Origin of the sequence: Brevibacillus sp. 7WMA2 (genome assembly GCF_010748895.1) — a bacterium.
GTDB classification, from domain to species: domain Bacteria; phylum Bacillota; class Bacilli; order Brevibacillales; family Brevibacillaceae; genus Brevibacillus_B; species Brevibacillus_B halotolerans.
Window position 1 is genome coordinate 717,059 of record NZ_CP048799.1, and the last position, 115,343, is coordinate 832,401.

The 115,343-nt window shown below is 39.9% G+C and carries 87 protein-coding genes and 1 pseudogene (1 of these 88 cut by a window edge); 68 read left to right on the plus strand and 20 right to left on the minus strand.

Going from position 1 to position 115,343, the window contains the following annotated elements; genetic code table 11:
- The 11 genes from GOP56_RS03075 to GOP56_RS03125 all read left to right on the plus strand — a co-directional run.
- On the plus strand, positions 1 to 1,709 hold the final stretch of the coding sequence (locus GOP56_RS03075) for an SDR family NAD(P)-dependent oxidoreductase (protein ID WP_163244460.1). It extends 4,291 nt beyond the left edge of the window; only the last 1,709 of its 6,000 coding nucleotides appear in the window; its start codon lies beyond the left edge, outside the window; its stop codon occupies positions 1,707 to 1,709.
- 67 nt (positions 1,710 to 1,776) lie between these two features.
- The gene (locus GOP56_RS03080; RefSeq protein ID WP_163244461.1) at positions 1,777 to 12,114 is read left to right on the plus strand and encodes an SDR family NAD(P)-dependent oxidoreductase; all 10,338 of its coding nucleotides are present in this window, start codon (positions 1,777 to 1,779) and stop codon (positions 12,112 to 12,114) included.
- 5 nt (positions 12,115 to 12,119) lie between these two features.
- Entirely contained in the window at positions 12,120 to 15,932 is a 3,813-nt protein-coding gene (locus GOP56_RS03085; protein ID WP_163244462.1) for an alpha/beta fold hydrolase, read from the plus strand.
- A 3-nt stretch (positions 15,933 to 15,935) separates the two neighbouring features.
- Positions 15,936 to 17,315 (plus strand): condensation domain-containing protein, encoded by a 1,380-nt coding sequence (locus GOP56_RS03090; protein ID WP_121474065.1) that lies wholly within the window; start codon positions 15,936 to 15,938, stop codon positions 17,313 to 17,315.
- A 38-nt stretch (positions 17,316 to 17,353) separates the two neighbouring features.
- The gene (locus GOP56_RS03095; protein WP_163244463.1) at positions 17,354 to 19,006 is read left to right on the plus strand and encodes an aromatic amino acid ammonia-lyase; all 1,653 of its coding nucleotides are present in this window, start codon (positions 17,354 to 17,356) and stop codon (positions 19,004 to 19,006) included.
- A gap of 154 nt (positions 19,007 to 19,160) precedes the next feature.
- On the plus strand, positions 19,161 to 19,526 hold the full coding sequence (locus tag GOP56_RS03100; RefSeq protein WP_163244464.1) for a VOC family protein: 366 nt from the start codon (positions 19,161 to 19,163) through the stop codon (positions 19,524 to 19,526).
- Between the two features lie 129 nt (positions 19,527 to 19,655).
- Positions 19,656 to 20,126: a transcriptional regulator GutM gene (locus tag GOP56_RS03105; RefSeq protein WP_163244465.1), complete on the plus strand. Its 471-nt coding sequence runs from the start codon at positions 19,656 to 19,658 to the stop codon at positions 20,124 to 20,126.
- A gap of 163 nt (positions 20,127 to 20,289) precedes the next feature.
- Positions 20,290 to 20,823, plus strand: a complete 534-nt coding sequence (locus GOP56_RS03110; RefSeq protein ID WP_003337222.1) for a PTS glucitol/sorbitol transporter subunit IIC — start codon at positions 20,290 to 20,292, stop codon at positions 20,821 to 20,823.
- A gap of 23 nt (positions 20,824 to 20,846) precedes the next feature.
- Positions 20,847 to 21,905, plus strand: a complete 1,059-nt coding sequence (locus tag GOP56_RS03115) for a PTS glucitol/sorbitol transporter subunit IIB (RefSeq protein ID WP_163244466.1) — start codon at positions 20,847 to 20,849, stop codon at positions 21,903 to 21,905.
- A gap of 61 nt (positions 21,906 to 21,966) precedes the next feature.
- Complete coding sequence (locus tag GOP56_RS03120) at positions 21,967 to 22,332, plus strand: PTS glucitol/sorbitol transporter subunit IIA (RefSeq protein WP_163244467.1); 366 nt, start codon at positions 21,967 to 21,969, stop codon at positions 22,330 to 22,332.
- A gap of 36 nt (positions 22,333 to 22,368) precedes the next feature.
- Positions 22,369 to 23,658 (plus strand): NAD(P)H-dependent oxidoreductase, encoded by a 1,290-nt coding sequence (locus GOP56_RS03125; protein WP_163246791.1) that lies wholly within the window; start codon positions 22,369 to 22,371, stop codon positions 23,656 to 23,658.
- A gap of 160 nt (positions 23,659 to 23,818) precedes the next feature.
- Here GOP56_RS03125 and GOP56_RS03130 read toward each other — a convergent pair whose 3' ends face one another.
- The 4 genes from GOP56_RS03130 to GOP56_RS03145 all read right to left on the minus strand — a co-directional run bounded on the left by GOP56_RS03130 (position 23,819) and on the right by GOP56_RS03145 (position 27,643).
- A complete protein-coding gene (locus tag GOP56_RS03130; RefSeq protein WP_163244468.1) occupies positions 23,819 to 24,796 on the minus strand; it encodes a hypothetical protein in 978 nt (325 codons plus the stop codon).
- Positions 24,797 to 24,838: 42 nt separating this feature from the next.
- Positions 24,839 to 25,627 carry a hypothetical protein gene (locus tag GOP56_RS03135; RefSeq protein ID WP_163244469.1) on the minus strand — a complete coding sequence of 263 codons (789 nt, stop codon included), beginning with the start codon at positions 25,625 to 25,627 and terminating at the stop codon, positions 24,839 to 24,841.
- Between the two features lie 222 nt (positions 25,628 to 25,849).
- A complete protein-coding gene (locus tag GOP56_RS03140; protein WP_163244470.1) occupies positions 25,850 to 27,022 on the minus strand; it encodes a VanZ family protein in 1,173 nt (390 codons plus the stop codon).
- 249 nt (positions 27,023 to 27,271) lie between these two features.
- Positions 27,272 to 27,643: an EamA family transporter gene (locus GOP56_RS03145; protein ID WP_371807979.1), complete on the minus strand. Its 372-nt coding sequence runs from the start codon at positions 27,641 to 27,643 to the stop codon at positions 27,272 to 27,274.
- Between GOP56_RS03145 and GOP56_RS03150 the strand changes: the two genes are divergently transcribed.
- Positions 27,612 to 27,962 carry a hypothetical protein gene (locus GOP56_RS03150; RefSeq protein ID WP_163244471.1) on the plus strand — a complete coding sequence of 117 codons (351 nt, stop codon included), beginning with the start codon at positions 27,612 to 27,614 and terminating at the stop codon, positions 27,960 to 27,962. The two genes, GOP56_RS03145 and GOP56_RS03150, sit on opposite strands and share 32 nt — an antisense overlap.
- Before the next feature lie 157 nt (positions 27,963 to 28,119).
- Here the strand turns inward: GOP56_RS03150 and GOP56_RS03155 are convergent, their stop codons facing one another.
- Entirely contained in the window at positions 28,120 to 28,680 is a 561-nt protein-coding gene (locus tag GOP56_RS03155) for a GNAT family N-acetyltransferase (RefSeq protein WP_163244472.1), read from the minus strand.
- Between the two features lie 212 nt (positions 28,681 to 28,892).
- Here GOP56_RS03155 and GOP56_RS03160 point away from each other — a divergent pair, with 212 nt between their 5' ends.
- From GOP56_RS03160 to GOP56_RS03175, 4 genes are all read left to right on the plus strand, one after another.
- On the plus strand, positions 28,893 to 30,116 hold the full coding sequence (locus GOP56_RS03160; RefSeq protein WP_163244473.1) for an RtcB family protein: 1,224 nt from the start codon (positions 28,893 to 28,895) through the stop codon (positions 30,114 to 30,116).
- Between the two features lie 147 nt (positions 30,117 to 30,263).
- The gene (gene nfsA / locus GOP56_RS03165) at positions 30,264 to 31,013 is read left to right on the plus strand and encodes an oxygen-insensitive NADPH nitroreductase (RefSeq protein WP_003337234.1); all 750 of its coding nucleotides are present in this window, start codon (positions 30,264 to 30,266) and stop codon (positions 31,011 to 31,013) included.
- Positions 31,014 to 31,071: 58 nt separating this feature from the next.
- Entirely contained in the window at positions 31,072 to 31,602 is a 531-nt protein-coding gene (locus GOP56_RS03170) for an NAD(P)H-dependent oxidoreductase (protein WP_068794056.1), read from the plus strand.
- 416 nt (positions 31,603 to 32,018) lie between these two features.
- Positions 32,019 to 32,645 carry a fumarylacetoacetate hydrolase family protein gene (locus GOP56_RS03175; protein ID WP_163244474.1) on the plus strand — a complete coding sequence of 209 codons (627 nt, stop codon included), beginning with the start codon at positions 32,019 to 32,021 and terminating at the stop codon, positions 32,643 to 32,645.
- A 358-nt stretch (positions 32,646 to 33,003) separates the two neighbouring features.
- On the opposite strand, the pseudogene GOP56_RS03180 reads toward GOP56_RS03175, so the two are convergent.
- From GOP56_RS03180 to GOP56_RS03190, 3 genes and pseudogenes are all read right to left on the minus strand, one after another.
- Positions 33,004 to 33,320, minus strand: a pseudogene (locus GOP56_RS03180) (MFS transporter); the annotation flags it as partial.
- Positions 33,321 to 34,721: 1,401 nt separating this feature from the next.
- Positions 34,722 to 35,369 carry a tetratricopeptide repeat protein gene (locus GOP56_RS03185; RefSeq protein ID WP_163244475.1) on the minus strand — a complete coding sequence of 216 codons (648 nt, stop codon included), beginning with the start codon at positions 35,367 to 35,369 and terminating at the stop codon, positions 34,722 to 34,724.
- Positions 35,370 to 35,383: 14 nt separating this feature from the next.
- Complete coding sequence (locus GOP56_RS03190) at positions 35,384 to 39,256, minus strand: polymorphic toxin type 35 domain-containing protein (RefSeq protein ID WP_163244476.1); 3,873 nt, start codon at positions 39,254 to 39,256, stop codon at positions 35,384 to 35,386.
- 919 nt (positions 39,257 to 40,175) lie between these two features.
- Between GOP56_RS03190 and GOP56_RS03195 the strand changes: the two genes are divergently transcribed.
- From GOP56_RS03195 to GOP56_RS03210, 4 genes are all read left to right on the plus strand, one after another.
- Positions 40,176 to 41,372: a flagellin N-terminal helical domain-containing protein gene (locus GOP56_RS03195; RefSeq protein WP_163244477.1), complete on the plus strand. Its 1,197-nt coding sequence runs from the start codon at positions 40,176 to 40,178 to the stop codon at positions 41,370 to 41,372.
- Positions 41,373 to 41,597: 225 nt separating this feature from the next.
- Complete coding sequence (locus tag GOP56_RS03200) at positions 41,598 to 42,743, plus strand: flagellin N-terminal helical domain-containing protein (RefSeq protein WP_163244478.1); 1,146 nt, start codon at positions 41,598 to 41,600, stop codon at positions 42,741 to 42,743.
- Positions 42,744 to 43,082: 339 nt separating this feature from the next.
- On the plus strand, positions 43,083 to 44,240 hold the full coding sequence (locus GOP56_RS03205) for a flagellin N-terminal helical domain-containing protein (protein WP_163244479.1): 1,158 nt from the start codon (positions 43,083 to 43,085) through the stop codon (positions 44,238 to 44,240).
- 201 nt (positions 44,241 to 44,441) lie between these two features.
- The gene (locus GOP56_RS03210) at positions 44,442 to 45,149 is read left to right on the plus strand and encodes a hypothetical protein (RefSeq protein WP_254068577.1); all 708 of its coding nucleotides are present in this window, start codon (positions 44,442 to 44,444) and stop codon (positions 45,147 to 45,149) included.
- Between the two features lie 474 nt (positions 45,150 to 45,623).
- Here the strand turns inward: GOP56_RS03210 and GOP56_RS03215 are convergent, their stop codons facing one another.
- Complete coding sequence (locus GOP56_RS03215; protein ID WP_163244480.1) at positions 45,624 to 46,631, minus strand: DnaA N-terminal domain-containing protein; 1,008 nt, start codon at positions 46,629 to 46,631, stop codon at positions 45,624 to 45,626.
- Between the two features lie 277 nt (positions 46,632 to 46,908).
- On the opposite strand from GOP56_RS03215, the gene GOP56_RS03220 reads away from it, so the two are divergent.
- The 40 genes from GOP56_RS03220 to GOP56_RS03415 all read left to right on the plus strand — a co-directional run bounded on the left by GOP56_RS03220 (position 46,909) and on the right by GOP56_RS03415 (position 95,421).
- A complete protein-coding gene (locus tag GOP56_RS03220) occupies positions 46,909 to 47,154 on the plus strand; it encodes a hypothetical protein (RefSeq protein WP_254068579.1) in 246 nt (81 codons plus the stop codon).
- 198 nt (positions 47,155 to 47,352) lie between these two features.
- Positions 47,353 to 47,619, plus strand: a complete 267-nt coding sequence (locus tag GOP56_RS03225) for a hypothetical protein (protein ID WP_163244482.1) — start codon at positions 47,353 to 47,355, stop codon at positions 47,617 to 47,619.
- A 356-nt stretch (positions 47,620 to 47,975) separates the two neighbouring features.
- Positions 47,976 to 49,034: a hypothetical protein gene (locus tag GOP56_RS03230; protein WP_163244483.1), complete on the plus strand. Its 1,059-nt coding sequence runs from the start codon at positions 47,976 to 47,978 to the stop codon at positions 49,032 to 49,034.
- A gap of 159 nt (positions 49,035 to 49,193) precedes the next feature.
- Complete coding sequence (locus tag GOP56_RS03235; protein WP_174250651.1) at positions 49,194 to 49,685, plus strand: DNA polymerase III subunit gamma/tau; 492 nt, start codon at positions 49,194 to 49,196, stop codon at positions 49,683 to 49,685.
- A gap of 185 nt (positions 49,686 to 49,870) precedes the next feature.
- On the plus strand, positions 49,871 to 50,020 hold the full coding sequence (locus GOP56_RS23275) for a hypothetical protein (protein WP_174250652.1): 150 nt from the start codon (positions 49,871 to 49,873) through the stop codon (positions 50,018 to 50,020).
- Positions 50,021 to 50,085: 65 nt separating this feature from the next.
- Positions 50,086 to 54,567, plus strand: coding sequence for a hypothetical protein (locus GOP56_RS03240; protein ID WP_254068581.1), 4,482 nt, complete (start codon positions 50,086 to 50,088; stop codon positions 54,565 to 54,567).
- A 126-nt stretch (positions 54,568 to 54,693) separates the two neighbouring features.
- Complete coding sequence (locus GOP56_RS03245; RefSeq protein WP_163244486.1) at positions 54,694 to 55,311, plus strand: S-layer homology domain-containing protein; 618 nt, start codon at positions 54,694 to 54,696, stop codon at positions 55,309 to 55,311.
- On the plus strand, positions 55,311 to 56,363 hold the full coding sequence (locus GOP56_RS03250; RefSeq protein WP_121474085.1) for a hypothetical protein: 1,053 nt from the start codon (positions 55,311 to 55,313) through the stop codon (positions 56,361 to 56,363). The genes GOP56_RS03245 and GOP56_RS03250 overlap by 1 nt, the downstream gene beginning before the upstream one ends.
- A 10-nt stretch (positions 56,364 to 56,373) precedes the next feature.
- Positions 56,374 to 59,835 carry a peptidoglycan DD-metalloendopeptidase family protein gene (locus GOP56_RS03255; protein ID WP_163244487.1) on the plus strand — a complete coding sequence of 1,154 codons (3,462 nt, stop codon included), beginning with the start codon at positions 56,374 to 56,376 and terminating at the stop codon, positions 59,833 to 59,835.
- 115 nt (positions 59,836 to 59,950) lie between these two features.
- Complete coding sequence (locus tag GOP56_RS03260; protein WP_254068584.1) at positions 59,951 to 60,370, plus strand: hypothetical protein; 420 nt, start codon at positions 59,951 to 59,953, stop codon at positions 60,368 to 60,370.
- Between the two features lie 3 nt (positions 60,371 to 60,373).
- Positions 60,374 to 60,760: a hypothetical protein gene (locus GOP56_RS03265; protein ID WP_041752553.1), complete on the plus strand. Its 387-nt coding sequence runs from the start codon at positions 60,374 to 60,376 to the stop codon at positions 60,758 to 60,760.
- 16 nt (positions 60,761 to 60,776) lie between these two features.
- On the plus strand, positions 60,777 to 63,437 hold the full coding sequence (locus tag GOP56_RS03270; RefSeq protein WP_163244488.1) for a PKD domain-containing protein: 2,661 nt from the start codon (positions 60,777 to 60,779) through the stop codon (positions 63,435 to 63,437).
- A 39-nt stretch (positions 63,438 to 63,476) separates the two neighbouring features.
- Positions 63,477 to 64,898 carry a hypothetical protein gene (locus tag GOP56_RS03275; RefSeq protein ID WP_163244489.1) on the plus strand — a complete coding sequence of 474 codons (1,422 nt, stop codon included), beginning with the start codon at positions 63,477 to 63,479 and terminating at the stop codon, positions 64,896 to 64,898.
- 34 nt (positions 64,899 to 64,932) lie between these two features.
- Positions 64,933 to 66,768, plus strand: a complete 1,836-nt coding sequence (locus GOP56_RS03280) for a DUF2460 domain-containing protein (protein ID WP_163244490.1) — start codon at positions 64,933 to 64,935, stop codon at positions 66,766 to 66,768.
- Positions 66,769 to 66,790: 22 nt separating this feature from the next.
- A complete protein-coding gene (locus GOP56_RS03285; protein ID WP_163244491.1) occupies positions 66,791 to 71,179 on the plus strand; it encodes a hypothetical protein in 4,389 nt (1,462 codons plus the stop codon).
- Complete coding sequence (locus GOP56_RS03290; RefSeq protein WP_163244492.1) at positions 71,155 to 72,273, plus strand: cell adhesion protein; 1,119 nt, start codon at positions 71,155 to 71,157, stop codon at positions 72,271 to 72,273. Before GOP56_RS03285 ends, GOP56_RS03290 begins: the two co-directional genes overlap by 25 nt.
- Positions 72,274 to 72,286: 13 nt before the next feature.
- Entirely contained in the window at positions 72,287 to 73,120 is an 834-nt protein-coding gene (locus GOP56_RS03295; RefSeq protein WP_163244493.1) for a hypothetical protein, read from the plus strand.
- A 75-nt stretch (positions 73,121 to 73,195) separates the two neighbouring features.
- Complete coding sequence (locus GOP56_RS03300) at positions 73,196 to 74,428, plus strand: hypothetical protein (RefSeq protein WP_068793432.1); 1,233 nt, start codon at positions 73,196 to 73,198, stop codon at positions 74,426 to 74,428.
- A gap of 239 nt (positions 74,429 to 74,667) precedes the next feature.
- Positions 74,668 to 75,159: a hypothetical protein gene (locus GOP56_RS03305; protein WP_003337268.1), complete on the plus strand. Its 492-nt coding sequence runs from the start codon at positions 74,668 to 74,670 to the stop codon at positions 75,157 to 75,159.
- Positions 75,160 to 75,207: 48 nt separating this feature from the next.
- The gene (locus tag GOP56_RS03310; protein WP_121474094.1) at positions 75,208 to 75,825 is read left to right on the plus strand and encodes a hypothetical protein; all 618 of its coding nucleotides are present in this window, start codon (positions 75,208 to 75,210) and stop codon (positions 75,823 to 75,825) included.
- Positions 75,810 to 78,800 (plus strand): filamentous hemagglutinin, encoded by a 2,991-nt coding sequence (locus tag GOP56_RS03315; protein WP_163244494.1) that lies wholly within the window; start codon positions 75,810 to 75,812, stop codon positions 78,798 to 78,800. The genes GOP56_RS03310 and GOP56_RS03315 overlap by 16 nt, the downstream gene beginning before the upstream one ends.
- Positions 78,801 to 78,837: 37 nt before the next feature.
- Complete coding sequence (locus tag GOP56_RS03320) at positions 78,838 to 82,638, plus strand: DNRLRE domain-containing protein (protein WP_163244495.1); 3,801 nt, start codon at positions 78,838 to 78,840, stop codon at positions 82,636 to 82,638.
- A 218-nt stretch (positions 82,639 to 82,856) separates the two neighbouring features.
- Positions 82,857 to 83,174: a coiled-coil domain-containing protein gene (locus GOP56_RS03325; RefSeq protein WP_003337273.1), complete on the plus strand. Its 318-nt coding sequence runs from the start codon at positions 82,857 to 82,859 to the stop codon at positions 83,172 to 83,174.
- A 96-nt stretch (positions 83,175 to 83,270) separates the two neighbouring features.
- On the plus strand, positions 83,271 to 83,462 hold the full coding sequence (locus tag GOP56_RS03330) for a hypothetical protein (RefSeq protein ID WP_163244496.1): 192 nt from the start codon (positions 83,271 to 83,273) through the stop codon (positions 83,460 to 83,462).
- Positions 83,459 to 83,755, plus strand: coding sequence for a hypothetical protein (locus GOP56_RS03335; RefSeq protein ID WP_163244497.1), 297 nt, complete (start codon positions 83,459 to 83,461; stop codon positions 83,753 to 83,755). Before GOP56_RS03330 ends, GOP56_RS03335 begins: the two co-directional genes overlap by 4 nt.
- A 713-nt stretch (positions 83,756 to 84,468) precedes the next feature.
- Positions 84,469 to 85,002: a sigma-70 RNA polymerase sigma factor region 4 domain-containing protein gene (locus tag GOP56_RS03340; protein ID WP_096885370.1), complete on the plus strand. Its 534-nt coding sequence runs from the start codon at positions 84,469 to 84,471 to the stop codon at positions 85,000 to 85,002.
- Between the two features lie 366 nt (positions 85,003 to 85,368).
- On the plus strand, positions 85,369 to 86,499 hold the full coding sequence (locus tag GOP56_RS03345; protein ID WP_096885373.1) for a hypothetical protein: 1,131 nt from the start codon (positions 85,369 to 85,371) through the stop codon (positions 86,497 to 86,499).
- Between the two features lie 2 nt (positions 86,500 to 86,501).
- Positions 86,502 to 86,720 carry a hypothetical protein gene (locus GOP56_RS03350; RefSeq protein ID WP_022584822.1) on the plus strand — a complete coding sequence of 73 codons (219 nt, stop codon included), beginning with the start codon at positions 86,502 to 86,504 and terminating at the stop codon, positions 86,718 to 86,720.
- Positions 86,721 to 86,751: 31 nt separating this feature from the next.
- Positions 86,752 to 86,985, plus strand: a complete 234-nt coding sequence (locus GOP56_RS03355) for a hypothetical protein (RefSeq protein WP_163244498.1) — start codon at positions 86,752 to 86,754, stop codon at positions 86,983 to 86,985.
- Position 86,986: 1 nt separating this feature from the next.
- On the plus strand, positions 86,987 to 87,256 hold the full coding sequence (locus GOP56_RS03360; RefSeq protein WP_163244499.1) for a hypothetical protein: 270 nt from the start codon (positions 86,987 to 86,989) through the stop codon (positions 87,254 to 87,256).
- A gap of 34 nt (positions 87,257 to 87,290) precedes the next feature.
- Complete coding sequence (locus GOP56_RS03365; RefSeq protein WP_022584821.1) at positions 87,291 to 87,620, plus strand: hypothetical protein; 330 nt, start codon at positions 87,291 to 87,293, stop codon at positions 87,618 to 87,620.
- Between the two features lie 101 nt (positions 87,621 to 87,721).
- Complete coding sequence (locus GOP56_RS03370) at positions 87,722 to 88,051, plus strand: hypothetical protein (protein ID WP_163244500.1); 330 nt, start codon at positions 87,722 to 87,724, stop codon at positions 88,049 to 88,051.
- 38 nt (positions 88,052 to 88,089) lie between these two features.
- The gene (locus GOP56_RS03375) at positions 88,090 to 88,377 is read left to right on the plus strand and encodes a hypothetical protein (protein WP_163244501.1); all 288 of its coding nucleotides are present in this window, start codon (positions 88,090 to 88,092) and stop codon (positions 88,375 to 88,377) included.
- A 412-nt stretch (positions 88,378 to 88,789) separates the two neighbouring features.
- Positions 88,790 to 89,401, plus strand: coding sequence for a transglycosylase SLT domain-containing protein (locus GOP56_RS03385; RefSeq protein ID WP_163244502.1), 612 nt, complete (start codon positions 88,790 to 88,792; stop codon positions 89,399 to 89,401).
- Between the two features lie 194 nt (positions 89,402 to 89,595).
- Complete coding sequence (locus GOP56_RS03390) at positions 89,596 to 90,636, plus strand: sigma-70 family RNA polymerase sigma factor (protein ID WP_254068585.1); 1,041 nt, start codon at positions 89,596 to 89,598, stop codon at positions 90,634 to 90,636.
- A gap of 13 nt (positions 90,637 to 90,649) precedes the next feature.
- Positions 90,650 to 90,913, plus strand: a complete 264-nt coding sequence (locus GOP56_RS03395; RefSeq protein ID WP_163244151.1) for a thioredoxin family protein — start codon at positions 90,650 to 90,652, stop codon at positions 90,911 to 90,913.
- A gap of 136 nt (positions 90,914 to 91,049) precedes the next feature.
- Positions 91,050 to 92,036 (plus strand): helix-turn-helix transcriptional regulator, encoded by a 987-nt coding sequence (locus tag GOP56_RS03400; protein ID WP_163244504.1) that lies wholly within the window; start codon positions 91,050 to 91,052, stop codon positions 92,034 to 92,036.
- Positions 92,037 to 92,379: 343 nt separating this feature from the next.
- Positions 92,380 to 93,351, plus strand: a complete 972-nt coding sequence (locus GOP56_RS03405) for an ABC transporter substrate-binding protein (RefSeq protein WP_163244505.1) — start codon at positions 92,380 to 92,382, stop codon at positions 93,349 to 93,351.
- A gap of 47 nt (positions 93,352 to 93,398) precedes the next feature.
- Entirely contained in the window at positions 93,399 to 94,583 is a 1,185-nt protein-coding gene (locus tag GOP56_RS03410) for an MFS transporter (protein WP_163244506.1), read from the plus strand.
- Between the two features lie 283 nt (positions 94,584 to 94,866).
- Positions 94,867 to 95,421, plus strand: a complete 555-nt coding sequence (locus tag GOP56_RS03415) for a GNAT family N-acetyltransferase (protein WP_163244507.1) — start codon at positions 94,867 to 94,869, stop codon at positions 95,419 to 95,421.
- A gap of 312 nt (positions 95,422 to 95,733) precedes the next feature.
- Here GOP56_RS03415 and GOP56_RS03420 read toward each other — a convergent pair whose 3' ends face one another.
- The gene (locus tag GOP56_RS03420) at positions 95,734 to 96,528 is read right to left on the minus strand and encodes a hypothetical protein (protein WP_163244508.1); all 795 of its coding nucleotides are present in this window, start codon (positions 96,526 to 96,528) and stop codon (positions 95,734 to 95,736) included.
- 311 nt (positions 96,529 to 96,839) lie between these two features.
- Between GOP56_RS03420 and GOP56_RS03425 the strand changes: the two genes are divergently transcribed.
- On the plus strand, positions 96,840 to 97,166 hold the full coding sequence (locus GOP56_RS03425) for a hypothetical protein (RefSeq protein ID WP_163244509.1): 327 nt from the start codon (positions 96,840 to 96,842) through the stop codon (positions 97,164 to 97,166).
- Between the two features lie 335 nt (positions 97,167 to 97,501).
- On the opposite strand, the gene GOP56_RS03430 is transcribed toward GOP56_RS03425, so the two are convergent.
- A complete protein-coding gene (locus GOP56_RS03430) occupies positions 97,502 to 97,585 on the minus strand; it encodes a hypothetical protein (RefSeq protein WP_254068691.1) in 84 nt (27 codons plus the stop codon).
- Positions 97,586 to 97,701: 116 nt separating this feature from the next.
- Here GOP56_RS03430 and GOP56_RS03435 point away from each other — a divergent pair, with 116 nt between their 5' ends.
- Positions 97,702 to 97,866, plus strand: a complete 165-nt coding sequence (locus tag GOP56_RS03435) for a hypothetical protein (RefSeq protein ID WP_163244510.1) — start codon at positions 97,702 to 97,704, stop codon at positions 97,864 to 97,866.
- Positions 97,867 to 97,951: 85 nt separating this feature from the next.
- Here the strand turns inward: GOP56_RS03435 and GOP56_RS03440 are convergent, their stop codons facing one another.
- The 3 genes from GOP56_RS03440 to GOP56_RS03450 all read right to left on the minus strand — a co-directional run bounded on the left by GOP56_RS03440 (position 97,952) and on the right by GOP56_RS03450 (position 100,611).
- Positions 97,952 to 98,755 (minus strand): DUF2935 domain-containing protein, encoded by an 804-nt coding sequence (locus GOP56_RS03440; RefSeq protein WP_035319170.1) that lies wholly within the window; start codon positions 98,753 to 98,755, stop codon positions 97,952 to 97,954.
- A gap of 173 nt (positions 98,756 to 98,928) precedes the next feature.
- A complete protein-coding gene (locus GOP56_RS03445; protein ID WP_254068587.1) occupies positions 98,929 to 99,510 on the minus strand; it encodes a nucleotidyltransferase family protein in 582 nt (193 codons plus the stop codon).
- 60 nt (positions 99,511 to 99,570) lie between these two features.
- A complete protein-coding gene (locus GOP56_RS03450) occupies positions 99,571 to 100,611 on the minus strand; it encodes an XdhC family protein (protein WP_163244511.1) in 1,041 nt (346 codons plus the stop codon).
- 93 nt (positions 100,612 to 100,704) lie between these two features.
- Between GOP56_RS03450 and GOP56_RS03455 the strand changes: the two genes are divergently transcribed.
- The 4 genes from GOP56_RS03455 (at position 100,705) to GOP56_RS03470 (ending at position 106,209) form a co-directional block, all read left to right on the plus strand.
- On the plus strand, positions 100,705 to 103,029 hold the full coding sequence (locus GOP56_RS03455; RefSeq protein ID WP_163244512.1) for a xanthine dehydrogenase family protein molybdopterin-binding subunit: 2,325 nt from the start codon (positions 100,705 to 100,707) through the stop codon (positions 103,027 to 103,029).
- Between the two features lie 53 nt (positions 103,030 to 103,082).
- Entirely contained in the window at positions 103,083 to 103,859 is a 777-nt protein-coding gene (locus tag GOP56_RS03460; RefSeq protein WP_254068692.1) for an FAD binding domain-containing protein, read from the plus strand.
- A 2-nt stretch (positions 103,860 to 103,861) separates the two neighbouring features.
- On the plus strand, positions 103,862 to 104,320 hold the full coding sequence (locus tag GOP56_RS03465) for a (2Fe-2S)-binding protein (RefSeq protein ID WP_163244513.1): 459 nt from the start codon (positions 103,862 to 103,864) through the stop codon (positions 104,318 to 104,320).
- Positions 104,321 to 105,006: 686 nt separating this feature from the next.
- Positions 105,007 to 106,209 (plus strand): macrolide family glycosyltransferase, encoded by a 1,203-nt coding sequence (locus tag GOP56_RS03470; protein ID WP_163244514.1) that lies wholly within the window; start codon positions 105,007 to 105,009, stop codon positions 106,207 to 106,209.
- Positions 106,210 to 106,538: 329 nt separating this feature from the next.
- On the opposite strand, the gene GOP56_RS03475 is transcribed toward GOP56_RS03470, so the two are convergent.
- The 6 genes from GOP56_RS03475 to GOP56_RS03500 all read right to left on the minus strand — a co-directional run bounded on the left by GOP56_RS03475 (position 106,539) and on the right by GOP56_RS03500 (position 113,015).
- The gene (locus GOP56_RS03475) at positions 106,539 to 106,847 is read right to left on the minus strand and encodes a class I SAM-dependent methyltransferase (RefSeq protein WP_254068589.1); all 309 of its coding nucleotides are present in this window, start codon (positions 106,845 to 106,847) and stop codon (positions 106,539 to 106,541) included.
- A 597-nt stretch (positions 106,848 to 107,444) separates the two neighbouring features.
- Complete coding sequence (locus GOP56_RS03480; RefSeq protein WP_003337307.1) at positions 107,445 to 108,152, minus strand: GntR family transcriptional regulator; 708 nt, start codon at positions 108,150 to 108,152, stop codon at positions 107,445 to 107,447.
- Between the two features lie 30 nt (positions 108,153 to 108,182).
- Positions 108,183 to 109,592 carry a GH1 family beta-glucosidase gene (locus tag GOP56_RS03485; protein ID WP_163244515.1) on the minus strand — a complete coding sequence of 470 codons (1,410 nt, stop codon included), beginning with the start codon at positions 109,590 to 109,592 and terminating at the stop codon, positions 108,183 to 108,185.
- A gap of 636 nt (positions 109,593 to 110,228) precedes the next feature.
- A complete protein-coding gene (locus tag GOP56_RS03490; protein WP_163244516.1) occupies positions 110,229 to 110,654 on the minus strand; it encodes a VOC family protein in 426 nt (141 codons plus the stop codon).
- Positions 110,655 to 110,916: 262 nt separating this feature from the next.
- Entirely contained in the window at positions 110,917 to 111,615 is a 699-nt protein-coding gene (locus GOP56_RS03495; protein ID WP_163244517.1) for a VOC family protein, read from the minus strand.
- Positions 111,616 to 112,130: 515 nt separating this feature from the next.
- Complete coding sequence (locus GOP56_RS03500; protein ID WP_003345469.1) at positions 112,131 to 113,015, minus strand: LysR family transcriptional regulator; 885 nt, start codon at positions 113,013 to 113,015, stop codon at positions 112,131 to 112,133.
- 129 nt (positions 113,016 to 113,144) lie between these two features.
- Between GOP56_RS03500 and hutG the strand changes: the two genes are divergently transcribed.
- Positions 113,145 to 114,122: a formimidoylglutamase gene (gene hutG / locus GOP56_RS03505; protein ID WP_254068591.1), complete on the plus strand. Its 978-nt coding sequence runs from the start codon at positions 113,145 to 113,147 to the stop codon at positions 114,120 to 114,122.
- Positions 114,106 to 115,293 (plus strand): sodium/glutamate symporter, encoded by a 1,188-nt coding sequence (gene gltS / locus GOP56_RS03510; RefSeq protein WP_163244519.1) that lies wholly within the window; start codon positions 114,106 to 114,108, stop codon positions 115,291 to 115,293. Before hutG ends, gltS begins: the two co-directional genes overlap by 17 nt.
- The last annotated feature ends 50 nt before the right edge of the window (positions 115,294 to 115,343 follow it).

Genomic DNA, 115,343 nt, shown 5'->3' on the forward strand with positions numbered 1-115,343 from the left:
ATGAATGCTTACGAAATATAAATGGGGATATGACTGCCAATGAATATATGGAACAACTGTCTATTCTCGCGTCCTTGTATACCCAAGGATATGAATTAGATTTTGAGCATCTATTTGAAGAAGATCACTTTGCGAGAATCCCGCTTCCAACTTATCCGTTTGCTAAAGAGTTTTACTGGGTGCCTGAAAGAGACGTGGATGTCATTGGGGATGAGAATAAAGCAAGTCAAGGAACAGCAAATGAAATGCCTTCATTAGTGCCACCACATACATCCGAGATACAAGAAAAAGTGAGCCAGTCTGATAAGCTTTCCGCGATTGATGAAGAAGCTATTATGGTAGCGCCCGTTTGGGAACCACTTTGTTATGACAAGCAGCAAATGATTCCTGGGCTACATGAAAATCTAGTCATAGTCGGAGGCAATGAAAGCATCTGGAATGAAATCCGAAAGCAATACCCGCATGCGCGTGTGCTATCCATTCATCATGATGATTCAGTTGAGGAAATGGTCCAGAAATTTAGCCAGCTCGATCCTATCGATCATATGCTATGGATTGCACCAGAGGAGCAGTTGCCATCCCTCACAGACGACAGCATCATCGAGGGACAGGAAAAAGGGGTAATTTATCTCTTTGCAATCATCAAAAGCCTGTTAGCCCTAGGGTACGATCGTAAACAAATAGGCTGGACGGTTATTACCCAAAAAGCTCAGCCTCTTCATAAATACGATGAGGTAAATCCAACTCATGCCAGTATTCACGGCTTAATGGGGACGTTGGCCAAGGAATATAGTCATTGGAAAATCCGAGTCATTGACCTAGAATCCCTAGCGAGCTGGCCCATGCAGGAGCTGTTTACCCTGCCAAGTGATGCAGACGGAAACCCTTACGTTTATCGAGAACAGCAATGGCATCAGCAGGAGCTGGTTCCGGTACGTTATAACCAGCAGGAGGAAACCCTGTATAAAACCGGTGGCGTGTATGTGGTGATTGGTGGCGCCGGGGGAATTGGCGAGGCATGGAGTGAATACGTGATTCGAATGTATGAAGCTAAGGTGATTTGGATTGGCAGAAGAGAAAAGGATGCCAATATTCAAGCAAAGATAGACCGACTAGCATCAATCGGCCCTACACCTAGCTATATCGCGGCAGATGCGACAGACCAAGAAGAGCTGTACCGAGCCTACGAAGAAATCAAACAGCAATACGGCCCCATTCATGGAATCGTCCATTCTGCCATCGTGCTGCTGGATAAAAGTCTGGCGAATATGGAGGAGGAAAGATTCCGAGCTGGGCTTCGTGTCAAAGTAGACGTGAGTGTGAATATAGCAGAGGTATTTCAGGATGAGCCGCTTGATTTCGTGTTATTTTTCTCGTCAATGAATTCGTTTGTCAAAGCCGCTGGACAAAGCAATTATGTAGCAGGCTGTACATTTAAGGATGCTTTTGCCAGTCAATTAGCTCTGGAATGGCCATGTGCCGTAAAGGTGATGAACTGGGGGTATTGGGGAACGGTAGGTACGGTAGCATCCGAGGAGTATCAAAGACGGATGAAAAGCAGAGGGGTTGGTTCAATTGAGCCTCCAGAGGCAATGGAAGCATTAGAGGCCCTTTTGGTCGGACCGATGAACCAATTAGCGTTTGCAAAAATGACTACATCTTCTACGTGGATAAACGTTAACAAGGGACATTCTTTTGTTTTGGTGTAATAAAATGACTCTAATGTATAATAAAGAGTTTCTAACTTATCGAATCTTGATGTGTGGAGAGATGAACATGCAAGCATTCCAACGTAAAGAAATATATGAAGAGAAACAACAAATGGAAGTAATGCAGGGATTAATGCTGAAGCTGCTGATGGCTCAATTGTCAAATATGGGTTTACTCTCAAGGAATTCTCCCTCTCGTTTTCAAGCGCAAACCGAATTACCGGATTTTTATGACAAATGGCTGAAGGTAAGTTTAGATTTTTTGGCTGAGGAGCAGTATATCAAACAAACGGAAGAAACATTTCACGTATGTGGCGAAGCTCTAGTGGCTCAGGAATTACTATGGAACGAGTGGGAGAGTAAGAAGCGTGAGTGGATGAAGGACAGTAGCATAAAGGCGAAGGTACTATTAGCTGAAACAATGCTACGTGCATTGCCTGATATTTTGACTGGATCAAAAAAAGCTACCGATATCATGTTTCCTCATTCCTCTATGGAACTGGTTGAGGGAATTTATAAACATAATCAGATGGCAGATTATTTTAATAATGTGCTAGCTCATACCGTCATTTCTTATGTACAGGATCAGATAGACCGCAAATCCAATGTGAAGCTTCGGATATTAGAAATTGGAGCCGGTACAGGAGGGACAAGCGCTAGCGTTTTACAAACATTAACACCCTATCACGACTACATTCGGGAATACTGCTATACGGATATTTCCAAAGCGTTTCTCATGCATGGAGCAAAGGAATATGAGCTTAGCCATCCTTTTTTAACCTTTAAAATGCTAGATATCAATAAATCGGTCACCGAGCAGAAGGTAGATATAGGTGGTTATGATGTGGTCATCGCTGCCAATGTTTTGCATGCAACTCCCAACATCCATCAAACGCTAAGACATGCAAAAGCCTTGTTAAAGAGAAATGGAATCATTGTCATAAATGAAATCACAGAGAAGACATTGTTTCATCATCTTACATTTGGGCTACTAGAGGGATGGTGGCTATATGAAGATGCGAAACTGCGAATCCCAGGTTGCCCAGGGCTAAGTGCAGAAGGATGGAAAAAGGCATTAACAGTAGAAGGCTTTACCTCCGTCTCATTTCCGGCTATTGATGCACAGGAGCTGGGTCAACAAATTATTTCTGCCAAAAGTGATGGACTTATACGATACAAACAAGACTTTCAAAAACAAGCAAGCACGGATCAAAAAAGAAATGAGAGAAAGTCTGCGGCATCCAACCAACAAAGAGTTGCCTCTACAGAGCATCAGGAAATCGAAGCTAAAATGCTTGATTCTGTTAGGAACACAATTATTCAAAAGCTTTCAGAATCACTACTAATTGATGCTCACATGATTGATCAGCATGAATCGTTTTCTGATTATGGAGTAGATTCCATTACAGGGGTAAAGCTGGTACAAGCAATTAATCAAGCCTTGCATATTACATTGAATACGACTACGTTATTTGATTATAGCTCAGTCACTTTATTAGCTTCGCATATTATTGCGGAGTATAAAACGGTCATCATGCAGCCGTTATCTAAAAATATAGAACAGGATGCAACGCCAATTACGATGCTGGCAAAGGAAACAAAATATCAAGAAGATATGACTTCTCAGCCTGTTTCAATTGGCGAAACTGAATCTGACAGTGGTGTTACAAATACAAGGATTCAAACGGATATAGCTATCATTGGTATGAGTGGGCGATTCGCAAGTTCAGAAACAATCCAAGATTTATGGAAGCATCTTGCTAGTGGCAGCGATTTAGTCGGAGAAGTATCTCGCTGGGATTTATCTGAATATGATAAGCAGGGTATGAGCGACTGTCATCAAGGCAGCTTCTTAGAGCATATCGATCGGTTTGATCCACTTTTTTTCAATATCTCAGGCTCTGAGGCTGAATATATGGACCCACAGCAACGAATCTTTTTAGAAGAAACGTGGAAGGCCCTAGAGGATGCGGGATATGCTGGTGCAGGGGTTCAAGGGAAAAAATGCGGCATCTACGTAGGATGCGGTGCGAATGATTACCAACAGCTACTTGGCCATAATCCACCACCACAGGCCTTCTGGGGTACGGCTAATTCCATCATTCCGGCACGAATTGCTTACTATTTGGACTTACAGGGTCCGGCCATCGCTGTAGATACAGCATGCTCAAGCTCTCTAGTAGCCATTCATCTAGCCTGTCAGGGTTTATGGGCAAACGAAACGGATATGGCCATAGCGGGTGGCGTATTCATTCAATCAACACCGGGAATCTATCAATTTACAAATCGTGCTGGAATGTTATCTCCTACAGGCCGCTGCTATACATTTGACGAGCGTGCTGATGGCTTTGTGCTTGGTGAAGGAGCAGGGGTGGTTATACTTAAACGACTTTCAGATGCGATAGCTGATCGTGATCATATTTATGGGGTTATTCGTGGCTCAGCTATTAATCAAGATGGGACTACCAATGGAATTACAGCACCCAGTGCGAAATCCCAGGAACGTTTAGAGCGAGAAGTATATGATACGTTTCAAATTAATCCACAGCACATCCAAATGGTTGAAGCGCATGGCACAGGAACAAAGCTTGGTGACCCCATCGAATATAGGGCGTTGACACGAGCCTTTAGCAACTATACAAATGAGAAAAATTATTGTGCAATCGGATCAATAAAAAGTAATATAGGACATTTAACCTTTGCGGCAGGGGTAGCAGGACTTATTAAAATCTTGTTGTCCTTACAGCAAAAACAAATTCCACCAACACTGCATTTTGAGAATGGTAATTCGAATATTAATTTCCAAGAAAGTCCCTTTTATGTAAATACCAAGCTTAGCAATTGGTCTGTGAAACCAAGCATGAAGCGTTGCGCCGCCATCAGCTCCTTTGGATTTAGTGGTACAAATGCACACATGGTTATTGAAGAAGCGCCATATGTAGAGAAGAGTTCTGAAATCAAACCAGGCTATGTAATCACTCTATCTGCTCGTACAGCAGATCAACTACAACAACAGGTGAAACAACTCATCCAGTATTGTGAACATACGGATCAGATTGATTATGGCAATATGAGTTATACATTACTCATGGGAAGAAAACACTGTACTCATCGTCTAGCTTGTGTTGTGCATGAGCAGAATGAACTGGTGGATGCCTTAAAAAAATGGATAGAAACAGGGGAAGCAACTGGGGTATATGCTTCTGTTGTCGATAAAAAGGGGCAGCACGAACAAATAGCGATGAAGCAATATGGGAATGAATGCATTCAAAAAGTAAAGATTGAAACAGATGCCAATGCTTATCTAAAACATTTGTCTACCGTGGCGTCCCTGTATACGCAAGGCTATGAGTTAGAATTTGAGCCATTATTTTTACAAAATCATTATTCGAGAATCCCTCTTCCAACCTATCCGTTTGCAAAGGAGCGTTATTGGATACCAGAAGAAGAGGATAATCAGCCTAAAAATGTTGGGCCGATCAACAAGATAGTTCTTGAGCCAGTCTGGCAGGAACAACAAATCATTCAAAAAAAGCACGTACCTATTTACGATCAGCACCTTGTCATGCTTGGTGAACCATTTGCCCATTTACATGCTCAGTTAGTAGCACAATCAAATGGGATTACCTTTATCCCGTTACATTCAGATAAGACCAGGCTCGAACAAAGGTTTGAGTGTTATGCTGTGGAAGCTTTTCAAACCGTACAGCAAATGATTCAGTCCAAACCAAAAGGGAATGTTTTGATTCAAATCGTTGGCTCTTATCAAGGAGAACAGCAGGTTTTTTCAGGACTTGTAGGATTATTGCAAACAGCCAGATTGGAAAATCCCAAAATTCTTGGACAAATGATTGAAATCGAGCAAGGAGTCAGCCACACCGAACTGATTGAAAAAATAATCAATGAAAAGCAATATCCTGAAGACAGGCATATTCGATATGAAAAAGGCAAACGGTGGGTCGCTAGTTGGAAGGAACGCGAAGACGTAGCGAAAGCCGTTATGATTCCTTGGAAGGATCAGGGCGTCTATCTTATAACGGGTGGAGCTGGCGGAATAGGCCTTATTTTTGCAGAAGAAATTGTGCAAAAAAGCAAAAATGTAACGTTAATTCTCACTGGCAGGTCTGAATGGAAGGAAGAGAAAACAGCGAAGTTACAGGAACTGCAATCATTAGGTGCCAAAATTATTTATATACAAGCTGATATGACGAAGAAAGATCAAGTAGAGAACTTGGTTACACAAATTAAGGAACAGATTGGAAGTCTACATGGGATTATTCATAGTGCGGGAATCATTCAAGATAATTATATTTTGAAGAAAAATACGGATGAGATAATAAACGTCCTTTCTCCCAAAGTAGCAGGAACCATTTACTTGGATGAAGCTACCCAAGACATTCCATTGGATTTCTTCCTTTTATTTTCATCCATGTCAGGGGCCATAGGCAATCCCGGACAAGCAGATTATGCGATGGGGAATGCGTTTATGGACAACTACGCTGAGTATCGGAATCAACTGGCGTATGCAGATCAGCGTAAGGGTCTGACCTACTCCATTAACTGGCCGCTTTGGAAGGAAGGCGGTATGCATGTTGACCTGGAAACGGAAAAAATGTTACGGAATAGTACCGGTATGATTGGGATTGAATCTAAAACTGGCATTGAAAATATCTATCAAATGTTTACAGCTAAAAGGAATAGATTGGTGCTTTTACAGGGAGATGTGCCTAAGCTTAGGTCTTATTTTACGACAAAGCAAGCGATGAAAATGGAGACTACTATGAAGCAAGCTGTTTCTCAGATCGATAAGGCTGTTCTAGAGGAAAGAACCCAGATGAAATTGAAAAGTCTGCTGGGGGGACAGTTAAAGATAAGTGTTGACCAAATTAATGCTTTCGAGACTTTAGATCAATATGGAATTGATTCACTGGTCATTATGGAGCTGAATCAAAAGCTGGAAGGCATCTTTGGGGAATGCTCAAAAACGGTTTTCTATGAATATCAAACCGTGCAGGAATTAACGCAATATTTTACTCAACAGTATCTGGAGCAGTGTCTGGAATGGACAGGATTAGCTCAGACACGGAAGATTGAAACACAGATACCAGCACCAGACCAAGGTATGATAAAAGAATTACCGATTCAACAAATCACTAGTAATCAAACAAAACAATTACCTAGCTATGTGCCCATGGAGCAAAACACGCCAGATCAGCTTGAACCGATTGCGATCATTGGCATGAGTGGTCATTATCCACAGGCAAGCACTTTGCAACAATTCTGGCATAACCTTGCTCAGGGAAAGGATTGTATCGTAGAAATTCCGGAGGAGCGCTGGTCAACGGAAACGTTCTATGATCCGAATCGAAAAGACGCTTTTGCTAAGGGAAAAAGCTATTGCAAATGGGGTGGCTTTCTCCAAGATTTCGCTAGCTTTGATCCTTTGTTCTTTTCTATCTCACCTCGTGAAGCAATGAATATGGACCCGCAGGAACGTGTATTCATTCAGACTTGCTGGGAAGCTCTAGAGGATGCAGGATATACCAAGGAGCTACTAGCATCGCGACATAAGGGACGAGTGGGTGTATTTGCTGGCGTTACGAAGACAGGGTTCCAGTTATACGGTCCACCGCTATGGGAGCAGGGGGAGGAGTTATTTCCGTATACTTCATTTAGTTCTATTGCAAATCGAGTATCGTATTTACTTAACCTAAAAGGCCCAAGCATGCCAATTGATACGATGTGTTCCTCCTCTCTAACAGCTATACACGAAGCGTGTGAGCATATCCGTCATGGAGCATGTGACATGGCTATAGCCGGCGGGGTTAATCTATATTTACATCCATCTACTTACATTCAATTATGTGGCCAACAAATGCTTTCTGCAAAAGGAAAATGCAAAAGCTTTGGACAAGCTGCCGATGGTTTTGTTCCTGGTGAAGGGGTAGGTGCGGTTTTATTAAAGCCTCTTTCAAAAGCTCTTGAAGATGGTGATCAGGTTCATGCCTTAATCCGTGCAACGAGCATTAATCATGGAGGGAAAACCAATGGGTATACAGTACCAAATCCAGTAGCCCAGGGTGAGCTTGTACGAGAAGCAATGGAGAAAGCAGGTATAGATGCTCGAACGATCAGTTATATCGAAGCTCATGGCACTGGGACGGAGTTAGGAGACCCAATAGAGATTACAGGCCTTCAGCAGGCCTTTAGTAAAGATACGCAAGATACGAACTTCTGTGCAATTGGCTCTGTGAAGAGTAATATTGGTCATTTAGAGGCCGCAGCAGGTATAGCAGGGGTAACAAAAATTATTCTTCAAATGAAGCATCAGCAGCTAGTTCCAAGTTTGCATGCTCAGGAAATAAACCCAAATATCAATTTTGCCAAAACTCCCTTCACGGTTCAACAAACGCTCAGTGAATGGAAGAGACCTGTCATCGAAATAAATGGGGTCGCCCAAGAATGCCCCAGAATTGCGGGTATATCATCTTTCGGAGCGGGAGGAGCAAATGCACATGTAATCGTGGAGGAATTTATTCCACACGAAGAAGCTCAATCTAGCGATTCACACGACAACCATCCTGTCATCATTGTTCTTTCTGCCAAGAATGAAGAACGCTTGAAGGAGCAGGGTAACCAATTATTGGCTGCACTTCAGGAGCAAGCCTATACCGATCGTGATTTGCCACATATAGCGTATACGTTACAAACAGGAAGAGAGGCAATGGAAGAACGTCTAGGAATGATTGTGGAATCTATCGGTGAGCTTGAAGAGAAGCTTAGGGGCCTGTGTAATAATCAAGCGAATATAGAAAATGTGTACCAAGGGCAAGTGAAACAAAATAAAGAGACAGTATCTATCTTTCTTGCCGATGAAGAATTACAAGAGGCAGTTCAAAAGTGGATAGAGCGTAAAAAATATGCAAAATTACTGCGCTTATGGGTAAAGGGCTTGAATATAGACTGGAACGAATTATATCGAGAAAATAAGCCCCGGAGAATAAGCTTGCCCACCTATCCTTTTGCTAAAGAATCATATTGGATTTCTCCATCTCGCAAGGGTTCAGCATCTACCTTTGGAAAAGCCTTAACGGAATCAAGTCATCACAGCAAAATAACATCACGTGCGGCTTGCTTTGTCACAAAGCATTGGAAGCTAGCTAGTGTAACTAAATCGAAGGAATTACATGGAACCATTGCCATTTTAACAACGAATGAAACAGAGGCGCTAGCGAAGCGAATCTCCGAACGTATTACAAATACACGAATCATAAATATGCATGAAATGCCACGACAGCTAGACCAATCACAAGAAGAGTGGAAAAAATATGCGGGTATTATTGATCTAGCTGGATGTGGCGCTGCAAATCAGACCGATATGAGTTGGCTATTCACACTTCAACATATAATCGGGCTAGGAAAAAAAGAAGCTATCGTGCTTTTATGTGTCACAAAAGGGCTGGAATCCTTTAAAAATAGCTCAATAAATATAGCAGGAGCTTCACGCGTTGGATTGTATCGTACGTTACAAAGTGAATACAGCTATGTTTGTTCAAGACACATGGATGTAGAACGACATCTTGAGGATCATGTGCTTGCAGATCAAATCGTCGAGGAGCTATTTGCAGAAAGTCAGGATGTGGAGGTTTGTTACCGGGATGGACAGCGATACCGTGCTTATCTGGATGTAGAACACAGCAAAATGGAAAATAGTCAAAAGCAGAATTTCCCGTCTACCCATGTGTTATGGATTACAGGAGGAACAAGAGGACTCGGATTATTATGTGCAAGGCATTTTGTGGAAAACTATGGTGTGAAGCAAATTGTGCTAACTGGGCGGGAATCGCTACCACCGCGGGAAGCATGGGATTTATATAAGGAACAACAATCATCTACAGCTCATAAAATTAGAACCATTGAACAATTGGAACAGTTAGGAGCCCAAATCCAAGTATTGTCCATCGCTTTATCAGACAAGGATGAGGTACGCAGTAGTGTAGAGAAAGTGAAACGCACGATGGGGCCAATAGGCGGGGTTATTCATTGTGCGGGCTCTGTAGATCTGGAAAACCCGGCATTTATTCGAAAATCCTTAGAAACAATCAATCAAGTGCTAGAACCTAAGATTCAAGGATTAAACGTACTCTACAACAGTCTCAAAGAAGAGCCATTACAATTCTTTGTATTGTTTTCATCCGTTTCTGCCATTGTTCCTAGCTTAGGAGCGGGTCAAAGCGATTATGCGATGGCGAATGCCTATATGGACTATTTTAGTGAAGCTCATGCTCATTCCTGCCCAATTGTGAGCATTCAATGGCCAAGCTGGAAAGAGACCGGTATGGGAGAAGTGAAAAGTAGCGCTTATGAACAATCTGGAATGCTCAGTATGACAAATCAAGAAGGGCTTTCCCTCCTAGATCAGATTTTAGCTAATAAGCTGGGACCGGTTATTCTTCCCGCTATGATTCAAGAGGCAATTTGGAAGCCAGAAACGCTTATGCAAACACAGAAAAAAGCTACTGGTGAACAGCATGCCCAGGGAAAGCAAGAAATCCTGACTAACGAGGAATTTGCTCACGACGAGCTAATGCAGAAAACTCAAGCGTGGCTACTCGCCTTATTTTCAAAGGAATTCATGCTAGATGCTTCCCTGTTGGATGCTGATAGCCTATTTCAAGAATATGGCATGGATTCTATCTTATTAGCACAAATTATTACGAAAATGGACCGTGAATTAAAGGTTGTGGCCTTAGATCCTTCTATCCTGCTCGAATATCCAACAATAGGACGTCTGGCTGCCTATTTGATCGAAACCTACCCAGATGTAGTAGCGACATTATTCTCAATCAAAAGGAAAAAGACTCATGTAACACCTATGATTGAACATAAGCACGGCGCAGAATCAGAACGATCCGATGTAATCGATGAACATGAAAATAAGCTGAATCATACGGATAAAATTGCTGTCATCGGCATAGCTTGTCATTTTCCAGATGCGAAGAATGCAAGAGAATATTGGGCAAATCTAATGGCGGGAATGGAGAGTATTCGTGAAATACCAAAATCTCGTTGGGATAGTAAAAAGCTACACACCTTACACGATTACACCGAAGGAAAAACGAAAAGGAATTGGGGAGGCTTCCTAGATTCAATTGAGGATTTTGATCCTGATTATTTCCATATTTCAAAATCCTTAGCCACCCAAATTGATCCATTGCAACGACAATTGTTAGAGGTGAGTGCAGAAGCGCTTCTTGATGCTGGTTACAAGGAAAAAGAACTGTGGAATAAGGAAGTAGGAGTTTTTGTAGGTTCGAGAGCTAGCAATTTTTCTCAAAAGCTGGATCAAAGCACGAAGGATACCATTGTGGGAACCGGGCAAAACTTCATTGCAGCCCATTTAGCCCATGTATATAACTTTAAAGGACCTAACATGGTGATTGACACGGCTTGCTCAAGTTCATTAACAGCTATTCATCTTGCTGTAAGAAGCATTCAAAATAAAGAGAGTGAGCTTGCTTTAGCAGGGGGAGTAGACATTCTATTAGATGAATCACCTTATCTTGCTATGAGTGCAGCTAATGTATTATCCCCGGATGGGCGTTGCAAAACCTTTAGCGCCGAAGCCGATGGAATAGGTCTAGGAGAAGGCTGCGGAGTCCTCATTTTAAAGCCTCTACAGCAAGCCATCCGAGATAACAATAAAATTTATGGCGTGATTGAGGGCTCAGCGATTAATAATGATGGCAACACAATGGGCATTACAACTCCAAATCCAGAGGCGCAGAGAGAATTGATTGAAAAAGCGATTGTAGATGCAAAAATAAACCCTGAGACCATAAGCTATGTGGAAACACATGGTACTGGCACTTTAATTGGAGACCCGATTGAATTAAAAGCTTTGACCCAAGTATTTAAGCAGCACACGATGCAAAAGCAATTTTGTGGTGTGGGCAGTGTGAAAAGTAACATCGGGCATTTGATGAGTGCTGCAGGGGTAGCCAGTTTTATTAAGGTATTGCTATCGCTTGTTCATGAGGAGCTTCCTGCCACCTTGCATTGTGAACACCCGAATCCGCGTTTTCATTTTGAGGAATCACCATTTTTTATCGTGCAGGAGCCAATGAAATGGACAAGTAAATATGCTGTTTTGCGAGCAGGAATTAGTGCGTTTGGATTGGGCGGAAACAATGCTCATATCATTGTGAGTAATGAAGGTATTCCCCGAACACATCGAGTACCTCTGGAAAGTATCAATCCAAACCTATTATTCCAAAGAAGAAGATACTGGCCAGAAGGAAGGCAAGAGGCAGTTAATATAGGAGAACATGAACAAAATAACAAACGAACCGAGGAAAACCTTGCCTATTATAAGCCGATCCGAGTGGAGCGTAGGGGAGAATAAATGAGATGAAGCAAACACAAGTACAAGAGACTTTTTTACAGCGATTGTATCATAGTCACTATTTAGTACAAGATCACCGTGTTCATGGCATTTGTGCCGTTCCAGGCTTAGCTCTCATGGATATGGTTTATCGTGTAGCGGCTCTGTATCTCGATAAACAGCCTATAGAGTTGAGACAGGTTTTGTTCAAGCAGCCTATCGTAACATCAGAGGATTTTGACAAGAATATTTATGTTGCGTTTACACCTATTGATTCTTACTGGAAAGTGACGATCACCAGCCAAAAAATAAAAGATGACGTGATTATTGATCAGCAAATGGAAGTAAACATGGAATGCTTTATGTATGTCATGAATAATAGGAATAACTCTCAAGCATTCGATGTGCAAGCCTTCATGAAGCAATCCACCAAGCAGTGGGATATGGATCAAATGTACGATTTGGTGCGAAAGACGAAAATCTTCCATGATACTTTCATGAAAACGGAAGGTACGGTGTATCAATGGGGGAATCAGGAATTAATGGAGCTTAGACTTAGTAGCCTAGCAGAATCCTACCTCGATCAATTTTATGCCCATGCCGCTTTTTTAGATGGATCATGTTTAGCTGGAGCGTCTTTTATGGTAACGGGGATGCAATACAATATTTTTCAGGAGAATACGCCTTATATACCATTTATGCTTGAACGGTTTTGTATCTATAAGCCTTTGCCAAATAAGGTTTATACGTACACCGAGCAGACAAAAACGCAAGAAAAGATATCATCTGCCCCAGATATTGTATCTCGTGATATTACTATTTTTAATGAAGGAGGTGATATATTAGCCGAATATAATACATTCACTGTAAAACGAGTTAGGGAGCCACAGCTTATAAAAAAATTAACAGAAACACGCTCCCTGCATATTAGTGACATCGCAAAGACTCATTCCATTGCGCATGCAGTTGAACAGAGTGAGATGATACAGCCTGCGAAGACCATCCACCAAGGAAGAGAGAGTCCTCATCTAGCCTCTATTCAAAGATATTTACAGCAGGAAATAGCAGGCGTGCTGAAAATACATGCAGAGAGCGTGCAAACGAACACAGGCTTTTATGAGCTGGGACTAGATTCTACGCAATTACTAGGGCTTGTAAAGGTCCTGGAGAACAAAGTAAAGACAGCTCTGTACCCGACGCTGCTATTCGAATATTCGACAGTAGAACGTTTATCGCAATATTTGCTAGATCATTTTGAACCAGTTTTTGTGACAGAACATGGTACCGCTAAATCGTCAGAATCACGTGCGGATTTGATCCACTCATACCTACAACAAGAAATCGCCTCCGTACTACAAACAAATCCTAAAGACATCCCGTTGCATACAGGCTTTTATGAATTAGGATTAGACTCAACACATTTACTAAGTCTTGTCAAAGTCTTGGAGAAGAAGGTAGATGCACCCCTCTATCCAACTCTATTATTTGAATATTCAACAGTCGCCAAGCTGTCTGAATATTTGCAGGAAAATTGGGGGGAAGCTTTTATAGCGGAAGCTAAAGTGGATACAAAAGAAATAGCTGTGTCGCCTCTGTCGAGCAAATTACAAGCTGAGCAAGCTACCGTGCTTTATTTTAATCGACACTGGAAAAAGCTAGGGCTCAAGGAATCACGTTCTTCCGCTATCAGTCGCAAGCAAGTTGTTCTTTTATTTCATGATGATAGGGGCCTACAAGCTGAATTGAAGCGACATTTGCAGCGTGAGAATGTGTTTGCCTTGAAATCCGATGGGGTGGACATGATTGATCAATTTCAAGCTAAGTGCAAGGAATGTCTTCTGCACATTCAGGAACTGTTACAGCAAAAACCGGTAACGGACATTCTCATTCAGATTGTCGCTGGTTCAGGTGAAGTAGATCAATACGCTGAAGCTTTAGAAGGAATGCTCAGGACAGCCTACCTAGAACAACCAAAAATACACAGTCAAATCATTCATTTTGAGAATTTAAATAAGACGCCTGCACATGAAATCGCAGTCTTGCTGGAAAAAGAGGCACGTTGCCACGATGAAGGGGTAGCTAGCATTCAGTATCGTGGTAAGGACTTAAGCCGGTATGTTTATCAGCTAAGAGAAATGACTCCTAAATCTACCCCCCGATCTCATTATGTCATGGAGCATGGTGTATATGTTATTACAGGCGGCTTAGGTGGCTTAGGGTATTTAATCGCCAGTCATCTGGCACAGCAGGTGGGTATCAAGCTTGCTTTATTGGGACGTTCCCGGTTGGATCAAAAGAAACAGCAACAGATCTATCGCTTAATGGAAATGGGAGCGGACGTACGTTATATAGAAGTAGACTTATGCATACAGGCAGACACGGCTCAAGCTTTTCAGTCTATTAGAGAAGAACTTGGACCGATCACAGGTATTTTTCATTGTGCTGGCGTGATTCAAGACCGATTACTCCTTCATAAGGATTCCAATGATTTGCAAGCTGTGCTCTCACCAAAATGGAAGGGAACGTGGAATGTAGATCTGGCCACCGAGGATGATGAATTGGAATATTTCGTTCTCTTTTCATCAGTTTCAGCCATTATGGGAAATGTAGGCCAAGCTGATTATGCTTGTGCCAACGCATCTATGGATTTGTTTGCCCTACAGCGACAGGAACTGGTCAATAGCGGCAAGAGATGCGGCCAAACCTTTACGATTAACTGGCCACTATGGGCAGACGGTGGAATGCAGCTTCAGGAAGACCTGTTACAAATGATGAGTGCTTCAACAGGATTATCTGTATTGCCAAGTACCGAAGGATTAGTAGCACTGGACCATATCTTATCACAACACAGCACGCAAACGATCGTGTTATATGGTGAGGAGCGTGCTATTAGGAGCCAAATTCAAAAGCTAAACGCATTGCGTGCAGAACAAGAGGAAGAAACAGCTAGTGTCATAACGAGAATATGCTGTGATCATTTTACTTTTCCAGAAGATTTGAAAACCTACTGGAAAAACATGAAAGCTGGACAGCCGATCAGTAGACATCCATCAACTATCTCAGAGGTTCAGTCATTGAGAGAACAAGAAAATGATATCCTGCATTTACTAATTCGCACGCAAACCTCCCGACAGATTGAAGCGGTTATCTGTGGAAAAGGGAAAAAAACGGTTCTGTTATTCTGCGGTTTCGGTTTAACTGCTTCTCAATGGTACTACCAAATAAAGGAACTGCGAGAGGACTGTCAATTCATTATTATCCACCCACCAGGAGTCGGTTTAAGTGAAGATAACGGCGATCTTACGTTTCAGGGTATTTCAAATACGGTTTGTGAGGTATTAGATATCTTACAAATACCTTCTCCTCTTTATGTGGTGGGAACTTCCTGGGGAGGAATGCTTGCCCAGACCTTTGCAGCGAAATTCCCTGAAAAGGTTGTTTCCTTAGCATTGGCAACAAGTTTCTGCGACATGAATCAATTATGGGATGAACAATCCTTAAAGGATGCCTTTGCACTTGATTTCTATGTGAATTATCGACAAGGTGCGTATGAACTGATTCAAGACAGTAAATTTGTAAATCCAGTTGCCTTTCAATATAACGAGATCGAAAGACAAGGTAAATTAAATACCTACAAAATCCTGGGAGATATTACTGTGCCAACATTGATCGTATCAGCGAAACGAGACATCATGGGCTTTTATTCTCAAACAAATCAATTAGTAACAAAAATTCCGCAAGCTACGTTAGTCGAGATCAACGGTGGTCATGGATGTAATATCACTCATTACGAGGAGTTTAATCGCATTCTACTTCAGTATTTACAAGAACATGAATAGGGGATGGTTACATTGGTGAAAAAAACGGTGATTAAAACGTATCCGTTATCAAAAGTGCAGAGTGTATTTTATCAACATTATGCCCTGCTTCCTGATTCCTATGGGAACAATGAAAAAATCCTTTACCGTATACATTCCAAGATCAATATAGATGTCATGAAGGAAGCCTTCTTACAGGTGATCAAGCGACATGAAATGTACCGTACCAATTTTCTCATGGAGGAGGAGCCGGTGCATAAAGTATATGAGGAAGCGATTCTGGATTTTGAAGTGGTGGATGCTAGCGGTTGGTCACAAGAGCTCGTAACACAGTTTTTAAGTGAGGAAACCTACCGCCCCTTTCAATTGGAAGAAAATCCTCCCTTTCGAATTAGATTGTTCCGCTTTTCAGAGGATGATTTTATCTTGCTTTTAGTGTGGCATCATGTTGCTGTAGATGGCTGGTCTGCTTCTCTTACAATCGATGATTTTGGATTAATATACAAGAGTTTATTGGAAGGAAAGGAATGTGAGCTTACTCCGATCAGAAAACAGTTTTCAGACTTTGTTGCAGCCCAAAACGAAATGTTAGAAAGTCCAGAAGGTGAAAGACAGCGTTTATTTTGGAAAGAAAAGCTGTCAGGGGAGCTTCCTGTCCTGAAGCTTCCAGCAGATCGAGATTTTCCACAGGTTCGTACGTATAAAGGAGGGACGGTATCGTTTCGTCTTGAGAAAACAGTAAGCGATCAAGTTTTTGCTTATTGTCAACAGAATGAGACGACCCTTGATCGAGTTCTGCTCTCCTTATATTTCGCGTTTTTACATGGTTATTCACAGCAAGAAGAAATCGTAATTGGAACACCTAGGTATGGACGTGCATCGACAAGCTATTATAATACGTGTGGTGTTTTTGTCAATCTAATTCCATTGCGATTGAAAATGCCGAAAAATCCCACGTATGCTGAGCTGGTGCATTTTGTTGATGAACAAATTAAACAATGTCTGGATTATCAGGATTTTCCCATGACGCTTATGATGGAAGAGCAGGATATCAAAACCGGTCTAACTCCCTTGTTTCAGACCTGCTTCTCCATTCAAAAATGGCCTAGACAAAACACAACGTTTCATTTTGGGGATTCCACACATGAGATCAATTTACATGGATTACAAATGAGCCACTACTATACAGAAAAGAAAATCTCAAAGTTTGATCTTGCGCTGTATGTGGAAGAAGATCGTAAGAAAGGCATTTTACCTATCTTTGAATATAATGCTGATATTTTTGATAAAAAAACGATAGAGAAGCTAAGTCGTATTTTCATAACATTCATCACTTCGGTTATGGAAGATGATCAGGTGAAAATTTCCACCTTGTGCTCATACCTTCAAGCGATTGAGAAATAGAGAAGAAACCAGATACACATAGAGAGGATAGGTTGAAAATGAGTCAAGCAGCCCTTTTCGAACCAAAGTTGATGCTACATGGAAAGCATACACTTCAATTAAATGGAAATGATCTGACCATAACAGATGTAGCCCAGATGGCGAAAGGTACCTTCGAAGCATTTACTTTTCACATATCAGAAGAAGCGAACAAAAGAATCGAAGAGTGCAACGAGCTAAAACATGAAATTATGAATCAGCAGTATCCCATTTATGGGGTTACGACAGGCTTTGGGGACAGTGTACACAGACAAATTTCTGGTGAGAAAGCATGGGATTTGCAACGAAATTTAATTAGATTTCTATCGTGTGGGGTTGGTCCAGTAGCAGATGAGGCTGTGGCAAGAGCAACTATGCTCATACGCACGAATTGTTTGGTGAAGGGCAATTCAGCGGTACGATTGGAGGTCATTCATCAACTTATAGCGTATATGGAACGGGGAATTACACCAATTATTCCTGAACGCGGATCGGTTGGAGCGAGTGGTGATTTAGTTCCGTTAAGCTATCTTGCCTCTATATTAGTTGGGGAAGGAAAAGTTCTGTATAAAGGGGAGGAGCATGAGGTAGCAGAAGCACTTGGAGCCGAGGGACTCGAGCCTTTGACTTTGGAAGCCAAGGAAGGACTTGCTTTAGTAAATGGGACCTCTTTTATGTCTGCCTTTGCTTGTCTCGCTTACGCGGATGCAGAAGAAATCGCATTTATAGCCGATATTTGTACGGCGATGGCTTCAGAAGCATTGCTTGGAAACCGAGGACACTTTTATTCATTCATTCATGAACAAAAACCACACCTTGGACAAATGGCAAGTGCGAAAAATATTTATACCCTGCTAGAAGGATCTCAATTATCTAAAGAATATTCACAAATTGTAGGGAATAATGAAAAATTGGATTCAAAGGCCTATTTGGAATTAACACAAAGCATCCAGGATCGCTATTCGATCCGTTGCGCTCCCCATGTTACTGGCGTGCTGTATGACACATTAGATTGGGTGAAAAAATGGCTAGAGGTGGAAATTAATTCAACGAACGATAATCCTATCTTTGATGTGGAAACACGTGACGTTTACAATGGGGGAAATTTTTATGGCGGTCATGTTGTACAAGCTATGGATTCACTTAAAGTAGCAGTTGCAAATATTGCAGATTTACTAGATCGACAATTGCAACTGGTGGTCGACGAAAAATTCAATAAGGATTTGACCCCCAATTTAATTCCGCGTTTTAACAGTGACAATTACGAAATCGGCTTGCATCATGGATTTAAGGGTATGCAAATTGCAAGCTCAGCCCTAACGGCGGAGGCTTTAAAGATGAGTGGTCCAGTAAGTGTATTTTCACGTTCTACAGAAGCCCATAATCAGGATAAGGTGAGTATGGGCACAATTTCTTCACGAGATGCACGTACCATTGTTGAATTGACCCAACATGTAGCGGCAATTCATCTCATCGCCCTTTGTCAGGCATTAGATTTGCGTGATAGTAAAAAAATGTCTCCCCAAACAACAAAGATTTACAATATGATCCGCAAGCAAGTACCCTTTGTAGAACGTGATAGGGCATTGGATGGAGACATTGAGAAAGTTGTCCAGCTTATCCGCTCTGGAAATCTAAAGAAAGAAATTCACGATCAAAATGTGAATGACTAGCTAACGAAAGTTATTTCAGATAGAGGAATATGTAAGACTTCCCAGCGAGTTTGGGAAGTCTTTTATTAGTAGCAGGACTTGCAAAGGGAATCGAATTTCTCATATGATACAAGGGCATTATATTTTTTAACAAATAGAAATTAGGTGAATAATTATGATGAAGCACATTTCCACGGTAGGGGTATACGTAGAAGACCAACAAAAAGCACTAGCTTTCTGGACAGAGAAAGTAGGATTTACTGTATATGCTAACTTTCCTATGGGGCCTAAAGCAACATGGTTGGAAGTAGGTCCCGAAAATGCCCAGACACGCCTCGTTCTTTATCCAAAAGCAATGATGAAAAACTGGGCAGAGTTAAAGCCATCCATCGTATTTGCATGTGACGATATTAATAAATTGTATGAAGACCTGCAAGCAAAAGGAGTAGACGTTGATAAACCGAATGAAATGGAATTTGGCATCTTTTGCTTTTTCAGAGACGAGGATGGCAATCAATTCGGTTTAAAACAGCCAAAATAAGTAATGCCTGAATGAAAGCGAACCCAAGGAAAAAGTGGGTTCGTTTTTTCTTTATTAAAAATCCTTTGACAAGTAAACGCTTTCAAATTACAATTGTAAGCAACTAGAACAAATGTAATGAGGTGAGCGATGATGGGCTTGTGGGGAGCACTTCTATTCTTTTTCATTGGGATGTGGCTTTGCCAAATTTACTTTACGCTTCGTCAGGTGAAACATTATCGTCAAAGCATAGATGAAATGAAACAGCAACGTGCTGGTTTTCTAGGAGTTGGAGTGCAGAAAAACAGATTGTCGATCGGCTCTGTCGTCATACTTACTACGAATCCAGATGGATCTATTACTAGATGCAAGAGAATGACGGGGGTAACTGTTTTTGCTACCTTCAAGGAAGTACCTGAGCTAATCGGGAAGACGCTAGAAGATTGTTACTCTGCTACTCCAGTTACACCAGAAGAAAAAGCGCTGCAAATAGCGATTCAACAGATTGACCTACAACGAAAAAAACTACAGAGAGCAAAAACCGCATTCCCTTCCACAACAGCTATGGAAGGCGAGGCTAAGTCAATACCTACATTGATTACACCTTTAACACCTAGATAGATTTTTACCCAGCTTCAACTTTACAAATACAGTAGTGATTCATACTTGGGTCGTGGGCCGAGTACATGCAAAAAGGATGCATGACTCGGCCTGTTTTTTCATCTTCAAGGGTAAAAAGCTCGGTTACTCCGAGTAACTCATTTAACTGTGAGGGGGTATGGCTATGGATTTCCTTATCCATCTGGCTGAAGGGTTTATTGGAATGTTTAATGAAGGGGGGAAAACATTTATTGGTTTCGTAACAGGGATCATTCCTACGCTAGTTTGTCTGATTACAGCAGTAAACGCATTACTCAAATTTTGCGGTGAAGAACGAATTGCACGCTTTGCACAAAAGTGTACAGGAAATATTGTGTTACGCTACACGGTATTTCCCATTATGGCGATGTTTTTCTTAACGAATCCAATGGCATATACCTTTGGACGCTTCTTGAAGGAAGAACAGAAACCAGCTTTTTATGATTCCGCCGTCTCGATGTGTCATCCGATCACGGGTATGTTTCCGCATGCGAACCCTGCTGAGTTATTTGTTTATATGGGAATTGCCACAGGCATTCAGCAATTAGGCTACACACTGGGACCAATCGCCATTCGCTTTTTCATCGTTGGTGCAATCGTGATCCTAATTCGAGGCGTATTGACGGAGTATATCACTAAGATGATGCTAAAACGTAAAGCTCAACAAGCAAGTGTATAGAAGGTGAAAAGGGGGGAGCGGAAATGCAAAACTACCGTGCTGTTCATATTGTCAAAGGCTCTGGCGGCTGGGGTGGTCCACTGACCATTTTACCAACCCATGAAAAGAAATATATCGCTTGCGTAACGGGAGGGGGTATCCATCCTGTAGCGAACAAAATTGCTCAGTTGACTGGTGGTATTGCTGTTGATGCGTTTAACAATAAGGTGGAACCAGATGAAATGGCTTGCGTGGTCATTGATTGTGGTGGAACGGCTCGTTGCGGTGTATATCCTCGCTTAAACGTCATGACTGTCGACATCACTGCCACCTCACCATCTGGACCGCTCATTCAATTTATTAAAGAAGAGATTTTTGTATCTGGTGTACGTGAACAGGATATCATGGAAGCCGAAACCGCAGGGCAAGAAACAAAAGGAGCCTTGGTAGCAGAGAAAGGAATCACAGAAACGGATACAGCTCAGGCTTCATTGTCTCTAACAGGTAAAAGCGCAAAGGAATTAAAGGAGGAAGCCAAAACCAGAGTAGCTGAGATGAAAGCCGCCAAACAACCTACTATCATCGAAAAAATTGGGCGTGTGATGGGAAGCATCGTCAATGTTTTTTATCAGGCTGGCCGTGAAACAATTGAACAGGTTATTAAAAATATATTACCGTTTATGGCATTTGTAAGTACACTGATCGGCATTATCACCTATTCCGGTATTGGAGATGTGATTGCACGATTTGTTTCTCCTCTTGCTGGTAATCTAGTAGGGCTATTGTTATTGTCAATCATTGCGGCTCTGCCGTTTTTATCCCCAGTTTTAGGGCCAGGTGCGGTGATTGCTCAAGTGGTTGGTGTTCTCATTGGGGTAGAGATCGGTCGAGGAAATATTCCACCACAGCTTGCTTTACCAGCGTTATTTGCTATCAATCCACAGGTAGGATGTGATTTCGTCCCAGTAGGACTTACTTTGGGAGAAGCGGAGCCGGAAACAATCGAGGTTGGCGTGCCAGCGGTTTTAATTTCCCGCTTATTTACAGGTCCACTTGCTGTTGTGATTGCTTATTTATTCAGCTTCGGACTTTATTCAGAGTAAGTAATCCATTTGTGTGTGGAATAAAAAATACGCAGGGAGTATTCGTGAAGGAGAGAAACCAATGACAACATTGCTAGAAGTAAAAGCCACCAAAATTGGCGAATTAGTCGAAAGCTTTCTAACAGAGCGTACGCTGATTATTTTTGATGATAATGTTCCAGACGAATTGCACGATATCGCTGTTCTACACACCAAAGCGGATTTGTTTGCACCTGTACAAGCAGGCGATTTTCTGGTTGTTGGAGATAGAAAGTATAGGATTGCAGCAGTCGGAGCAACAGCTAATGAAACACTCCGAAGCATGGGTCACTGTACACTTAGGTTTGATGGAGAGCCTACCCCAGAGTTACCGGGTACCATCCATGTGGAAGAGAATGAGTTGCCGGTTCCTGATATTGATACGGTCATTGCTTTTGTACGTTACTAAAAATCCGTTCCTACAAAACCAAGGGGGAGAAGTATGATGCTAAACATCAATCGAAAACTAGCTGAGTTGGCAAAAGACGGAGGCTCTATCAAGGTAGGTTTGGTCGGGGCAGGGCAAATGGGGCGCGGGCTGATTTCTCAAATTGAGTCGATGAAAGGCATGCGAGTGGTTGCTACAGCCGATATTGCACCAGAAAATGCAGTGAATGCGTACAAAAAGGCTGGGGTGGGAGATACCGACATTTATGAAACGCAAGATAATGATAAAGCAGATCAAGTCATCAATCGAGGAAGTGTAGTTGTCACGAAGGATGCCTCTCTGATAGCTAGTCTCAAGGAAGTAGATGTGATCGTTGATGCGACAGGGGTTCCTACTATCGGCGCTAAAATGGCATGGGATGGTATTATGAATCAAAAACATGTAGTGATGTTAAATGCGGAAGCAGATGTGACTGTTGGCCCGCTCCTTTCAAAAATGGCTAGAGCCGCAGGGCTGGTCTATACAGGGACAGCAGGGGACGAGCCTGGATGCATTATGGAATTGCATGATTTTGCAGATGCATTAGGATTTGAGATTGTGGCGCTTGGAAAGGGAAAAAACAATCAAGTAAATTACTTTGCAAATCCGGACACGGCGCGTGAGGAAGCGCTCCAAAAAGGGGCTAGTCCGAAGATGATTGCTTCTTTCCAGGATGGAACAAAGACGATGGTCGAGATGACATGTGTAGCCAATGCTACAGGCTTTATTCCTGATATACCAGGTATGCATGGAGTAAAGTCAGGAGTGAGAGAATTGCCGGACATTTTCCGATTACAAGAGCATGGCGGTATTTTACATCAGCACAAGATCGTAGAGTATGTGGATGGAATTGCTCCAGGTGTGTTTGCAATCATTACTTCTGATAAAGAAGAAGTACACCACGAAATGCGATATCTCAAAATGGGGAATGGCCCACATTATGTATTATATCGACCGTATCACCTGTGTAGTTTAGAAACACCGCTTTCGGTAGCCAAAGCTTATTTAGATCAAGAGCCAACCATTATACCGTATTATGGCTCTGTAGCTGAAACCGTGGCGGTAGCTAAAAAAGATTTGCTGCCCGGTGACGCATTAGATTGTATCGGTGGATTCACGGCATTTGGCAGGATCGTGACAGCTACGGATAAACAGCGGATGAATGCATTGCCGATTGGTTTAATTGGTCCGCACATCCGTCTGAAAAGAATTGTAAAACAAGGTGACTATATTACGTATGACGACGTAGAGTTTATGGAGGAAAACATAATCTTACATCTGCGAAGAATGATGGATGCACAGATGTAAGGAAAGTCTCTAAAATGCCCGTGGCCAAGAGGAGCTGCGGGCATTTTTATTGAAAAGGTACTAGCTTTTGCCAGTTGTAAGTCGTTTGGTCCAATTCTCTCGACTATACTGCAAAAGAAAGGCAGTCGGCAATATGGTTCCTGTTGCGTGTTCCTTTGTGTTACTTTTCCATTAGAGTCAAATTGTTTATAAATGCTTTAGTAGGCTCTTCCATTAGTAAAGTAACCTCCTTGCTTTGGAGATCGTATCGATAAACGCCACGTTTTTTTTGATAGGTACCAAGCAGCAGCAAGCCCTGATCCCCGGGTTCAAAAAACGCATCAGAAATCTGTTCAAATGGTGTAAAAGGAGTTTTGGAAGAAGTGGCAAGCTCAAGGAACTGATAGCTTCTAGGCGTAAAGGTGGTAGTAGCACTGCTATAAAAGGCTTGTTTTTGATCAGAAGATAGTGCAAAGAAAGGTAACTCCTCTTTTGTCTCAAACCATTTCTTGATTTTATTTCCCCTATCATCAAACTCGAATACTGTGTAGAGAGGGGGCTCTGCTCCGTCCTGTAGCTGTAGCTGATTTGCTTTTTCAAGATTGGTGAAACTTTCCCCAAATGAGTATAGCCCAGCATATAACCGATTGGTTCCAGGAATGGGTTTTGCAAACTTAACGGTGGTATCCTCCTTATTGGGGTCCCACCAGAATTGGAATTGCTTATGATCCAAATCATAGGAAGCGAGTGGCATGATATGATTGTCTGTTGCCTTTTTGGAGGAAGCAGCCAAAACTACTTGTTTATCAATAACAAACAATTCATTGATAGCGAATAAATCAGTTGTAAGCGTCTGAGATTGCTTTGATGTCAAATCATACACCTGTAACTGATCGGCTAATCCAGATTGATCGCGTCCGGTATAGTAAATCACCTGTCGTTTGACATCCACAGCAGTTAAAGGATACTGCGATGTATAAGGTACTTGTCCTCGCATCAATAATTTTTTCGTAGATAGGTCATATTCATAGGTAGTGGATAAAAGCTGGTCACCTTCGCCTGCTGTTACAGTAATGGAGAGATAAGGTGATTTGGTAGGGCTACAAGAAACAAGTAAGGTAGAAAGAATCAAAAAGAAAAAGAGGAGTTGTTTTTTCATTGATTAGAATCTCCTGAATAATGTGGTGAATTGCGATATTACTTATTTTACATAATAATAGCGGCCAGGGAAACTAGTATAGTCTGAGACTTTTTCACCAAAATCCGCAAGAGTAGGCTGCCAAACATCGAGGACTGCATCTGGTAAGGCACCTATATCATTTTTATATACATAGACAATGCGATCATTATTAAAATTGCGAACACGAATCGAGGTATTGCTTTTTGGATTATCGTATACTCCTTTGGTAGCGGCGTCATATTTTTTTAGTCGATTATCATGATCCCCGATTGCATCAGTGAAGTTGGTGACACGTCCTGTACCTTCAACATCGGTAGCAGTCGCAATAATCTTGTTTTTGTGCGCACCCCACGGGCCATATGTACCTGGGGTTGCTGGTCCCTTTGCCCAAGCTGCTAACACATTTACTCCGTCTAGGGTTACCTTATACAGATCTCCCTCCGCATTGTAGTAGGCAAGCATTCCCTCTTGAGGTTCAATCTCGTTATATACGATTTCTGGGTGTACAGGCAATTGGGCTAGCTCCTCATCAGTTACAATTTCTGAGTGCTGCATTTTTTCTAGTATTTCAGCTGAATATTCTTCACTGGCAGAAAGGGCTTTTACCTGTGATGGTTTAGCTTCTTCCTTCACCATAAATGTTCCATTTGAGAATGCAAGAACGGTTTTACCAGGCATCTTTTCAGGCAGAGCTTCTACTGTAAGCTTGTCCTTAGATGCTGTTGATGTAGCGGTACCATCCCATGCAAAAACGCTAGACGTACTTAATAAGCTTACAAGACCGATGGCTGCAAGTGACATTTTTTTCATAGAATAACAATCCTCCTAAAAATTATAATATAAAACAAATTTCTTATATATTATTTTAAAATTCAGAAAAATTCAATAAAATTTACCGATAGTTGTTGCCGATATTTTCTTTTCAGGATAGCTATATTCTGTTTTGCAGGGGGGTACTCTAGTCATTTGCGATGCATATAAAAAAGCTTGGAGAATGAAACTCCAAGCTTTTTCGCTGAGATCAGCTCGTCTTTAATCCGTTGTTTTAGGTTCTTTTATTTTACGTGCAATTCTTGTTTGGCTAATGGTTTCATAGTAAAATTGTCGTTTTCTTCGTAGGATGATCAGTACGAAGTGAAGTACTAACACGGACTGATATAAGAAAACTACTCCAAAAATCATAATATAGAGCAGCGGATAGTATGATAGGGTGGTTGGCAATCCATTCAGGATAAAATAACCTATGGAGGTAATTCCGATATTCCCGATATAGAAGGAGATGTTCCGCTTGGCGATCTCTTTTATTGTTAGCTCCTGATGTACGGTGGATACAACCCTAAGACGCAATAGCCATAGTCCAACGGTTTGCCCTTTGCATAAATAGGTCATTCCTATAAAGTAAAGAATGAAGCAGGCAAAGGTAATGATCGGATACTGAAATGTCGTAACCCCCCAGTTCGTAGAAGGCGTATTTCTAACAAACAAATCCGTAAACACAGATGTTAGCTTTTCTACGATTAGAGAATCAATCATGAAGGCCAACAAACGATGTATGTAGCCAACAGGCTTTTCGTCTAAGTTAATCCCTTGATCTAATTGATCCTTAGGAGGGAACATGATCAGTAGAAATGGCGCTATGAAAAATCCAGCTACTGCACCGGACGTATTTAGCATCAAATCATCAATATCAAATAGACGATATGGACAAGTATAAAAGCCATAGAGGGCAGTTAGCTGTGTTATTTCAAAAAAGAGTGACGTTGCAAAGCCTACACCTAATGCAAACTTCCAACCTTTCTTAAAGAAATATCGTACATAGACTCCTAATGGCAACAATAATAGGAAGTTAAAGGCTGCTTGCAAAAAGGCACGTTCTCGTAAGGCCGACAGATAGGTAGCTGGTTTGGACCAGACAAGATTTGTCTCCTTGAGAAAGTCTTGTACAAAGGAAAATGGCTGTAAATTGTAATAAACGGTTCCCGGTGATTGGATGGAACAAGTATCAATGATGTCCGGCAAAGGTAGAATCACTAGAAAATAGGCACATAGTGCGTAAAACAAAAAGGAAGACAGGAAAAGGACACGATACCTATTAATGTAGCCATAGCGTCTATAGCTAAAGATCATATAAGGAACAGTCAAGACGAAGGCTACAAGGAGAAAGATGAATAATGCAGTTTGAATTGGTACGAGATAGGCTCCCATTTTGACACTCCTTAGATGATGGAATAGAGGAAGTTTGCAGATTGGCACTCCCAGCTCTCATTTTAACAAAAAAAACAATATTTGAATCGTATACTTTTGCAACTTCAGAGAAAAAAGTGTTAGACAGCCTTTCGTACATCCTCTTCGAAATGAACAATAAACGAAATGCTTTCTTACTTAAATAAGCCTTGAGGTCTTAGAAAGACTCAAGGCTAGTACCCATGGATTCCGTAATAACATCATTCATTTTTAAGATTTTGGGATGCTTTGTGTTTGGTGTTTCTTTTGGCCTAAAAAGGAAGTACCAATCACTCCGACTATAATCATGGCTGCTCCTACGTAATGGTAGTACCCTAATTCCTCTTGTAGAAAAATGACTCCAGCTAGCATTGAGATAAGTGTTGAAAGGTTGTTAAATACGCTCATCTTGGTAGCTTCTATTTTAGATAAAACATAATTGGATAAAAAGGCAGAGCCCACAGAAGACAGAATGCTCAGATATATTATAGCCAACACAAAGCGCATATCGCTCCAAGGTGCAAAAAAAGCCGAAATGGTACCATTACCGAGGTGCTGGGTCAGGGAAAGGATGTTAAAGCAAACGAAACCTAATGACATCATGATAAAGGTTAACTCTAGGGGTTTCCAGATTTTTGTTAAGGAACGTGCAAGTACGCTTCGCAAATGGCAACAAAGTCATAATGTGGTGGAAGCTCCGATAAATGGTGGTGTGCACTCGTATATGAAGACAAAAGAGCGAATATCGGAAACCAAGATAAAAACAAATCTGCTCAAACGCGGAATTATTATAGACACTGTAGAACGTTACTACATGAAGGACTCTGAAAAAGAGCTATTATGGCGAATCAATGTTTCCAATGTAGAGGAAGCTCGGATTGCGAAGGCACTAGGGGAGGTTGCGGAGGTCCTGCGCTTATAAAGCTAAAGGAATAGAACAACTATTTTGAGGATACAGATAGCTACAGGTTACTCTTTCGCCACAGCTATCAAATTCTCAGGAAGGATAAAAGTCACCAACAGCCGCATCAGAAAAGAAAGGGAGACCTTCTATCTTTTGGGATAAAGGTCTCTTATTTTTACCTTTTATGAGTAAACTCCTTTCGCAAAATGGCAAAAATAACAGCGTCAACAAAACAGCCCTTTTCGAAAAAATATTCCTTCAGGAAGCCTTCCTCTCGAAGCCCTATTTTGGTTAAAAGTTTTCTGGACCCCTCATTCTCCGGATTAATAAAGGCCTCAATCCGATTCAAATTCCATTGAGAAAATCCAAATTCAATAATGGCTTGAACCGCTTCAGTCATGATCCCCTGCTGCCAAAATGCAGGAGATAGCTCGTAACCAATCTCTGCTTTGGAATGCTCCGTACGAACATTATGATATCCGCAGGTTCCAATCACTACATCGTCCGCTTTTTGTGTAATGCCCCAGCGAATCCCTTGCTTTGCCATATAACGTTCGTTAAATAAAGAAATGAGGTTTTCTGCTTGTTCTAGTTCTGAGAACGTTTCTAAGTCATAATATTTCATTACTTCATCCTTGGAGAAATAATGAAATAGGGCAGGTGCATCAGAGGGCTGCAACTGACGAAGAATGAGTCTCTTTGTTTCAAGCTTTGGAAAGATTTGTTCTGGATTCATTTTACCTGTTCCTCTCTTGATCTTTGCTTATTGGTTTATTGTGGAATTATCAGATAGTTGGAATTATTTTAGCATAAGGAGAAAAATATACAATCGAATTGGATAAAAGATGCAAAGATTGAGGCAAGTTTGCTACAATCATGTTATAAGACCACTGGCAAAGGGTAAAATCGGATTATTTTGAAAATAATAAGCAACTAGGAGAGTGTAACATGTACCAAACGATTCAAAATGTGCGTGTCTGGGGAACACCCCTAGATAATGCTGTCTCGCAAGCTGTAACTTGCGCTCAGCATGGAAATGTTGTGCAGGTGTTATTGATGGCAGATCATCATAAAGGGTACTCCCAACCGGTTGGGGGAGTTGTCGTCTACGAAGGACAAATCTCCCCATCTGGGGTAGGTTATGATATAGCATGCGGAAACAAGGCCGTTCGTACTAATTTACTGTATCGGGATATTCAGCAAAAAATGCCTGCTATCATGAACAAAATTGCCAAGCGAATCTCTTTTGGAATGGGCCGCGTTAATAAAGAAAAAGTAGATCACGAGCTGTTTGATGATGATAACTGGAACGTGTATAAGCAAATTGGCAAAAAAGAATACCAATCCCTTTATTCATTGGCGCACAACCAATTAGGGACGGTAGGTAGCGGTAATCATTTTGTCGATATTTTTGTGGAAGAAGCTACGGACGTCGTATGGATTGCGAATCATTTTGGCAGTCGTGGCTTTGGTCATAAGACTGCAAGTGGGTTTCTTAATTTGGCTCACGGTCGTAGTTTTTCCGACAAGGCACCAGGAGAAAGCATGGATCAAGCACCGACTCTGCTAGATTTAGATACGGAAATTGGTGATATGTATCTGCGAGCAATGAGCTTAGCCGGTAAGTATGCTTATGCAGGACGGGATTATGTGATTGATCAGGTATTAAAAATTTTAGGAGCCTCCAGTACGTTTGAGGTGCATAATCATCATAATTTTGCATGGAAGGAAATACATGATCAGAAGGAGTATGTTGTTGTACGTAAAGGGGCAACTCCTTCAGCTCCGGGTCAGCTTGGATTTATTGGCGGTAGTATGGGAGATATTTCTGTCATTGTTCAAGGAAAGGATTCGAAGGAAAATAAAGAAGCTTTTTACAGCACGGTGCATGGTGCAGGTAGAATGATGAGCCGAACAGAGGCCGCCGGTCGCCTTAATTGGAAAACTCGCAAGCGTAGCGGAGGAAAGATTACCGAGGAGCAGATGAAAAAAGCGGTGCAGGATTTTGGGGTAGAGCTTCGAGGTGCAGGTCCCGATGAAAGTCCCTTCGTTTATAAAAAGCTTCAGGACGTCCTACAAGCTCACGCCGAAACTCTGGACGTTTTACATGTGTTAAAGCCTGTAGGAGTATGCATGGCAGGGGCGGATGAGTTTGATCCGTATAAGGATTAACACAAGGAAAAGAAAAGACTGACTTTTCTTGTTACACTTTCTTTTCCTTCAGCGTTTGCTTATCCTTTCATTTGGATATTTAATAGAGGAAGGGACAGATTTTTTCGTTCCTTGTTAGGCAAGAGCAGGAAATGGGAGGAGATATCTATGAATAACATCATTGAAACCATGTTGAACCACCGTTCTATTCGACAGTATGAGGATCGTCCGTTATCAGAAGAACAAATTATGACCATTGTCAGATGTGCCCAAGCGGCCTCTACCTCCAGTTACATACAAGCTTATTCCATCATCGGAATTACAGATAAAGAGACAAAACGCAAGTTGGCTGAGCTATGCGGTAATCAACCGTATGTGGAAACCAATGGGCATCTATTCGTGTTTTGCGCCGATTTACACCGTCATCAGGTGATTGCCGAGATGGAAGGGCAAGACCTGTCTCCAGCCATTGAAAGCACAGAAAAATTCATGGTAGCGGTGATTGATGCGACCCTTGCAGCACAGAATGCGGCTCTTGCAGCAGAATCTATGGGGCTTGGCATTTGCTATATTGGTGGTTTGCGCAATCAATTGCAGGCTGTCACAGAGCTTTTAGACATCCCTACTCACGTTATGCCACTCTTTGCGATGACAGTAGGCTATCCATTACAGGAGTCGAGTCAGAAGCCGCGTCTGCCAATTGGGCATGTGTACCATCAGGAGAAATATAATCAGGATAAACAGAGCTATCAACAGCAATTACAGGAGTATAACGCCACGATTTCTAGCTACTATCAGGAACGTACACAAGGGGAACGCTCAGATACATGGACAGGACAGATGGCCAATATGCTGTCCAAACCTGCTCGTATGTATATGAAGGAATTTGTTGAGAAGCAAGGATTGAACAAAAAGTAGGATAATAGGACAGCACTTATTCAGGAAGCGTAATCTCAGTTAATTCGGAGGTAATCTCATGAAGGTGTTAGTTATTGTTGCTCATCCAAATATGGAGGAATCGGTTGTTAATCGCGCTTGGATAGAGGAAGCAAAGAAGCATGCAGCGATTACCGTACATGAGCTGTATAAGGAATATCCTGATGAACAAATAAATGTAGAAGCAGAACAAAAGCTATGTGAGCAGCATGACCGAATTGTTTTACAGTTCCCTCTCTATTGGTATAGCTCGCCGTCGTTACTGAAAAAGTGGCAGGATACAGTTCTCACACATGGCTGGGCGTACGGGACGAATGGCAACAACTTACACAACAAAGATTTAATCCTTGCGATATCCACTGGTAGCTCGGAGGACAAATATCGTGCTGGTGGCCTTAATCAGTATTCCATGAGCGAATTATTGAAGCCTTTCCAAGCAACAAGTAATTTTATCGGTACGACATTTTTGCCTGCGTATATTTTCCATGGGGTATTCCAAGCAGATGAGCATACGGTTCAAAAGAGTGCAGAAGAGTATGTGCAATATATTGTAGCAGAGCGTCAGGTGTAAAGCTTGTGAGATCCAAGACATCCTATTATGAAGGGGTCTTGGATTTTTTCATGCCTCATACTTGAACTGTTATGATCTATGGAAATGGAAGAAGGGAAGCTGGCTATCGAGGATAAACTGGAAATAATTGATGGAAAAATCATTTCATGTGCAAGGAGTTCGACTACATTTTGGGCAGGACGTAGCATTTGCTCGATCATGATAGGGCAAAAGTGGAGTAGGACGAATGTGAGTTATCCTTTCCGATTTCGACATCATTTGCAGTTAGTAGCTCCGAGAATTTTCATAAGCATGCACCAAATCCCTGTGTTCAGTGTTAAAATAAGAGAGCAATGAAATCTATAACGCAAGGAAGTCGATCAATGATTCGTTGTTACTAGACTCATTCCTTAGCTAGCAGAAAAGAGGTAGAAGACATGGAACAAGTGCAAAACATCTTTTGTGTAGGTCGTAACTATCGTTTACACGCAGCTGAACTAGGCAATCAGGTGCCGACATCTCCATTTCTTTTTATGAAGCCAACCCATGCTCAGGTGATTGCGGATGGACAGGATATCCGGTTGCCAAATGATCAAGGGGCCATTCACTACGAAGTGGAGCTGGTCGTACATATAAATCAAGCTTATCAAAAAGGAATGAAAGCTGACGAGTTAATCGATCGTGTTTCACTAGGCATTGATTTTACCATGCGAGATTTACAGGACCAATTAAAAGAGAAGAAGCTTCCTTGGCTATTGGCGAAAGGCTTCCGTAACTCCGCAATTCTGACTGCAAGCACACCAATTAGCAGTATTGCTGAGCTAGAAAAGGTAGATTTTAGCCTGTTGAAAAATGGTCAGGAAGTACAACGGGGCAATATCACAGACATGATTTTTGACATTCAGTCCTTGGTTAATTTTACAGGTGAGCATTTTGGTCTAGGAAAAGGAGATGTCCTGTTTACAGGCACACCGTCAGGCGTGGGTGCGATTGCAGATGGCGACCATCTGGAGCTAGTTTTTGGAGATAAGGTGTTAGGTAGTTGTGTGATTAAACTGGGCTGATGGATCAAAGAGTCGTGTCAATCATGAATGAGAAGGGCATGTAACAGAATGCCGTAATTTTGACTCGTGTAGGCAACTGTGTTTTTGTATATATTTTGATTGCTAAGGATGAGATCCCGTTTCGCTTTTTAACAGTGAAACGGGATTTTTTTGTAGAAGAAAGGTTAAAGACATAGGGACAATATTCCGAAATTGTGTGACTTATCACATTTATCTTACTGGTAATCCAGCTATGCTGCTTGTTATGGCTATAGTGTTTTAAACGTGGACTTTTTACCTTCTTCCCCACAGCAAATGGAAATGGAAACCATATTCATGCAGTCAGACGAATCCTGACAGATAAAGTTTGATCAAAGAGCTATCTCTCTGGTGCAAAATAAAGCAGTGCTATGACCGGAAAAGCTATTCCAATCCATAATGCTGCACTCCATCCACATAAGGCGTATGCACATACTCCGATAGAGGAGGAGCCAATAGCACCACCCAAAAAGAAAATAGCCATGAATAGCTCGTTTAATCGACTACAAATTTCTGACCCCAACGAAAAATCGAACGTTGACTGAGCACAAGGTTTGCGGATACTCCTATGTCCAACAAAATAGCTGCGACTACTAGAACAGCTATTCAGACGGGCGAGTTACTTTGAATTATCAGTGGTAGTAATAAAGAAGCGAAGATAACAGCGAAACGAAGACAACAACGAGAGCTATCTCTGTACCAAGTCGAGTCCAGCCGCGTAATGTCGAAACACATAAGTCAATCCTTTCCGCATCCTAGCCTCCATGAGTTAACAAGAAACCTTTAAACAAATGAGGGCAATTAAATCCGGTATAACGTTACATGTTACAATGTGTATTCAATTTAATTGAAGAACTCAATTGAAGGATTTCCTCTTCAGAAAGATTTCCAAGTTCAAAGGCTATCAAAAAATGATTGGAATCAAAATAAAACGTAAAATGTTCCGAGGATAACGTAGAAGCTGCTGCATTTGTATCCTCAAAAACTATGGTTAACCTTCCATTAAAAAAGAATGATTGGAAATCAATGGGATCATCAATATATTTGATTTTTTCCCAAGCAGATATATCAAAGACTGGGATGCCAGATTGATCAATAGCTTTTTGACTATTTAAGAAAGTGGGCGACTCATAAGATATAGAAGGTAGTAATAGTGATGTAATGGAGAGTAATTCACCAGAGTCTGAATTAATCCCAATCTCTATAAAGGATTCTTTTAAATCTCCAGTTCTCCAGTATTGAGTAGGAAATACAAATGGAGTTTTCCAGTAAACATTGAACGGAATATAATCATCTAGTTCTAGCGTTTCATGTACTATTTCTTGGATTCCTATTTTTCATAACATGTATATCCCTCTTTTATCTATATAATGCATGCTTTATCAATGGTAGCAATCCGTTTTAGCAAACACTAATTCCCATCCATCTACAATTATTAGTTCACCATATTTTATACCATTTTTTTAAGCCTTCTCAACAGCTGCTTTAAAACTACTCAATAATGGGGTATTCGTCAACATTGCGAAATAACTGAATGAGAAGAAGTACATGGAGAACGATATCAGAAGAAGCCCATAGTGACTCAGTTGGAATCTGTAATGGAGCTTCTACCGTCTGGGGGAGACATGTCTTAATACCATTTAAGAAAATGGGTTACTATACACGATGGAGCAGTTACCGGTTCTTCCCAATGGTCTTACATTTGGTAACAAGAGCTTTGTCAGAAACATTTGATATACGAGGAGGATCTTATGCTCTAAGCCATGGACCCACAAGCCATTGATAATACAAATCAATTTGCTTCTCATGTGTCCGAGCATCAAGACATCTGTTTACCGGCATTGTAGCCTCTAATGGATTTTTAATTCGCGCCAAAAGTGTAGCGTGCAGTATTTATTGAAGTTGTCCCAATTTATTAGAGAGAATACGATCTCTGTTGACTCCACTGGTATTAAAAGAATAGAAAGCCCATCTCAAGCTTTAACTAGAGATGGGCTTTTATACGATTTTTTGAGATAAAAATCATCTCTAAGATGTACTTAGTAATGCCCTGGGTTTTTATAGATATTTTTTATAACCAGCAACCACTACTTCTGTAAGGTATATCCCTTTGATGTTCTCATTAATAAATTCATCATAATCAGTTAAATCCATAATTGGTTCCTCTATAGTGTATATTTTAACAACGTTTTGAAGAGCTATCTTAAATTGATGCTTACTTTCTGTTTTATACCCTAGGTCTAATAGAAGCTTTCCTAATTCTACACGATTAAAAACGAAGTTAGGTGCTAAATCAATTGATTTCTGTAAATGGATTTTATAATTGTTTAGGTCATCAATTTTACAAGAATACCATCCTTTTATTAATTCAATGATAGATTGGGTTTCTTTTTCCTTTGGATGTAACGTAGAAAGATGGTCGATAACCCTGATGTCAATACCTCCCAGTCTTGTTTCATGAATATGGGAAAGAATAAACCAAGCTTTATGATTAGTAGGGTCGATGGTTAACGCTTTTTCTAAATAATCTAAGCTTTTATATACATCAGCAACAGGGGGACTTAAAACTAAGACAGCACCACGAATCAATATGTCAATGTCAGTGGGATGAAGATGAAGATAGCTATCTATAAAAGATTCAATTTGTTCTATATCATGAGATGGTGATAAATCTAATATGTTCTTGAACAGTTCTTGCTTTTCCATGAATATCTCCTTTTCTAAGGGAATTTAATACTGTTTCCCATTTTTCGTGTAGAGAACCCCTTAAAACCATCCAGATTCAGTACTTTTCCTTCAGAAACAAAAACTCGAATCTCGGCTTCATGCCCGTTAATTATGGTTTGAATCTGGTTCATTCCTTCTTTGAGCATCCCTTTACTATCCGCTGTTTTTACTGTGTTAATAAATTTTTCTAGTATTTCGTTTTGATTTTTTCCTAGATCCATTATTCCATTATTAATGTGCTTTTTTGAAAAAATATGTTCTATTTTTATTACACTTTTATCAAAAACTTTAATAACCGATTCAACTTTACTTGACTTCAAAATTTTAGCCGTTTCCTTAACTAATTGAGATCCTCTTTTAGTAAGGATAATAGACTCATATGCAACTCCAGCTACACTTGAAGCCACTTCAGAAAGTATTAAGACATCTCCAGTGTAAAATATATCATATATACTTCCAAATTTATCACGGCCTAAACCTGCATCTATTTTTGCGTAATTAAGGAGTCTGTTATCTATTTGTCCAACTTCAGAAAAATAACCTGTCCCTTTTGTATATACTTCTACAGCTAATTGACGACTCCATTTATTTAGAACATTTTCATATGCGATTACTGCCATCAATGTTTCAGTATCATATTTCCCAGTAAATTCGCCTTCATAAAAGCTCATTTTCTCCAAGAGCATCTGCATTTCTGAAATTTTAGCCTGTGGAATCGTACTGTTATATTTAGATATCAATAAATCTGCATTAATCTCAGCAGCGGCAATAGAATTATTTACAATAACATCGGCTTCATATTTAAATTGAGGAGCATCCTCAGCAAAAATAGATACCGTGTATCGCCCATTACCTGCATAAGCCCCGAAACCTTCTTGATTTACATTTATAAACCCATCCCAAAGGAAACTGTAGTTTTTATTTGCTTCAAATAACTCATTTTTTTCGTTACGATAAACTAAATATTTCTTTTTCCCACCAACTTTTAAGTAAACTTCAAAAATAGTTTTGTTATGTGGACTTAAATATTTCCATTTAAAAGAGACAGGTTGTTTAGAACCAGGCACTGAAACGATAGGAGTAAAGATCGGAGTAGGGGTTAAATCTTTAACAGCAAATTTTCCTTTGCTACTTCCAATGCTTCGTTTCGTTCGAGACTGAGGTTCATCAGGATTTAATTGTTGCTTTACAAAATAAACGCCGGGATTTTCGGGTATGAATACAGTATCATCACTGCCAGCTACTATTGTTTTTAAAATATCCCCGTTTCCATTTTCAATAGTGGCTATTCCTTTTGGAAGAATAATGTTCAGGTGAGATGATTCAGATAAAATATATCGATAATAATCAATGTCAAATACTGAACTGAGATCAAAGTCATAAATAGCATTGAGAGTACCCAGTGTTGCATCTTGAGGCGTTGAATCAAAATCCTCTTCAAGAGTAATGCTTCTGCCGGAGTTAGCACCTGTTAGTTGAACATAATAGGTTTGGTTTCCTCTCAAAAGTGCTTCCGCTTTTTTATAATGAGAGGATCCAAGCGTAATGTTTTCGGCACTCTCCGTAATTAATGTAGTTAGCTGAGGATCTTCGTATATTTTGATATCAGTGCTATTAACGTCAATAGAGTCAGTAAACAGGCGATGTAATCCTGATTTGTTTGTTGTAAATTTGTAATAAAGAGTATCGGTATTTTCTTGGTCTAATGTTTGAGATGAATGAAGCTCAAGCGTATTGTATGTTGGGAGCATACTGGCTGCTTTAGTAATAAGTTCAGCCGGTCCATAGAATGTAATTGGTTCTTCACTTAAAAGGGTGATCGTTACACGACTATGGGCTGGTAACGCTGTATTGTTAATATAACCTTCATATTCTTGAGTTCTGCCATCCTCTAAATAACGTATGTAGTTGTATTTAGATTTTTCGCGTTTCCCAAATGGTTTAAGTAACGTATCATGATCAGTGTTATTATAAAGAGTGATGCTTTCACCTTGATGTAAAAGTTTATAGGTGAGAGCTTCCTTCTTAGAATAACGCATGGAAAAGTTATCTTTATTGTAAATGAATGTAGCTGGGTTTTTAGAAATTCCAGAAAATACGATTTTTTCGTTTTGTAAAACCGTTTTTTCTTTTGAATTTGTTCCAACAACCGAACCCCAAAGGTACGAAAATGCATCACTTCTAATCGAACCATCAGACTTGTACTTAGCCATATGAACTAGGTTGTCATCCTTTTTAGAAGTATCCGTCCGGATTTTTTGTGCTTTATCAGAGATATTAACAAATTCAATTGTTTCTCCTTCATGTAACACAACACGTTCAAGAGCTGGTTCAGAGCTGTCTGTAGAAGATAAATATCTATAATGGCTGTAAATGGTAATTGGGTTATCTGATACATTACTAATTAAAGCTCTACCATTAGGTGATAATTTTGGGGGTGTTGATGTATTCACAAACTCTCTGACAAAATTACCTTCGTCATCATAAATTTGATAATCAAATTTATCAGAGGAAGAAACTCGGATTTCTTTCAGACTTAATGGAAAGTCACTCAAATTATCAAAATAATAACTGTCACCCTTTTGCAATACTTGCTCATATAAAGGAGGATCAGATTCATCCTCATTGCGGAACTGAAGGGGATGGTAAATGAATGTTACAGGCTCACTTGTTGACGGTGATACTACAATTGTTTCACCAGGACTTATTGAAGTGTTTGTTGTCTGTTTTAGATTAAGAAGACCGGGTTCTCCATTACTTTTGTATTTTACATACTTAAAAGGTTTTTTAGATGAAGCATTCGTTTGCAAATAAATTAATTTATTACTTATATTGGTAAGAGTCAACGATTCATCCAAAGCTAACTCTGTTCTGTTCAATGCAGGGGTATCACTATGTCCACCTGTTGTTAAATCAAATGGGGCTAAAAATCTAATAGAATCACCTGAAATTGTGGTTACAACAGCTTTTTCGCCCGGTTTTAAAAGAACCCCACCTGCTTGAGATCCAGACCCCTGAGCTACTAAAGCTTTGATTAAATTATCATCAGAGTCATAAAGAGAAAAATCATATTTAGGAGAGGGACTTTTCGTTCCTCCTTTAGCTTTCACATAAAATTTGAAATCTGAAGTGTTTGTAAATGTATAGCTTTCGTTTCCTTCTAATTCAACAGTCCTCAATGCAGGGGTGTTAGGAAATGAGACGTTTACCCCTGTAGGGTATGTAAAGGTTACAGGTTCATCAGTAATGACTGTAGCGATCATTTTACCTTTTATAGTTTTTCCACCTCGAGCATCTTCAAAAAACTCAACAGGTGCACCCTTAGTGTCATACTTTATATATTGGTAAAGGTTATTTTTAGAGCTTGTTGCATTACTTGATATTGATATAGCTGTATCACTTTCAAATACAATTGTTTCTCCTTTATGTACAGTTACCTCCTCTTTTACTGCTACGATTGCACGTTTGTTACGCTTCTTGAAATCATCAACATTAGCTTCTGTTTCTTCTGATTCTTCTATTTTTTCTACTTCTTCTACTTCTTCTAAAACAGTACTATCTTTATTTGTATCACTTGTATTGTTTTCGGGTTCCTTTTCAATAGAATCAGTTGTATCTCTGGATACTTGCTCCTTTAATTCTATATCCTCGCTGTTTTCAGAGGATTCAGTGGGGAGAATAGTAGTTGTGTCATCAGGGGAAATATCTTCTTCAGAACCCTGATGTAAGTCCGTAGACTCTTTTTGTGCTTCAGATTTGCTGATGATAGAAAGTTCATCTGAAGCAGCAAATGCTTGAAACGGTGTTAAAATGGTTTGACTAACTAAGCTGAGTAAAAGTACAAATGTAACTAATCTAAAATTCACTTTCCAAATCCCTCCAATATAATAGTTTCGTTATATTATAAGGTTGTTAACAATTAATGTAAATAAAAAGGATAATAAAGTAATTCATATAATCGTAAAATATTGATTTGGTGGACCAATCTTTTTAACTGATTTTGGTCTGTTTGATTGCACAAGATTAGCTTATAAACAACCGGATAAAGTCTAAAATTAACTTCATCAAATTCGCATATCCGATTTGAAAGTAGTTGCATTCTATCATTAAGTTCAGCAACCATGCAGATAGGATTTTATAGAAATATCAGCAAGATTAACTCAAGAAGATATAGAGTTCAATTTGATAGTGCTGATAAAGTTGAGCATCTACTATAATTATGGTGCATATGGATACGATTAATCACTGCCTAGTAACACGAGTAGATTTACAGAATCGCTTATAAAGAAGAGAAGCTCTATTCAGCTCATGATTCCTAAGGATGGGGAGTGTATTGCAATACAAATGTAGATATGAAATAGTTGGGAATGGTTGTTAAAAACGTTGCAAATAAAGGTATGAAGTAACAAATAAATAACATTTTTTTGGGGTAAATCTTTACGTTTTCATAAGAGTGCAGTTTTGTAAGAAAATTTTTTTAGAAACTGTTAAGGATGCTACTACTAATTCCGATAGTAATAATAGTCAAGCTGATTTTGAACCTACAATCTAGGGAAAGAGTAGTTTGACTGGCTATGAACAGCTAAAAGGAACGAACCCTTTCATCAGTAATAACATTCTATTGTGAAGTAGTACGTATGGGGCAAAAGTGCATAAGAAGGTGGAAGCACGTGAATATGCATCGATCCTCTGAACAATGTGCTACCCCAAGAAGAGTGATTATTATATATCAGCTTGGGCATAGGATGGCTCAAGACTACACAACTAAAACACGGAGGTATTATCATGAGAATCAATCACAACGTATCAGCACTAAACACACACCGTCAACTAGGTGTAAACACTGGCGCATCAGGTAAAAACCTGGAGAAATTGTCTTCTGGTCTTCGCATCAACCGTGCAGGTGATGACGCAGCAGGTCTAGCAATCTCTGAAAAAATGCGTGGTCAAATCCGCGGTCTAGAAATGGCTTCTAAAAATGCGCAAGATGGTATTTCCTTGATCCAAACTGCAGAGGGTGCATTAACTGAAACACACAGCATCCTACAACGTATGCGCGAACTAGCAGTTCAAGCATCTTCTGACACAAACGAAGGCGTAGACCGTCAAAAGCTTCAAGCAGAGGTTGATGAATTGTCTAAAGAAATCAAACGTATTTCTACAGACACAGAATTCAACAACCAAAAAGTATTGGATGGTTCTTTCGAAGATAAAACGTTCCATATCGGTGCTAACCAAGGACAAAGCATCAAATTGAGCATCAACAACATGAGCAATAAAGATCTTGGTGTAAATGGTAACAAAGGTGCAGATTTAGAATTGGCTGGTACGGACATTATTGTAAACAGCAAAGTTACTGCTAATGATCTTTCTATTGAATATACAGCGTTGGGCGACAAAGATGCAAAAGCTGTTGAAAAAACAACGGCTAAATACGACGAAGCCAACAAGAAAATTGTTATTACATTAGCACAAGCTGGTGGTAATGGTGTAGCAGCAGGGGCAATCACTGCTACTAAGCAAGATGTGTTGAACGCATTGAGGGACTCTGGAGCAGCATTTGCATCCGCTAAAAAGGATGCAACTGGTAAAGATTTAGATCTTTCCGGAAAGCTTGCTACTCTGCCAGCAGCTCCAGCTACTAATGCTTTGAAAACTGCTACTGCTGATGACACAATTGGTGTTGATATCTCTTCTCAAAAAGCAGCAGACAAAGCAATCACAACCATCAACAGCGCTCTTAACAAAGTATCCGAAGAGCGCTCTAAACTAGGTGCAAACCAAAACCGTCTAGAGCACACAATCAACAACTTGGGAGCAACTGCAGAGAACCTAACAGCTGCAGAATCTCGTATCCGTGACGTTGATATGGCGAAAGAAATGATGGACTTCACGAAAAACAACATCTTGACTCAAGCAGCACAAGCAATGCTTGCACAAGCTAACCAACAACCACAAGGCGTACTTCAATTACTTCGTTAATTGACTAGCTATTAACTAAATGAGAAGAAGCCTAGATATTATAGGTTTCTTCTCTCCTTAAAATTATTATTTTTATCGTCTCATTCCCATTGATAATAACATTCGACTTACGAGTCATTTAGGGTGTTTTTATCCCAAAATACTACTTAAGAAGAGTGATTATTATAGATAAGCATGAGCATAGGATGGCTCAAGACCACACAACAAAAACACGGAGGTATTATCATGAGAATCAATCACAACGTATCAGCACTAAACACGCACCGTCAACTAGGTGTAAACACTGGTGCATCTGGTAAAAACCTGGAGAAATTGTCTTCTGGTCTTCGCATCAACCGTGCAGGTGATGACGCAGCAGGTCTAGCAATCTCTGAAAAAATGCGTGGTCAAATCCGCGGTCTAGAAATGGCTTCTAAAAATGCGCAAGACGGTATCTCCTTGATCCAAACAGCTGAGGGTGCATTAACTGAAACACACAGCATCCTACAACGTATGCGAGAATTAGCAGTTCAAGCATCTTCTGACACAAACGAAGGCGTAGACCGTCAAAAGCTTCAAGCAGAGGTTGACGAATTGTCTAAAGAAATCAAACGTATTTCTACAGACACAGAATTCAACAACCAAAAAGTACTAGATGGATCTTTTGAAGACAAAACATTCCATATCGGTGCTAACCAAGGACAAAGCATCAAATTGAGCATCAACGACATGAGCAATAAAGAGCTTGGTGTAAACGGCCTTTCCAAAGATACTGTAGGACAAGACTTAGCAATTACGAACCGCAGTGGTGATAGCGATATTACTATTAAATTTAATGCACTTGGTACTACTGCAGTAGCAGAAACTACTGCTACAGTAGATCCAAAAAATAGCAATGTAATTACTGTTACACTAGCCCAGACTACTACAACTGGTACAGCTACTAAAGCTGATATTATGGAAGCACTTAAAAAAGCAGGTTTAGAAGTAAAAGCTAATGATCCTACTAAAATGGCTGATGTTGTAGCTGCAGTACCTCCAACTATTACAGTAGCCAAAGCTGCTTTAACAGACGTTGATGACACAAGAGGTGTTAACATCTCCACTCAAAAAGCAGCAGACAAAGCAATCACAACCATCAACAGCGCTCTTAACAAAGTATCCGAAGAGCGCTCTAAACTAGGTGCAAACCAAAACCGTCTAGAGCACACAATCAACAACTTGGGAGCAACTGCAGAGAACCTAACAGCTGCAGAATCTCGTATCCGTGACGTTGATATGGCGAAAGAAATGATGGACTTCACGAAAAACAACATCTTGACTCAAGCAGCACAAGCAATGCTTGCACAAGCTAACCAACAGCCTCAAGGTGTACTTCAATTACTTCGTTAATTGAGCGATGATAATGATAAGAAAAGACCTAACGAATCAGTTAGGTCTTTTCTTTTTGTAAAAATTAGTGCTGTAATCCACAATAAATTGCAAGAAAAATTTGAATAAAAAAACATTCTGCTGTACTGTAAAGTTTTATAAAGCGAATCCGATATTAATAATAGTCGCCTAACTCATATTTTCTGAATGATAGGTACTAGGTGTAGAGCTACTACTAGCCTATAGAGGTGGCTGTATCAGTTGTCTTTTGAATGAAGTAATTTTATTTAAAATGCCAACACAACATCATCTTGAACAAATGGATGGTTCAAGAAATAAAAAACACGGAGGTAACAAATCATGAGAATTAATCACAACGTATCAGCACTAAACACGCACCGCCAACTAGGTGTAAACACTGGCGCATCTGGTAAAAACTTGGAGAAATTGTCTTCTGGTCTTCGTATCAACCGTGCAGGTGATGACGCAGCAGGTCTAGCAATCTCTGAAAAAATGCGTGGTCAAATCCGTGGTCTAGAAATGGCTTCTAAAAATGCGCAAGATGGTATTTCCTTGATCCAAACTGCTGAGGGTGCATTAACTGAAACACACAGCATCCTACAACGTATGCGCGAACTAGCAGTTCAAGCATCTTCTGACACCAACGAAGGCGTTGACCGTCAAAAGCTACAAGCAGAGGTTGATGAATTGTCCAAAGAAATCAACCGTATTTCTACAGACACAGAATTCAACAACCAAAAAGTATTGGATGGTTCTTTCGAAGACAAAACATTCCATATCGGTGCTAACCAAGGACAAAGCATCAAATTGAGCATCAACGACATGAGCAACTCAGAGCTTGGTGTGAACGGACTAAAAAATGAAACAACGCATGGTGAACTTGGTGTTAAGGTTACGAATCGTGATGGTGAAACAGACATTGTAATTGATGTTGCTGCTAAAGCAGCGGCTGCGGTTGCAGAAACTACTGCTTCCATCGATAAAGATGGAAATGTCAAATTAACTTTAAAACAAGATGCAGCGGGTGCAGTTCAAGCTACGAAAGCTGACGTATTAGATGCATTAAAGAAAGTTGGATTAGAAGTTCAGGATGACGGTACTGCTGCTGGTACAGTTGCAACCGCTGCTTTTGGAAAAACGTATACATCAGCAAAAGCAGATGCAGCGAACCCAGCTCAGGTTGATGACACAAGAGGTGTTAACATCTCCACTCAAAAAGCAGCAGACAAAGCAATCACAACCATCAACAACGCTCTTAACAAAGTATCCGAAGAGCGCTCTAAACTAGGTGCAAACCAAAACCGTCTAGAGCACACAATCAACAACTTGGGAGCAACTGCAGAGAACCTAACAGCTGCAGAATCCCGTATCCGTGACGTTGATATGGCAAAAGAAATGATGGACTTCACGAAAAACAACATCTTGAGTCAAGCAGCTCAAGCAATGCTTGCACAAGCTAATCAACAACCTCAAGGCGTACTTCAATTACTTCGTTAATTGATCGTCTATACAAACAAAAGAGACCTAGCCTCGCGCTGGGTCTTTTTTTATTCATGTAAAAGACTAGATACTTCCATTACATTATCATCAGAGTTATATTGAAGTGAAATGACCAATATCTTACAATTGAAAGGGCGGTGTCATTATTTTTCGTCATCGACAATATAATGATTTCTCTTATAAGAAAGGAGACACACAATGAAAATAGCACATGTATTCGCAATATTCACAGCTATCTCGCTATTATTAGTAGGCTGTTCTACATCGGAACAAGCAGACAAGGACGTCAACATCCAAATTTCAGAAGTGAAAAAAGAAGTGGCGACAGAAAAGAAAAGCATAAGAAAAACAGAAGAAGGAAACTCAACTGATTCAGGGGCAACAAGCAAAGCAACTACAGACAAATCTACTGATAAATCTACTGAACCCCTCGATTCGACCAAGAGCAAGCTGCTCCTCGATATAAAAGAGCAAGCGGAAAAAGGTAAGCTGAAAGGTATCACGACTTCAATAAGAACCGCTTATAATGAAATAGTAAAAGCCTATGGCAAGCCTAAAGTGGCAAATGTTGAATGCTGGACGTATAGCTATGACCACGCTAAGACCACTGCCAATTTCTTTTATGACCATGATTCCTGCGGAGAAGAGTTAAATCAAGTAAAGCCAACTACTAAGCTTAACCGAATAACGGTCGAACCAACCTATTACAATGTTCAGCTTACAGAACATGATATTCGACAAGGCTTAGGCGAACCAACGAATGCTTATGATAATGAAGCCTATGGTGGCTATGAGATGTATTATAATGTAGGGAAAAATCAGATTTTTATCCAGATAGATACCGATTCTTCAGTTCGAAAAGTAAGTTCTATTTCGGTTAGAACTCCTCTTGTTTTTGAAAAGTAAAAATTCGGTCCAAAAGCTGGGTGGTATAGTAGAATAACCCAGCTTGTTATTTTGAGTTATGAAAAACGTAGCTTTAAAAATATGGATACGCTACAGTAGCATCTCTTTGTAGATGTGAATGAAAAAATACAATTTCCTCTAGCCCATACATATGAATACAATATGTCATAGGTTCTTTTGTTCAAGCTTCGTAATAAGTTTACATCAGAAACAACATTCCTCTTTAAATTAAGTAATAAGGAAAAGATAAAGACTTAGTTTTTTTGATGTTCATAGTTTTTTTATGGGCAGATGCCGATCTCTTTTTTATCTGCCCTGACCAGATCATTTTTTTATGGGCCAAAAATCTGTGGATAACCTACCCATAAAAATCGTATCAGCCTTTTGTTATAGAACTCGGGTGTTGCCCATAGGATTTTAATGGGCAACCCATAAAATATTGTTTATGGAAAGAAACAAAAGTTCAAAGAAACTTTATTCGTTTTCGTCTAGACAGGCCATAAAAGTTATTTGTTCAAATTCAAAAAAATGAGATGCATCGTGGAGAGCCTCTATAATTAATTCCCGATAACGACTGGATAGCCAATCCCGATGAAATGCGTTTTTGGCGTAGATTATAAGTTCTTTCTCTTTTGAGATACAAAACGTGTCGGCATACCAGGTTTTAAATGAATTAAGAGTTAGCCGTTGCCGGATATAAGCTAGCACGTTAATCCACAGTTGTTCATCTGCTATGCTCCTTTGATCCATAATAGCTGTAATCCTCCTTTTAGCATATACGATACGTTCCGCAGGTGAAAGGTCAATCGGGAGCCTACCAAGCTTACCTTTTTCGCGTAATTTCTCGAAATCATTGGTGTAATCGTAACTTTCTGCAAGCTCAATATGCGTAACCTCCATGACCTGTTCCATGTATTGATCATGCATGGATTGAAAGGGCTTAGACAGATTTTCAACCAACTCTCTGCTTAAAATAGGAATAGTACGTCTTACCTTATAGATAATTCCACAATCATTATTATTCTCTTCAGGATTCTGTAACCAAAATCGAAAGATAAAGCCATGCTGTTCAAGAATATCCATATATTTATGTAAGGTCGTGGTTGTCATCTTCATTTTTACGGCGATCGTAGGTAAGTCAGGAAAGCAGAAGTCCTTGTCTCCATAGCAATATCTAGTAAGGTGAATAAAAAGGGAAGTGGCTGTTGCTCCCATAACAGCACCCCAGAAGTCCAAAAAATAATTACTAATCGTGGTAAACCCCTTGTTATCAATGGGTAGATTTACCCCCAATTTTTCTAGTCGAAGAGTCTGAAAATCTTGATAGGTGTAATAGACTCGTTGTAAAACCTCCTGATCATAGGTCTGCTCAACAGGCTTTCCTTTTACGATTCTTATTCGTGAGACAGGCTTTTTAATGCCTGTTTTTTCAATTCGATAATAGGTTAATTTCTTTAAATCGAGATGTTTCTTTTTTTTCATAGAAGAAATCCTTTCTATAGAAAAGAAGTAGCAATCTTATGAACGGGACAATGACTGAGTTTGTGTTCCATCAAAATGTACAGCTTCAAATGATATCTTTATAGATAAAGAAGGTCCCTCTCTTTCAATGTAACCAGAGAGGGTTTTGTATTTCATGAACAACTGTCAGCTGTAAATGGAGCAATGGAGTGGGGCAGCTAATTATTTGAACACAGATTGTTAACAATGCTTGCCGCTCACTTATATTGAAATGGAAACCATCTTTGCGAATAGGGAGATGATCCTATTGTTAGACAACCTTTGTAAACAAATTACGTCCAGCTTCGGTCGGGATACCTATTTCATGGGACTGGCTTTCCGATTCAAAAAAGGTATTGTGATGACGGATATATACGTTAATAGTCAACAAAAAGCAGAATATACACTAGAGTTTGTTAGTTTTATCGAGCATGAGCCGCCAGTATATGTAATCGTAAAAAGTAAAGAGGAGCTTTATAGAGTTATTCAAGAGCTTGCCATGTAGCCTTTTCGATTGTAAATATTGCACCTTACTTTTTTAGTAGTGGTTCTATCCTAAGGAAAGGTTGCGAAACTTTTCATTTTTTTCTTGAGGCACAAGAAGTGGAAATAGGAATACTTGAGATGTAGTAAACAACCGAAAGCAGAGCTATAAATGAAAGATGGAAGAATTGGTTGATTGCTAGTAGATTGGATGGATACAATGCAAAAATTAGAGAAATGTGTACAATGTGGTTTCCGCTACGTAACGGAAAAGGCAAAACAAAATTATTTTGCGGAAGGATTTACAGGAGAGCCGCAAACCTGCTTGCATTGTTTGGGAGAGAAAACAGGAAAAGTAATGAATGCTTATGGAGATCTTGTATTTCCGCATGAAGTTGAGTCACCTAGTAAACAACTGTATATTCCTAAAACGGTGATTGAAGGCTGTCGTCCTTGTATGAAGAGAAGAGAGTTTCTTTACAAATGACTTTTGAAGCACGTGTTGTCTTAAAGAGGGCTTACACGAACAACACGTTCATTTTAGTTAAAAGAAAAGATAAACAGAAAAAAACTCGTTTCCATACGCAGGTTAGTTAAAGCCTGCACTGCTTTTACTTATATTGTGATACGAACCATGAAAAAGATGATGGGTGCTAGTAGTATTTTGTGTTTCGAATCTATACGCATATGGTAGGCGTTACTGATCAGAGAACGCTGACCTTCATGTTTTGGTTAGGAATTGATAGATTCAGAGGTTTTCAAAGGTGTAGCCTATTAAAAAGCGTAAGGAAGCACGAATTACTATAACCATTGTTTTGAGATGATTAGAGGAGGGTTTTATACATGAGTACAACGAAGAATAAGAAAATGCTAATTAAGGGTGCAGGTAAATTTATGGCAAAATTGCCTAATTGTGATGAATTAATCACGATTGGTACGTTGAACAACATGCGCTTGGATATTCAGCTTGACATGCAAGATATTGAAGGTGGGGACTCTAGCGTTGCTCTTGATACCCTTTTACGAAAAAAGACGATTGATATCACAGCCGAAGATGCAAAATTTGACTTAAACCTTGTCCGTCTGGCTCTTGGCTCAAAATTACGAGAAGGTGTTAGTGGTGCCACCTATAAAATGGTGACGGAAGCGGTACAGGTACCATCTTCTGCACCTTATCAGGGTACGCTTTCTGAAGCATCCGTATCAAATCCTGCTCATAAAGCGTATGAGAGTACGATCAACGGAACAGACGTAACATCTAAAGTAACACTTGCAGGTAAAACAATCACGTTTGATGATGCTCTTGCAGGTAAAACCGTGGTTATCGTGTATCCAGTTGCTCTTAGTGGAGTATCGTACGATGAGGATGGCTTTGTTTGGGTATTAGAAGAGAAGAATACTGTAAAAGAAACGGGCGGCAAATTCGAAGTCGATCTTGTTTTCGGAGCTGCCCTGCATAAAGACCCTCAAATTTCTGTTCGTACCCTAAAAGGCAACAAGCTTTTAAAGAAAACGACAAACGCTACTCCAAAAGAGAACGAGTACACCGTAAATGGCGGTACGCTATCTTTTCATTCTTCCTTAAAAGACGTGGATATTTACGTAAACTACAAACGTAATGAAGTTGTAGACGTGTTGGATATTAGTACGAAGGATGTGCCTCTTACTGTCCATGTCATTCATGATGGTCAATTTGAACAAAAGGACGGGTCTATCCAAGGCTATCAAACAGAACTGTACTTGTGCCGTGTAAAATCAAACTTTACGGTGGATGCACAACGTCAACAGGCTTCTACACATAGCGTAACCTTAACCGTTATTGATCCTGATCGTGTAGATGGAAAACTTGGAACAATCAAACGATATGAAGCCCAAAGTGCAAATGCCAAAAATCTTTGCTAGGTAGGGACCCCTCTAGGAGGGGTTCTTTCCATAATCATGTTCGAAAACACTAAGAAGTACTTAGAATGACAGCATAGGTAGCTATCTGGTTACCCCCGCCATTTAGCTTACCTATGTCTAACAGTCAATGGGGGAAAACACATGTGGGGGTGCCACGTTTTGAGTGATCGAAATTTTGCAATTCCAAAGCAACAGGAAAATAACTCGGAGCAAGAGCAGGCTATTCAACAAGAGGTAGCCGGTCAGGTTGAAAAGCAGCCAGCCGTTTCAACAACGGAGGAAACACCAGCTAAAGTATTGAGCCAAGAAGAGGCGTCCATTCGCGAAAAGGTATTTTTTGAAGAGGATGAAAAGGTGCGGCTGCGTGATGGCAAAACGTACTCAATTCCTCCTCTAGGTATCAGGGATGCCCGAAAATTGATGAAATTGCTAAATACGATTGATTCAGGAATTATTATTGCCAACTTAATTCCAGAGTCAGAGCTAGACGATGATCGTTATGAGGAATTATTACATGTACTTCTAATGGCGTTTAAACCCTATTATAAACACGTGGATACAGATTACTTAGCTGATTTTGTAGACTTAGAAACGGCCAAGAAAATTATTGATGCAATGATCGGATTAAATGGATTAAAAAAGTCAATGTAACCACTGAGGAGGAAGATGAGGAGTATAAGGCACGAGCTCCTATCAATTGGGCTGATATTTTCTTTAAACTAGCTCATTATTGTCATCTGGATAAATATCAGGTTTGGCAACTGACATTACCTCAGTTGGGTTTTTATTTAGAGCAATGCAATGAACATATCGAATTCACTGTGAAGGTTTCAACCATGTCCTTTGGAAGCCTGTTTGGCGGAGGGCTATCCCCCAAGGATCAATCACATGGACAGACCGGGACTAGAACAGATGGAACTTACCTGGATGGCTATAAAGTAGCAGATGAATCAGATATGGAATGGCTTGCCAACGTTTTGGGTTAATACATACTCCTGCTCTGCTCCTGAATGGAGGGGCAGGAGTTTTATTTTATAAGGCAGGTGAGACGATGAATAATGAAATGAGGGCAACTTTTGCCACTGAGCTGCGTGCTTCCATTCAAAGCTCCATTCAATACAGCAAGGAGCTGGAGCGACTTGACTCCCGATTTGGCAATTTGGCTGCTCGGATCAATGCGGCACACAATTCTCTACGTTCCTTTCACAGAGAAGTAAATAGAGACATGGGAAGAAAGCTGCACCAACAAATGAATCAGGATGGTAGCTCCATGCCTGCAAGCAAGAATATGGGACAGAGGGCTGGAACACTCACTCAGCGAATGCCAGAATTACAATCCCAGATGCAAAGAGTCTCTGATGAGGTGCAAGGAAAAGTAAAACGAGGTATTCAGCTTGAACTGCAGAAGCTAGCAGACAGCATTGAAACATTAGATATTAAATCGAGTCCTAGGCTAAAAAAACACCTCATTAGTCAAATCAATTTGATCAACGAAAAGCTAATCCAAAAGATTAAGAAACAATTCGATCTTCAAGTGGAGCATATATTGCAAGAATTTGGGCAAAGTACGGGGCGCATACAGAGACATAACCGTATCTTGCCACCGTTTCTCTCTTCTCCTGTCATGTTACGTTCATTAGATCATGGTACTACAGACACGGGTATAACAGCAGGTAAGAAGACTGGTGCTTCTCCAGCTTCAAACGAGGCGGCTCCTGCTACTAGTGTAGTGACAGCTATCAACGCTCAAAACGCTGCTATTGCTTCTATTCGCAATAACTTAGCGGTAAGCGGAGCTAAAGACCCTTCCTCACTTTTCTACCAAGCTATCGATATTTTTAATCATATTCAGCAGGAAGAGATCAAGCTATACCGCAGTCTCTCGCTACTAAAAGATTATCGAGTTGATCCTAATCACGCTCAAAGCCCGGTTGATCAGGGAAAAGTAGCGAGTGCAATTGAAGGGATTAAAGGATTTGTTCGTCAACAAAGTTCTTTTTATGGTCTTTCCTTTAAGCAGCTTTTTGAAGTAGCCTCTATAGGTGGTAAAACACTTACGGAACCAGCAGAGATGAAAAAGCTAGTACAACAGGTAGCCCAGATCAAAATAATTGACCCTTCTACTGATATGAAAGCAGTAGCTAACGGCCTGTTGGCTACTAAAGATAAGCTGGGCCTATCCATGAAAGAAATGGATGATAAGATTATTCGTTCTATTGCTGCTGTCACTCAAATGGGAACGGCAAATAGTGAACAAATTCTGCAAATGATTAATAAAACTGGTAATACTTTTAAATCAAAAACAGACGCAGATATGCTCGTAGGGCTTTCTGCTGCCTCCATTCAAACAAATACAAATCTCGGAATCTATGAAAAAATCCTGAAACGCTTTGAAACGGACAAAGGAAGAGATAAAGCGAAAGAGCTCGGTGTCAAAACAGAAGAGATGGACCCAGCAACTGGTGGAATGAAAAACAGAAGTGCAGAGTCCATGTATAAGGATTTTGCGGATATGCTTTCCTCCTTGCGTAATAGTGCTGAACGAGATAGGCTGATCGATTCTTTCTTTGGTACCACAGAAGGAGGGAGGGGTGGCGGCAGTCAGGAAGCCCTTTTAGCAAAAACTCATGCAGAGCTTATTACGAAGATGAAAGGCTTTGATCAGTCTGCATTTGAGGGAATGCTTCAGCAGTCCCTGCAAAATCCTTCAGTCAATATGAATCGAGTTAATACAAGCTTAGAAGTAGCCTTGGACGCATTAGTTACTGAACTGACACCATCTATTAATAAGGTGTCTTATATGCTGATGAATATGGCAGATGGCGTTTCAAGGAATATGCAGCTTTTTGCTAGTTTAGCAGATGTAGTGTCTAACGCATTGCTTGGTCTTACACTGATGAAAGGCATCAAATGGGGCTGGCAAAAATCTGGAATCCCCGAAAACTGGGAAAAGCAAAGAGAGCGCACTGCTTATGCGGATCGTATGAAACGGATGGTATCAGACCCTGTAGTAACGAGTATGATGGGGAATGATTTAAAGGGAAATCATAGGAAATTACGGCAGCAGGCAGCAGATTTTCAGGGAAATGACATCTTTTTAAAACGAATGCAAGAGTTTAATTCCATGAGTAAAGCTCAGCACGAGCATTTTAAAAAGTATGTAGCCAGCTCTGGACATAAGGTAAATGATTTTCCTACTTTTTTTGCGATGATGGAGGAATCAAAAAGCTGGAAGGAAAAAGGGAAGGTTTCCTATCAAGAAAGATTTAATCGGAATCGGACTTATGCGAATCGGTTGAAAACGAATCCTGATTCCAATCAACTCATTCAGCCGACATTTTTGAATTCTCTGCTAGCAAGTACAGCGGACCGCACTTCCTTTGTGCAAAACATGGCTTCCCATACAGAATTTAAAAATGTTGCTTCACGCATGGGTGCAATGAGTCAAACTGAATTTGAGGGGTTTGAAAAGCATCTTCAGGAATTACGGAGGAATGGTTCTCCAGCGGTCAATAGCATTACGAGTCTACAACAAGCTTTAGATAGTTATCAGAATTCGTTAAGGCAAAGTTCGGCAGTTACACGTAACGCTTCTTCCACCTATCTAGAGCTATCTCATGCGATGCGCAGTATGAATGAGCAAGTTAATCGAAACAAAGTGGGGGACAAGTTTAAGCGCTTTCTAAGTGAAACCTCCGATCTCGCTAGGGGAGCTGGGGGAGCCATTGGTGGTTTAACAGCTAACATTTTCAAGATGGGGGCACAGCTTGTAGCCATGCTAGCTTTGGCCCAAGCTGCCAAGACAGTAGCGATGAACATGACGACCACAGATGATCAGCGTCAATTAATGAGTGCGGAAAAACAAGAGAAAGACATAGTAGGTGTGGCGAACACATTAAGAGTGGCGGGAGATAATGGAGTTTGGAGTTTACCTAACATTGGGAATACTCTTTATCTCATGTATGGGACCTTCATGAATGGTGTCAGTCGCTTTTTTGGAGGAGAAGATACACACTTAGGAGTCGGGCATGCTAAGGAAATGATGGATGGGATTCGCGAAATGTACAATAAACAGGGAGCGAACCTCAAAAATAATGAAGACCTTGCCAATTATCTAAAAGATAATGATATTTCCGAAGAAGAAGCTGTGAATGCTTGGTCTGAGGCAAGTGGCAAGAAAAAAGAAATTCAGGAAAAGAAAAAACAGGCTTTTATCAAACAATATGAACGGACTCAGCTTGAAAATAAAGAAAAAGCTTCAATCGAAAAAGAAGCTAAGAAAAGCTACGATGAGAAATATCAAAATGGACTCTTATCCAACATTACCGCAGATGAAGCTAAGATTAGGCTTAAAGAGGGCTACACAGAGGTACAGAAAAAAAACGAGGCAGAGAGCTTACAGGCAGAATTGGATGGCGTGGCTACTGATAGCAAAGCTTTCCTTGATATGAAGGAGGCACAGATAAAACGCTTAGAAGAGGTATTACAGCGTGAATTAGCAATTTTTGATAGGTATATTGAAGAATCTAAGAAGCGCCTACAAAGCATTCAAAATAAAAATTCTGCAGAATACAAGGAAGAAGAAAAGCGCTATAAGCAATTAATCGATGATCGAAAAAGTACAGACGAAGAAGGCAAAAAGCAGATAGATATGGACAGAAAGCTGGAACAGCAAAGACAATTTCAAACAAAGTTTTCTTCCGTACAAAAAAGGCTACAGCAGACAGAACAAGTCGCTCAAGCCAAGGAATTGATGGTTGCTATCAACATGGACAGACAATCTAAGGCTTATATTGGTGCATTACAAAAAATTACAAGCTCCAAAATTAGCGACTTACAAAAGAGGCTTGCTGAATTAAAAGCGATGGAGGCGAAGGGGGATCAAAGAGATGAGTTAGCCTTTGCTATTCAGGATTTGAATAATAGCATTTTGAATGAACAGCTTCGCTATAAGGATCTATCGCTATCAAAAATTGGCATTGAGCGGATTGATTTAGAAGAGAAAGCGGGAAATCGAGAAAATTCGTACCTGGCAGAAAAGCTGAGACGAGGAGGCGCACCAGACGATTCCCCTGGACTGCGGGCACTACGTATTGCTTCTGCCAAACAAGAAGTTCAGGACATCAATAAGCTAATCGGGCAATACAAGAAGGATATGGTTGGAAAGAGTCCAGAAGAGCAGAAGAAGTATATGCAAGAAATTCGGGATTTAACCAAACAATCTCTACAGGCTCAGCTAGGCATTCTTGAAGAAGTGAAATCGCCTGTAGGTACCTTTAATTTGCCAGACGGCATAACAGCCATGAGCCGCTATGATTATTTGACGCGAGGAAATACGCATCAGTCCTTTACAGTTGGTTCAGGTGATGTAGTAGTAAATATCGCATTACCTAATGTAACCAACAATACTACATCAGAACAATTAACTGCGATTGGGAATGGGATCGGTCGTGGCTTATTCACAGGTCGAGTAGGTAGCATACGCGACCAAATGCTGATGGGAACGGCTGCTTATCGTTCAAGTTATCCGTAATATTTCGTTATGAAAATGAAGCCCTACCTTATATTGAGGTAGGGTATTTCTTTTACTGAGTAACGAGCGTGTCTTTTCCTGAATATTTCTCCCAAAAAGTCTAAGCCCTAACAAGGAGGTAGTAATATGACTCAGCAAAACAGCTTTCATTCAGAAGATTACATATATAAAAAGCGCCTCTTTTATGATAATGGCATTCGTTTTACCGAGGTAAAAGCAAAGCTTATTAATGATTACAAACCGCCTTCGCCTAATCTAAAGACACATGTAAACCAAACGCTGTCGTCTTCCGCTGGTTTAATCAGTCATGGAACCTCTCATTATACAACGACGCTTACCTTATTGTTTTACAGTAAAAAGGAATTTGCAGACTGGCTACAGTTTAGTGGAGCCAAGCATCGTTACTATGATGAAAAGGGAACGATTTATGTCGGGATTCTAACCGGGGAACCAGACATTAGAACAGCAGAGATCGAAACAAAATATATTGTGTCGATTGGACTTTCACTTATTCGGAAACAAGAGCATGAATACCGATATAAAAATCAATTCATTGATATGGAGAAGCATTGGGCAAAAACATATGTTGATGAAATGCAACAGAGAGGCTTAATTGCCAACTATGAAGATGATGGTGAGGCAATTTCTTACTTCAGACCTGACAAAGTATGTACACGCGCAGAAGGAATCACCTTTTTGATGAGGACCTACCGTCATATTGATCGGATTTTAAGGGGGTATTAATGGTGAGGCGTTGGATTGACATTGATCCACTAGATTGGTTTTATCGGGACCTGCTGGAGGCTACTCGTCTTCATTTGGATGGTGAAGGCACACAGAGTTTTATTGATGGGATGTATTATGATGCTTTTGAAAAAGGCTACGAGCGTATCGTCAAGCGCTTTGTTACCGTGGATGGACAACAGGAATTTCTCATTCCTGATTATAAAGTACATGATGATAATCCAATTTTTGTGATCGTACATGGGGTGGAGGTTCAACCCGAGAAGGTAGAGAATGGGAAAATTACGCTGTCCAATCCGATGTCAGGTGGAATTGAAGTTGTCTGTATTACTTTCGGGAAGCCCAAATATAAGCAGGAAGGCTGTGTATATACACCCTTTAGCACTTGCGGGGAAAATGCTGTCCGCATGCCATCTGCGGATGTGATGAAAAAATCCCAATATACGTTTAGCCTACGCTTAAAGCCCGAAACTTGTACGGTTTTAGGGGTGAAGCTGAAGCGCAAGCTAGTAGATATTCAACCAGGAGATCATCCAGAACAGAAAATAAAAGAAGCGATTGGCTTTAATCGAGATGTATTTGTTATGCACGCAGGACGAGTATATCTACCATACATGTATAATGGCTATCCGGCAAAAGTGACGTACAACTACAAGGTGGGGGGGAAATTCAAAACAACAACAGACACAGTCATAGTAGAGTCAAGCTGTGTTCGTTATAATGATCGATTTTTCCCAAAAGTCCAATTAAGAAGATTTGAATTTATGGTATTCCTGCAACGTATGAGAAGAAGCTTTTACAATCGTTTTACAGATAAGGAGTACAAGCCTAATCCATCTCCAACTCGTTACATTGCTGATCAGGGTACCTTTTCTGGCAAGTGGTACGAGTCGGATGTGATCGATATTTTAGAGGAAAGATTTTTGGACGGATGCTACGCGTTTCCACTATATGAGGATGAACGCTTTGAACCAGAGGAATGTATCACGCGTGCCGAAGCAATTGTTTTTCTCAATCGATTCATTGAATGGGCAATAGAAAGGTTTAGGTAGGTGACGAAAAATGGCTTTTGTAAGTGATGTAAACTATCCTTCCTCCAGATTACTGGAGTCGATTATGAGACGAATAAATGCGTATGGAACACAGCCACGTGTAATTATTGAGCTAGATAAGCTGTCTTACGTGCCGGGAGTTCGGCAAAAATATGATACGGTACAGTACGTGTATGACTCAGTTGTGGGAAATATGCTGTCCATCGACGGGATCACACCATTAACGAATGAAACAGATGGTACACCAATTATCGCCCCGACCGAGTTGATTAATACAACGATGTCAATGCCGATTTTGTCCAGTAGAACGATGATTGGTAAGAAGAATGACAGTACTCATATAAATGGGATGCTAATTACAGATTGGCATGACTCTGATCCAAGGTGTTCTAGAAAAAGACATAAAGGGATCGATTTGGACTGTGAAAAAGGAGACCATATCCATGCTGTATGGGGAGGCCGTATCGTGCAAGCAGGCTGGATAAATGGGTACGGCGCTGCTGTGTACATTGATCACGGGAACGGCTGGTCTACTCGTTACGCTCATATGAAACCGAATCACCTGCTGGTTACAAAAGGGGAAACGGTTCATGCAGGGCAACCGATTGGGATTGGCTGGAATTCGGGACTCGTGATTAAAGGAGGGGGAGGTGACGGTTCCCATCTTCATTTTGAGGTGCGGCAGAATGGTCAGGACCTTAATCCAGAGCCATTTCTACGGGGTGAGAAGGTAATTCAGGCTCCAGCACGTATCCTGTCACCAACCCAAAAATCCGTGCAATCAGCAGGTACCGCTATTGAATATCCGATGGAAGCCACTGCCTATCATGCAAAATGTACGGGGTGTACAGGAATTACAAAAGGGGGAACGGATGTTAGTGTCTGGAAAAACGATAAAATCATCGCTGTCGATCCCTCTATCATACCCCTCAAAAGTAAAGTAGAGGTAATTGTCGATGGCGTTAGCTGGGGAGAATATCTAGCTGATGACATTGGTGGAGCGATCAAGGGTAATAAGATTGATATTTTAATGGAAAATGATCAAAAGTGCAGGGCATTTGGCAGAAAACAAGTTCTTGTTCGGGTAAAAAGCTGGGGAGATGGTAGGGCACGCAAGTCGGATGGTCAGATTGATCATGCCGTTTCCACCTATAAATTTAACCGGACAACTGAAAAGATTTCCTATTATAAGGATTTTACTGCAAAAAAGACGGCATTAGACCCTGCTAAATATATAGAGATAGCAGGTGCCGAGCAGTACATCGACTACGATTCACACAAAAAAACCTATCATCTTCTTGGATTTAAGAAAACCAATGCGGCCGGACAAATGAAAAAGTTTACGTTTGATCATGACTGGTTTAAGGCTGGCAGTTTAGGTTGGGCTTATATGGCCAATCTGGAATTGGAAGATATGGTTCAGGTCAAGGTTGATGGGGTCACAGTAGCTACGATAAGAGGTGTAAATGCCAAGTATGGGATAGCATATCCACCATCTATTCCTGTCCCAAAAGGAAAACACAAAATCGAATTTTCTTTATCCAATCCCTCAAAAGCTTCTACTGGACGTTTTGGCATTCTTTTCTTAAAAGCACGTGAATTCGATGTAGAATCAATTAATAGGAAAACGGTTTGGGATTATGAAGATACGATGAGTTCTGCGAAGAATTGGATTATGTATCAGCAAGCAGATATTAAGGATAATGGTGCCTATCAAACCATTACGTCTAAGGGAAAAGAAGCAGGTCTAGAACGAGTGGGCAGGGTAAAAAGCTTCCCATTTACCATTCAATTTAAGGTGAAGGTTGATAAAGCTTCCCAAGGTAAGGTATATATCTCTGATGGAAAAAAAGGGTATCAAATCGAGATTACCGACGTGGGGATCAGTACCAATGGTGGAGCATATCAAGTGGACAATAAAAAGGATTTTGTGGAGTATGTTATTGTTTGTCATAATGAAACGGATATGGATGTCTATATTAAGAAGCAGCTCCCTGATGATAAAGAAAAGTGGGAAAATACAGGTGTGCGCGGAACAGCCGTTCCTTATGGGACAAACCGTATTTTGTTTGCTGTTACGAAGGGAGCCATACACCTTGCTGATGTGAGGTATGCATTCAGTAATTATGCTATCGAACAGTTTGCTACGCACATTGGGAATACGTACAAAGAAAAGTGGTATGAGGTGGGGAGCTTTCAATACGAGGATACATTCGTCTTAGAGGATGACATCATGTCCTGGGAGGTGAACTCACATCTAGATACCTCCTCTACAACTGCTGCTATTACGCTAAATAACGCAACGGGGAAATATTCTCCTACATTTGAGAGAAATACGATTTTTCCTGATACCTATAAAAGTTTACCGTCTCCCTATTCTTATTGGGAGGAAGGCGAAATGCGCCATGTTATTAGTGAAGGGACGCCTATTCGAATCTATGCTGGCTATGGAGAAGATGTGGTTCGCATTTTTACAGGACTGATTAAGGGTGAAATTGAAGAGGATGCCGAGGCTAAAACGATCACCTTTCATTGTGTTGATCGGTACGATATGCTGGAGGAATTTGTATTTTATAAACAGATGTCCTACCCGCCAGAAGAAGCGTATGCAGGTGATGGTGGAGCCTTTGCTTGGCTAAAATCTAGTATTGTTGAAGATATCGCAGTGACTGCTGGATTAGGCAATTGGCGGGTTCATTATGAAGACACTAAATACCCAGATTACGAAATTGAGGAGACAGTCTATATTGATGTAAATAAAGGGAAGAACACCTTTATGAAATTTAATAGAAAGACAAATGAATTAGAGGCAGTTACTCAGGAAAGTGCGAAAACAGTGGGAGGCTGGCAAAATCCATTTGTTTCGTCTGTCACCTTCCAGCCAGGAACCAGAGCAGCAGATGCTATTCAGTCATTGCTACAAGATATGCCCTACAGAGCCTACTGTGATAGATATGGAACCTTTCATGTAAAACGTCTCTCCTTCCTAGATGTCCCCCATTGGCAAATAATAGATTCAGCGAAATGGGAGTTTGTCGATAGTAACAATTTGCTAGAAATGACCTCCTCTACAGACTACTCGCGAATTCGAAATCACCTGATGATTTCGGGCTCAGCAGGCTTGGTTGAGCATTTTTTTGATAAGAGTTTATTAGTGGCCACGAAAGGAAATATTCGAACAGCTGGTATGCATATGGCTTGGATTGAGGAAAAGGATGGAGCTACCATGCGTGGTTTGAAGGAAGAGATTGCTAATAAAATTTTCTTTGATATGAAACGTCAGGCACGTACAAAAAATGTAGTGGTGAAGGGCAATCCATTTATTGAATTGCTAGATGGCTGTTACGTGTATGATCAAAATACGTATACAGCCGGCTACTATCTGATTAAAGGAAACAGGCTTGTTGGCAATGAAAGCGGCATGGTTAACTTTTTGGAACTAACCTGGCACTCTTTGCCACAGCCTAAATAGAGAAAAGACTCATCGTACTTGTATGACATCTCCATAAAAAAGCAAGGAAAGTTTACGTATCAAACGATAACTGTTCCTTGCTTTTTCTTATATTGAAATAGAAGCTGAGGTGTTGATGATGTTCAATCGTAACTTTACAAACGCAAATGAAGTTTTCCCCATTATAGACCTGATTAGAAGAGAGCTGAAAAAAGGGGGGCTATACGCAGGGGGGGATGATTTAACCATTGTCCAGAGCCAGAGGGAGCCTGAGGTTGTGAGTGTTGAGGTATTGCGAGAATTGGCATCACATCCATCACTGGTTACTACCGTTATTTATACATATGACAATGGGACAATTGAAAAACTCAGTCTTGAACGTGATGGAAGCTTACTAATCACGGGTTTTTTAATCGAAGTAGAGCAATCCTCCATTGTAAATGAGGAGCTGGAGGAGGAGACAGATATTCAAGCATGTAGAGCGATTCAGGGCAGCATTATTCGAGAAAACGGTTTGTTTAAGAGTCTTCAACTTGACTATGTAAGGGCGGTGTAGGTATTGGCGAGTGGTGCTAATTTTGCTAGTTATGTAGTTGGCGGAAGGCTCGATCCGCCTTTTATGCCAACGAAAACAACTCCTTATATTGAGGGGATCATTCTTACCTCCAAAGGCCTTGGCAAGATAGATCATACGTTAGCTATTGCTGAGGATAGTGAACTACTTTCCATTGCTGTTGGGTCTTCCCATTATGAAGCAAAGGATTTTTGGAATTTTTACGTAAACAATCAATTGATTTGCAAGAACATCTATACAAAGGATTTACCTGAGGGAATGTATTTAACAGCTCTTATACCATGTAAGGCAGGGAGTACCTTCTATTTTGAATTTTTTAATGAGGGTGGAAAAAATAAATATATTTGGGTGAATTATCAAATGCTGAGGTAGGAAGGGAGGAGATTATATGCCTAATGCTCACCCTTGGCTTGATGTTATGCTGACTGAAAAACATTTGCTTGAAGGCCTCGCGGATCTATGTATAGCAAATGGTTGGAGGAAGGAAGCTGAATTTCACAAAGTAGTGTATGCATCGCGACTGACCAAGCCAACGATTGTTCGTTTCTTTTTACCTTTGGCTCGCCCCTATGTCGATATTCCCAAGCTAGCATATCCAGATGATTTTTATATTTATTTGGATGGAGAATTGATGCCTAGTACGTATTATAGCGTTATGGAGAAGGTAGATGGCGGTTTACGAATTGAATTCGAGCCAGGCGTACAGGGGCAAGCTGCCATTTACTACAGCGAGATAGAAGGCTCAGATGAGTTTGAGTTTTACGTCGCTAAACACTATATTGTACGAAACATCTCCGGAAATCTGTTTGGGATGGCGGTGCTTGGAAAGGTAAAGGAACAAATTTATAACACAGGTGAGAGAGTACCTTTCGCTGTTTATCATCCATCTGCAGATTGGGGTACGCAGCTAATGCCACATGATACAGGCATTTTTTCTTGGGCAATAAAAAAAGTGGAGGAAGAAGACCTGTATGAACGGCACACGTTGTATTTCTATCAGCTTGATAAATTTATTTTAGGCGGAAATATGATCGTAGGTTGGCAAGATCCAAAAGAGTTCCAAAGAGTTGCACTGGATGTAGAGGTTCAGGCCGCGATGTGGGGATTACAGGCCAAGTCACAAGCCTTGCAATACAAGGTTACAGAGCAGTATCCGCAATTTTATCAGTCTCCAATTGTTACTTCGAGAACCCGCATTCCACAGCTAGAGAGCATTGGTGATATCCATGGATTGCATGTAAAATACACCAATTGGTGGAGCGATAGCAAAGTGTTTGTTAAAGGCTTTGTGGATGGTAAATCACTGATGTTTATCATTACTTCTGATACCGCACCTGTTTGGAATAGTAATGCCGTACCGGCTATTCCTCTTTATATGGGGGATTTTGACGTAGAAGGCGAGACAGAGGAAGTGTTGAAGCGAGAGCTTGTCTTCGAGCTGGACCAAGCCACTAGGAAAAAGATGACCATTGTATCCAATAATCCCATGAATTCGAAGGGATCAAAGGTCAAAGTTTGGTTATCTGGAGATGTCAATGGAGATGAAGGTGAGCTTGTAAAGGTATCTGTTGAAGGGATAGAGGTAGGTGTTTTTCATACAACCGGCTATCAAAAACCCGTTGATAAAAAAGTGGATGCAGAGTACCTAGGAGAGTTTGATGTTTTTGGAATTGATGCTAAGAGTACGATTACAATAGAGGTTCAGAGTACTGCTGGAGTGAATGCTTATCCTCCTGTATCAGCCCGCGTATGGATGGATTTTACTATTTATACAGATAAGGGTGGCAAACCTGCAGCTTTGTTCGCGGGGTCTGCTATAAGTAAAAAGGGTGCTAGCGTAGACAATGCACTAAGGGCTTCTGCCGCATTTGACTATGATGATTACGACGATGCTAACTGGCAAGATACCTTACTGCCTATTTTAAAGGAATATCCAGTCCATGCGAGTAACGGAATCGACTCTGTCATGGTTAAAAGAACGAAATACGGTGCACGTTATCAATCCTATTATTTTTCTTGGAATGTTCCCCCTAATAGTATGCCTCCGTTGCGTGAAACTAAGAAGAAAGAAAAACATCCACGGGCTTGGAACAACTATATGCAAGAGCTATACAAGTATCAATTCACCCCTTCTAGATATAGTGAAAAAGCACATGCATCTAAAGCGATGCTGATTCATCCTGAAGATGGAGCTCATGGAACGCTACGACATGTTATTTTTGTATCTCCCTTACCTATAATGAATGGTGATGAATTAGCTGTAGCCGATCAATACTGCGATGTAGACGGAAATCATAAATATCGAATCTATTCCTACTATTTGGTTGAGGGAATTTCCCCCATGACGAAACGACCTGGAACCTCTTTTCGTCCAGCAGGACTCGGGATTTTAAAAGATGGAAACTTCACGCTTCCGCCAATACCTCCCGATCCACCGTCGCCACTGCCATTCGTGGTAACCATTGCACCATCCTATTCGAGAATAAAGACTGGGGAATCCGTTAACTTTACATCAAGTTATAGTAGGCATTCACCCATCCTTCATTTTGAATGGAATGGCTCAGGAGACCACCATAAAGGGAGTTATTCCGTAGATCAGGCTCAATTTACATTCAAACAGAGTGGAACCTACACGATAACCTTCATGATTGTAAATGAACAGGGGCAAAAAGGGAAAGCGACGGCAACGATTGAGGTTATAGACCCGCCACCACCCCCACCACCTCCTCCGCCACCCCCACCACCAAACACACAAAAATGTGGCAAGATGGCAGAATCAGGTGGAGGACAGCGGACGGAAAAATATCATGAGCTTGGTTCTAATGGAGGGAATGTCGTTATTGAATACGACATGTACGGGGTACCTGATCGTATGGATGTCTTTTATCAAGATAATCTAGTGGCTAGTACTCATGGCGAAGTAAGTAACAAAGGGAGCTTGTCGTTTCAATATAATCCATTTGGTGGAATAACCCAGATTAAAGTCGTCGTATCATCAAGCAGACCGGGTACGCAATGGGAATACTTGGTGCATTGCCCTAGTCCATAGGAGTAGGGGAGTAAATAAAACATATAAGGGGTGTATGATATGCCTTTCATTGACACGACTGCTGCTACTTTTTCACCAAAAGTAACAGAGTCTGATTTACAAGCACGATTAGGTGATTTGCTCGCAACAGCAGGCTGGAAGGTTGTGGCGAACTTTAAGAAGGTCATTTTTGATGCAGTCCTAACAAACCCACGATCGACGAAAACACCCAGCACAGCGTATCGAATAACGGTAGCGGAGCATTTTATTTATGCCAATCAGGAAAATAAGATGTTCGGGATTGCTATCGCTGGATCTTGGAGTCCAAAACTACTTGAGTATAAGTTCAGACCTGATAAAGATGCCTTAGCTGACTTTGCTGATTGGACAACAAATGAATTTAGAAAATATCGTTCCCCTCAAACCTTATTTGTTTATATGGTTGAAGACCTAAAGGGCATGACTCTGAATTATCCTGATATTGTCTTGGCTTGGGATACAAGTCTGGAAAAGGAACAATTGCGTGCAGCAGTCGATATTGAGGTGGAATCCAGTAAATGGAGCGATTCTGGGTCATCAAATGTGGTATTTACCATTGAAAAGGCTGAGGGTGACCGAATGCAATCACCTGTCATGCAGGCTGGTCTTCGCACCAATTTATTGGAGAAATATTTCGAACCCTCATACAATTCGGCTGTTCAATTTACGAACTGGTGGTCTGATTCTGAGATATCAATCAAAGGGACTCTTTCTAAAACGAATCTATTCTTTGTTATGCAATGTGATAATGTGCCCGCACCTGAAGGGAACTTAGTCCCAAGCATTCCATTTTACTTTGGCAAGCTGGACCCGGTTGAAGAGGGAGATAATGCTTACGCTTTGTTTGTAGGCAGTGTACCTATTGAGAAAAATCTCAAAGATATTACGGAATATGATTACGACAATACAGCTACTCGTCAGCCTAATATTATGCCGTTGTTAAAATCATATCCAAAATTCCCTGCAAACGGGCTGGATAACGTATGTGTGCATCGCGGTAAGCTGGGTGCTCGCTATCAGGCGCACTATTTGTCCTGGAATGCGCCACCTAATCAAATGCCGCCAGCACGATCTTCAGTCGATGGAAAACGAGATTACCCGCGAGCTTGGAATAACGCAGAAAATCCTTTATATAAATACAATTTTAATCCATCTCGATATAGTAGCAAGGTTCATACCTCCAAGGTATATGTCATCCATCCTGAGGAGGGTGTGCGTGGAACGTTAAAAGACACCATCGCATTAGCTGCGTTCTCCTTTCATGCAAATAAATTACGGGTTAAAAAAGCATATTGCCCAGACGAATTTGATGTATATCGGTATTTCATGGTCGAAGGTGTATCTCCTCTTACCAAGAAGCCAGGGACTCAGTTCCGACCTGCGGGAATTGGTTTGTATTTGAACACGGTTGATAAAGAAGGAAAAGAAATCCCTACTCCTTAGGATTAGGTAAAACACGTAGAGAGGTGAATGCGTAATGGCATGGTTTGATGGAGATTCTACCATTCAATTGTTTCCTGATAAACTGGAAAAATTATTTAATGAGCATGGCTGGCAAACTTATGTAAAATATCGTGCAGTAACAGATCAGGCAAAGAGAGTGACAACTAAATTTGCAGATGTAAGATTGTTTCGATCTGTTGGAAGTGATGGTCAGGTTCGAAACTTTGGTATGGTTTATGGGTATGGTGGAAAATTCAAGAAACCTGGTGAAGTAGATTATATTTCACAAAACTCAGTGTTAGGTGAAGCTGCATTCCTACCAGGTTCAACGACCCAATTACAGGTCATTGTGTACCCTATTGAAAAAGGCTCATTAATGCTTTACAAAAATGGAGTATTTGTTGATAAAGCCGAGTACAAGGTAGAGGACTTTACCGGAGTGGTTACTCTTACTGCTCCAGCAGACCCAAATGATAAATTCACGGCTTCCTATGCTCCAGCACCAAATGCACCTGATATGCCGAAAAGATTGTATTTCTTTACCTATGATGATGTGCGAAGTGAGAAGATTGTGCAAGGAATGGATGGCAATGTAAAAGTGGGTGATCCTGAATCTATTTTACCTGATGGAGACGGGGCTAAACGAAGCTTCCAGATTCCAACAGCCGCTACCATTAAGGAAGGAACTGTACGTCTTTATATTAACCAAATTGAAATTTCGGCAGATGAGTACGAGGTAGATTATACGACTAACACAATCAAAATTCTCTCAACTCGTCCAGCCCCTGATTTAGGTGCAGAGCTACATGCTTCTTATGTACGCGTGTTAGTTGGAACAGGGACAAAAACAATTAACTATGGCGATATCTTAGTGAAAAAATTTGATCCAGATGACGGTAAGTCTATGATGGATGGTGTATATTCCGCCATTACGTATATTTATCCATCTATGCCAACTGCCTTGTCCTTTACACCTTTAGATCACTTTGATCGTGGTTGGCAGCGTGACTCAACAATGTTTTATTGGGGAAATATGACGAAGGATCGAATCGTTTTATTCTTACGGCCTGATCCAACAGCGGGTCCCGAGAACACCTATTATGCTCCTTTATATATTGGACGTATGACTACGCTTGGCAAATCTCCTCGTAAAAATCATGTACTTATATCAGGATGTCGTCAAAAAGATGAGATTAAATGGAAAAAGGATATGAAGCTAGGGGCGCTATTTGTTGACTATGGCAACCATACCTCCAATGGTAATAGTAGCGTTCAGTTGCAACAGTCTATTGGTGGTACGTACTATCAGGAGCATTATCTCGCGTTTATTACGCATGACAAAATGGTTGATGAAGGCGAATCGCGCTTTAATCCATCTGTGTATAGTGGGAAATATCATATTTCACCAATGTATGTCGTCCATCCTAACGATGGTTTTGTTGGGAAACTGGATGAGTGCTACGCTATTCACCCTAAAAATATCTCCCAATTGGACGAGCTTGAAGTGATTGAAAATTCCGAGAATGAAGACCTAGGTAAAGGTGATGGAGTCAAAAAAACATTTCATCTTTCCCATCAGCCTTCATTAAAAGACGATGGAACTCCATTCAAGCTTGAGGTAAAGGTTGATTGTGCGCTGATGGTGCTCGGTAAAGACTATACGCTTGATTTTGAAACAAAGAGAATTGTGTTCTTAGACGGAAAAGAACCTGCGAAAGATGCAGAAGTCCTTGCTACTTATGACTATAAGCAGTTGTATCGCTATACGTTAGCAGATACACCTGTATGTCCGTTAACGTTAGCGACCATTAGCCCGTTTGCACCTATCGGTCTTGGTATCCTAAAAGACACACTTGTTAAAAACAGCTAATAAGGCGGGGGAGGTTGGCGGTGTGCTGAACGGTAAAAAATCTTACCTAATCAGTTTCACCGCCCTTTTTTCTAAAAAGGGCTATGAACTGGCGTTTGGTATAGACACAGTGTTTAATGGGACCAGAAATACTAAATACCATGTAACAGCCCCTGTTAACAGTACTACTTATAGAAGCCTAAAATTGGATACCTACAAGACAGCAAATAAAGTCCCAAACTCTGCTACCGGTCTGCTTGGAAAAAATATAAAGTTGGCTTCTAACGTGACAGAAGTGGAGGGAGTAGAAGTAGAGTTAGCTTTTGGTAATGTCGTATCCTATCTTTTGGACATCTATAAATACAGTAACGGGGAGTATGCAGGGAAAGAGAGCAACCATCATGACCTGTATAAAGGAACATCATTTTTGAATGTCCAGGAACAGATCGTCAGAACTACAAAAGCTGATTCTATTTTACATGCTAATCAGGAACGAACGGTCTTATCAGAGACACTAGTTCCCGTTTGTCAGTCCTCATTTATCTATGGATCACCAAGCCTAGAGGTTTTGAATCAGCTTACCATGAGGGCTTTAGGATATGTCCAGCATACTCAAACAGACACTAATTTTGTAGCAGATAAAATCTTAAATACCTACAGAGCAGCGGTGGAGAATCAGGAGCTTGCATCTACCCGCAAAAAGCTTGATGCTTCTCATCCGAATCAACTGATGAATAGTAAAAGGAAAACGCCAACCTATGAGAGTGAGGAAATGCTCCTTCTCCAAAACACTCTCTATGAAAAAGAAGGCGAACTCCAAAAGTCATATTTGACTAGTAAAATGGATTACGATCTAGAGAATCAAGGAAGTACAACTGCTGTTCGTCTTCACGGGGAGATGCTTGATGCAAAAGGGGAACAGAATGCTCTTGGATATAGGAAATCCATCTATGATGCCGATGCATTAGATGACGTACCTGATCCAGTAAGGCGTGCCTCTTATCTAGCAGATTGTATAGATAAAAAAGCAGCCAAGCCCGTTTTTAACCATAAAGAACAAATAGTAATTGAAACCTTATTTCATCCTAATAGAAAAGAAAACACAGATGTATATTCTATTCGTGCTTTTTCAGCAAGTGATTCGCTATCAATACAAGCAGATGCAAAGCTGCCTCAGAAAGTAATCAATGGATTAGCTTCTGAATATGTACCTGGACATGTTTTGGATTTCATACAAAGCTATGTCAAACGAGATGGTGGGGTAACGTTAGATAAATTGTCTGCTTCAAATCTGGGAATTGATAAGGGTGTCGACCTGCAAACATTCCATGCTGTAGAAGGATTAAAAAGTATCTTAGCCCAAAATCCTGAGATAAGTAAGCTAAGTCGTTTATTAGAAATTATGCATGGTGCTCAAGCTTTTAAAATGATTGAGGCAGGCATGGAAAATGTGATTAAACATACGGTAATACAAGCTACTTCAGATGTCGATATTTATTCGGTCTCACAATCAGTAATACAGCACCTTATGAAGGGGAATAGCAGTCAACACTCAGAATCAGGAATGCAAAAATTCACAGAAGGTCTAGCGGCTTATACCAAGGATGTCCAGATAGAAAAAGAAGAGCTTGGACAAAATCAGACAAAAGCTAATGGCTTTGAAGACAAACAAATGGATGCGTCTGTCAGTACTAGGGGAAAAGAGGCTACTGCAAGCTGTTTTGTAGCTACAGAGCATAGCAATTTTAACCAGCTAGCAAATCATTCTATATTCCTAATGGGTCAGCCTGTACGTACACAATACTCAGATGAGTCAGGAAGCATAATCCATGATTTACTAAACAACCATTTGCCTTTGAATGTCGATGATGCTGTTTTTGTAACGAAAAGCCAAAATCGTAGGATTGATCTGGAAGAGCTGATTTCATCGAATAGAGGGCTTGTTCAAGAGCTGGATCACCAGCAACAATTCCAGTTGGCAGAAGTAGAAAAAGACGCTAATTCCGATACGCCACTGAATGATATAAGAGCAAATTTTATCAGTGATAAAGCAGCAGAAAATGCATTGTGGTTAGAAATAGGAAATAAAAATTATGTAGCAGAATCTCTTATGCTCGAAAAAACGTGCGGGACGAATATTTATTCTGCTAGTGAAGCGATAACCGATGATGGAATACCTGCTTATAAAAATTACATTTCTAATACAGAGCTTGAGAAAGGTGCGAAAGGCTGTAGTGGGTATACTGAAGATACACAGCAAGAATCCATATTATGGGCGGACAAACGAATGGACCAGGAAAGTGAATATCAACCCCAGCATACAGCACATACAACTACAGGTGGGCATGCTGTAGTAGAAGAAGGCGAGAAAATCCGGGAAAGGACAGATTTTCCGATTGCTATGCTGGAGTACAAGGGGTTAGGAACAAAGGCTGTTTATGCTGAAGGTATTCTTGATTTCACGAAATTATCCAAACGAGAGCATACCGATAATGGAATGTTTGTTTTCTTAACAGAGGCTGCGTCTTCCCTAGCAGAAGATTCAAGCAGAGTAGGCTCAACAGAAACCGCTGATTATCTAACGAATTACGAAACATCAGAGCAACAGCCAGAAAGGGCGAATCATGTAACGAGCTACGAAGCCTCAGAGCAACAGCCAGAAACGGCCGATCATGTAATGAGCTACGAAGCCTCAGAGAAACGCCCAGAAACAGCCGATCATGTAACAGACTACGAAGCCTCAGAGCAACACCCGGAAACGGCTGATCATGTAACAGACTACGAAGCCTCAGAGCAACGCCCGGAAACAGCGAATCATGTAACAGACTATGAGGCCTCAGAGCAGCAGCCAGAAACCGCCAACTATGTGACCAACTACGAAGCCTCAGAGCAACACCCGGAAACGGCTGATCATGTAACAGACTACGAAGCCTCAGAGCAACGCCCGGAAACAGCGAATCATGTAACAGACTATGAGGCCTCAGAGCAGCAGCCAGAAACCGCCAACTATGTGACCAACTACGAAGCCTCAGAGCAACACCCGGAAACGGCTGATCATGTAACAGACTACGAAGCCTCAGAGCAACGCCCGGAAACAGCGAATCATGTAACAGACTATGAGGCCTCAGAGCAGCAGCCAGAAACCGCCAACTATGTGACCAACTATGAAGCATTAGACCAGCACCAAGAAACGGTCGACTATGTAACCAATTATGAAGCATTAGACCAACAGTCAGAAACGGCTGACTATGTAACCAACTATGAAGCATTAGACCAGCACCAAGAAACGGCCGACTATGTAACCAATTATGAAGCATTAGACCAACACCAAGAAACGGCTGACTATGTAACCAACTATGAAGCATTAGACCAGCACCCGGAAACGGCTGACTATGTAACCAATTATGAAGCATTAGACCAGCACCCAGAAACGGCTGACTATGTAACCAATTATGAAGCATTAGACCAACAGCCAGAAACGGCCGACTATGTAACCAATTACGATTCATCAGAGCAACAGCTGGAAACCGCTGATTATGTAATAGATTACAATAAACTAGCTGTAGATAAGCTAGAATCAGGAGCGTATGAAGTTACTTATGATGCCGAGACAAGTAACAGCGAATCAGGCGTCTATCAAGAAAAAATTCTGAATACCTATGCTTCTGTAAATAATATGGCATCTGTACAAAAATCCACCGATGATTCTAGTTTTATTGAGTGGGATAGTGGCAGTAGACAACAGCTTTCTATAGATACGATTTCAAGTGGTCTGGAATCAGGAGAAAATAATAAATATGATAACGCCACCCTCCAGAATGATGAGTTAGCTTCCTTTGATAAAGGTTTGACTACTGTTATAGAAGAAATGACGATGCAAGTAGGAGATAGCATCTATGATGCGCTTCTGGAAACCGCTGAAGGCTCAGGAGCGGATACCATTTCAGTCAGCGTTACCCAAAAGTTTGAAGAATCTAATATGGACGGAAGTAACAAATTAGGGATTTTACACCGTCAAGTACATGCAGCAACTGATGGTGGATCTACTCAAACCACGGTTTCTCTGGAGACTAAGGCTGATTCTATTACAATGACTCAGGACAGCCACGTTCACATTCACACAGATAGTGTACGGAAGAAGAAACGTATCGTAACGCATCTGCAAATAGAAGAAGAGTCTGGAAGGCGTAAACGAGTTTATCCAACCCTCTTGTCTCATGATTTGAAGGGCAAACGCAAAAAGAATGTAATGACAACAGATCTGATTCAGCCTGAGGAAGCAAGAAGACCTAACAAAAAGATAAATACAGTTCTAGAACATGGATCGAGAGCTACCAATGAAACCATCCCGACCTCAACAAAAAGAAAAATTTGGATGATTCTTGGTAAAATTGCTTCCTGGAGCATATGGAACTGGAAGAAAACAAGGTAGGGGAATTTATGGGAATTTACAAGAAATGGAGTGGTTTGATTTTGGATGATAGGTTTGATAACGGGAGCATTCACTCCCGTTACAATTTATCTCCAAGCGATGCCTGCTCACTTGATCGTAATAGAAATCAGCTTGTTATGGCTCATTCAGAGTTGGAAACCTCGGTACTATTCGATGTGCCGGCGGAGGAACATACCCTCATGTTTGAGGTAACAGCTGATTATGTCCCAGTGGAGCTTGGTGATGAAGGCGGCATTCTGATTTGGCAGGATGGTTATCACCGTCTAGAGTTTCTGGAAAGCAGAGATACAACAGGAACGGAATATAGTAAATGGCGCGCCTATAAAAAAGGCAACAAATGGACTTTTTTTGCTAATCGAGGATATGGATGGGAGTTATTTGATACAGATAGTGTAGTGGCTGAAAAGATGGGGGTCGTTGTCAAGAATCCATCATCAGCAGGCTATAAGAATGTAAGCATTGATCGGTTAGTTGTATGCAAAGATAGCAAAATCACGATTGGGAATCTGCCACCAGGCTTTTCTGTTTTTTTGTGTGACAAAGATGGGTATACCGTCGCCTCTTCGACCTTGGAAGCAAACTGGACAGGAGTCGAGCTAGAACTACCGACGTTGTCCTACCACGGTATGATTCGAATTTATGATGCCACAGGTACACTCTTGACTAGTCTAGGACCCGTGGATATGTATGGTGGGGATGTTTTTTTATACGGGACAGATTTACGTGTCATGTGGAAAGGCGTTGAACTAAGCTCTACAGGAGAAACCTATTTAGGTACGATGTATGATAAAACCATTATCGTTCAAATGGAGCTTTCCAATCCGTCATCCAATAAAGCAGCAACAAGCATATCCATGAGTATTTTAAAATACTTAGAGGAATTTGGATATGAATGGGCAGAAATTTGTCATGACGATGGATCAAATATGCCGACGAACAAATATTCTCAAACCCTTGACATGGGAGATATAGCTCCGCTTACTAGTAAAAAGTTTTGGATGAGGGTAGAGAAAAAAAGCGAACGCTTCGGATTAAAGCCATTGCATTTTATTCTGGATATTAATCATTTGTAAGGAGGTGTTGGGCATGGCAGGAACTAAAATGAATCTACGCCGATATGGAAACGAATATCTATATTGGAAGGAACAAGAGATTATTGTAGACCAAGCTTATTTGGATCTCAATCGAGGATTATTTATTCCTTTAACACATCCTTATCAAATGGGTACGAAAATGCTGGACGTATATTTTAATGGTCAACATATACTTGCAGATGGTGGCTATGAAGAAATCAATGAATATATGATTCGTCTCGATTTAGGTGTTTATCCAGAAAATCATCCATTGAATGGACAAGCTGTTCCGCTGATGCTTGGCGACGAGATATTTATACGTACCTGGAAACCTGAATATCGCCAAGGAAGCGGGAGTGGCATCGATGATCTAAGATTTAAAAGATTAGAAGAAGAAATTATTTCAGCAAGAAGATATAAAACGAATGACTTGCCTTACTTTTCTATTGACGACAGACTCGATCATATAGAGGAAAGAGCCGAGGTAAAAACGATGGTGTTTGTATTAAATCGGGTCTTTTTAGGAGTTACAAAGCTTGAAATACGGTTTCCATTCGATGGAAAGATTCAGGAAGTGTACGCTTCCTGTGCTAAATCAGGCAACGGAAAAACAGTATTTCAAATCGAAAAATGCTCGCAAGTCAATTATGACAGCACCCCATCCTGGAAAAATATTTTCCAGGATAATCTTGTCATAGATAAAAATGAAAAGTCCTCAAATACAGCTCATCCCACCTATACATTAGCCGAGGATACAATTATAAAGGATGACCATTTTCGAATTCATGTTGCAGAACTCGGCGAAGGCATTGAGGGCGTAACCATTGAAATAAAGGTTATCATCTAATTTTACCATTTTTAGAGAATATCCAGTTCAATATACCTATAATGATTGTGAATATTTCAAAAGAGGTGATCATAAATGGCTGGAACAAGAGGGATTGCTAGATTACGCGGTGAGCAGTTTCATAATAAGATTATGCGAAATAATCATTTCGACTCTGCTAACAAAATTAGTGAAACATACCTAGATATTCAATTTCACAACCACCGGGAAATTCTAGAAGATACCAAGATTGATGTATTTGTACAGGCAAACAACAAAGAAGTAAAAGGGGCTTCTCAGATTGATGTTACGGCTGACATTGGTGCTCGTAGCATCTCGACAGGCGTGGACGTAGAAGGGGTTGTCTTAACGGAAAAGGTTCAGCTTCGATTGACGGGAAGCGATACACCTATCGGGGATGCTGATTCTGATGTGGTGTATGGTCGTCTGGAAGAAGCAGGAGGAGTATTTACTCTTAAATTCTTTAGTATGGAAAAAGGAGCAGAGCAGCCGTATACGTTTGATAAAAAAGCGGAAAATATTGATTATCGCTTTGTTATCCGCACGAATCTATCAGTTATACCTGTAGATGCGATTGTTAAAGGCGGTGCAGGCTTTGTAGAAGGCGCCACAGATGCTAGAGCATACATGAACCTGGTTCAACTTATGAAGGATATCTATGGTATGGGCGGTACGCTTGATAATGATGGGAATCCTAATCTGACAACATCCCTTGTTCAACAAATTACTGACGAGGAAAGCGCGCGTAAGAATGCCGATAAGGCAATTCGCGATGATCTTGCTGCTACCACTGGCGCCTCTCTTGTTGGGGTTGTTAACGATCCAAACTACACAGGCCTTACTGTTCAGACAGTGCTTACAGATCTAGCAAAACGTATAAAAACCGTAGAGCATGGTTCTGATAAAGAGGTTGTAGATGCCCACAATCGTGATGTGGAATCGAAAAATGGCTTGTTTCCAAAAGCGAGCTTTACTAGTCTGAAGGAACGTCTCATTGATATTGAAAATAAGACAGATATTCGCACAAAAGAGCTCGATGATCGGATCGTTCTGCTTGAGACGGAAGAGGAAGAAGAGTTTTACGAAGCAAAAGGCGGAGAAACAAATTATTCACTTACAAAAGGATTGGCAAAGGACAAATCTGTTTTAGTAGCGATTAATGGTCAAATCCAAGTGCCTACGGTCAACTTTGAATTTAAACGAGATGCTTCTAATAGAATTGTCGGCATTGATTTTGCTCCAGATGCTCTAAAAGTAACAGATGGAATTCCAGATCTACTCTATATCAGGTATAAAAAATCCGTCTAGGTAAATACGAGTGGTTATCGGAAAATATGAAGTTGCGAAAAGACTCTCTCAACGAGGGTCTTTTTTGTTGTATGAAAAAAGCAGTTTAATCACGTAGGCGCTTCTCATTACTAGCTCCTCAATTGTGTTTTGTATAATTGCTTGCATTTCGTTTCTACGCTTTTGTTAAGGTTTCATGTGATTATCTTATATTGAAGGTATAACAAGTGTGTTTTAAACACTCTCAAGGAGGTTTTCACATGCCAGCACCAGCAGTATCGTGGTATAAGACTGATAATGTAACACAATTAACAAAATGGGAGATTGGCACCATTGATGCCGGGTCAATTTCACCGGCTCTCGGGGTGTTAATCTGGAATAACCGTGGAGGTACGGCAGATGTTTCGACCATGACGGATTGTACGATCACAACGAAAGATAGTGCAGGTGGCGACACAGGAGATTTGGTGATCGGCACATGGATTGAAGTTCGTGTTGATAGCATGAAAGAAAGTAATTTCTCTAAAATTGGCGGCCCTGTAACGAAGGCTATTCAGCCAGGCGGCAATACAACCAATCCAACAGGAACCTATTCACCAAACAATCAGGAGATTCTGGGCGTCCAAAATGATGGCTCCACTGTGAATTCAAAAGGAAATTTTGTAGAGGTTACCCTACGTGCTAATGTGCCCCCACTTGCTACAGCAGGCAATGTCAATTTCTTGACTCGGGTAGCTTATCGCTATATCTAGTGAGGATGCTTATTCGTACATCCAATGCAATGGAGGGGGACTTTTACCGTGTTTTCTCGTTGTAACGGCTATTCGCCTGTCACACAGGATTTCATTTGGTTAGGTGAGTATGTTGATGGTACTCACCTAGCTGAGTTTGATTTTACTACCAAACAAGAAAATAATTTTTATCACATTCAAAGAAGCAAGCTAATACGTTTCGGGGTAGTTGGTCATGGCCAGAAGCTTTTTTTTGAAAAGGACGGAACGTTTAATCTAGCAGGGCGAATTATTGATGTTGCTTATTCGACACCTGATAAAGATTATTTGCTAACTGGAAACATTCAGAATACCTACACAGATATTATTTCGTATAAAGATGCAGAAGCAAGAGGATTGGCTAACTTTAGTCCTATGGCTCTTGGTAATGGTGGCAATCTTAGCAGTACGATTACCCAATACAATTTTGGATACAAATCTACTTTTCTAGTAGATGATGTGACGATTCATTTTAAGGCAATTTGCTGCATTCCGTTTCAGTCTCCCTTTTATATGAACTTCAGGTTAGTTAGTGATAAAAAATTAGATGGAAAATTACAAATTAGGGTGAATGGACTTATAGCTAACGAGTTTCATTCCCCATTACGACCCAATATAGGAGGTGAGCTGAATTGGCAGGTGGTATAAATGAACAGCTAGCAAAAGAAATCCGCCAGTTTATAAAGGATGCCATAAAGAGCAAAGAAAGTCCCGCTATTCAAGAAGAACTGAGGAATGCTCCTCAGAAACGGAGTGCTCGGAAAAAAAGAAGCTTTACCGAGAGACAAGTGAGATCAGTTGCTGCTCAGCAAGTGCTTTCTGTGTCAGAAGAGAAAAGAGCAGAAGCAAATCCTTTACAGGTGAGATTTTTTTCATCACATGTTCATGATGCTAAGGGACAAGCGACCTTGAAGGCTTCTCCTGTACCTGTTGAGGTACTGACTCCACATGGATGGGTAAGTGTCAAAGACATTTATTTAGTCGATATGCTTGCAGCCAAGGAAGCAACCGAACGAACAAAAGAAGAGCAAAGCATCTATGAGGAATATCAAGCCTTTGTCAGTACGTTTGGGACTAGACATCTGGAGGCAAAGGTAATTTTAGAGACTACCGATTTATCAGAGATCGATATAAAGGGAAAAGATAACTTTCCGTCTATTACCAAAGCGATTGAGCAGCATGAAGATATTCCGTTTTCACGTGAATTTGTTTGGGTGGATGGTGCCAAGGATACCAAGGGAATAATCGTGCTTCCCTATGATGATTATGACAAGGTTTTTGTTGTGAGTGATACTGATCCAAATGGAAAAAATGAGATTACGTTTCTACAAAGCAAGGAAGAGACCAATGGGGTGAGACCATACTATGAGAAGAAAAATGGGAAAACCTATCTCTATGTAAACCACTTTTCTGGAGGTGGTGGAACGCAAGCTGATCCCTACATTGTTTCAAATGAAGAGGATTTGAATAATGTGAGAAAAAATCTAGGGGCTTGGTATGTCCAGGATCAGGATATTGTAATGGCGAGCTTTCAATCTGGAGAAGGGTTTGAACCGATAGGGACTACCAATGCACCCTTCACTGGAAATTATGATGGTCGAGGTCATTTCATTAAGGGTCTCTTTATGAACCAAAACAGGAATTACGTAGGCCTATTTGGTGCCGGTCGCACAGCAACAATTCGAAATGTACGTCTTATAGACCCTAATATTACAAATGCAAGTCAAACAACAGGCGGCCTCATAGGATATATCGTTGGATGCAGAATATTTAATTGCAATGTTATTGGTGGAACAGTAGAAGGTCGAGGAGGCAAAGTTGGGGGACTTATTGGTGATGCTTATGCTTATTCTCCTCAAAGTAGTTGGAATACAGAAATAAGATACTGCTATAACTATAAATGTAATGTTAAATCTGCTGGAAATATTGCTGGTGGAGTGCTAGGAAATGCATATTGGGATAATAATGGGGTTTATACAGATAATTGTTATTCCACAGGAAAGGTGGAAGACATTACAGTCGCCAAGGACAGAACCAATATTGGTGGTCTAGTAGGCTATTATAGGGATAAATCTATTGCTACCAACTGTTTTTGGGACTTAGAATCCTCAGGTGCCCCTACAAGTGCAGCTGGCATTGGCAAAGCAACCTCAGAGATGAAGGATAAGGGTACGTATTCTTGGGATTTTGATTTGTATTGGGATGTAAAGAAAGACGTAAACGAAGGGTATCCAGAGCATCGCCAATATATTCGATACAAAACGGGAAAAGGGACACAGGCAGAGCCATACATCATTACTACAGAAGATGAACTTAATCAGATTCGGTGGTTTCGACATAGTAGATTTAAAGTAGAAGATGATATCAAAATGGTTGATCATCAAATAAATAGTGGTTTTTATCCTATAGGTTTTCCTATAGTTGGTCAAGATAATCACTTTCAAGGGAATTTTGATGGTGGTGGACGATGCATTGCGAATTTGTTTATCAATCTACCATCAAATGGCTATGCCGGACTATTTGGGCAAATTACAGGAGCAACCGTCCAGAATCTAGACATAATAGACTGTAATGTTACGGGGGCCGCATATACTGGTTCATTAGTAGGATATAGTACGAATTCGTTGATTAAAAATTGTCATGTGGATACGTTTTCATCATGTCGAATAACGAGTAAAGGCGATTATGCAGGTGCTCTGATTGGTTATGCTTCCTCAAATACAATGATTGAGGATTGCTCTGCAAATGCCAATATGATTGGCGTTAGCTATACCGGAGGGTTCATCGGATATATCACAGGCAGTAACATCAGCGTGAAAAGAAGCTACTCAAAAGGAAGAGTCGAGGGTTCTTCTTATGTTGCAGGGTTCATTGGACATATGAATTCTAATAGTTCCAGCATTGAGGACTGTTATAATTCTTGTGATGTAATCGGTAGTACTGTCGCAGGATTTGTTGGTTATATTACAACAGGAAATTTTAAACGATGTAATGCAATCGGCACTATCTATGGAACTGGTACAGGCTTTACGTATGATCATTATAATCCCGGCGCTAAAACCCTAACCGAATGCTATTTCGACCGCCAAACCTATAAAACAACCACCGGCGGCTACGGCGGAATTCCTAAATATACAGCAGAATTGAAACACCCATCTCTCTACACGAATTGGGATATGAACACTACCTGGATTTTAGATGCCAAATACAACGACGGCTACCCAGCATTGCGAAATCTCCTGCCTATTGACCCACCAATATTAGGTTTCCGCAATGAATTTGGAAAATACTACACTGACAATGCGGGTGGATTATTGCGCTATCTGGATTTTGGTACCTTGATCGCTAGCCAGACCTCCTTGCCAAAGGCAGTGTGGTTACAAAATAATGCCGAGTTTCCTGTCAATCGAATGCAGGTGTGGGTCGATAAAGCAACGGTAGAAGTAGGGATGGATGTCAAGCTCAGCATAAGTGAAACACCGTTTATTAGCATTTCTGAATTAGAGTTTAGCGGTACTTATGCACCAGGTGCAGCGGCTAAATTTTATGTCAGAGTAGGTTCAGATATTACGGTGAAGCAGGGTGGAACCTTTGATCTTAAGGCTAAGGCAAGTCCGGCATAACGGCATTCCAATACAATGGAACAGGGCGTGATCTTACATGTTTATTAAGGAAGGATTGGTTCTTTCCCTTCACGCTTCTCTTGCTGATCAAGGGCTGACAAGAGGCAATAATGCCACACCTACCACCAAATGGCATGATCTTAGTGGGAATAACAACCACGGTACCTTACATGGGTTTCAATACAACTCCCAAAGTGGGTGGACAGGAAACAATACAGCTTCGCACCCGTATACCCTGTATTTTGATGGATACGGCAGCTATGTTACTTGCGGTAGAGCTTCTCAACTGAAGCTTGCCGCAAGTATTACATTTGAAGCCTGGTTCTACTTCATTGGCGGAAGTATTGTGCTGTCTTCAGGGGGACAAGTTGAGGGTACACAAGGAATTGCTCTCTTATGTAACGATATGGGCGAATTGGAATTACATGTGACAACTCCTGACAACCAGACCATGTTTAACCTGGGCTACCAATCTAAAAGTGAATGGTATCACGTAATTGGCTCATTTGACGAGCATACAGGATACTTAAGTGCTTATCTCAATGGAGCTCCACAAGGAAGGTCTAAAGCCATATCTGGAACGTATACAGATCCTTTAGCTGACTTGATGATAGGACGACACCATAAAGAGATGACAAAATGGTTCCGAGGAACAATTCCAGTGGTCCGCATTTATAACAGGGCTTTGTCTATGGATGAAGTAGCTCAAAACTACTTGGCTGGGTATCTGTTATATAAAAACGAGAACCAGATACCCTCACATATCATAGTCCCTAAAGGCCATGATGTTCGTTGCTCATTACAAATAGGTACCAGTGGCATTGTGAAAGGGAAGTACCGTAGTATCCCATCTGGCGTAAAGGACATACCATCCAGTATCAAGATTAATCGAGCAGTTGGATTCGCAGGTAGTCTGTATATAACGCCACAAACAATTTTACAAGGGAAATACCATATTAAGCGGCAGACTAATAGCGATATTTCATCCTCTATTTCTATCCATCATACGAATCACCTAGAATCAAAGCTTTCTGTTCGGCCAAAGGCTAATCTATCAGGAAAATATCAGATAAAAGAGCTATTTAGTCAGGATGTAGACAGTACCATCCAGATCATTCAAAGAGACACATTAGTATGTCACCTATCTCTTTTGCTAAAGGGGCAGCTAACGAGCCGATATCTAGTGAAAGGCATAACTGCTAACGAGTTGTCGGCCTCTCTCACAATTACAAATACCTCTAATTTAGCAGGAAAACTAGGAGTTACATCCAGCCAAAAACTGATAGCTCAATATAAGATCATCGAGACTACAGTAGACGATCTTACCTCTTGGCTAAACATCACTGCTACATCTCAGCTATCTTCTAGAGTAGGAATTAGTACACAGACTCGACTTATCGGTAGGTACGACATGATACCGGTTGAAGGCAGTGATTTAGTTTCTTCCCTTAATATAACAAGCAACGCTGATTTCAACAGTCAATTGAAGATAGCTACACGTGGATTCCTAAAAGCCAAATATGGAATGATAAGAGGCGATTATTCTAATCTTTCCTCTAACCTGTCGATTAAAGAAACAAATGATGTACCTTCGTCTCTTGGCATTGCTCCGTATACAAGAATAATCGCCAAATACGGAATCATTGCTAACTATGCTTCTGATATTTTAGCAGGTATGACTATTAAGGTGAGTAGCAATCTGCCAGCACTGCTACGAATTTCTCCCTACACTTATATCAGAAGTAAGTACGAGATTTTGGCTCCACCTGAATTTACTGCGATTTTGTATGCAACTAAGGATGCTTTTGTTCGAGAAGCAGTCCCAAGATTGAACTATGGCATTGAACAACAAATGTATATCGGACACGATTCTTCATTGCAAGATACGTTCCGTTCCTATATAGGGTTTGATCTAGCAGCAGCTTCTATCCCACCTAGCAATGTTACCATTAAAAAAGCGGTCGTAAAGCTGTATGTCGATGGTAGAAATATAGCGCCTAAGCAGGTCCAAATGATTGAACCAGTCACAGATTGGACTGAATATGGGATCACCTGGAAGAACCAGCCTTATCCATTTGGATTTGATTCGCCTACATCGTCGTATGATGGGATTAATGTAATAGAGAGCATCGAGGGGAATTCCAGGTATATTCCTTTTGATGTTACAGACTCTATTAAAAAATGGTATAAGAAAAAGAAAGACACCTTTGGATTTATCGTGAAAGCTTTCAATGAGCTTGAGAATTCATCGCTTACTTTCTTTACCAGAGAACAAAGGTCACATAGACCTATCTTAGAAATAACGTATTATGACACGCGAATATATAGTCTAGGCAGAGATAGCTACTGGTCGGAAATAACGGTTAGACAAAATAAGTCATCAGATGTAGTCTCAGCTCTACGGATTAGACAATTCCAAGGTTATGGGGATTTGCCAGTTCACTTATTCCTTGTCAGTCCGCGGGATCTTTTATCTGAGCTGACCGTGAGTAGGGAGCAACTGATAAGTCGTATATCTGTAAGACAGTCAGCTCACCATGATACAGCAGGTTATTTGAAGGTCTTCACAAAAGAAGCTTTCTGGATTGAGAGTAGTCTATTTGTAAGTGTGCCAGACAGGCCTTCTCACATCTATATCTTAAATAGAGAAGATGTAAACTCTAAGCTAGCAGTAAGACGCGAGGGTTTGCCATATCCAAAGATTCATTCAACTCTATTCATTAATCGGGATGTAACCGTTGGAGAAGTGATTGTACGGCAATCGTCCAAAATAGATTTCTTTTCCGATTTGACTGTAAATAGAGATGATTTGCATGCTTCCTTATCGGTCTATAATGGCTTTGACACTTTAGGATTTTTATCTGTTATGGTAGAGGATCAGGTAGATTTATCAGCAAGTGGATTTGTAAAATTCCATGACAGCCTGTCAAGTATGCTGCTAGTCCATAAAACCCACATGCATGGCAGCTTGAATGTGGTGTATGCATCCCATCTTGCCGCTTCCCTTCACGTTCGGATTGCAGAAGATGAGCAATTAAAAGCAAAACTAGCAGTAAAGTTTAGAAACAATCTTTTATCAAGTTTATCTATTTATCCTAAATTTGATGTTCCTTCTCATATATTTGTTCTCTCTGGATATATTACAGGACACTTAGCTATTCCCTATCAGAAAGGAAAGGATATACCTTCTTTTGTCACTATTAGGGTAAAAGCTGTCTCAGATTTGGAGAGTTTCAATCAGGTTCAATCAGGATATTTAGGGTCAAGTATTCAGGTTCGCACTAGTACACAACATGATGTTCCTTCTACATTGGCGGTTCAATTACAAGACAGATCCGAATGTTCTGCTCACTTGGTGGTAAACGCCTTAGGGAAAGCTGATGTAGAAGGCCAAATTAGTGCCCGTAAAATGCGTTACGCCTTTCTGTGGTGTTTCTTTGCCGTTCGATTATCGGACTCTGCTTCAGTAGACAGTAATCTGATCGTTCGAGTAGCTGATGGGGATGATTTACATTCAACCATTTCCATTAGAGTATTCTCAAATACCAATCTAGTAAGTCGTGTCGCTGTCAGACGAGAGGATTTCTCTGAATTACTTTCCTTATTGCTCCTAAAAGAGCATCATAATCTCTTAGGAAGAATGGCTATTCGGGTTCAAAATAATGCCGATATTTGGTCATCCATGGAAATATGGGAAAAATCCTTACTGAGCGGAAGTATTAGCGTACGGGAGAACATTGACTCCGATCTCTCATGCTCAGGTATCATTAACGTATACAGTGAGATTGAAAGTCATATTGATGTCGTAGCTGAATATGGGTATGTCTTTATTATGTAAAAGTAATAACCTCTGTCCTTCGTGGCAGGGGTTAATTTTTTACTCATTTTACTTATATTAAAAGATGTTGAAACAGAAGTGATGACTGCTGTACAAAATTGTTTCACGTAAGTCCAGTCTTAAAGCATCGAAAACGATGCAACTTTCCCTAGCTTATACGAGGATCACAGCCTTGTACGTAACGTAACGTATACAGACAAAAAGAAGGTGAAATGAGCATGGATGCAAATGTGATGATCGCCATCATTGGGGGAGCAGTATCCCTTAGTACAGGTATTATTGGTTATATATCCGGCCGAAATAACAATCAAAAAGAAGTTAGCATCTCAGATCGTCAATTATTATCGCAAGCTGAACAGACATTTCGAGCAGAATTGAGAGAGGAATTGCGAATCTACAAGGAAGAAATCAAGGCATTAAAACAGGAGATTGAGGTATTACGGCAAGAAAACTTCAAACTTCTGACGGAAAACAGATCGCTTAATACAAAAGTGGAATCGTTAATGCTGCGTTTAGATGGGGATCACACTGATTAGAAATGTAGATGAATTCGATATGTAAAAGCGTATGAAAAACCTATTCCCCCTTCAAATGTGGAAAAGCTATGGTCGATACAAAATCAGCAGAGGGAAATGAAGAGGATTGAAACGAAAGGAGTGGCAATTGAAATGCTCACCCAAGCCTTGATTGATCTTACTAGTAACGGTTATGTAACTGATAATACCTGGGCTGAAAAAGTAAAAACTCGAATGTTAGCTCTGAGTAAGCGTAGCTTTATTATGACGTTGGTATTACAACGTATCCGAACAGGTGAAGGCAAATGACAGATCTTATATTGGAAAAAGCTCAGCTACTTATTTTATTAGCCTTTTTAACAGAATCCTTAACAGAAATAATAAAAGGACTGTTTTCGAAGTGGGTTAAAGACCAAATGACTTATTCTATGTCCATCTTACTAGGAATTATCCTCTGCTATGCTTTTGAGCTGAATCTTTTTGACCTCCAACATATGTGGAAACATGTCTCTATTATTTCGGCTGGACTAATTGTGAGCCGAGGTGCCAATTATGTGCATAGTTTTGTCAAGAATCTAGGCATGCTACAAAAAAGACGCTAGTGATACTAATAGCATATTTGCAAGCAGCTTAAGAATGTATCATGTTACTTTCAAAAACGATAATTGATAGAAAAGAAAAAAGAGCTAATGGCGATTGATTCGTTATTGGCTTTTTTTATGTATGGCGAAGAAATGCTCTATTAACTAAAGGAACGTACATTCCTGTTTCTGGATGATTTATAAGTGGAAATATCGTGCAACTTTTCAAAAGGTTGTATCGACTACTATAGTATTTGCTACTGAAGGACTATTACCTTAGATGTAAAAATATAGTTGATACCTTGGGTCTTACACGTATGATCTGCTTTTAGTCCCGTAATGCTTTAGGTGATAAGTCCTTGTAAATCAAGATTTACTGATCTAAAAGTACACCAGAGTAGAGTTGCAGCAAACAAATATCTTAACAAGGGGAGATGAAAATACGAGTTGAAAAAAAAAGCAAAATGTAGAGAATTAGGGGATTTTCTTACTTATACATATACTTCTTAAGAAAAAATTACTAAGGTTAGTTAGATTATGTCAGCCTTTACTTATATATAGAAGTGAAATCCTTTGGTATCAACTATCTATCAATGACAACACGTACTATGCAACAAAATTAGAATTCTCTATTCTTCTAATACCTATATGCACAAATATAAGTTTCTCTAGTAACCAATTATCAAAGTTGATTAGCTCTCATAATATTTGTAGTCGTTAGGAGGATTTATGATATGGAAAAAGCCAAGGGCACTGAGGAAATCCTAGATATTGGAATTTTAAATCCAATATTTGATTTTGTGTTGTCAGGGGTCCACATCGCAGATAGAGAGGATGTAAAGCATGATTCTATTGTAAGAATATTAACTGCAATGAATAAAGGAGCAGTTAAAAAGGATCTCTTTACTTTTTCTCATACGGTAATTAGAAGAACTGTCATGGATTACTACCGAAAAAAAAGACGAATGATTATCCAGAAAAGTACGATGGTTCATTTTTGTGATGGGGCCGACGATGAAAAAGGATCGACTGTTGATCATTTCTATGGTGTAGATTATGAAGTGGGCTACGGATTGGCTGATGTGCGTAATGATTATCTGTTTCATAAACACCTATTTACAAACCAAGAACAGAAGATTATTAGTTACATGCTATTTACCGAAGACGGAATAGATATGAAGCCTACGCAAATTTCCAATCAATTAGGGTTAAATAAGTCCCACGCTTCACGAGCCATGAACAAACTTAAGCACGTATGTTTGGTGTGATTCTGATAAAAAGAGGAGACGAAATCCATTCCATATTAAATATATCATTATGCTAATAAATCTGCAATCTAACTAGAAGGAATTTTCGCAACTTTTTAAAGACATAAAACGACAATATTTAGTAAAAAAGCAAAAAACCATGAATTTCTAGTAAAAATGCATACCAAGTACAGCAAATATTTAGATTTATTGCATCTTTTCAATGATATAGATCGACTACTTTTACTATAAATGAAAATTTACTAGATATGTAGGTATGCGATCTTATGGCAGGGTCGGATGACGACTTACCCCGATCATTATTTTTACATGAGCATTTTATTATACACGATTAGCTAAAGAAAACATGAAGGAGAGTTAACGAAAATGTTAGCTAGATATGTAGTAGGCGGAAGATTAGACCCTCCCTATTATCCTACCAAGACAAGGGCCCATTTTATCGGACGTGATATTTATGTAAAAGGAATGAGAAGCTCAGGTACTAAAAGAGTAATTACCGATACTTTTCATTTATCACACGACGTAGAGCTATATGCGATATCCATAAAATCCGATATTATCACTCCCTCAGATTATTGGAATCTTCTTATTGGGAACAAATTGATTGCTAAAAATATTTATTGTAAAAATTTTGAAGAGGGGCTCTATTTTCAAGTCGCTCACCCTATTAAGGCCGGGACTATATGTAAATTAGAATTCTATACAGAGGCTGGCGACCGAAAACAAATAGAGGTTATGTTTCATCTTCTCTGTGATCCAGAAGCTGAACCAATTTTGACTGGAACCGTTGATAATGGAAATTATCCCGATCCGCTACCTCCTGATCCGGTTCCCGTACCCATTCCGGATGACGATGATACCTGTAAAAATCCAATTGTATGGAAGCCGTATGCAACAGCAGCAGAAGCTGAGAAATGGTGTAACAGCATAAATATTGATGCTAATTTTCACCGAAATATTTATGCAGCTAACTATGTAACAGAAGGACTTGTTCATCTTTTGAATCACTGTTGCGGCTTCAAAACCATGATCACTAAACATAAACTCACGATAAATATCAAGGATGCAAAAGGCGCAAATGGTTACTTTAATCCTCCTACTGGAGAGGTTGTTGTGAACAAAAAATACGATTTTGCCAATGCGGATAAGATTGCACTAGCAGAATATCAATCTGGCCAAAAATCGTCTCCTCATAAATTACGAACGATTATCCATGAAATAGGTCATTGGCTACATTTTCATAATGTAGGGGCTGATCAATTTTACCAATTTTCAGCGCTTGATCCTGACAATTATGGTCCGAAAACCATCTTGTCGTACACAGAGGCTACTTATATTGCGAATCATCTCTGTAGCTATGCGACCAGTTGGTATCCAATCGAATTAATCCCAGAGGCATTTACGGCGAAAGTGACCGATATCCCCATCGACCCGAAGATACAAGAATGGTACCAGCAATACGGTGGATATGAATGTAATAACTGGAAGGGGGGATAGCAATGGATTTTACGATACCTTGTGTTTTTTGTAAATATTTAAATCGTGATAGCAGGACAAAAATGAGTTGCATGGCCTTTCCAAATGGGATTCCCAAGCAAATACAAGAATTAAGGGTGATCCATACAACTCCGTTTGAGGGTGATAACGGAATCGTGTATGAGCCCTTGGATGAGACAATGGACTATTTTCTTTATTTTTCGGGAGAGGTTAGAGAGTAAAGAAATGAACAACATATCGGGAGTGGATTACATGAAAAAAGAGATAGGACAAAAGGTAAAAGTATGTACGGATCTGGAATTCATGGATCAAATGATTACATCCGGTACGGTAGGTATCATTGAAGGTACGAAGAAGGGAAGTAATGGCCTTCGAGAATATGTAAAAGTAAAGGTAGCAGACATACAAATGGAGATTCCGGCAGAAGATTTTGAGAATCAATTTTCATATGTAACGGAACAAAAGAACAAGAATGGGAAAGGATAACGTGAAAAAAGAGACCGTTGTACGAAACGTTAGAAAACTGATGGTACTTTTTCCGGAAACACGTACCAATGATAAATTGCTACTCTCTTACTATTGGCGGCTGATTGATAAACTAGATTTTAGTAATATGGAATCTTTTATGCATGATTATATTGAAAAAGCGACGATTCCAGAAACGATAACCAGAGCAAGACGGTTTGCGCAGAAAGAATCTCCTTTTGAGTCAAAATCTAATGAGAAACTAGACCATTTCATCAGCTATCGTGCATAAATAAGCAAGATAAAAGGAAGCAGGTAATGTTGTAATGATAGGTTATTTAAATAAATGTCCACATTGCAAGGAAGAGGCATCCTTTGTATTGGAGGAATTGGAATGCGATAAGTCTCTGGTTGCATGGTGCCGCTCGTGCGGGAACTACATCAATCAAACCTTTACATTAGAAACCTTTCGGAGATGGTGGGAAAGACACCAGCAGGGGGAGGAAAAGATCGCACCTCCAATCAAAAAAGAAGTGTTGGAAAAGTTGAAAATGCTAGAAGAGACTATCGCACAAGATTCCTCTTGTTATTTGAATAGAGTAGAAATACATTTGAAAGATTTTACTGATTACGTATATAAAAATGATGCCGAGTAGTTCGAGTTTATGATAGTGATCTCACGTTTTTATCCTGCTCAGCAGATGGAACATGCATAATAGTTTAAAAACACTGACCTTATTCATTTTGGAGTGAGAATATGATAAAACTTGATACCATTTTCCAAGATCAACAGTTTGGTGATACGAAGGCAACGATTGACCTTCACTTACTTGTTAAAATTTTGAGTGAGTATGTAGCTTTGCGAGAAGAAACCAAGCAATTATTGAAAAAAAACCAAGCTTTATCGGTCAACAATGAACAGCTTTGTAATCAATTACAGGATCAATGTCAACAGATAAAACTGTTACAGAGCCAGATCGCTACGAATCAAAATCAAACCGGTAAGGACAGCAGCCAAAAAGATCAAAATGAATTATGGATAAAGCATGATCAGTTTTTTGGGGGCTTTTTTGATAGTAAAGAATAAATGACGAAGGAAAGAAGACGCCAGATGGGAGGGAAGCAGTGTACACGTTAGGTAAACTTATCGAAAAGATAGATGAGATTCAAAATGTTATGGAGCAAATAAACAGAGCGATGAGACATACTTCATCTGCTTCGGTAGAAGTGCTTCGTCGACATAAAGAACAACTAGAAGAGATCATAGAATATATTTTGGAACAAGAAATTTCATCCTCCCTCGATCTGGAGGGCATGCTGATGAAACATAAAAAATGCTTGCGAGAATGTATGGAATCATCTTATAGCAATAAAAGGCCCTATACAGAGAGGAGCAGGGACTATACGCCATGAAAATAAAATGCAAGGATCTATATGAAGCTTTACAGCATACTCATAAGTCTCTAATGGACATGGGTCTAGATATCGCAAACATTGGTTGTGGTACAGCTAATTGCTTAGTTACTTATGAGCAGCTAAGGATAAAAGAGAGTTATATGGAGCTCTATAATGCCGACGTATCTTTGAAGGAAGTAGACCTTGATGATATACAGAAACAAATAGCTGCTTGCATGCGAGAGTGTGTAGACTTTTGAGACGGGAATACTCCCGTCTTTTTTGTTTTGATATTTGGTAGTAGGAGAACTGGTGGGGAGAATGCCTATTTGTAAAAACAGAAGGAATCACAGCTGTTATTTTAATCGCAACGATCCAAGAGGGTAACACGACAACTATAGTATGACATTCTCAGGTAAAGGATGGTTGCATGATAATTGGAATAAAATCCATCATCGTAATCCTGCTGACGATAACAGAGCTATCATCTATAAATCTGTTCTCCCAATTAGACAATCTCTCAGCAGGTCAAAAGAACACGGTTTCGTTTGCTACAACAGCTTCCATTTTTACTCAACAAAAACAAATGCAGGGGACGATCATACACCATATGATCTCTAAAAATATTTCCATCACAGAGGCAACAAAATTATCCAACTATATTCTTACTTTTTCGGAAAAGTACAACGTAGATCCTTTTCTAATCGTAGCAATAATCGAGGTCGAAAGCTATTATCATCCCAATCGGATTGGCAAGCATAAAGATACGGGCCTTATGCAAATCTTACCTTCTACACAAAAATATATGGGTATAAAAGGAGAGCTTACAGACCCGGAAGTGAATATTCATGTTGGCTGCAAGTATCTAGCCTATACGCAAAGCAGATTCGGACCAGAGCTGGGGATTATTGCTTATAACCAGGGAGAGGGAAATGTCGTACGTGGAACATTTAAAACAACCTACCTGATGAAAGTGAAAAAGGTCTGGTCAGCCATTAAAAATAACGCATCTTATAAAAAATATGGGGACTGTAAAATGTAATGATAGAAAGGAATGTCATGCACTCTTTACCGCAAACATTGGAATAATCCTTGAGGGGACATATCCATGTGACTAGTAGGGAGTGTATTTTTTATCGCCAAAAATGCCGGTCATATCTGCATCTTTTCGCTAGGATAGCCCGACTATTATAGGGAGAAGGGAAAAGAAAGAGATGACTAGGAGTGAACGAAAGCTTGTTAAGTCGACGATACCTCCGTTTACGGAAAGAAAGCATAAAAGATATGCACAATATAGACCTTATTCATGCCTGTAAAGAAGATAAAGAGCTGTTAGGAGAGTTTTTGGAAGAAAACAAGGAGTTTCTTTTCTCGATTATCAAACACTATAAAGGTAACGTTGAGGAATTGTGCTTTAAGTTTCGAGTAACAGAAGAAGAATTGCTTCAGCATGCTTATATTGGTGTTATTAGTGCTCTACAGGAGTTTGATTTTCATCGAGGATTCAAGTTTACAACCTTTGTGGTTAGACCAATAATCTGGGAGATCAATCAACTGCTTTATAACGATTCACGATTTGTAAGATTAAGCAGGGGAGCCGTAGAACAGATTAAGCGAATGATCGCTATTGAGGAAAAGCTAGGATATCGACCTAGCGAAGAGGAAATGGCTAAGCTACTTGCTATACCGGTAGAAAGGTATAAGGAAATAGCCCGATTTAGTGATGAAATTGAACATTATCACGCGTATGAGAACTTTGAGATGATTGATCATAATTGCAGTAATATTGAAGAGCATGTAGTGGATAAGGTTTATGTAGAACATTTACTAGGAAGCTCAATTTGCAATGATTTTGAGAAAACAATTATGAAGCTTATCATGGAAGGTATAAATAATACTCAAATAGCCGAACGTCTTCAGGTCTATCCTATGACGATTAACAGAGCAATCATTCGTATTAGGAATAAGATTCTGAATTTTCAATCAAACAAAACAGACCTGCAGCAGAATGTCACCTCTAAATATGATCGAGAAATCAAACTTATTGAAGAGGAAAGTAGATTGCGCAACAAACTTATGTGTGTTAGCGAAATAGCAGAGCTCTTAGAGAAATCAGGATTTAACAGGTCTGCTTATTCGAATCGAATTTTATACTACATTCGGCAAAAGGTAAGTAAAAAGTGGCAGGATCAGCCGGTTAATGCTGGAAAGCCCGGGCAGAAGGCTAATTCTGTTAGAGGTGTACAGCAATTGAACCCCAAACAAAACGCAAGGTAATGGTGAATGAACGATGGAATTAACATTTTACTATCGCTCGTCTTGTAGTTCATGCAGGAAATTATCAGCGACCTTAGATCAAATTATTGAGGAAAGGAAGCTTGCGATTCGTTCGATATGTGCTGAAAAGGAAGATGCACTCGGCATTATGTATGTGCCACTCGTGATTATATACTACCGCGGCTCTGAGGTAGGCCGCTTTACAAGCGCTTTAAGCAAATCTGTCATTGATAATTACTTGGATGAACTTCAGCAATATGTAGATGACTACCTGTAAAGAAACAAAATGATCGAAGAGATGGTCAAATGTATAAAAATTCGTTACAATATAAATGAGAATTATTATCATAATTAGATTTTACAACTATGGAGAAGCAAATGAGGAAAAGTAACACAACCGGAGTGATGGACAAATGAGCAACATTGGCTTTCACCAGAACTTTAATCTATTCTTTGACGAGCTTGGGTTGGCTCGACAGAATGTAGATCGTACAGAGCGGATGACGCTGCATTCTTCAATTGGAGAGGGCTCTATCCGTCGCTTTGTCCCGCGTCCGGATATGGAGGTTGTGATTTCTGATTACACCTTCCATGACAAGCATGCAATGAGTTTTGCCCCGAGAGAAGAAATGGTTGAGCTGAGTTATTGCTTTCAAGGAGCAAGAGAGGTTAGTCTTCAGGGCGTTCGTCAGGAAATTGTTTCAGGAACTTGTACATTACAATTTATGAAACAGGAGCAAACTCGTTTTGAGTTTATGGGAAAGCAGCCCTTTTATATGCTTGGTATTGGTATTCCAGTTTCTAGCTTTCATCATTTTATGGAAGAGCCAGATGGTGCTAGATCGGTTCATTTTTCGGATATTTTGGGAAAACGCTCTTTCCGGGCTTTTCAACAAACGATCGATCCCCCCTCCTCGATTATCCTGCAACGCTTGATAAAGCTAGTAGATTCACCAAGAACGCGAAAATTCGAGATAGAATGCACGATCATGGAAATTCTGTCTACAGCCTTCCGAACCTTTTTACTAGATAGGAATTCAGAATCGACTCAGCTTACCAAGGATGATATGGAAAAAATTCGCCAAGCTCGTGCGATCATGCTTGAGTGTATGGCAGAGCCGCCAACACTAATCGAATTGTCTCGAATGATAGGGCTTAATGACTATAAGTTAAAAAACGGCTTTAAGGAAATGTACGGGACTACAGTATTTGGATATTTACGGAATAAACGAATGGAAACGGCGCTTTTATTACTGCAAGGCGGCAAAATGAATGTGAACGAGGTATCGTGCGCAGTCGGGTACTCTAACCCTAGTTATTTTGCAGAAGCTTTTCGGGAAAGGTATGGTGTTAACCCTAGTGAGTTGGTTCGCCGTTCCGTTTCCTCTTACCGCGAGTGAAAATAAGATTCACAGGCATAGCAATCCACTGTCATATTGGCTGACAAAAAAACATAATGATTTTTTTACCTAAACTGCCTGATAAGGGCAGTTTTTTATTGCTTTTAGCATGGCGAATCGATGGACAAGTGCAGATATGTAGAATGAAAGCCTTCACACAGGTTATGAAATGATAGATTGATAAATATCCCGCTAACCGCAATCTCATTTCCTCTACTGGTAGATATCAGGCGAACCTGCATTATAAGATGTATGCATTGATAATTAATCTCATTTGCCAAGTTGTTAGGGTAATGAAACAAAACCGCCTAAGGAAGCGGTAAAAAAGGAGAAGCAGAAGAAGATGCAGGTAACAAAGATACTGACTATTATCGTAGGGGTGGCTATGCTACTGCTAGCTACAGGATGCACAGGAGCAGGCAAACCGAATACGGGAGTAACGGAAGAACAAACAACAGCTACCACAGCTAACGAAAAATCATCCTCCCATTCCTTCCCAAAAACAATGAAACACATGAAGGGACAAACCGTTATACAGAATAAGCCAGTTAAAATTGCTACGCCATACATTGCTTTTGTAGACTATTTAGCTGTTCTGGATGAATATCCTTATGCCGCATCAGGGATTTCAACCATTGAACAAAACTTTCCTAATCTTAGTAAACGTATAGCAGGGAAAGCGATCATAGACCTTGGCTTAGAGGCAAATATGGAAAAATTACTAAGCGCGAAACCAGATTTGATCATTGCAGCGGATGACATGATTGGCCAGTATGAACAATTAAGTCAGATTGCTCCAACTGTTATTTTTCCTCAAGCAGGTGATTGGCGAGAGACATTGGAGCAGATCGCTGCTGTAATTGGGAAAGAGGATGCAGCGACGAAGATATTAGCTGATTTTGACCAAAAGTCAGCAGACTACAAAAAGAAGCTGGCTTTTAGAAGCCAAGAGTCTGTGCTATTTACCATGTCACGAAGCAAGGATCAATTTGTAACCTGGGAGGAAAAACGCTTCGAGCCTTTTTATAAGGGATTAGGGCTAAAACCGGTGCCAGGAGAAAAAAAAGGTGGTCAATTGTCATTGGAGAGCTTAGCCCAACTAAATCCGGATCATCTGTTTGTGATTAATAATTGGCAAGATCCAATTCCGGGGGGAGTCAAGGAAGCGTTAAAAGATAATCAGGTATGGAACAGTTTGAAGGCAGTCAAAAACAATCAGGTGTATTTTTTAGAGGACCCTTCACTACCTGGACCGATGGCGTTAGCTAAAATTAACGGTTTGGAACAAATTATGCAAGCAATGGGGAAAAAATAAGAAGCGTAAAGGGAAAATAATCTAACAAATAATAGAAAAGGGGATGTATGATGAAATTGAGATTCGCGGTTATGTTCTTAATTGTGCTAGCTGGCATGATTTCAATAGCCGCCTTTAACCCGGTCATTGGTCCTCTTTCACGCAATTTAGGACTAAGCGAGGTTCAATCAGGTTGCTTGGTTTCGATCACAGGAATTTGTTGGTTACTAGGTGGTTACTATTGGGAACGAAGGCCAGCCAAAAGTAGAAAAAAATTACTAGCTTCTATTATGTTTGTCTATTTAGTTACCCTAATCGTATTTGCTTTGCTCGCGGACAATGCCAAGAGTAATACGCTGGGTGCTGGTTCCGCTAGTTTATTTTGGATATTCTTGATTTTACGAGCCATTGCAGGCTTTTTCTTTGGGGGTATTCCTGCTAAAGCTCAAGCATATGTAATGGGCTGGACAACGCAGGAAACACGCACATGGGGGATGGCACTATTCGGTACGGCAAATGGTCTTGGTTTCGTGCTGGGACCAGCGATGAGTGGCGGATTAGCAGTGATTAGTCTGACCGTACCGATGTATGCGGTAGCTATTCTTATGTTGGTGATTACCGTTATTTTCCTGTTATCCATTCCAGATGAACAGGAAAGTGAGATTCGTCGAACAACAGCCACGATCTCCCCAAATGATTCACGAATCCGCCTTTATCTGTGGATTGGATTTGTTTTATCTGCTGCACTTAATATCGTTCAGGTTACGATTGGATTTTATATCCAAGATACCTTGGGCTACAATGCTCAAAAAGCGACACAGCTTATCGGACTTGGGTTAGCTATTTCAGGTATTATGGTTGTTGCTTCTCAGATTCTCATCAGTAAGTATTTGAAATGGAAACCTGCAAAAGTGCTACGAGTAGGTCTTTCATGTGTGACTTTAGGTTTAGTAGGATTTTTGTTGTTCATACGCTTTGCATACATTGATTTTGCTATTTTAGGAATTGGAATAGGGTTTACCTTATTAGGATATAGCTCGGGAGCTTCCCTAGCTGTTGAGGATCATGAACAAAGAAGTGTTGCTTCCTTTATTGCTGCACTGCAAGGGGGAGGCTCGTTCTTTGGGCCTGTTATCGGTACGCTGCTGTATACAAGCAATAAGGTGCTACCATTCTCGTTTTGTGTACTTTTGATTTGTTTGTCAGGACTTTCTTTATTTAGAAAAAGACATCGTGTAAGGGTTTCTGTATAGCAGGAAAAAAGCGGAAAAATAGATGAATGAACTTCGGGAGCGTAAAGATTTACTGGCTCTCGGAGTTTTTTTTGTATCGGAAAAAATAGTAAAGCTTATTCTTGATTTATGGTATAATTCAAAACATTTAAAATGGAGGTAAGCTTAACTATAGACGATATTCGTAAAGGGAGGCTTTGTAGGTTAGAGAAAAGTTCAACAACTAGAGAAAGCTGTGTTGAGATACTGCGCGATAAGGTTCAATTACCCAAATAAACCAATGTAATAACAAAGGGGTGGACGTATGCTTCAAATTGTAAAATTGAATAAAGAAGATTACCCTAATGGGAAAGTCATTACATATCAATATCAATCAGATTATTATTACGATGTGCGGATGATATCTAGTGAGAGGGGATGGAGTGTAGACCTCAGCGTAGAAAAATTCGAGAAAACGTTTCAAAAAAAGGAGCTTGGCAATCTCTTTGATGATGATAAAGATGAGCTTGAGTGCTACGCTGCCCTGCGAGATAACAGAGAAGTGGGGATTATCACAATTGCTTATGCAAGCTGGAATCAGAGCTGTGTTATTTGGGATTTGTATGTAAATGAAGAATGCAAGAGACAGGGGATAGGCAGAGAATTAATTCGTTTTGCTTGTAAACGAGCCAAGGAACTCAATAGTCGCATGATTACTCTAGAAACCCAGACTTCTAATCATCCAGCTATTCAATTTTATTTAGCCTGTGGGTTTACGTTTATCGGATTGAATGTCATGAGCTATTCAAACCAGGACATTGAGAAAAAGGAGGTCAGGATTGAATTGGCCCAATCCTTGAAGGGAATAATGGAGCAGTGAAGTAAATGGGGGAATAATCCAATAAGAGAGTCCCCTTTCCATAAAACGTGTCGAACTTAATTATTGTTAAAAGCGTTCTATATGAAAGGGGAAATAACAAAACCATTGGGATTTACTCTAATCAGGCAGTTCGGATTAAATGTTTTATTGGCTAAGATAAGCTTTTATTGCTTGATATACCATTTTAATGGTTATAGCCAACAATACAAATAACGTCAATCTTACTTTCTTATTATCCCATGTCTTAACAAAAGCGTATATATTTGAGATAAGGATAAGTGAGCAAATAATAATGTCTATCATAGTTTCACCTTAGTAGGGCGTAATTTTATTTTTTAGTAGGTCATATGCATCCTCTAGAGCCTCTTTCCCTGCAACAGAAGCATTGTAAAACTTGACTGCATTCCAGCTTGCTACCCCTGCTTCTGGAATTAATGCAAGGATAGTCTCCCAAGTTACCAAAGCTGCCCCAAGAGCACCAGCAATTGCTGTCTGTGCATCTATTATCTCTGCATGTTTACTCTCAACTTTGTCTGCATATCTAATGAATTTGGATACGTTTTTATTACCTTTGCTATATTTTGTTAACCTTTTACCTTTAGGCTCCTCTAAAAAATCATTTACCTTTGGAAAAGCCTTAAGATAATAATAGTCGTCATTAATCTCATCGTAAGTGATTACTCCCGGACGACCGCCACTCTCACCTTTAAAGGCTTTTGCAAAGGAAGCCTTATCTTCACTTGCTGTAACAGGTTGACTTAAAAAGTCTTGAGATAATTGTTCACCATCAATAAAAAACTTTTTATCACTAGTTATCTTAATCTCGGTAACTTTTCGGTCCGTAGTGTTTTCATGTTCCTCATGATAGTATTTGTTTTCTGTTATTGTTATCAACTTTACTAAGGTTTCTTCTGAATCTTTCGTTACTTCCCTATAAACCTTTTCCATTTCTTCTCCGATTTCATTGCCTTCAATATCTAGTATCGGGGTTTTTTCATCATAAACCAAATCGCTTGATTCAGCCCTTGCCGATTGAATATTTTGAATGCCGAACATGCTGAGAATTAGCGCAAAAACCATCATTAAACTTGATATTTTCTTGAACATAATAGTCCTCCTAGTTCATTTCAATACTTACAACCGCCCGATTAGAAAAAAATCCCAATTAACGATTTAACAATATACTAATTTTTGGGTTTTTTCTAGACTTTTCCATAAATTTGCCGTAATACAATTTTATTCATTATTTTTCGCTGTATCATCTCTTCATGTAACGAAGCCGACTTTCTCTGATAAGTGGTATGCAGCTGATATAAAAAAGCGCGAGATACAGAATGATTCTTTCTCTAAGCCAGCTAAAGCAACCTATGACAAAATTATTTCTCTCATTCCTAGTCTTAAAAAATTCCCGGTTATGAATGTCAGTTATCATTATTCGATTAGTTCTTTTGAGATCTTACTTTCATCAGGGAGATGAGAAAAAATGGGGGGCTAGTATATTTATTGATCAAAAAACCGGTAAATTGAAATCGTTAGTTACTATTCAAACTCCTTTGAAATCCCTTCCTCCAGACGAAACAGCAAAACAAAAAGCCATGTCATTCCTGAAAGAATTATATGGAGACAAAGCAAAATCAAACAAAGTTAGAGATATTATGGACTGGGGAAGGGAAGCAGAAAAAGAAATGAAAGGGAGAGTGTTCAATTGTTCCTGCCAGAAAATACTGAAACCACATAATGATTAGGATTAATGGTGATGGGGGAGGTTTTTCAGGTGATTTCGTAACATTAAAACCATTCAGTAAGGTGTATGGATATACAATTGTCATTCTTTATGCGAAGAAAAAAATTCTCATGAGCTGCTTGTACTAGGTATGTGGATGCTAACGACCAACTTTATTTATGGAAATATAATAAGTCAAAATTATAATACTCTAATGAAGGAAGGAAGCCATACAAAAATTTGCAATTGAATTGGGCTATTTGAAATCAGCTTAACAAAATAGTTAGGAAGGAAAATCTCGTCAGTGAGCTATGTACAATGCCTATTTATAAAAAATACCCCATAAAGGGGCAAAGATTAAGGTTTCAGGACTGAAATGGCGAGACGAACTTTATAGGCAAATTGGACGGGATCGTCAATTGATTCAAAGTGTATAAACATGATGCCAGGGTTGTTAAAAAGCCAGTGATTGTGAAGGGATGAGTAGGGCTGACACAATAAAAAATCTATACGATCAAGCTAAGGATTTTTAAAGCACAAGGTATGCCCATTTTACAATGAACAAACCATTCAAAGATAAGAAAGCGTGTGCCGCAATGGGGGGGATGATGGGCAAAAACCACGGCACATGGTTCTGGATGAACTATTTGATTGGGAAGAAAACGGTATGGATCGGGTTATGGATACAAATTCGTGAACTCGAAGATGATCTATCGTTTTAGATGAGTATTTCATACAACACACGATTCGTAAATGGGGAAGTCTAGTATGAGAGAACTTCAGCATCAAGTTCTACCTTCCTAAATTTTATTCAATCCGGGGTCTGGTTGGATAACAATCCGGGGATTTCACATCGGACACTTCAGATAGCTTCATCAAATAATAACACTCTTCCCGTGACATATGATCTGCCATAAGTGGAGATAACGTTCCTAATAACTCATCCTTTAATCGTAGATCCTCAAGTTCATGCAAAAAGCCCTGAAATAATTTAATTTCCATTTCAGCTTGATGATTAAAACGATTGAGTGCTGGAAAGTCAGGTAAATTTGTTCGTAGGTAACCAGCTAATTCAATTGCTTTTAGATAAAAGTGCTGAAATTGTTTCGAAAAGTGCATGCTTTTTTGTTTATAGTCATTTTCCACCATATCCAGATTAGAAGAGATGGATTCAGCATGGCCAACAGCATCAGAGAGCCATACCAGATGCAAATGTAGGGGATGATAGGATGGGGGCCAATTACCAGATAAACAGGTTTCCAAGATTCGTTCATATTCTTCCAGCTCATTAATCATATGGTTTATAAAAGTTGGAGGAAGGCTAATGGAAATCTTACCAATAAGATGTCGTTCTAAAAGATGTAGCTTAAACTGGCGCAGATTTTGTACCTCGGTATTTGCTTTTTGGTTGAGTGTATGAATTTCTTCAGCTGATAAATTCCTGCGTGCATAATCTAATAACTTGTCAAATGTATGAATGAAATAGTTAGCCTGCTCGATTTCTGTTTGCTCTTTTGGAGCCAATGATTCAAAAATAAATCGGGAATGATCTCCCAGGATTTGAAGCCAGAAACGGTTTTCAAAAAGAATATCATCGCAAGAAGTTTTCATCACGTCGTTCCCTCCCTTATACGTCCAGAATATGTGTGTAAAGCCAGAGGTATGTTAGGGGATTCAATAGATGTAATTTCAAGTCTATTCCTTGTCAGATAGGCTTTTTTTCATACGAAAGCCCACTATAAGTAGAGAGGTGAATTTAAGGTGGATTAGAATAGAATAATGATTCAAAAGGGAGGATAAGCAAAGTGTTTCTTACACACTAGGTTGTAAATTTCGGGAGTATCTACATCTATTGTCCATAAGGAATCATTAAAACGAATAAACAATCCATTTTCTTTTTGGCTCTTAAGTATTGTTTTTGCCCCTTGGTCACCTGTAAGAAGTTTTATCTCAGGAAACAAGGATTTGGTAAGAAGTATTGGAGGTATTGTGATATCTTGATATTTTGAAGCGATGAAAAGAGGTTTTTTAGTGTATGTGTAGTGAAACACTTTAATTATTTGATTGATATGTTTTCTAGTTACAAAAGGTTGATCAGCAAGCATAACTAAAACTGCCTGAGCTTGTAAAGAAATTGCCTTGTCCAATCCAGTTTGTAGCGAATGTGATTGACAGATGGTATGTGAAAAAGTACGTGCGATATGCAACTTTGATTTATTCTCGTACTTGGGAGACAACCATTCAAACGAATCATTGCTTCTTCCTACGACCACAACGTTCTCCAGCATAGAATGCAGAGCTTCGTAAAGTGCCCAGCTTCCTAATGGCAGATTTCCTAATGGCAAATACCGTTTATCTACCCCCATCCTTGAACTGGTTCCTGCAGCCAAATAGATCCCAACCGTCTTTAAGAATTCGCTCATAAGTTAACGCCAGGTTCTCATTCTTTTATGTTTCGCTTGAATGATCTCAGCCATAATACTAATTGCTATTTCTTCCGGCCCTTCTGCACCGATTGGTAGACCAACAGGAGAGTGTAAATTGGCGGGATATTTATGATTTCCTAGTAAGCGCTCTGTTCTGGTACGTGGACCAAGAATACCGAGATAATGAATTGGAAAGCTCAGTAGAGTTTCTAGTAAGAAGTGATCCTGCTCAAATTGATGAGTCATGATGACAATAGAGTCATCTGGATAGAAGGAGACTTTTGCTGTCAACTCGGATGGAGAGGCGACTATACATTGATTGGCGTCTGGGAAAAAGTATCGATTGCAATACGCTTCACGCCAATCAAGTACAAAAACGGAAAATCCGATTTTAGTAGCGAGAGAAGACAAAAACCGAGTGTCTTTTCCAGCACCAAAAATAAATAGTCTCGGCTTCGGTGCAATGTAATGAAAAAAGTAGAATCCATCGTCATCCAGCGAAGGGAGGAACAGACAGCCACTTTTTGAAGCTACTGTCTGGTTCAGATACATCGGTAATTGTGATGAGCTGATTCCAGTTGGTTCTTTTCCCTGAAATAATCCATTTGCTGTGTAATAGGAAGTTTGGCATTCGTGATTTTGTTTCGATACATATGTAATCGAAATAACCGGTTGGTTTTGATCAAGAATGTGTTTCAATGCAAGAAATGCCTGTTTTGTCTCCAATGTAACTGGTTCGACTAATAATGTAAACGAACCGTTACACCCCGCTCCTTTTCCCCAGCCTAGATCGTCCACTGATCGAAGGTCATATGTGATCAGACGATGCTCGTTAGTGGCTAGGACATTTTTAGCCTGTTCACTCAAATCATTCTCTAAACAACCGCCACTTAACATTCCTACTTGATCGCCATTCTCCAAAATAAGCATCGAACTCCCTTCTTTTCGATACACAGACCCTTCCGTTTGTACAATTTTTACGAAAACAGATGGGCGATTCATCTGTAAAATATAGGGAAAAAAAGTATAGATGTCGCTCATGCCTTTCACTCCATTAACAAGTATATTATCCGAATCATTTAGGTAAAAATAGCAATGAGAAACTGTTAGTAGAAATAGAAAGGTGGGGAAGAGATGAAATCAATTGGAAAAAGCGTTCCTCGAATTGAGGCGGTAAATAAGGTAACGGGGAAAGCCAAATATACGGCCGATTTCTCCTCGCCAGATATGCTCCACGCCAAAATGCTTACAAGCCCTTATGCACATGCACGGATAATCAGTATAAATACAGAGAAGGCAAAACAAGGGGCAGGAGTTCGGGCCATACTCACTGGTCCCGAGATTCCCATATTAGTAGGCCCACACATCGAAGGAAGACCGATTCTAGCTATTGAGAAAGTATGTTACTATGGTGAACCTGTCGTAATCGTCGTAGCCGATCACGAGCATCAAGCTATAGCGGCGTGTAATCAGATAGAGGTTGAGTATGAAATTTTACCGATTGTTCAAACTCCGGCTGAAGCGCTAAAAGAGAATGCAACACTCATTCATCCAAATCTAGCAAGCTATACAATAGATCAAAACGTGCATCCTGAGTTTCACACGAATGTAGCAAACCGGACCAAAATCAGAAAAGGTGACATGAATAAAGGCTGGGAACGAAGTGAAGTAACCGTAGAAGCAAGCTTTTCATTTCCTCAAACAGATCATGCTGCTATGGAAACTCGTTGTTCAATCGTCGAGATTTTGCCGAACGAGGAGGTAATCATCTTGACGGCTTCACAAGCCCCGTTCGATGTCCAAAAACTTATTCATAAACATTTTTTTGTACCATTGGAAAAAATCCATGTACAAGTACCTTTAGTTGGTGGAGGATTTGGTGGGAAAGCTGCCGTTCAATTAGAACTGCTGGCGTATGTAGCTTCAAGAGCAGTTGGTGGAAGAAAAGTGAAGATGGTTAACAGCAGGGAGTTGGATTTTATTTCCTCCCCAACCCATATTGGACTGCATTCAAAAATCAAATTAGGTTCTACCAAAACTGGTAAATTGATGGCCGCTGAAATTACCTATGAATTTATAGGTGGTGCTTATTCCGATGAAGCGGTTGATATTAGTAAATCGGCAGGATTAAACTGTACGGGACCTTATAAAGTCGACAATGTCTGGTGTGATTCAATTTGTCTTTACACTAATCATACATATGCTACCTCCTTTCGCGGATATGCTCACACAGAGTTAACCTTTCCAATTGAACGGACAATGGACCTGTTGGCTGAAAAGTTACACATGGACCCAATTTCCATTCGACTACTAAATGCGATTCAGCCTGGGGATACAACTCCTTCGTTAGCTGAGTTGAATCGAAGCAATGTGGGAAATCTATTTACATGTTTAAAAAGGGCCAAAGAATTGATCAAATGGGATGAGGGTCAACGGATTAAAGAAGATAATTCGAGGGTTAGAACAAAAGGAATTGCTTGCTTTTGGAAAACCTCGAATTCACCAACAAATGCTTCATCAGGAGCAGTCATAACGTTTAATAAGAATGGGAGTCTCAATCTCTCCTGTGGAGTGGTTGAAATGGGACAAGGAACAAAAACAACACTCATTCAAATTTTGGCGGAGCGTTTTAAAATTAGTGAAATTAAAGTTCATACAATGATGGAAGTGAATACGGAGGTCAATCCTGAGCATTGGAAGACAGTAGCAAGCTCATCCGTTTTTATGGTTGGAAATGCTGTACTTCGAGCTGCCGAAGATGCTATTCAGCAAATCTGTCTTATTGCTTCCATTGTGTTACGCTGTTCACCAGAGGATATTGACGTGGCAGAGGAACGAGCATTTTTGAAGGCAAACCCGGAAAAAGGGGTCTATCTTAAAGATATCGTTCATGGTTACAAATATATGAATGGAAATACAATTGGTGGCCAGGTAATTGGTCGGGGAAGCTATGTCATGAGAAATCTTACAACAATTGATCCAAATATTGGTTCCGGAATACCTGGGCCAGATTGGACAGTTGGTGCTCAGGCTGTGGAAGTTATCTTTGACGAACGAACGTATACCTATGAGATAAAAAAAGCGATTTCAGTCATTGATATAGGAAAAGTGCTAAATCCAATGGGTGCAAAAGGACAAGTGATGGGTGGCATGAGCATGGGTCTAAGTTTCGCTTCCCGCGAAGGATTTAACTACAACCTGGAAGGAGTTGTGCTCGATTCACAATTTAGAACCTATAAATTGATGAGATACGGTGAAAATCCAGAATATCAGGTTGAATTCGTGGAAACTCCGCAAATTGATGGACCATATGGTGCAAGAGGAGTTGGAGAGCATGGAACCATTGGAATGGCACCGGCGTTAGCTAATGCCCTTTCAATTGCGGCCCAAGTACCGCTTAACAAGCTTCCTTTAACTCCTGAATCGATCTGGGAAGCAAAAGGAGGAGGTTCATCCTGATTCCTTACGATTTCGACTATGTAAAGCCTGATACCATTCAAGAGGCGATCGCCATTTTCCATCAATGGGATTCAGAGGGAAAACAACCAAAGTACTTCTGTGGTGGAACAGAGATTATTACCATGGCTAGATTGTCGCAACTACACACGAAAGGAATTATTGATCTCAAAGACATTCCAGAATGTCGTATACTGGACTGGAAAAAGGATCAACTTATGATTGGTTCCGCTGTAACATTAGCACAGCTGGAGGCTGTACAGTTTTTCCCTTTATTGAGTAGAGTTTGCAACCGCATTGCCGATCATACGTCAAGATGTAAAATTACGCTTGGCGGTAACATTTGTGGCAAAATCATCTATCGAGAGACGGTCTTACCTCTGCTTGTTGCAAATGCCGAATTCCATATTGCAACAGAAAGTGGTGTAAAACAAGTTTCGATTCATGATGTTTTTGAAAAAGAATTGCGTCTATTACCTCATGAAATTTTATTGCAGATCACAGTAGATAAACAAATAACAGCAATGCCATACCGAAGCAAGAAAAGAACAAAAATCGATCGCATCGGATATCCCATCGTTTCGCTTGCTGCAATCCATAATCAGGGGGAGATTCAAGTTGCTTTTTCAGGGATTTGTACTTTTCCGTTTCGCTCAAAAGAAGTCGAACGTGCGCTAAATGATCAAACGCTTAGCTTGGAAGATCGAGTGGGCTCTGCTATTCACAAATTTCCGGAGGCCATTATGGCGGATCATCATGCATCTGCATCTTTTCGGGAATTTATAGTACATAACCTTATTTTAGATACTATAGAAAGCTTTGAGAGGGCTTGACAATGAACAGACAAATCCAGCTTAACATCAATGGTGAAGACAGGAATGCATTTTGTCGCTGTGCAGACACCTTGTTGACGGTACTTCGTGAATATTTGGGGTTAACGGGAGCAAAGCCTGGTTGTGAGAACGGAGATTGCGGAGCATGTACTGTTATTATTGATAAAGTTCCACAAAAATCTTGCCTATGGCTGGCAGTAGAATGTGAAGGAAAGGAAATTCATACGATTGAAGGTCTCCAAAATGCTCCGATTCAACAGGCTTTCCTCGAAAAGTGGGCTTTTCAATGCGGCTATTGTACGCCTGGCTTTATTATGAATTGTCATGCTTTGGTAGAAACACTACCAGACGCAGATGAACTTGAAATAGAAAATTGGCTTCAATCCAATATTTGTCGTTGTACAAGTTACCTAGAAATTAAGGAAGCAATTCAGCTGATTCTTTCAGAAAAGAAAACTTAAATAGAATCGAGAGCCAAAGTCGATTATCACCATGTTAAGGGAGAATCGGCTTTATTTTTTTCCTTGGGTTCCTTTCGGATCATTGATGAAAGTCAGGTTTATTCGTAGTAGTATTAGTCCATACTTTACAACAAAATAGTCCCTAGGAGGCCGATTAATGGATGGTAGAGAATCGATTCTTTCAGTGGATTATCTAACAATAATTTTGACGGCGATGGTAATGGGGACGTATTTACAGTGTCATTTGATTCAGCTAAATCATCTGACGTACTAACACGGAAACCGTTATATCAGGCCTATAAATTGAGCAATATAAGCATTATGTAAGTGTCCGAATCCCTTGGACGTTTGTTGCTGATTACAGCTATTAGCGTTTTTTAAGAGTATAACGCCCACTTGCCGTACTTTATACAACAAACACACGTTTTATCTCTCTACATAGGAGGGGGAAGGGGAGAGTAAATTTACACTCGAGTCAGAGTGTTTTGCTATCATCGAGATAGGGGCCAAAAAAGTACATGCCCATGAAGCAATTGTGAGGAGTGAGCAACATTGTCAACTCAGCCACGTGGAACAAGCTGATTTACAGATTTTGTTATTACTTTGGCTTGGATCAGGCTGGTATGGGACAGTGCCCCCTTACTCTTACATAATTTAGAGAACAGTATACCTAAGGAGTGGCAGAAATGGCGCGTGTTTTATTTATTAATGGTGGATCAGAGGGACATATCAATCCAACTATTGGAGTTGTGCAAGAGCTTATTTTGCGTGGAGAAGAGGTAGTTTACTTTTCTATAGAAGCTTTTCGGGAGCGTATTGAGAAGACGGGAGCTACTGTACGAACATTTGACGATCAAAAATTTATAAAAGCCTTTATCTCAGGTGGAAGAGATTATTTACTCGAAAGAATCAACGGTCTTTTACTTACGGCAGATATCGTCATACCTAGCGTTCTTGAACAGATCAAAGGCGAGCATTTTGATTACATTATCCACGATTCCATGTTTGGTTGTGGACGGTTACTGGCCCAGATCCTTAAGCTTCCCGCAATCAATTCTTGTACTTCTTTTGCGCAGACAAAAGCATCATTCGATAAAATGTTGGCACAGGTTTCTAAAAAAATTCCTACAGAAATAAGTAAACGAATTCAAGATGAATTTCAAAGCCTGACGAACATGGTGAAGGAAAAATATGATGTGGAGATCCATTCTCCTTATGAAGTTTTTTGTAATCCTGCACCACTTACAATCGTGTATATAACTAGGGAGTTTCAACCTTTTGGAGAAGCATTTGACCAAACTTACAAATTTGTAGGTCCATCCATCTCTTCACGATTAACGCAGGAAAACTTCGACATTACTGCAATCAAGGGGAAAAACCCCATTTACATTTCACTGGGTACTGTCTTAAACCAAGCAATTGATTTCTATAAGCTATGTTTTGAGGCATTTAGGAACACTGATCATACGATTGTCATGTCTATTGGGAATAAAGTCCAAATTTCTGATTTAGGGGAAATTCCTAAAAACTTCATCGTAAAAAATTATGTTCCACAAACTGATGTACTGCAATACACTAAATTATTTATTACCCATGGTGGAATGAACAGTACCAATGAAGGTCTCTATTTCGGGGTTCCGCTCATTGTAATCCCACAAAGCGCGGACCAGCCGATAATCGCGGAGCAAGTCGCCAATATTGGAGCAGGCATTACATTACAAATGCAAAGCTTGACTGCAAATCAACTACGTGAAGCCGTAGATCATGTGTTAAGCCTCTCATCTTTCAAGAAAGCTGTTGCAAATATTAGGGAATCCTTTCGAAAATCAGGTGGATATCATCAAGCTGTTGATGAGATTTTCGAATTTAAAAGTCAATATCATATCTAAATATTTTTTCGCTACTATATTGTTGACTTTTTCCCAGTGGTTACTGCAACTTCTTTTGTAATGAAGGAATGGAATAGGATCTATTATAAAAGAAAGATTGTATACTTAAAGTAACATGGGATTAAGAGAACAACTAAAAGTAGCTTACGCAGATGTTTATAAAGAGTTATAGGAGCAATAGGGGAACGGGTTCACATTTCTTCTTCAACTAACGAAGCAGGAGAGTTGAAGAAGAATGTTTAACTTTTAGGTTACCAATTAGGTGGTTTAATGGAATAATTCAATTCATCTGACCAACTTTGACCTGGTTCAAAACCATAATGTGATTCTCATCTACCCTGCATTAACCTATGCTCCATTTCTAGAAATTGAATATTCATTTTTTTGTTTGTTTTTTCTTTGGCTTTAGAAAGCATTGAGGGAGATATATCTATGGCAGTTATTTGAATGTCCTGTTCAGTAAAAAAGCATAAGTCAGCACCTGTACCGATACCAACAAATAGGACATGCTGCTTCTTGGATAAGACAAGGTCTTCAAACACCTTTTTTCTTGCGTTCAGAAAGATACCGGAGTTAAAAAAGACATCATAGAAAGGTGCTGCTACTTTATAAATGATTTTGTTCCATATGTTGTTCATTCCTCACCTCTATATTCAAACGTTTATTTGATTGTTTTCATTATAGAATAAAATTACTATTCAAACAATCATTATATTATGAAAGTGAGGTCAAAATGAAGAAGAATAAAACAGAAGACAGATGAGAGCTTTATTGTTTATTTTGGAGAAAAATGAAAGCAAAAGTAATAATAATATCCTTCCTTAGAAGGGTGGAACTAGTGGGCAAGCTACACAAAATAAATAAAACCAAGCCTTCTGTACATAAACAGGAGGCTTGGTTTAGAGATTAATAAAGGAAATAACATTTAAATTTTTATCTTGTAGAAATAAGGATTTCTGATGGATGCCTATTGAGGATGTAGTGAAGGTTGATATCTGACTTTCATGAAGAAAGTCGTCTCCTAACATGTAGGGAACGACTTTTTGCAAACCAACTTTAAAACACATAAATGAATATAGAAAGGAGTTGTTGACGACTTATTGACTTAATTTCGTTAACAAACGATAAGTGAACCATTTCTCATCTGACTTGGTAACGTGTCAACATTCCCTGAATCCTAATAAATTTTATACCCGTTACTTATCCTCGAAATAATCTTCTAGAGAAACCTCACTTTATTTAAAAGTAATACGATTTAAAAGCCTCGCCTTTTGATAATGAAACATCGATTGAGACAGCTCAAATATTGTTCCATTTACAAGGTATACAGTATTTTCAATAAGAAGGGCTGGATCGTGTTCATGTACTTCTAATAATTGTGCACTCTCTTTATCTATCTTTTCACAATGAATCACCTTATCTGCAAAACCGATATGGAGCTGTAAGTCCTCAATTAAATAACTATATATGGAGCTCGCTGCTATTTCGTTATTTAAATAGGGAACAACGTCTTTTTTAAAGTGGCTTATTTCAATTGAAAATGCTTTACCGTCTACAATTCGTAATCGTTTCACAAAATATAGTTTCGTCCCTGCCTGACATTGCATTCGTTCTGCTAATGTCTCGTCGGCTTCCATTACATGTAGATCTACTACCTTGGTTTCAATATTTTGGGAAGCAAGATCTTTCGTTAACCCTCGTAGACTTGCTAAATTAATATAATCGGTAATAGGGGCTTCGCGTAAAAACATTCCACTGCCCTGCACTTGAAAAATATATCCTCGATTGACAAGCTGACTTACAACCTTACGTATGGTATTGCGGCTAACTTGGAAGATATTCATCAGCTCTTCTTCCGTTGGTAGCTTTTTTGTCTCATTGAATTTCCCATCTCGGATATCTTTTTCTAAGATGTCGGCAATTTTTTTATACTTTACACTCATATTACGTCTCCTAAAATTAACTTTTCCTCATTATAATTCTTCACCCCTCGTTTCAATGATGTGCTTATACCAGTGAAACGAAAGCTTCTTTTTACGCTTTAAATTGTCATTATGGTCGACAAAAATAAAACCATACTGTTTTTTATAACCATTTAACCAACTTAACAGGTCAATCACAGACCATGCATAGTATCCTTTTAGGTGAATTCCTTCCTGGATCGCGCGCTTTACAGCTTTTAAATGTTCTTCAATATATTTAATTCGCGGAACATCTACAATTTCTCCATCAATGATTGGATCTTCATCACCAAGCCCGTTTTCCGTCACATACATTTTAATGTTACCATATCTTTCTTTTAACAGATGCAATCCATCTAAAAAACCTTTCGGAGATATTTCCCATCCCCATTTTGTATAGGTTTTGTCTTCCATACGCACTGTTCGATAAAATCCATCAAAAGAAGGATTGCCTGGAGCAAGAGTAGATGTTTCTCTAGAATGCTTTTCATTTCTGATATCCTTATCATATCGTTCTACTCGTATAGGCTGGTAATAGTTTAAACCGATAAAATCGTTTTTTTCAGCGTTTTGTTTGATCATCTCTAATTCTTCACTCGTCCAGTTAGGCAGCCATCCCTTTTCTTTTAATTGCTCAATAACATAAGATGGATATTCTCCCTTCAGAACTGGGTCATAAAACCAGAATGTCTCATATTCATTCGCATGGCGTTCCGCTAGTTTATTACTTGGTTGATCATCTACGCTATAGGCAGGTAAGAAAACATGGGTAATGCCAATTTCTCCATATTGCTTTAACTGTTTGTACAATTGAACTGTTTTAGCATGGGCATAAAACACATAATGAGTAGCCTGAAAATAACGTGGAACATCATTCTGAATGCCCGGTGGATGGGCTCCTTTTACATAACCTAATCCGCAAAACATAACTGTCTCATTAAATGTTATCCAATGCTTTACTCGATCACCAAATGCATGAAAACAAATTTCGGCATACTTTACAAATGCCTCGGCGGTTCGCTTATTCGTCCATCCACCATCTTCTTCTAGTGTTAATGGTAAGTCCCAATGGTACAAAGTAACAAACGGAACGATCCCATATTGTAAGCATTCATCAATGACTCGATTATAAAATTCAATGCCTTTTTCGTTTATGTCACCATCTCCGGTTGGTAAAATACGTGCCCACGAAATGGAAAAACGATATGATTCTAATCCCATTTCAGCCATTAATCGGATATCTTCTTCAAAGCGATGATAATGATCAATAGCTACATCACCATTAGTCTGATTGTATGTTTTACCAGGAATTTTTGAAAAAACATCCCAATTGGTAACGCCTTTTCCGTCTTCATTCCAAGCACCTTCTATTTGATAGGATGCTGAAGCAGCTCCAAACAAAAAATCATGTGGAAATTTCAATGTATATACCTCCATTTTTATCGTGAGAATTGTATTTATATCTACTTATTAGATTGGTAGGTACAAATATCTAATCGAAATTATACTCTAAACGACAACCTATTTCTAGATAAGATCATGAATGAACCAAGGCTTGTAATTTTGCATGAATTCATAAGTGAAACTGAATTACTTCAAAAAATCAAACCAAGTCAGGGCTACATGAAGAGCGTAGGTAGATTATTATGCAGGATGGTATAAAATATGGAGATTTAAACGTTTTAAAACACAAAACATGATCTCTATTGCACGTAAATGAGATTAGGATAGATCGCCATCAAATGTAAACATGAGAGCAACAGTGACGTGTTCATAGGTAAATGCGTCTTCTAATAAGCTTCAGTTACGATTAAGCAGGTGTATGACTAGCGGCTAACGGCTAGCAAACGGTTGAGTAAAAAAGCGAAACGGCTCTGATGTAGACAGAGCCGTTTGATTCATTGTTCCACAAGATGAACATAGATAACTTAGGGAAATTAAAAAATGATTGAAGAGACTTGTACTTGTAGACACGAGATTTATAGGCTACAGATGAGTAGGAAGTGGAACTGTCAAGAAATTTTTCGATCAAAGGGGAGAGGGGAGACTAGCAATAAATTATTGCTTGCCATCTGTATATATTTGGAAGGTAACTCCAAACTTATCTGTTATGATACCGTAAGCAGGACTAAAATGAGTTTCCTGCAGTGGCATATTCACTTGGCCACCCTCCTGCAGAGCTTCATAAATTTGTGTAGACTCTTCCTTATTGCTTGTTGCAATACAGATAGTAACTTGATTACCTTTCTGATGCGGTTGACCTGGAAATGTATCTGAAAACATCAGGTCAGTTTCGCTAACTTTAACCATCGCATGTGCCACACGATCTTTTGCATTTGCAGGGATAGGGAATTCAGGATTCTCGGGCATCTCACCAAACGTTTGGTTAAAAAGGACTTTGGCATGTAAAGCTTTTTCATAAAATTGGATAGCCTCCTTGGCATTCCCGTCCATCACTAGATAAGGGATCAACTTCAATGTCATTTCGAACCGCTCCTTTGGTGTTACATGTTTGATCGTTTCTACAATGCTGCTTGCTGCATTGATCAGGCTTTTTTCTGAGTGCTGTTAACCAGAGAAACCAACCCTATATCTCATTATTAACATTAATGTGATTATAAAACAAAGAACATACGTTCGTGAATTAGACGTGAGAATGAAAATGCTGCGGTTAGATCATTTCGGAAAAATCGGAAGTAAATTTCAGCTCAACAGGGGGGAAAGTGAGTAGTAGGTTAACATGTTCCTATATTTCCTCCATAGGCACTTTCGCGGTACTCCATAACTGATATGGCAAACCAGTAAGCTGTACTTGATTGTCTAATTCGCTTTGAATTGTTACTTGAGTTGGAAACACACCTGGTATTCTTTCATCTGGAAACCACAGGCGGCTTGTTTCAATGAGAATAAATAATCCTTCTACATCCCCAACGGCAGCAAATTGTTTCTCATCCTTTCGCCATATTTCCTGTTCAAACGCTTCACAGATATGCTTGGAGCTTTCGGCAACATGAGGAACAGGCAGTCCAATTTCACTGATATAAAGGATACTGTTTTCACTGAATGGAGTCTCAGAGGGGTTGTGTAAGGAGTGATGTGCAATAAACTCGACTAGATTACCGTCCGGATCATAAAAGTACGCTGCAGTTGCGTTCCAGGCAGGGAAAAAGAACTGATTCTGTCTGTCAGTAGAAAAGCAGGAGATTCCTTTGTGTTGAAGCCATTGTATTGATTCAGTCAGTTTATTTGAAGGGATCGTAAAAGCAAAATGATAATAGGCACCTAGATCAGTAACGTTTTTTTGAAATGTTATTTTAGACTCACCAGTTGCAATAGTAAATGCTTCAGCAGATGCTTGTTTGATACAAAAACCTAGCAATTCACTATAAAAAGACTTCATTTCGTCTAATCGATTCGATTGTAGTACGATTTCCATGATTCGCATGCAAACACATCCTTTTTTTGGTTTGTGTCTTTGGAAGGCTAATCTGATTCAAGTTTAATCGATTCGCATCGTTTTTCATATCTTTTTCGAATTCCCAGAATACTTCCAGATCCATGAATGATAATATTTGTAGATCAATCATCGTTTTCTCAGGATGCTTTATGATTGAAAAGATGTGACAAGGTAGTCTACTCTCACAAAAGAGCAGGACTACCTTGTTAGTTACTTGTTTTGTACTTTTTACCTCTGCTGATTAAGGTGGGTTTTTTTATGTAGGTTCTTTTTGTTAAGATCGCTGTAATTTCAACCTTTAGCTCAACAAAGCAGGATCATTACGTAACATCGTCGAATATCGTTTAGCTAATATTTATCAGAAAAAGGAGACAAGTGCCATGCAGGGCTATAATGTTGTTCCCGTATTGAAGCGGGTTTTGATAGTTCTGGTAGCTACACCTGAATTCCTTTTTGTAATGAGTATAATCTCCATAGAGTTTTTATATATTGAGGTTCACTTGTCAATCAAAGTACCGTCGAATATCTTCCAAAAAGGCTTGGACCGCGGGAGACAAATAACGATTTTTCATAAACGTTAAATAAACAGTCCTCTCCAATGCTGATGAATCAATCGTTTTTGATACGATGCACTCATCCATTGGCTCAGATAAATAATTTTCGGGGATAATCGTAATTCCTAGATTTTCTCTGACTAGTGTTAAGGCTGTTTCAAAGCGTTCAATTTCAAATTTGATTTTCGGTGTTATTTGTTCAAGTGTAAAGGCTGTTAAAATATCTTCTCTTGTCTGAAAACCTTCCGTACTAATGATAAAAGGCTCTCTTTCTAACTCTTCTAAAAGAATAGATCCCCGCTTCTGTGCCAGAGGGTGATCTCTGTGTAGCACAAGCACTAATCTTTCATCGTATAAAGGCAATGATTCAATATCCGGTTCATTTATATACTGATTTGTAATGAGTAGATGTGTATCATACTTCCTCAATGATTCCTTCACAGCTTTTCCACTCAGGACTTCGATCAGCTTAATGTTTATGGTAGGAAAACGATCCTGATACTTACGGATCACTTTTGGAATCCAATGCTTCACTGACTCAATGATGCCGATGATTAGATCACCACTGCCGGTCAGTTTTACCTCCTCCATCTCTTTTTTCAACATGTTCATTTGAGAAAGGAGGAGAATTGATTTTTTATATAAAATTTTACCAGCGTCAGTTAGTTCTACTTTTCTTGTATTTCGCTCAAGGAGTGGGGAGCCAATCTCTTGTTCCAAATTTTTAATAGCATTGCTTAACGAAGGCTGTGAAATATGCAGTTTTTGTGCGGCTTTGGAGTAGCTCAAGTGATTGGAAACCGTCACAAAATAATGCAATTGTTTGATGTCCAAAAGAAACCCCCTCCTTATTTATAGCTTAAAACTATTAAATTATTTGAATTATATATTAGAAATAATAAGTTTGTCATTATATAATCAAAAAACAAATCTACTTCAGAAATTTCAGAAAGGGTGAATAAATTGGCAACGAATATTCTAGCTGATTTATGGACCGGGCGAACTGATCATACGGAAAGAAGAAGCAGCTTTCGCTATCATCAAATTGTGGAATTGGTAGACTTGGAGAATTTGCAGCCCTCCAAGGATAGCACATGTGCAATTATTGGCTTTGAATGTGAAGAAGGAGTTAGACGCAATCAAGGCCGATTAGGTGCAGCCAAAGCTCCAAATGCTATTAGGCAAGCGCTTGCGAGTCTTCCTTGGAAACTGGAGGAAGGTACACGTATTATCGATGTGGGGAATATTCAGTGCCAAAACGAAAAACTCGAAGATGCTCAGGAAGAATTGGGTCTGGCAGTCTCGAGAATTTTTTCAAAATCGGCTACTCCTATTATTTTAGGAGGAGGACACGAAACGTTGTATGGACATTATTTAGGTGTCCGAAAACATATAGGCAACGATGCTTCGCTTGGCATCATCAATATTGATGCTCATTTCGATTTACGTTCGTATGAAAATCAGCCTTCATCTGGTACGATGTTTCGACAAATATTAGAAAATGACCAAAATAGCCAATATTTTGTACTTGGTATCCAACGTTTCGGGAATACGCAGGAATTATTTGATAAAGCGGACGAACTCGGTGCCCAGTATATTTATGAAGAAGATATGACTGAAGAACGGATGGATGACATCATTACTGCATTAGACGAATTCATCGAGAAGCAGGATTATGTCATGCTTACGCTTTGTACAGATGTTTTAAATGCGGCATTTGCCCCAGGAGTCAGTGCGCCATCTCCATTTGGATTAACACCAATGGTTGTTCGTACCTTGATTCGCAGAGTGACAGCTCACAAGAAAACGCTTTCTTTTGATATCTGTGAAGTGAATCCTGTCTTAGATGAAAACGGAAGAACCGTGAAGTTAGGTGCTTATTTAACGAATGAAGCTATCACGAGATTTCTAGGGGGAGACAACTATGACTTTAGCACTTAATCAAGTAAATACGATTTTTCTCGCGGTTGCATTACTAGTAGTAGGATCATACCTAGTAAAAAAAGCAGGGTTTCTGCAAAAATTTTATATCCCGGCACCAGTTGTTGGAGGGCTATTGTTTGCAATCATTGCAACGACGGTAAAAGCGATGGGACTTTTGGAAATTACATTGGATACCTCACTTCAAAGCTTGTTCATGCTCACCTTCTTCACAACTGTAGGATTGGGAGCAAGCTTTAAACTCATCAAGCTAGGCGGCAAGCTACTTGTCATTTACTGGATTGCATGCGGATTCTTGGCTTTAGCACAAAATGTGATTGGGGTTTCCTTGGCTTCATTGTTCGGGATTCATCCACTAATTGGTATGATGGCAGGCTCAGTATCTATGGAAGGTGGACATGGAGCGGCAGGCGCATTTGGACAAACCCTTGAAGATATGGGAATTCAATCAGCGTTGGCCATTGGGATCGCGGCGGCCACCTTTGGTCTTGTGGCGGGGGGCTTAGTTGGCGGACCGACTGTAAAATATTTAATTTCAAAATACGATCTAAAACCGACTGAAATAGAAGATAAGGAAGAGACAGTTGAAGAAAAAGTACAGCCCATTACGACAAACACCTTCTTCATCCAGGTATTGCTCATTACATTTTGTATGGCAGTTGGTACGTATTTAGGTGAGCTGTTCACATCAGCAACAGGCTTTGTTCTACCTAGTTATGTAGGAGCCATGTTCGTGGCAGTTATTGCCCGCAACATTGTAGATAAATGGAATCCGAATGCAATTGACATGAAGAGTATCAACCTGATTAGTGATGTGACACTCGGAATCTTCCTGTCTATGGCACTCATGAGCATAAAATTATGGGAAGTAGCTGATCTTGCACTTCCAATGCTATTAATCGTGTTTGTACAAGTTGTATTTATCGTTCTGTTTGGGATTTTCATTTTGTTCCGATTGCTTGGTAAAAACTATGATGCCGCAGTAATGGTCGCAGGTTTTACAGGTCATGGCCTTGGCGCTACACCAAATGCTATGGCGAATATGGCTGCAGTGACTGAGCGATTTGGACCTTCGCGTAAAGCCTACCTAGTCGTTCCAGTTGTCGGTGCCTTTCTCATTGATGTGTTTGGTATGCCGATCATTATTACAACAATAAATTTATTTAAATAACAGGATGAAGAATGATCCTTATCTTATTCAGATGGATAAAAATTGCGGTA

Coding starts and splice junctions, on each gene's coding strand:
- GOP56_RS03185 (WP_163244475.1), bottom strand. CDS start 35,369: ATGGAAAAGCAAGAACTGTTCAAGAACATATTAGATTTATCACCATCT.
- GOP56_RS03275 (WP_163244489.1), top strand. CDS start 63,477: ATGCCTTTCATTGACACGACTGCTGCTACTTTTTCACCAAAAGTAACA.
- GOP56_RS03420 (WP_163244508.1), bottom strand. CDS start 96,528: ATGTTCAAGAAAATATCAAGTTTAATGATGGTTTTTGCGCTAATTCTC.
- GOP56_RS03210 (WP_254068577.1), top strand. CDS start 44,442: ATGAAAATAGCACATGTATTCGCAATATTCACAGCTATCTCGCTATTA.
- GOP56_RS03205 (WP_163244479.1), top strand. CDS start 43,083: ATGAGAATTAATCACAACGTATCAGCACTAAACACGCACCGCCAACTA.
- GOP56_RS03405 (WP_163244505.1), top strand. CDS start 92,380: ATGCAGGTAACAAAGATACTGACTATTATCGTAGGGGTGGCTATGCTA.
- GOP56_RS03295 (WP_163244493.1), top strand. CDS start 72,287: ATGGCAGGAACTAAAATGAATCTACGCCGATATGGAAACGAATATCTA.
- GOP56_RS03225 (WP_163244482.1), top strand. CDS start 47,353: ATGCAAAAATTAGAGAAATGTGTACAATGTGGTTTCCGCTACGTAACG.
- GOP56_RS03350 (WP_022584822.1), top strand. CDS start 86,502: ATGGATTTTACGATACCTTGTGTTTTTTGTAAATATTTAAATCGTGAT.
- GOP56_RS03120 (WP_163244467.1), top strand. CDS start 21,967: ATGACAACATTGCTAGAAGTAAAAGCCACCAAAATTGGCGAATTAGTC.
- GOP56_RS03415 (WP_163244507.1), top strand. CDS start 94,867: ATGCTTCAAATTGTAAAATTGAATAAAGAAGATTACCCTAATGGGAAA.
- GOP56_RS03335 (WP_163244497.1), top strand. CDS start 83,459: ATGACAGATCTTATATTGGAAAAAGCTCAGCTACTTATTTTATTAGCC.
- GOP56_RS03400 (WP_163244504.1), top strand. CDS start 91,050: ATGAGCAACATTGGCTTTCACCAGAACTTTAATCTATTCTTTGACGAG.
- GOP56_RS03215 (WP_163244480.1), bottom strand. CDS start 46,631: ATGAAAAAAAAGAAACATCTCGATTTAAAGAAATTAACCTATTATCGA.
- GOP56_RS03175 (WP_163244474.1), top strand. CDS start 32,019: ATGGAACAAGTGCAAAACATCTTTTGTGTAGGTCGTAACTATCGTTTA.
- GOP56_RS03440 (WP_035319170.1), bottom strand. CDS start 98,755: ATGAAAACTTCTTGCGATGATATTCTTTTTGAAAACCGTTTCTGGCTT.
- GOP56_RS03100 (WP_163244464.1), top strand. CDS start 19,161: ATGATGAAGCACATTTCCACGGTAGGGGTATACGTAGAAGACCAACAA.
- GOP56_RS03115 (WP_163244466.1), top strand. CDS start 20,847: ATGCAAAACTACCGTGCTGTTCATATTGTCAAAGGCTCTGGCGGCTGG.
- GOP56_RS03130 (WP_163244468.1), bottom strand. CDS start 24,796: ATGAAAAAACAACTCCTCTTTTTCTTTTTGATTCTTTCTACCTTACTT.
- GOP56_RS23275 (WP_174250652.1), top strand. CDS start 49,871: ATGTCCTTTGGAAGCCTGTTTGGCGGAGGGCTATCCCCCAAGGATCAA.
- GOP56_RS03465 (WP_163244513.1), top strand. CDS start 103,862: ATGAACAGACAAATCCAGCTTAACATCAATGGTGAAGACAGGAATGCA.
- GOP56_RS03495 (WP_163244517.1), bottom strand. CDS start 111,615: ATGCGAATCATGGAAATCGTACTACAATCGAATCGATTAGACGAAATG.
- GOP56_RS03480 (WP_003337307.1), bottom strand. CDS start 108,152: ATGAGTGTAAAGTATAAAAAAATTGCCGACATCTTAGAAAAAGATATC.
- GOP56_RS03255 (WP_163244487.1), top strand. CDS start 56,374: ATGGCTTTTGTAAGTGATGTAAACTATCCTTCCTCCAGATTACTGGAG.
- GOP56_RS03330 (WP_163244496.1), top strand. CDS start 83,271: ATGAAGAGGATTGAAACGAAAGGAGTGGCAATTGAAATGCTCACCCAA.
- GOP56_RS03490 (WP_163244516.1), bottom strand. CDS start 110,654: ATGACATTGAAGTTGATCCCTTATCTAGTGATGGACGGGAATGCCAAG.
- GOP56_RS03150 (WP_163244471.1), top strand. CDS start 27,612: ATGTTAAAGCAAACGAAACCTAATGACATCATGATAAAGGTTAACTCT.
- GOP56_RS03250 (WP_121474085.1), top strand. CDS start 55,311: ATGGTGAGGCGTTGGATTGACATTGATCCACTAGATTGGTTTTATCGG.
- GOP56_RS03385 (WP_163244502.1), top strand. CDS start 88,790: ATGATAATTGGAATAAAATCCATCATCGTAATCCTGCTGACGATAACA.
- GOP56_RS03305 (WP_003337268.1), top strand. CDS start 74,668: ATGCCAGCACCAGCAGTATCGTGGTATAAGACTGATAATGTAACACAA.
- GOP56_RS03240 (WP_254068581.1), top strand. CDS start 50,086: ATGAATAATGAAATGAGGGCAACTTTTGCCACTGAGCTGCGTGCTTCC.
- GOP56_RS03160 (WP_163244473.1), top strand. CDS start 28,893: ATGTACCAAACGATTCAAAATGTGCGTGTCTGGGGAACACCCCTAGAT.
- GOP56_RS03430 (WP_254068691.1), bottom strand. CDS start 97,585: ATGTTTATACACTTTGAATCAATTGACGATCCCGTCCAATTTGCCTAT.
- GOP56_RS03145 (WP_371807979.1), bottom strand. CDS start 27,643: ATGATGTCATTAGGTTTCGTTTGCTTTAACATCCTTTCCCTGACCCAG.
- GOP56_RS03410 (WP_163244506.1), top strand. CDS start 93,399: ATGATGAAATTGAGATTCGCGGTTATGTTCTTAATTGTGCTAGCTGGC.
- GOP56_RS03200 (WP_163244478.1), top strand. CDS start 41,598: ATGAGAATCAATCACAACGTATCAGCACTAAACACGCACCGTCAACTA.
- GOP56_RS03270 (WP_163244488.1), top strand. CDS start 60,777: ATGCCTAATGCTCACCCTTGGCTTGATGTTATGCTGACTGAAAAACAT.
- GOP56_RS03455 (WP_163244512.1), top strand. CDS start 100,705: ATGAAATCAATTGGAAAAAGCGTTCCTCGAATTGAGGCGGTAAATAAG.
- GOP56_RS03445 (WP_254068587.1), bottom strand. CDS start 99,510: ATGGGGGTAGATAAACGGTATTTGCCATTAGGAAATCTGCCATTAGGA.
- GOP56_RS03090 (WP_121474065.1), top strand. CDS start 15,936: ATGGTTACATTGGTGAAAAAAACGGTGATTAAAACGTATCCGTTATCA.
- GOP56_RS03110 (WP_003337222.1), top strand. CDS start 20,290: ATGGATTTCCTTATCCATCTGGCTGAAGGGTTTATTGGAATGTTTAAT.
- GOP56_RS03230 (WP_163244483.1), top strand. CDS start 47,976: ATGAGTACAACGAAGAATAAGAAAATGCTAATTAAGGGTGCAGGTAAA.
- GOP56_RS03355 (WP_163244498.1), top strand. CDS start 86,752: ATGAAAAAAGAGATAGGACAAAAGGTAAAAGTATGTACGGATCTGGAA.
- GOP56_RS03220 (WP_254068579.1), top strand. CDS start 46,909: ATGATCCTATTGTTAGACAACCTTTGTAAACAAATTACGTCCAGCTTC.
- GOP56_RS03170 (WP_068794056.1), top strand. CDS start 31,072: ATGAAGGTGTTAGTTATTGTTGCTCATCCAAATATGGAGGAATCGGTT.
- GOP56_RS03425 (WP_163244509.1), top strand. CDS start 96,840: ATGTCAGTTATCATTATTCGATTAGTTCTTTTGAGATCTTACTTTCAT.
- GOP56_RS03340 (WP_096885370.1), top strand. CDS start 84,469: ATGGAAAAAGCCAAGGGCACTGAGGAAATCCTAGATATTGGAATTTTA.
- GOP56_RS03140 (WP_163244470.1), bottom strand. CDS start 27,022: ATGGGAGCCTATCTCGTACCAATTCAAACTGCATTATTCATCTTTCTC.
- GOP56_RS03080 (WP_163244461.1), top strand. CDS start 1,777: ATGCAAGCATTCCAACGTAAAGAAATATATGAAGAGAAACAACAAATG.
- GOP56_RS03345 (WP_096885373.1), top strand. CDS start 85,369: ATGTTAGCTAGATATGTAGTAGGCGGAAGATTAGACCCTCCCTATTAT.
- GOP56_RS03125 (WP_163246791.1), top strand. CDS start 22,369: ATGCTAAACATCAATCGAAAACTAGCTGAGTTGGCAAAAGACGGAGGC.
- GOP56_RS03325 (WP_003337273.1), top strand. CDS start 82,857: ATGGATGCAAATGTGATGATCGCCATCATTGGGGGAGCAGTATCCCTT.
- GOP56_RS03370 (WP_163244500.1), top strand. CDS start 87,722: ATGATAAAACTTGATACCATTTTCCAAGATCAACAGTTTGGTGATACG.
- GOP56_RS03290 (WP_163244492.1), top strand. CDS start 71,155: ATGGAACTGGAAGAAAACAAGGTAGGGGAATTTATGGGAATTTACAAG.
- GOP56_RS03475 (WP_254068589.1), bottom strand. CDS start 106,847: ATGAACAACATATGGAACAAAATCATTTATAAAGTAGCAGCACCTTTC.
- GOP56_RS03320 (WP_163244495.1), top strand. CDS start 78,838: ATGTTTATTAAGGAAGGATTGGTTCTTTCCCTTCACGCTTCTCTTGCT.
- GOP56_RS03095 (WP_163244463.1), top strand. CDS start 17,354: ATGAGTCAAGCAGCCCTTTTCGAACCAAAGTTGATGCTACATGGAAAG.
- GOP56_RS03260 (WP_254068584.1), top strand. CDS start 59,951: ATGATGTTCAATCGTAACTTTACAAACGCAAATGAAGTTTTCCCCATT.
- GOP56_RS03105 (WP_163244465.1), top strand. CDS start 19,656: ATGATGGGCTTGTGGGGAGCACTTCTATTCTTTTTCATTGGGATGTGG.
- GOP56_RS03450 (WP_163244511.1), bottom strand. CDS start 100,611: ATGAGCGACATCTATACTTTTTTTCCCTATATTTTACAGATGAATCGC.
- GOP56_RS03245 (WP_163244486.1), top strand. CDS start 54,694: ATGACTCAGCAAAACAGCTTTCATTCAGAAGATTACATATATAAAAAG.
- nfsA (WP_003337234.1), top strand. CDS start 30,264: ATGAATAACATCATTGAAACCATGTTGAACCACCGTTCTATTCGACAG.
- GOP56_RS03155 (WP_163244472.1), bottom strand. CDS start 28,680: ATGAATCCAGAACAAATCTTTCCAAAGCTTGAAACAAAGAGACTCATT.
- gltS (WP_163244519.1), top strand. CDS start 114,106: ATGACTTTAGCACTTAATCAAGTAAATACGATTTTTCTCGCGGTTGCA.
- GOP56_RS03195 (WP_163244477.1), top strand. CDS start 40,176: ATGAGAATCAATCACAACGTATCAGCACTAAACACACACCGTCAACTA.
- GOP56_RS03435 (WP_163244510.1), top strand. CDS start 97,702: ATGAACAAACCATTCAAAGATAAGAAAGCGTGTGCCGCAATGGGGGGG.
- GOP56_RS03135 (WP_163244469.1), bottom strand. CDS start 25,627: ATGAAAAAAATGTCACTTGCAGCCATCGGTCTTGTAAGCTTATTAAGT.
- GOP56_RS03395 (WP_163244151.1), top strand. CDS start 90,650: ATGGAATTAACATTTTACTATCGCTCGTCTTGTAGTTCATGCAGGAAA.
- GOP56_RS03085 (WP_163244462.1), top strand. CDS start 12,120: ATGAAGCAAACACAAGTACAAGAGACTTTTTTACAGCGATTGTATCAT.
- GOP56_RS03280 (WP_163244490.1), top strand. CDS start 64,933: ATGGCATGGTTTGATGGAGATTCTACCATTCAATTGTTTCCTGATAAA.
- GOP56_RS03470 (WP_163244514.1), top strand. CDS start 105,007: ATGGCGCGTGTTTTATTTATTAATGGTGGATCAGAGGGACATATCAAT.
- GOP56_RS03300 (WP_068793432.1), top strand. CDS start 73,196: ATGGCTGGAACAAGAGGGATTGCTAGATTACGCGGTGAGCAGTTTCAT.
- GOP56_RS03365 (WP_022584821.1), top strand. CDS start 87,291: ATGATAGGTTATTTAAATAAATGTCCACATTGCAAGGAAGAGGCATCC.